A 115,343-nucleotide genomic window follows, 5' to 3' on the forward strand; every position below is an offset into this window, starting at 1 on the left:
GTCAGGACACTACTGCTTCAGACTCGGCAGACAACCAACTGGCACAGCAGAACCCCTTATTCAACGTGTTGAGACCGGCAACGATGCTTGGCCCCAACAACCAGCCGATGCTGGCAACAGGTCCCATTGTGGGTTATGCACAGTTGCGTGACACCGCCAAGGTGAACGATTTCCTTGCGGATCCTGCTGTGCAGCAAATCATCCCGGCCAATGTTAAACTCCTGTGGGGGGTCAAGCCAAGTCCACGTACGCCAGAGCAGCTGGAACTTTATGCGATCAGGCCGAGTGGCGTAGACGCCGGCCCCGTATTAGCGGGCAATGTGATTACTGATGCTAAGGACGACTTCGATCCCCAGTCGAATAGCCCGATGGTAACCATGTATATGAACAGCGAGGGTGCTCGCGAGTGGCGGAGAATCTCTGCGGCGGCGGTTGCAGACCCCAACAATAAACAAGCTATTGCCATTGTCTTGGATGGTGTCGTTTATTCTGCACCCACCATCCAAAGTGAAATTTCCGGCGGCGTTTCCCAGATTACCGGTAATTTCACCATCGAAGACACCAAAGATTTGGCCAACGTGCTGAAGGCCGGTCGCTTGCCTACTACAGCAAAGATTGTTGAAGAAGCAGTTGTTGGCCCCTCACTTGGGCAAGCCGCAATTGACGCAGGTATCAATTCATCCGTAATCGGTCTTGTTGTCGTGCTGATATTTATGATTGCCTATTACAACCGGGCAGGATGGGTGGCAAACATCGCCGTTTTATTCAACGTGTTCTTCATTATGGGTGTGCTTGCCTCGCTCAATGCGGTCCTGACACTGCCGGGCATCGCCGGTATCGTACTGACAATGGGTACCGCTGTGGATGCGAACGTCTTGATCTATGAGCGAATACGGGAAGAGCTGCGACTGGGCAAATCCGTCAGACAGGCGGTTTCGGATGGCTACAAACATGCGATGTCATCCATCCTCGACTCGCAAATCACCACGTTCCTTACCGGACTTATCCTCTTCTTCTTCGGAAGCGGACCTATCCTTGGTTTTGCCACCACGTTGATGATCGGTATCATTACGTCTTTATTCACCTCCATTTTCATATCGCGTATCATTTTTGAGTGGATGTTGACCAAGGGATGGACCATCACGGTTTCGCACCGTTGGAGCGAAAACACGTTGCTGAAAGCAAACTACGGCTTTGTTCAGAACCGCAAGAAATTCTATCTTATTTCAGGTATCGTCTTAGCGATAGGTGTGATATCCATCTTTACCAAAGGCTTCAGTTTGGGCGTCGATTTCCAAGGTGGGCGTTCATATACGGTACAGTACGAACAACCTGTAGATATCGAAGAAGTCCGGGAGAACCTCAACGAAACGTTCGGAATGAACACCGAGGTGAAAACTTTTGGCAGCGACAGCCAAATACGTGTTACCACGGCTTACCAAATCGAAGAAGTGAGTGATGAAGCTGACAAGGCGGTATTGGACAAACTCAACAGTGGCCTATCGCAGATTGCCGGAAACAACCACGAAATCGTGAGTTCTCAAAAAGTCGGCCCGACCATCGCAAATGACATGAAAGTAAGGGCCCTTTATGCCGGAATAGCTTCAGTTATTGTTATTGCCCTTTACATCTTAATGCGCTTCCGCAGGTGGCAGTTCAGCGTCGCAGCGGCGGTTACCACTGCGCACGATGCATTGATTATATTCGTACTCTTTTCCATATTGGACGGAATCGTTCCGTTCTCACTAGACATCGACCAGCATTTCGTAGCGGCGGTACTCACGGTAGTTGGTTATTCCATCAACGATACGGTGGTGGTGTTTGACCGTTTGCGGGAATATTTAGGCATCTCGAAATATAAAAAGGAAGCGATGGGCGACACCGTAAACCTCGCCATTAACCGGACGCTCAGCCGTACCGTCGTCACCTCCCTTACCGTTATATTTGTATTGGCGGTGCTCTTCGTGTTTGGTGGAGAAGTTATCCGCGGGTTTTCATTCGCGATTCTAATCGGTATTATTGTCGCCACCTACTCTTCCATCTTCCTAGCCGCACCGATGGTAGTGGATTTGGAAGGAAATAAGAACCCGGGAGAGTTGGCAGCTTCCGACGATAAGACCAGCAAGGCTAACTTGAAGCCTGCGAAAGCATAAGCTTTTCGAGCCGAAAGGTAGAGAACAAAAAAGGTCGCTGAATTTCAGCGACCTTTTTTGTTCTCTATTCCGTTATTTATAACTGCCCCCCAACTCCTTTAAACTTTTCTACAAAGGCAACAATTTTTTGGAATACGTTCTGCTTTTTGGTTAAATATTGAGGGTTCAATGGACTCATTTTTGGCAGCAGCGCATTCAACTCCGTTCCGCTTTCAGAAGCATACTCCCGTTTTAAAGAAGCGGTAATATAGCGTTTGGCAGCCTCTTCATTTAAGTCCTCATCTGTGATTAATTCCGATACCTCTGCTTTCTGTTTGCCTTGTGCATAAGTGAAAAACGAATCGATGATGCCTGCCTTATCCTGAATGGTATCCAGATCGGTTTCGTTGATAAAGTCCACCACCAAACTTTCTTTTGCCCTGTTGCCTATACTGGCACGTATCACCCTGCGAATTTCTTCAACTAAGTCACTTTTGTTTTTGGTCTTTTTATGGTGCTCGAAAACGAGTTCCAGTATATAGTCCAGGTTTATTTCTTGCGATTTAAGCAAGTCCACTTCAAAAACTACATCATCCCAATCAATCGTTGATTCCGCTGCTTCCTTCCCCCCTTTCTCCCGTCGTAACCAGTCGCGAATATCATTATACGTAGAGCGATAATCCTGGATTACACGATCAGCAGGCATTTCAATCGCATGCATAGCGGCAATGTCTTCATCGGTAACAAAATGCGTTTCTTTAAAGGATGCTACCGCTTCCGCATCGTTCATATCTATCGACTGAAGTTCTTTCAGGTGGGTAAATCAACCCATTTATTGGCTGTTGTAAAATCATCAAATATGATAACAGGTGTTTCTGAAGCCTTATAAACCCCTTTTGTTTCATCTGTATATCCCAAAATGAATGTCTTTCCTGCCGTCAAAACAGGAGTTTTAAACTCATCGTTATAATTTTTTGACTTTACAAGGTATTTGGTTGGCTGCTCATAATCCGCCACCTCCCCGAGTGGTTTCCATTCCACCTCAACGCCCGCTAATAGTTTATTTATATTGTTCATTTTTTTGCGCCCTTTTTTGCTTTTTTCTCCAAATCAGTGATGGTTTTGAGATATTCCTGTTCTACCGAGCTGAGTGTTTTGGCTTTGTATTTTTTGTATTCCAGCCTTGCTTTTTCGGTGGCTTGAGTATGGGAAACTGTACCTGCGTTATCCAAGGTTTTGCGCCCCGCAGAGGTCAAAATGCGGTCTAATTCCCGCACATAGTCTTCCATGCGCATTTCCCGTTCTTCAATAGCGTTTAATTCTGCCAAATCAAAGTAGGCAGCAACCAAGTTATTAAGGACTTTCAGTTCTTTTTCCTGCAAGAAGTTTTTAGCAATCATCGCTTCAGCTTGTGTAGGCTGGTCGCCTTTAAAGTTGGTTAAGCCCGCAAAGGGTTTATTGCTGTCCACACGCATATAGATTACTTCGCTTGCCGTATTGCCATGGGCGGCATAATGCAATTTGTTCTGCACAATTTTGAAGAACATTGCACTCACTTCGCTCTTGGGGTCGTAGTCGATAGCCGTAGCGTACAAGTCCAACACTTGCCGATACATGACCTTTTCGCTGGAACGTATATCGCGAATGCGGTCCAACAGCTCTTTCCAATAATTACCGCCACCAAGGTTTTTCAGGCGTTCGTCGTCCATGGTGAAGCCCTTAACAATATACTCTTTGAGGCGTTGGGTCGCCCATTGGCGAAAGTGGGTAGCTATTTTGGAATTAATTCGGTATCCCAAGGCAATAATCATGTCCAGATTGTAATAATCCAGCTCGCGAGATACCTCTCGGTTGCCTTCTTTTTGAACTGTTCGGGTTTTCCGAACAGTTGCTTCCGGAATCAATTCCTCATCGTTATAAATGTTTTTAATATGCTCACTAACTGTTGATTTTGCGGTTTGATAAAGTTCAACCAATTGCTTTTGCGTTAACCAAACCGTTTCATTGTCTAAATGAATAGCAAGTTGCGAAAGTCCGTCAGCACTTTTATATATAATTACGTCTTTGGTTTCTTTCTTCATGTATTTATTCCATTATCAGTTATTCGAAATTTTCGAATAACTGAATCATTCATTCGCTTTACCCTTCAATCTCTTTCACTATTGCATCAATATCCGCACGCAATCGCGTTATCTTCTCCACTGTTTGGGCTATTTCACTGTTCAAGGCTACAATGTCTATTTGCTCACGGTTATCCTTTGCTTCCACATACGAACTTACAGAAAGGTTGTAGTCATTTTCGGCTATTTTGCTGTTGTCTATGGTGGTTGCTACGTGTGTTACTTCTTCTTTGCTATCGAACATGACCATGATCTCTTCGATATGCTCATCAAGAAGCACGTTGTTGTTGGTTGCTTTTTTAAAGAAACCTTCACCGCTTGCATCGATAAACTGTGTTTTATTTTCGGTTTTGTGCTTGGAAAGCACCAGAATGTTTACGGCAATAGACGTACCGTAAAACAGGTTGGGAGCTAAAGAGATAACGGTTTCCACAAAGTTGTTGTCCACCAAATACCTTCTGATTTTTTGCTCAGCACCGCCACGGTAAAATATACCCGGAAAGCATACAATCGCCGCCCTTCCTTTGCTGGAAAGGTAACTTAATGCATGCAGCACAAAGGCAAAATCGGCTTTGGATTTGGGAGCCAGTACTCCGGCCGGCGCAAAACGGTCATCATTAATCAACGTGGGGTCATCGGAACCTATCCAATTTACCGAGTACGGTGGGTTTGATACAATGGCATCAAAAGGTTTTTCATCACCAAAGTGAGGGTCTATAAGCGTATTGCCAAGCGCAATATTAAACTTGTCATAGTTGATGTTATGTAAAAACATGTTCATACGGGCGAGGTTATACGTGGTGTGATTGATTTCCTGACCATAGAAACCCTCTTCGATGATATGGTTGTCGAAGTGTTTTTTGGCTTGCAAAAGCAAAGAGCCTGAACCTGCTGCGGGGTCATATATTTTATTGACCGACGCCTGCTGATGCATCGCCAATTGTGCAATGAGCCTGGAGACGTGCTGCGGCGTAAAAAATTCACCTCCGGATTTCCCGGCATTGGCAGCATAATTAGAGATGAGGAATTCATAAGCATCACCAAAAAGGTCAATTTGATTGTCTTCAAAATTCCCAAAATTCAGTTCTTCTACGCCTTTTAGCACGGCAGCCAATCGGCGGTTCTTGTCAGGCACGGAATTGCCCAATCGTGTACTTGTCGTGTCAAAATCAGCAAACAATCCTTTGATGTCCTGCTCGGATGGATAACCGTTGGCTGAACTTTCAATAGCGTCAAAAATGGCTTTTAAGTCTGTATTCAGATTGGGATTGGTATTGGCTGTTTTGGCAACATTGACAAATAGCTCACGAGGATAGATAAAATAGCCTTTCGTTTTAATGGCATCGGCTATTATTTCGGGCGTAATGATATCATCCGATAAGTTTGCGTAGTTTACGCGCTCATCACCGCCCTCGATGTAACTGGTGAAGTGCTCACTGATAAAACGATAGAAAAGTGTACCGAGAACAAACTGTTTAAAATCCCATCCATCTACCGAGCCACGCACATGGTTGGCTATTTTCCATATTTGATTTTGTAGTGCAATTCGTTGTGCAGTGCTCGTCATTTTTTATCTCTTAATCGTGCTGTTGGCTTAACGTTTAGTATCTCGGCAGTATGATGAATCGGCTTAATCCGTGTTACAAATCTAATAAAAATATGCAACGGTGTAAGCTGCCACAGAAACTTCGAGCTTTACTGTTATCGCCCATGCCGCGCACACAAAAAAGGTCGCTGGAAAGAAACATCCAGCGACCTTTTTTGAAACAGATTTGATTCCCCAGCCTATTCCCAGACGTTATTGAATACCTGCACGGATTTTACCAGGTCTACAGACCGGTGCAAAGCCACGCCATAGGCGCTATCGAGCACGCTGTAGTGAGGGATGTATTCGTCCTCTAAAAAAGCATAGATATCCGTCAGCACCTGAAGGAACCCTTGCAGGTCCTTATCCAAAGAGGTGATTGTCACCTGCATATCGTCATGGAACCGAAACACATCATCAAGCACCTTGAACTGTACCGGATCCAATGGTTTCTCCCCCCTGAAATACGAGTCCATGATATCGGTATAGGCTTGCTTCAACGGATCGATGCGATCGTAAAACTTCACCAGCGTCTTTTGCAGCTGCCCTACTTGGTTGTAAAAATCGCGCATTTCGACCTGTAACCGGATGTCCATGTTCGCTGCCGCAACAGCGTCGGAGAAATCAGCCTGGCGCAGGTAGTGATCCCGTATATCTTCGAACTCCTCCAGTTGGGCGTTGAATTTCTCTAGGTCGATACAGGCCAAAAGGACTTCCCCTTTTTCCTTTTCAAACCGAAGCTTCATACGCCAGGCCTCGTCGTGTGCCCGGCGATACGCCTCCAGCGCGCGCACTTCAATCGGCGATGGGAAGCTAGGCTCTTTCAGTTGATAAACGATGTCTCTCAATGGATGTGTTATTAGGACCGTCTTTGTCTCCATGGCTATCTATTATTTAGCGGATAAACTTACAAAAAAACCCGTTCAAAACCGTATCGGGGTGGACTAGGTCACTGCACAACGAACGATCTCGCTGTAGTTCAACGCGGGGTTGGACCCTAGGTAAGAAACACGGAACTCATACTCGTTCAGGTACTCCAGATCGGTAATGTGCACCTTTGATTTGGTACTTAAGATACGTGTCCATGCTTCAGCCGATCCAACCTTTCGGAACTCGAACTGGTAATAGCGGGCGTGCTTCCAGGTATCTACGCGAACGTGTACACTTCGGGTGCCTGCATCGCGCACTTGCGCCCTTACGTCGTACGGCTTGGGCGAAAGTCCCACCGGCTCACGCATGTCTTTAGACGGAATAAAACCCGCTGCCAACACGATGGCCGGGTCGCCCTGGGCTATCGTTTCCACATACAGCGAAAGGTTGTACAAGATTTCCTTCAGCGCCGTAGCGTGCTGGTTTTTGAGCACCACCTGCCGCATGTCGCGGAAGGACGCTTCGGTCATACTCGTCCTGAACTGTTCAATCGCGGCCGACAGGTCATCCATCGATGGTCGCGGTTCTACAAAGATACCGGCATTTTCCGTTGTCTTCGCCAGTACGGTTTCGGCATATTGGAGCAATTTAGCCCCCGTGCCGGTTTTTGATGATAAAATTGGCTTTGCCATAATCATAAAAATTTAAATAAAACAATTAATGAATTAATACAGTGCAAAATTACGGGTAGCCTGGGGCGCGGAGGTGGAGAATCTGGCCAACATGCCAAACACGACCCTACTTTTTCATGGCCAGATTTGACACCTTTAGGTGAAGTCAAAAAACAAAAAACGGCTTAAGGATATTCAAAACAACGTTTTTAAGGCCTTTTTTACAAAAACATATATGTTTTGGAGCAAAACACATCTATTTTGGGGTAAAGCTTAGCTGCTTCATGCCGTAACGTATCTGCTTTGAATAGTAAGCAAGCTATTGCCGACCAAAATGTAGGGGCTTTAAGGCATTGCACATCGGTTGCGGACGGGAACTTACCTGCTTTGTGACGGGGCCGATCTGTTCTTGCGCGACGTACCTTGGCTGTAAGCCGAAACCCACCTGCTCCAAACCGAAATCGATCCGCTTTTCGCTAAACTTTAGACATTTCGACGCTAAGCCTGTCGGTTGGCACGTAGGACTTCTCCACGTTGAGGCAAAGCAGATCGGTGATCAGAAGGAACTCATCTGTTCCGAAACGCAACATTACCCAAGCCCAATTTTTCCTTTTTCATTTCGTTCCGGTAGGCCATTGGTGGCTTCCTGAATTTTTGCTTGAACATTTTACTGAAATGCTTCGGGCATGAGAAGCGGAGCGTATAGGCAATATCCCGGATGGGCCTTTCCGAAAAAGCCAGTACCTCCCGGGCTTTGGTTAGTCGCAGATGCAAAATATACCCGTTAACGGTATACGCCCGGTTTTCGAAACTGCGCGTCAGGTTACGTACACTGATATGCAACGCTTCCGCTACTTTATCCAGACTGATATCGTCCAGGTAGTGTTCCCGAATAAACTTCGTTGCCTGATGGTAATGGCTGATATCGTCTTTCTCAACGGTATCCGTATGGTTGCCCGGGGCGTCGCCAAAAAAGTAGCTCAGCAGCCGCAGGCTCCAGCCCGCCAGCTGGATCGGGGTACTATAGGGGCGGAAAACCAATCGCCGCAACGACTCCAATATGCTCCGGAGCCGGCTCGAAATAGGGCGCTCCTCTCCTATCCCATGCTGAGTATCGCCTTCTAGCCATGGTTTAAGCCATCCCAAAGATGGAAACTCCGCCCCCAACGCATCAAAACACGGCTGCGGAAACCCTATTACGAACAGCCAGTTCTTACCCGGACTCAATGATAAGGTCAGCTCCCGGCCGGTACTTACAAAACAAGTGCTATTCCCCGATGCTACCGTAGACACCCCGTCTACATGCACCGTGCAATCGCCAATCAGCGCAATGACCACCCAGAGGCAGGGCGCGTCCGGTTTCAGTTCGATACGGGATGTTTCTCGTTGTATTTCGTCTTTCCATTCGAATATGTAGCCGCTATCATGCGCAAAATACCGGTGGGTGATGGCCGCATCCCGGGCATGGTATTGCGGGTCCGTCAGAAACGACAGATACCCATCAAACCTATGGGTACGGAGGCCTTCCCCCGGATTTACGAAATGAACAAAATCTGAAGAAGACATTATTCAGTTGGTTCTTAATAAAAAGGTACGATTTTTTAAACATACGAAACATCAGCCAACATACCGGCCATTTCAATAATTTTTTTCAAAAAAAAGGCCTTTCCCGATTATAATTCTAACTTTGCCGCACTGTTTACAAACATGAATCGATGATTTTTTACCTAAAATCGATATTTTAACCAGTATGAAGCTACACACGAAGATTTTCATTGGCATGGTATTCGGCATCGTAGCCGGATTGATCATCAAAAACCTCGGATTACCGCAAGAAACGCTCGACACCATTGTAAAATGGGTAGCGCCCGTGGGAAAGATTTTCATGAATCTCATTTTCATGATGGTTATCCCGTTGATCTTGTCGGCATTGATTCTGGGTATCGCCGAAATTGGCGACGTGAAAAAACTCGGCCGCATGGGTGGCAAACTCTTTATATACACCATCATCGTGAGCTTTATCGCCGTATTGATCGGTATTACCATGGTGAATGTATTCAAACCCGGAGAATCCATCGCTCCCGAAACCCGGGAGTACCTCGTCAGTGAGTTCGGCGCCGAAGCGGCAAAGGCAAATGCCCAGGCCGCAGCGAATAAAGCCGACGAACGTACGGCCGGTGATGTGATCGCACAGATCATCCCGCGCAATCCATTTGAAGAAATGGCAAATGCATTCAACTCAAGTCATACCGGCGGAGGCCTGCTTTCCGTCATGTTCTTTGCATTGATTTTCGGCGTGGCCATGGCATCGGTGGGCCCGGAGAAAACGGCTACACTGAAGAGCTTTCTGGAGGGTCTCTACGAGGTCGTTATCAAAGTAATTGGCTACGCCATGGCGTTAGCGCCGTATGGCGTGGCTGCATTGCTATTTAATATGGTGTTGAATGTCGGTGCCGATTTCCTGATCGCCTTATTATGGTATGTACTCGTGGTGCTCGGCGCACTGGCGATACACCAGTTTGTGGTGTATTCGATCATCCTGAAATACTTTGCCAAACGCAATCCGGTACAGTTCATGAAAGACATGGGCGAGGTAACGCTCACCGCCTTTTCAACGAGCTCCAGCAACGCCACCCTACCCACTGCTATACGCGTGAGTATCGAAAAATTGAAAATCCCAAAACCCATCGCCCATTTTGTACTGACCATCGGCAGTACGGGCAACCAGAACGGTACGGCCCTCTTTGAGGGCATCACCGTATTGTTCCTTGCCCAGGTGTTCAACGTAGACCTGAGTATCGGATCGCAGATTACCGTGGTGCTGCTATGTATCCTGGCCGGCGTAGGTACGGCGGGTGTGCCGGGTGGTTCGCTGCCCGTTATCGTCACCATCCTCATCTCCATCGGTGTACCCGGTGAGGCCATAGCGCTTATCTACGGCGTTGACCGCATCTTGGATATGTCGCGTACCACACTCAACGTGAATGGCGATATCACCGCAGCTGCCTATATCCAGTATACAGAGGAAAAAGCGGGGCGTCTTTCGGAAGAATAACGGCTTTTTGAATAATCGCTACTTGTAAATCTCAGCGATTACCCATATATTTGTCATACTAATTATTGTTATGCAAACAGAACACTACAACGCCTATTCATTCCTGTTGGAACGCACCGCGCGCCGGGTCAAACAATACGCACAATACCAGTTCAACTGCCGCGAGTTTGGCATTACGGTAGACCAGTGGTCGATATTAAAGAACTTGAATCAGCATGCCGATTTATCACAGAAGGAGTTGGCCGAGTACTGTGGAAAGGACCAACCCACGCTGACCCGTATCGTCGATTTACTGGTTCAGAAAAACTTGGTGGAGCGTAGGGCGAACCCATCGGATAGGCGGAGTTTCGTGGTGCACCTTACGCCCGCAGGGGAGCAAAAGATCAACACGCTTGCCAACCATGTCGGTGAAATACGGATGCAGGCTTGGAAGAATCTCGACGACACCGATTTCGAGCACTTGAAGCGGATATTGAATATGATTTACGATAATTTGGAGGTTTGAGACATGATAACAACAGATATTTGCATCATCGGGGCGGGGCCAGTGGGCTTGTTTGCTGTATTCGAAGCCGGCTTGCTCAAAATGCGCTGCCACCTCATCGATGCCCTTCCACAGGTAGGCGGCCAGCTTTCTGAGATCTATCCGCACAAGCCCATTTACGACATTCCCGGATTTCCGGCCATCAACGCGCAGGAACTGGTGGACAATCTCATGGCGCAGATCAACCCGTTCAACCCCACATTCACACTAGGCGAGCGGGTGGAGACACTGGCCAAGCAGGACGACGGCTCGTACCATATCATCAGCAATGAAGGAACGGTGATCCATGCTCAGGTGGTGGTCATCGCGGGCGGACTCGGTTCGTTCGAGCCCCGCAAGCCCGAAATACCCGGACTCGCCGATTTCGAAGGCCGGGGGGTATCGTATATGGTAAAGAATCCGGAAACATACCGCGACAAGCGGGTGGTGGTGGCTGGAGGCGGTGATTCGGCATTGGACTGGACCATTTTCCTCAGCGATGTGGCTTCGGCGGTTACATTGGTGCACCGCAGCGAAAGCTTCCGAGGAGCACCCGATTCGGCCGAAAAGGTGTTTTCGCTAGCTGAACGTGGGAAAATTAATCTCTTGTTGCAGAGCAACCTCAGCGGCGTCCGAGGAAACGGTACGCTGAGCCACGTAGGCATCCGCAGCAAAGACAAAACAGAAACGTTGCTGGAAGCAGATGCACTCATCCCGTTGTTTGGGTTGAGTCCCAAACTAGGACCGATAGCCGATTGGGGCCTAACCATCGACAAATCGGCCATTGCCGTGGATACCTCGGATTATTCCACCGGTGTAGAACGTATCTATGCCATCGGCGACATCAACACGTACCCCGGAAAACTGAAACTCATCCTCTGCGGCTTCCATGAGGCTGCATTGATGGCGCAGAGTGCATTCCGGCATGTGTATCCCGAAGAAAAACTCAGTTTTAAATATACCACTGTTAACGGTGTGAACGCATTTTAATAGACGTTACCATGGCAGACAACATCCATATCACCATAGAAAACCAACTGGGCGAAGCCCGGGAGTTGGAAATTCCAGACGGCATCAACTTGAGCTTGATGGAGGTACTGAAAGCATCCGATTACGACATTCTGGCCACTTGCGGCGGCATGGCACTCTGTGCGACCTGCCACATCCAGGTGGTGGAAGGCATGGATGCGCTCGACCCACGCTCCGACGCCGAGCTGGATATGCTCGACACCCTTCCCGATGCCGATGACCAAAGTAGGCTCGCTTGCCAAATCCGGTTAAACCCTGCGTTAGATGGACTGAAAATACGTATTTTTGCAACCGAGATGTAAATTACATCGAGCTCTCATCAGCAATTGAAAAACAAATAGATGAAAACAATTGACGCCGTCATTCGTTCAACGACGTATGGGCGACACAAGTGAAACAGCAATAAGATGACTACACAACACAGCGGCCGTAAGTTTCCAAGGGTAGTGATAATCGGTGGTGGATTTGGAGGAATAGAGGTGGCCAAAGGATTAAAAAATAAGGAAGTGGAAGTGATGTTGCTCGACCGCAACAACCACCATACCTTCCAGCCCCTCCTGTACCAGGTGGCAACCGGCACACTCGACGCACCTTCTATCGCCTTTCCGCTCCGGAAGATGTTTCGTAAACAAGACAACCTGACCTTTCGCATGGCCGAGGTGCACCGCATCGATGCCGATAACAAGCAGCTCGACACCGACATCGGTCCGATAGCATACGATTATCTCGTCATCGCTACCGGAGCAACGACCAACTTCTTTGGCAACAAGGACATTGAGTACTATGCCATGCCGATGAAAAACGTTAAAGAAGCGGTGAGCATCCGCAGTTTCATCCTGCAAAACATCGAAGCGTCACTACAGGGCAGCACACCCCAAGATTGCGCACCGTACCTCAATTTCGTCGTGGTGGGTGGCGGACCTACGGGGGTAGAGCTCTCGGGGTCAATTGCTGAAATCCGCAATCACATCCTTGCAAAAGACTATCCCGAGCTCAGGAAAGAGGATATGAACGTCTATTTGGTGGAAGGCCTACCGAAAATATTGGCTAACCTATCGCCGCAGGCTTCGGAAAAAGCGGAGCTGTACTTGCAAGAGTTGGGCGTAAAAATTCTGCTTGGCACCCAAGTGACCGGATACGACGGGAATGAGATCACCTTTGCCGACGGTAACCGCATCCAAACTAAAACGGTATTGTGGTCGGCCGGTGTGGCGGGCCAATTCCCAGAGGGGATCGACAAAGAAACGATCGTACGTGGAAACCGGATACGCATCGATGAGCAATGCCAGGTCGTTGGCACCAACGATATCTTCGCTATTGGCGACGTGGCCGCCATGATTACCGATGAATTGCCCCGCGGCCATCCCGGTGTGGCCCCCGTTGCCCAGCAACAGGGTCGGCTACTGGCAAAAAACCTCATCCGAATGATAAACAACCAACCGACCGAGCGCTTCGCTTATTTCGACAAGGGATCGATGGCCACCGTCGGGCGGAATAAAGCCGTGGTCGACATCGGTAAAATCCGGTTCCAAGGCTTTTTCGCATGGTGGGTATGGATGTTTGTACACCTGATGTCGTTGGTCGGCTTCCGGAACCGCGTGGTTACCTTCATTAACTGGACAATCAGCTACCTGACGTTTAACGCGGGGATACGACTCATCATCCACCGCTACCGGCGACCGAAGCGCGTGGAAGAGGTACAGGATTCGCTTTGACACCTGCCGGAAAATCCGTATTTTTCGGCAATGGATAACAAGAAAATCGCAAAAACCTTCAGGCAATACGCCCAGTTGATGGAACTGCATGGCGACAACCCATTCCGTACCAAAGCCATGGCAGCTGCAGCTTTCAAATTGGACAAGCTGCCATTCGCCATTACCGCCCAAACGATCAGTGAACTGAGCGAAGTACCCGGCATTGGCCAACGTACCGCCGAAAAGATAGACGCCTTGTTGGCGACGGGCTCATTCCCCGAATTGGATGCGCTTCTGGCCGCTACACCCGAGGGCATCTTGGAGATGCTCACCATCAAAGGCCTGGGTCCAAAAAAAGTAAAAATCATCTGGTCTACTTTAGGTATCGAGTCGATCGGTGAGCTCTATTACGCGTGCAACGAAAATCGCTTGATCGAAGCCAAGGGTTTCGGATTGAAAACACAGCTTGAAATTAAGCAAGCGATCGAATTTTCCATCGCCAATAAAGGTTGGTTTTTATATGCTAACGCGGAAAAAACGGCCGAATCGACAATAGTGTCATTGCGGGAATTGCTTCCGACCAGCTGTAAAATCGCTTTTACGGGTGAATTCCGAAGGAAATGTGAGGTATTGCAGTCGGTAGATTTCGTAACGGAGGCTTCGGTTGACGACCTCGTGATGGCTATCGGAAAAATCGATACGCCCCTGATCGAAACCGAGCGTACTCCTTCCCTCCTATCAGCCAAAAACGAGACTGGCCTTATTTTCCGCTTTTTTCTAACCACACCCCAATCTTTTTACCACCAGCTTTTAACCACTACCGGTTCTAATGAACATTTGCGAGAATTGGAAGCGTTACTGCCCAAACCGCAATTGCCAGATTTAGATTCGGAAGAAGCAATCTACGCCACCCTAGGGCTTTCGTATATCCCACCGGAACTGCGTGAAGGCAACAACGAGGTAACTTTGGCAAAGAGCGGCGCATTACCTACCTTGGTCAGCTACGCCGACCTGCGCGGCACGCTACATAACCACAGCACGTACAGCGACGGCGTAAACACCCTCGAAGAGATGGCCCGGTATTGCCGCGACGAACTACGCCTCGAGTACCTGGGCATATGCGACCACTCCAGAGCAGCCGTGTATGCCAAGGGGCTGGACATCCAACGGGTTCAGACGCAATGGGCCGAAATAGACATCTTGAACACCAACCTGGCCCCGTTTCGCATCTTCAAAGGCATCGAGTCAGATATCTTGGGCGATGGATCGTTGGATTACCCCGATGAAATCCTCGCGGGGTTCGACTTCGTTGTCGCCTCCGTGCACTCCAACTTAAAAATGGACCAGGAACGGGCGACGGACCGTTTAATCAGAGCTATTGAAAATCCGTACACAACGATGCTGGGCCACCCAACGGGGCGTTTGTTGCTGAGCCGGTCGGGATACCCGCTAGATTACGAACGGATTATTGATGCCTGTGCCGCTCACGGGGTAGTCATCGAAATCAATGCCAATCCGCTCCGGTTGGACCTCGATTGGCGCTGGCACCGTTATGCCATCGAAAAAGGTGTTTTGTTGTCCATCAACCCCGATGCTCACCGCAACAGCGGCTTCCACGACATGCAATACGGCGTGCACGTGGCCCGAAAAGGAGGTGTAGCACCGCAACACTGCCTAAACACCTTTTCTGTCGACGAAATAACTGAATATTTTACCGGACGGAAGCAGCGTATCGCGGCAATGGCAGCTCCCTAATGAAATTCGATCTGCTTCTCGACTTTTGCAACAGTTACACCTTTCCATTGACCTTTCACGTCAATGACGGTTCCCGTAGGCTCGCCTTTAAACGTAGCGGTGTAAGCGAGGTCGAGCTTATTGAAATAGACATTCATCGTCAGGGTAAGGCGGGTTTCGGGTGGCACTTCGATCGTATCGCGGAAATTAAGCGATGGGGCTATCTCGACAACCTCGCTGCGATACGGCCACTTGGTCTCCCCCAAGGTGACGACGCCATCGTCTAACGTTAGCGGCACGGCCACATTAGGCACCGGGCCATCAAGCTGTGTAAACGCTCTTTCATCATCGCTCATAAAAAGGGAAGATTCCTTCACATCCGCCAAGGGATCTACGCTTACCTGCTGCACCACGCTCGTATTGTTAAAATACGTGAATGAATGCAACGGGCGCACAAATGTCTCCATTTTACCCTTATCCCCCACCTCGTACGTTATCGCTTGTAGGGAATAGTTATCATCTACCGGATCGGGAGAATATACCGTCTTTTCACATGAAAACAGGGCAATGGGGACGAGCCAAAATAAAATTTTCTTCATTGCAAGCGCACTTGGACTGAACAGCAAACTTCGCGAATATCCCCCGTATTTGCAATGTAAATCCGCGGGAAGGGCCCCACCCGCGCTTTTCTTATCAAACCTTTTTTGTTTTTCCTTGTTCTCAACTAGTAAAAGCTGATGTTATGGATAAATTAAAGAAATTTGAATTGATGGAGAAGATCGTCCGCGAATTGGACGACCTGAAACGGAGCCAGCAAGCTGTATTGGAAAAAATCGGCAAGGTGGAAGTTGACAATATAGAGTTGGGCGACGGCCGCCTCGAAAAAATCCTTCCTGATATCTACCAGCGTACGGCGGAAAACATGGATGCCATCACGGAACTACTGGAAGGCTTTTCGGGTAAGACGGATGCTTACGCTGATAAAAACAACGTTGACGCACTCCGCCAGCAACAAGACCTGAATCAAAATAATTCGTAAATAAAAAGTCCCGATTGACCAAGAATCGGGACTTTTTTTTAAGTTTATAATTAGTTGGTTTTGTGCAATAAAAATATGGAAATTAAGTTGACATCGTCAAATAATTCACCCTAAAATGTCAGATTATTTTCATAGATAACCCTAACCTCCTGTTAATCAAACATCATAAAAGGTGCCCCTCATGCTTATCTTTCCTGCAATGTAACAGCATTGTGGCTTGTCGAGTAGATCGGTCGGAGTCAAAAACGCTCGTAGAAGTATAAAACAGATTGCATACCGAGTACGGCCTCCCCCAACGTATAATACCCCCTGCCATCAGGTGCAAAAGCAATCGCCTCACCCTGCGGTTCGGGCTGATAGGGTTGCTGGATTGCCGGGCGACTGAACATTTCGGCAATGGACTCGCCGGGTTTTCGTTTCCAGTAAAACACCTGCAACAAACTCTTAAGGAGCACTTCCGTACCATCGGAACTGATGGTTGCCGACGTGATAAAAACGTGGGGCAATACGCCGACCTTTTGCAGGATCAGCGTATCCGTAACGGATTCGGGCAGCGCGGCGGTATATATCCCCACTTCCAGTTCCCGTTTACTTACCACGCACAACCGTTTGTCAAGTGGATCGAAGAATAGCGATTCCGCGTCTCGGGGTCCATCTTCATAACGCATCACGAACGAACGGATTTGTTCCTTCGGCAGCGTATCTACTGTGGGCCTGCTGATCGGGATTGCGGGTTCTTTGAGTACGTGTAGGTGCACATACGGGTGCTTACCGTGGTTATCGCCGATATCGCCAATGAGCAAATAGTGCTGGCCGCCCCGTTCCATCATCGCAATATCCTCCCAATCGCGCGCCGAGACCCCTTGCAGGTAATAAGTGGCGTTATGCCGTGCCGAATCATCGATCAGGAAAATCCGCGCTCCGTCGCCACTGTCGTTATGGGTCCAGAAACACCCCTTATGCGCTACCGATGCTACCAGACCCGATGCCTCGTTGATCTCGGGATTGTCGATATTATCTTGGGCTTGCGGCTGACCGAATACGCTGCCAGTTTCTTGGCCGAATACGCATCCAGCCATTAAGAAACAACCTATCCATACCGTTATCCATTTGCTTAACAACACGGCTCCAAAATACAAATTAATTCTACGCAAAAACATTTTCCCTATCTTTGCACACACAATAATCACCCAAATGGATGTACACCAGTTTTATGATGAGGGGTTAGCTCACGCATCGTATGCGATACGAAATAACGGACAAATCGCGTTGATCGACCCCGGGCGGAACCCCCAGGAATACCTCGAGTTTGCCAAACATCATGGCGCCAAGATTACGACTGTGATTGAAACGCATCCCCACGCCGACTTTGTAAGCTCGCATCTGGAGTTGCGCCAGATGACCGGGGCCACCATATATACCAGTGCGTTGGTCGATGCGGAATACCCACATCAACCCTTTGACGACGGAGACCGCGTGGCATTGGGCGATGCATGGCTGGAAGCCATCAACACCCCGGGACATTCGCCCGACGGCATCTGCATCTTACTTTTGGATTCCCAAAACAAACCCCATGCGGTATTCACGGGCGACACACTTTTCGTTGGCGACGTGGGTCGGCCGGATTTGCGGGAGCGGGTGGGCAATGTTACCGAAAAAGCTGCGGAGCTCGCCAGGCAGTTATATCGCTCCACGCGCGAGAAATTAATGCGGCTTCCGGCCGATGTGGTGGTCTACCCCGCCCATGGCCCGGGTTCATTATGTGGAAAGAACATGGGTGACGCCCGGCACAGCACCATCGGAGACGAAATCAGCACCAATTATGCGTTGCAACCCATGGACGAAGACGCCTTTGTGGCGCTGATTGGGGAACAGCAGCCCTTTATACCCAGCTATTTCGAATACGACGTGATGCTTAATAAAAAAGGTGCGCCTGCATTCCGAACCAGTATCGAGGCGATTCCTACCCTCACTTCCTTATCTGCACTCGATACCGGCGTACTGGTCGTTGACGGGCGCCCGCAAATGAGCTTCCAATCCGGACACTTACCCGGTGCTTTCAATATTCCCGACGGACTGCGGTTCGAAACCTGGTTGGGTAGTATTGTACAGCCGGATGAAGCATTTTATCTCGTGGCCGGAGACGACCACCAGCTACAAGGGCTCGTGGAGAAAGCAGCGAAGATAGGTTATGAACAGCTGGTAGCCGCTACGGCCATCGTAACAGATGGCAATGTGAAAGCAGCACCATTCGACGCAGCGCACTTCGCAAAGAACCAAAGTGCATATACCATTGTCGATATCCGCAACCGTGAGGAAGTAGCATCCAACCCTGTTTTTGACAATTCCATCTCCATACCGCTCCCCGAACTACGGGCACAGGCTGCACAACTCCCCACCGATAAACCCCTTGTGGTACATTGCGCAGGGGGATACCGCTCGGCCATTGGCGCAAGTATCGTAGCGGCGGCATTACCCGATGCCATCGTAATTGACATGGGAGTACGCATCCACGAATTTAATCCGGTAGGTTAATGTGGTCGGCTTTAACCGTTTTGTGCCTCACTTGCGGCGGTGGTTCCCTGCAAGACTCCACCACGAATCCCGAGTTTAGTGCGCGGCTGAACAGCATCTATCGGCACAGTGTGAAAACCATCTCCGTAGATGAACTGAAGCCGATGATGAAACAGGGCGCTGTGGTGCTCGATACCCGCGAGCAGGATGAGTTTAACACGAGCCATATCCGGCACGCAAGGCACGTGGGGTACATTTGGTTTGATATGCGTGAGGTTTATGACATCCCGAAAACCGACACTATAGTGGTCTACTGCGCTATCGGCAACCGTAGTGAGCGCATTGGCGAAAAGCTACAGAAAGCAGGCTATCTCCATGTATTCAATCTCTATGGTGGCATTTATGAGTGGGTAAACCACCGTAATCCGGTATACAATGCAGACGATGTACAGACCACCGAAGTGCATGTGTATGACAAAAACTGGTCACAGTGGCTTATCCGTGGCACACGCGTGTATAATTAACGACCCCATACGTGTTTAATGTGCTTAGGCTACCGAAAACTCCTTGGCGGCCAAGTATCGTTCAGCCTCGAGGGCAGCCATGCAACCTGTTCCAGCAGCCGTAACCGCTTGGCGGTATACGTGATCCTGCACATCGCCACAAGCAAAAACACCTTCAATATTCGTGCGTGTGCTGTCAGGCTGGGTAATCAGGTAGCCGTTCGTGTCCATGTCCAATTTCCCTTGAAACAATTCGGTATTCGGTTTATGGCCAATGGCTACGAAAAAGCCCGTCACGGGGATGGCTTTCTCTTCCAGTGTCTGGTTGTTAACGACCTGTATACCCGTTACATTCTGCCCATCGCCTAAAATTTCCTTGGCTTCCGAATGGTAGTGTATTTCGATATTCGGTGTATTCAACACCCGATGCTGCATCGCTTTCGACGCGCGGAATTCATCCCTGCGTACCAGCATATGTACTTTGCTGGCCAGTTTCGCCAAGTATGTTGCTTCCTCAGCAGCGGTATCCCCTGCTCCCACGATGGCCACATCCTGCCCCTTGAAGAAGAAACCATCGCACACCGCGCAGGCCGATACGCCAAACCCGTTGTATTTCTGTTCGCTTTCAAGACCGAGCCATTTCGCTGTTGCCCCTGTGGCGATGATGACCGTCTCGGCGGTGATGGTCTTTTCGCCATCCACCACGACCTTATGCACATCGCCCGAGAAATCCACTTCGGTGACGTAGCCGAAGCGCACGTCCGTACCGAACCGTTCGGCCTGCTTACGGAAGTCCTCCATCATTTGGGGGCCAAGCACCCCGTCGGTATACCCGGGAAAATTTTCTACATCAGTAGTCTGCGTGAGCTGACCACCGGGCACAATGCCGGTATATATCACCGGTTTCAAATCAGCACGGGCAGCGTAGATAGCTGCGGTATATCCAGCCGGACCGGAACCGATGATCAGGCATTTTATATGTTCAGTTTCTTGTGACATCGTGATACGTAAAATTGAATATGCAAAAATACGGGTTTACCCCCATTAATCAATGGCCGTTTGTCAAGCATGCGTAAGGAAAGCGACCGCGTTATTTGCCGAACTTTTGCTGCAGGTTCTTCAGCATATCGTCCGTAATGGGCCCCGACTTCCGTTTCGGACGTGCTGCTTGCTGTGGTTTGCCCACGTTGCGGTTTTCCTGTCGAGGCTGGCCGGCCTCACGCGTTGCCTTCGTCGGCACCTGCGGCTTTTCGGGCGACTGTGCCCGTTGCTCCTTCTGCTTCGCGCGGAAGCGCTGCCACACCTTTTCTAGGCATTGTTTGGTATACAATGGAAAATCCCCTTGCATCATCCACGAATAATAGCTAGGCTCCATCGCGAAAACTGCTTCAACGGGGCGCCCTTTATGTTTCCCGAAGTTGAATAATTCTTCGCCCTGTTCATTGAATACCATGCGACCTGCGAAATCGACCGGCCTACTCAGGTTGGTAAAGCGATGGAGCGCTTCCACGTCGTTCACCACAGGAACTGATTTATTACCTGCTTTGTCTTCCCACTCCGTATCTTGGTACCGGTCCAGTTGCGATTGCAGCACCTCGTAAGTTGCCCGCACGTCTGCTTCAGCGCTGTGTGCATTATCGAGGCTCCGGTCGCAATAAAAACGATATGCCGCTTTCAGCGTGCGTTGCTCCATCTGGTGAAAGATGTTTTGCACATCCACAAAAAAACGGCCGCTGAGTGAAAAGTCGGCCTCTGCGCGGAGAAATTCCTCCATCAGCATCGGGATATCGAACTTGTTCGAATTGTAGCCGGCCAGATCCGCATCGCCGATAAATTCGGCTACTTCAGCGGCTACATCTTTGAATACAGGCGCCCCGGCAACGTCTTCGTCGTATATTCCGTGGATCAGGGACGACTCGAGGGATATGGGTATTTCGGGATTGATCTTGAGTGTTTTCACCGCTTCGCTGCCATCAGGTGATGCTTTCAGGATGGAAATCTCCACGATGCGATCGGCCGATATGTTTAGGCCAGTGGTCTCTAAGTCAAAAAAAGCCAACGGCCGTTTTAATTTAAGGTTCATTCGGAACTAATTTATAGCAGGATGTTTGAGGGTCACAATGCGTATTCGACCATTAACTGAAAACAATAATTCCCAACAGAATACCTACCACCATAATGATGTAAAGCAGCAGCTCATTTCCGGCAAAGCGTTTATACTTCGTCCAAAAGCTATAATCTTCCTTTTCCGGCTGTTTAACTTCCATTGCGCGGCAAAGGTAACGATATTTTTTTCATCCACTGGGTTATCTTTACCCTTCAATCATCTATCGATGCGCCTACCATCTGCCTGAATTTCCAACTTGTTTGGTCGTTGGTAAGCCCCTGCGTCTGTTTCATCAGGATACCAATTACGCCTTCACTGGGGTCGGCAAAATACTGCGTATTGAAGTAACCGCCCCACACGAAAGTTCCCGCACCGCCTAGCCCCCCTTTGGCCACGCCGCGGTCTGTCAACATCCCGAACGCCAAACCATAATCTTCTGCCTCACCGCCAAACAGGTCGCCTGTTTGGTTTTTCATGATGGTCGCGATGGTCGTCCGGCTCAAAATACGAACGCCATTGAGCTCCCCACCGTTGAGGTACATTTGCAAAAAGGTGGCATAGTCCTTCGCTGTACTGCTTAGCCCTGCCCCACCCGCAAAAAAGGTACGAGCTCCCTTGATGGGATAATCGGGGTCATAAAACGTATACGGAAACGCCTGCCATTGGCCATCCACTTTATGCTGTACATCGACTAACCGATCGGCCTTATCGGCTGGCAGGTAAAACCAGGTATCGTCCATCCCCAACGGGTCGAAGAGCCGTTCGCGCAGGAAACGATCGAACGGCATACCCGACACGACTTCGATGAGGTAGCCCAATACATCCAGCCCTAAGCTATACGTATATCGCTCGCCCGGATCGTGGTGTAGTGGCAACTTGGCCAGCTTCTTGACGAAGTCTCCGATGTACACTTCATCCGTAACGAACAATTCCGTAGCGTCGGCTTTCTGGTAAATCATTTTCATCCGCTCGTCGCCATCAATCATGCTGTAGCCCAAGCCCGAGGTGTGGGTAAGCAGGTGGCGGATGGTGATTTCCCTATTGGCCGGTCGCGTGGTGTAGCTGGTATCACCATATCGGAACGACTGTAGCACCTGTGGGTTCTTAAACTCGGGGATATACTTGGAAATGGGGTCGTCCAATTGGAACTTCCCCTCTTCCCACAGCATCATCACCGCCGTGGCGGTGATGGCCTTCGTTTGCGAAGCAATGCGGAAAATATCATCCGGTTTCTGCTTACGGCCGGTTTCAGCATCGGCAGTTCCGAACGCCTTGTGGTACACGATCTTGCCGTTGCGCACCACCAATGCCACTAGCCCTGGAATCTGCCCGTCAGTGACCGATTGCTGGAGCATGGCGTCGATCCGTGCCAACCGGTCTGCAGATACGCCCACGGTACTAGGCGCGGACGCCGTAAGCGGCGGTGTTTTCTTGGCCGAGGGGGTTTGGGCATGGAGTGACAGCGCTACTGCGGCACACAACAACGTGGACAGGGCTTTCATTTCGCTCTCGCTTTTAGAGTTCTTTGATTTTCAAGTCTTTCCACCGCACCTTTATACCGCCACCATCGTGTATTTGAAGGGCAATGAATCCCTCTGCCGCGCCTATCTTCTCATCCGAGAGGTACACCATTTTTTTCCCGTTCAGCCAAGTGGTAATTTTGTCGCCCACTGCACGTATCTTCATGGTATTCCACTCATCCGCTTTCAAGATCTTTTCCTTTTCAGGGTCGGGCTTTATCAGCCAACCCCGACCGTACGATTCATAAATCCCGGCGGTGGAATTGCCCGGCGGAGCCACCTCCACCTGCCAACCCTCAATTTTAACACCATCAATATCTGAGCGGATAAACACCCCGCTATTACCATTGGCTTCCAACTTAAAGGTTACCCGTAATTCAAAATCTTTATAGGATTTATCCGTCGATAAATAGCCGTATTGCTTATCAGGACCGCTTTCGCAGACCAACTCCCCATTTTCCACATACCATTTCTCGGTGCCATGAATGGTCCATCCGGATAGGTCTTTCCCATTGAATAAAGGTTTGAATTGGGCAAATGATGCCGTAGCGAAAAGCATCAGTAATACGGCTAAGTGGTATTTTCTATACATGACAATAAATTATTAAGGGTTTATCTACTCCTAAATTTATAACAATGTTGCTGACGACAGCCCGCAATCTGCGCTAAAGATAATCAGCATTCTGCAATTCATCGCATTCGGATTTATATTTTTTTTACTGCCATCGGGCAACGAGATGAGCTACTTATTATTATTGTAACTCGTACGCCATATGTTCACAGGCAAACCCCGCCTTTAGCAACAACTGTTCAACCGCTCCGGGCCTGATACCCAGTGCAACTATCCGCAGAATCTTATCGCAATCTTCCAGATCGAAACTCCATTGCTTTATCGCCTCAACCGACCCGAATAGCATAGCCACTAGCTGTACATCCGCTGCCGTATGTACGCTGGTTTTAAATATGAATATTTCAGCACCCATTCGTCATTCCTTTTATTGCGTTTTATTGCGTTTCACCACCCTCGGTCTTTTCTTCAGGCCTATCGGCAACATCCCCCCAGCAGTTAGATTTCGATCGCATGTAGGCGCGTACCCGTGCTCTGTCTTCCTCACCCATCTGATCGAATTTCCGTGCCATCGCTTTTTTGCGCCATGGTGGGCCGCCCTTTCCCGGTCCACCGCCACCGAAACCGAACAGAAGTTTGCATAAAAAGAACAACATGATAGCCTGCCAAAGGGTAATGGCGCTGGTACCAAACAAACTCGGTAGGGTATGATTCCACAGCTGCATCACCAGGAAACCCACCAAAAAAACGAAAGCCACTGCGAGAATGGGGATTAAAACGAAGCGCATTCTGCTTCTAAACAACGTTTTCATACTTATTTCTGTTAAATTATTAATCTGTTAATTCATCGTAAAATACCTTCAGTCGCTTCCTTAGGTGCAAAACCGCGTAATGTTTGCGCGAGACCAGCTTGCCCACCGGTTCGCCGGTAAGCGCGGCAATCTCTGCAAAGGGAATTTGTTCCAACTCATGCCACACAAACACGTCGCGCTGTGCCGCCGGCAATTCTTCCAATGCCGCGTACAACCGTTCCCAGACCGCGCGTTCTTGGTACTTGGCTTCTGGATCACCATCGACCGCCGCTGGCATGGCCGTAGGCATGGTTTGCTCCGCCCCTTCGGGCGTGCCGCTTTCCCAGAGCGACTCGCTTTTTTTCCGTCGCTTATCGACGATTCGGTTTATCGCCACCCGGTAAAGCCACCCTCCGACCTGCTCTACCGGATGGGAATTGATGACCGCACTCAACCGATACCAAACATCTTGCAGAATATCTTCGGCATCAGCGTCGTTCTTTACCCGCTTCCGGATAAATCCCAGCAACCCTTTGCCGTAGGCCGCTATGGCAGCCGTAACGCTGCGTTGCTTTTCATCGGTCATCTTTCCATGCAATTAATCATTTCGCCTGCCAACTAATCATATAGACGAACGAGCCCCCGAAACATTTCAAAAAAAAATCATTTTGTTATGTACCTTTGGATATGGTTGTCCGTATAACGATGTATCCTACCTTCAGGCTCTTCCTGCCCGCTATTATCAGCTTCCTTTTGTTGCTCCTGGGGCTCGCCTTTGACCAAGGTTGGCTCCAGCGCCCGGCATTCTTTGCCGGTTGGGTGCGTGTGGCGTGGTATGTACTGGCCTACCTTCCCGTGGGTGGCCCGGTTATCCTGCAGATGTTTCGAGCGTTTGCCAAACGCGACGTTTTCTCGGAGTTCACCCTGATGACCATCGCCACGCTCGGTGCGTTTTTTATCGGCGAGTATCCCGAAGGCGTTGCCGTGATGCTTTTCTATTCGGTTGGTGAAAATCTGCAGGGACTGGCGGTACGCCGGGCAAAGGGGAACATCAAAGCGCTGCTGGATCAGCGGCCCGATGCCGTCACCATCCACGATACGGATGGCCTCCGCACCATCCGGGCCGAACGGGCCACCATCGGGCAAACGGTGCAACTCAAGCCCGGTGAAAAGCTGGCCCTGGATGGCGAATTGATTTCAGACCGAGCGTCGTTCAATACCGCCGCCCTGACCGGCGAGAGCAAACCCGACACCAAGGTGAAGGGCGAAGCAGTATGGGCCGGCATGATCAACCTGAATACGGTAGCGCAGGTACGTATCACCGCAGCCTACACGGACAGCAAGCTAAGCAAGATCATTGCACTGGTGCAGGATGCCACGGCACAAAAAGCACCCACCGAGCTGTTCATCCGCAAATTTGCCAAGGTCTATACCCCCATCGTCGTGCTGCTTGCCGTACTCATCACGCTGCTGCCCGCGTTGTTGGTGACCGATTATGTGTTTAATGATTGGTTGTACCGGGCATTGGTGTTTCTGGTCATTTCCTGTCCCTGTGCGTTGGTCATTTCCATCCCGCTTGGTTATTTTGGAGGCATTGGTGCCGCCAGCCGGCACGGCATCTTATTTAAAGGCAGCAACTTCCTCGATACACTAGCGAATATCCGGCACGTGGTAATGGACAAGACCGGCACGCTCACCGAAGGCGTATTCGGGGTACAAGAGGTCGTTATTTCCGAAGGGGTTGACCGTGCCACGGTGCTGCAATGGGCTAACGCATTGGAAAGCCACAGCACCCACCCCGTGGCCACGGCTATCCACGCGTATATCGGACCAATAGATGAGTCCCTGCAATTGGACCAAATTGAAGAAATCGCAGGCCATGGTTTGCGGGCCCTGGCCAACGGCAAGCAGCTGCTTGTGGGCAATTTCAAGCTGCTCGACCGCTTCGGGATCGCCCACCGCGTAGATACTTCGGTAATAGCCGACACCGTCGTTGCCATCAGTTACGACGATCGGTTCGCCGGGTACCTGATCATTGCCGACGAAATCAAGACGGATGCTGCTGATGCGATTCATCAGCTGAAAGCGTTGGGTATTACCCCTACCATGCTGAGTGGCGACCGCACAGCTGTGGTGCAGGCCGTAGCTGGCAAACTGGGAATTGACCACGCCTATGGCGATCTGCTTCCGGCCGATAAGGCCGCCAAGCTAACGGAAATAGAAGGAACGGGCCAACGCGTTGCGTTCGTGGGCGATGGGGTCAACGATGCGCCCGTTATCGCGTTGAGCGATGTGGGGATGGCTATGGGCGGACTGGGCAGCGATGCTGCGATCGAGACTGCCGATGTGGTGATCCAGGATGACCGCCCAGGTAAAATTCCGGTGGCTATCCGCATCGGCCGCGCTACGCGCCGCATCGTCTGGCAGAACATTACCATGGCCTTCGCCGTAAAAGCGATTGTGCTTACCCTCGGTGCGGGTGGACTCGCCAACATGTGGGAAGCCGTTTTCGCCGATGTCGGCGTTGCGCTGTTAGCTATTGGCAACGCCATCCGTATCCAACGGATGAAGTTTTAGCTAATTTTTATAAATTTGCTATTTACCAATACACGATTATGAAGCACCCCATCAACAGAAAACAGTTTCTCCACGGCCTGTCGCTACTGGCCGGTTCGGCCCTCGCCCCTGCGGCTACATGGGCAGCTATCCGCAACAAGCCGGCGACCAAGATGAAGCTTGGGCTGGTCACCTACCTTTGGGGCAAGGACTGGGATGTTCCGACCCTCATCGCCAACTGCACCGTCACCGGCCTGGAAGGTATCGAGCTCCGTGTGGAACACGCGCACGGTGTTTCGCCCGAAATGAGCAAGCGCGAGCGCCGACGAGTTCGAGACCAATTTAAAGGCAGTGCTGTAGAATGTGTGGGCATGGGCACCAACCAGCAGTACGATTTCCCGGACCAACAAGCCCTCCGGGAATCCATCGCGCGCACCAAGGAATTCATCCAGCTGAGCGCCGATATCGGCGGCACAGGCGTAAAAGTCAAGCCCAACGCCTTCCACGAAGGTGTGCCGCACGAGAAAACCATGGCCCAAATCGGCGCATCATTGAACGAACTTGCCGCTTATGCCGCCGATTTCGGGCAGCAACTCCGCCTCGAAGTGCATGGCCACGAAACCCAGAACCTCCCGAACATCAAGACCATCATGGACCATGCTGATCACCCCAACGCCACCATCTGTTGGAACTGCAACCAGCAGGATCTCGACGGCCAGGGTTTCCAGTACAATTTCGACCTGGTGAAAGACCGTTTTGGAGACACCATCCATGTACGTGAACTTGACCGGACGGATTATCCCTATCCGGCACTGCTTGCGAATCTCGGCCAGATGGCCTACGACGGCTGGATACTACTGGAATGTCACACCGACCCGGCCGACAAGGTGCAGTCTATGCGGGAGCAACGCGTTGTTTTCGACCGGATGGTGGTGTAAACGTAGGGAGGATTATTCATCCCCCGCTGCGAAACCATTGCTTTTAGCCAACAATTCCACGCTCGCCGCCAGCCGGATGAACTCCGCCCGATAGCCTTCGTCATCCATCCCCTTCGCGCCCTTGGCCCGTGCAATCAGTTCATCGTAGCTCGCCTGTTGCTTGTAATCCGAGTTACGCAGCAGCATACCCAGTTCGGCCACGGCACTGGCAAACCGGAAGTCGGCAGATGCTTTTGCCAATTCCTGCGGCCGATCGACCACCGCTACCTGTTGCAAACGGCTCTTTTCTCCATCTGGCTCTTTATAGCGGAATTTCACGGTAGCTACCTCTTTGCTGTTGCCCACCACGGGGCGCGCTTTCACCGGCTGGTATTTCAGCGGGTCCACATCCCCCGGATAGGTACCCTTCACGCCTACCGGCACAATCTCATACAGCGCTGTTACGGTGTGGCCCACCCCCATGTCGCCCCCCAGCTTTTCGTCGTTATTGAAATCTTCTTTCTCCAGCAGCCGGTTCTCATAGCCCAACAGCCGGTAAGCTTGCACCTTGGCTGGATTGAACTCTACCTGCACTTTCACGTCTTTCGCCACGGTAAACAATGTGCCACCAAACTCGGTGACCATCGCCTTACGGGCTTCGGTGATGTTGTCGATGTAGGCATAATTGCCATGCCCTTTATTCGCCAGCAGCTCCATCTTGCTATCTTTGAGGTTACCCATACCGAATCCCAAAACAGACAAGCTCACGCCGCTCTGCCGTTCCTTGGCAATGAGCTGCTCCATATCGCCATCACTGGAGGCGCCTACGTTGAAATCGCCATCCGAAGCCAAGACGATGCGGTTATTGCCGCCTTTGATGAAGTGCTGGCGCGCCGTGCGGTAAGCCAGCTGCAGACCGGCCCCACCGGCCGTCGACCCGCCCGCGCTCAACGCGTCAATTGCATCCTTTATCTTGATTTTCTGGTCGCCCGGCGTACTTTCCAGGGCCACCCCGGCCGAACCCGCATAGGTAACGATAGCCACTCGGTCGTTGCCGCGCAGCTGGTCTACCAATAGCTTCATCGACGCTTGGGCCAATGGCAGTCGGTTGGCTCCCATCATCGACCCCGATACGTCGATCAAAAACACCAGGTTGGAGGGCGGTAGTTTATCGGTGGGTACCGACTTCGCTTTAAGGCCGATGCGCAGCAAGTGGTGTTTAGGGTTCCACGGTGCCGTTGCCAGTTCGGTATGGATAGCCACCGGCTCACCCGTGGACGGGCCTTTGAGGTCGTATTGGAAATAATTGATCATTTCCTCGATGCGCACGGCATCGATGGGCGGAAGCTGCCCCATATTGATAAAACGGCGGAAATTACTGTACGATGCGACGTCTACATCGATGGCGAAGGTAGAAAGTGCCTCGTCCAATGGGTTATGGAACTTGTTTTCCGTAAATCCGGCGTACGATTCGGTTTGGCTAGGCTGCCGTATATAGCCAGGGGCATAAGCCCGCGACGACATGCGTGCCCCCCTATCAACGATACGCCCAATCACCTTCGCTCTCGGCTGCGTACCGTATCCAACAACAACCACTTCGTTGCGCGATGGTGTTACGGGAATGAGGTGCACATCAATCACGCTATCCCTTCCTACCCTCACTCGCTTGTCTTCGTACCCAATGTATTGAAACAGCAGGTACTCCCCTTCTTCAGCCCGGATGGAGTAATGTCCGTTGGCATCGGTTCGGGTAGCCACTTGCGTACCCGCTAACGTTATCGCAGCCCCCGCTAACGTCGTGTTCGTCTGCTGGTCATAAACAGTTCCACTAATGGTGAACGGCTTTTCTGAACGGTACCCTCCTAGGGATAACGACAGGATCATTGCTAAACATATTGACTTCATCATCTCAAATTTTGCCGAAGGATGCGGGTACACATGGATTTCCATAAACGAGAAAAAAAAATTACTTTCACCCACCCATGAGTGGATTTGGCACACCAAAAAAAGAGATCGATGACGATGCGCTCCTACGGCGCTATCGCGATACCGGCGATATGGCGGTCCTTGGTGAGCTCTATCAGGCGCATGCCGAGATGGTGTACTATGTGTGCCTGCGTTACCTCAAGGATAACGAGCGCAGCAAGGATGCCGTGATGCAGATTTTCGAAGAACTTATCCATAAGGTGAATAAGCAGGAGATCCAGCGCTTTGGCAGCTGGCTGTACGTGCTTAGCCGCAACCATTGCCTTATGCAGTTGCGTGCAGAAAAAAACCGGCATCACGTTTCGATCGACGAATTTGTGGAATTTCCCCTCACCATGCATCCGGATGGCGAGGCGGAGGAAAAAGAAAGGCAGCTTACGGCCCTCGAACAATGTATGGAGCGGCTGCCCGAAAAACAAAAGCGTAGTGTTGATTTGTTTTTCCTCAATGAGAAGTGTTATAAAGAAATTGCCGAATCGACCGGGTATAGTTTGAAAGAGGTGAAAAGCTATATCCAGAATGGCAAACGGAATTTAAAATTGTGCATGGAGGCGAGCCATGGAAAAGGGTAAAGTGGATATGGAATTAATCAGGCGGTACATCCGCGGGGAACTCACCCCCCGCGAAATGTACACCTTGGAGCGGCAGGCGCAGGCCGACCCCATGCTGATGGATGTTATCCTCGGCATGGAGCAGGAGGCGCTGGGCGAGCACGACGATAACCTCGCCGATATCCGGAAGCGCATCGGCGAGCGTATCGGACGACGGCGGACTATCGTGCGCAGCCTTGCACCTGCCCAGCGTTGGGCCATAGCGGCATCCCTGCTGGCCGTGCTTACGGTAGGCGCATGGTGGTTTGTCCGCGAAGACACCTTAGAACAGCAGCGTGAGGCCACCGTGGCTGCTGTCCCGGAGGAAATTACTGATGCTGAGGCGAAATCGTCGCAAGAGCCGATACCTCCTACCAACGAACGGGAACCTGATACTGCACCGCAGGCCGCCCGTATCGCATCCACAGATGTGGCTACAGCGGACCTGGCGGAAAAACAAGAAAAGAAAGAAGTACGGTTGGCCAGGGTGACGCCGAAAGCCGACACCGATGCAGACCTGCTAGATTCGGTGGTCGTGGTGGGATTTGGCACACAGCCAAAAGCAAAGATAGTCGGGGCGGCGGCCCGCATAGCCGCAGCGGAAATGGACAGCCCGGTCGTTGCGGGCGCGCAGGCTCGCGCTTCTCATACCGAGCATATCCGTATCCGCGGTATCAGCGCCGCCCAGCAGACCGGCGAACCGTTACTTACGGACAGTACCCGCACCGAAGACAATGGAAAGCCTGTCCCGAGGGATGGCTGGATTGCCTATCGGGAATACTTGAAAAATGCGGTGAAACTCGCCCCGGGAAAACGGGGCACGGTCGACTTAACGTTTACAGTTGACGATACGGGGCGTCCGACGGACGTGAAGGTTGTCGAGACGTCCAACGTGGAGCTCAACAAGTTTGCAACGCTGATCGTTCGTGACGGACCGCGGTGGCTACCCGGAGCAAACGATGAGCGCAAGGTAACGTTGCGGGTAGCCTTTAAATGATTCACCGGCTCGACCGCATCGCCTTTACATTTTTGATTTCGGAGTCGGCCAAGAATTTTTGATAGGCATCGGTTTCCATGCCGTACAGCGCCACCTTTCCGTGATCATCGCTGTGGATGCCGAACCCATAGGTTTTGGTGAGCGGCGACGCCCGGAGGCAGGCTTGCCCTTTTGAAAAAAACTGTGCCCTCGCCTGTTCGTATTCCGCTTCAATCAGACCGTTTCGGTCGGCATACACCTGAAACAACACATCGTCGGAAGTGTATTGGTAAGGATGGTTTGAAATGAGGTCATATTGCATTTCGGCGACCGTTCTCTTGGCCTTACTTAGTGGTTTGGTTCCCGCTGTCATTTTCGTATCTTCTGCAACCTCGATAAACGTATCGAAAGCGTTCGTAGTATGTGTTTTCATGTTAAACCGGTTGTCCAAATGTAAGCAGATTATGGTCGGGGTCGAGCATTGAAAACTCCCACAGCCCCCATGGCTTCTTTTCCAATGGACCATTGGGATGTATCAAACCTCTAGCTGAAAATAATTTGTACAACTTATTGATATCGTCTGTACGGATATACACCTGACCGTAATTCTCCTTGGGATCGAGGTCTTTAAACTCAAAAAAGTGAATCTCGATATCGTCTTTTTCAACCATGAGATAGCCTTCAAAATCAGCACCTCCGAACTCCTGAAAACCCAACTTATCGATATAAAAACTCCTCGTCGCGATTTTATCTCGCATCGGTAATTTCGGATGTACAGCGGTCAGCATAGCTTTTTTATATAAAGGTAGTTATTTTTTGATAATTCTTACCAGATTCACGACAGCACCCATCGGTAAATCGCTTTACATTATTGTTTAAGGTTGATTACCTTAGCGAGCAATGGAAGAAGGCCAATGGAGACCGCGATGAAAATGGCTACCCTAACATAATTGAGTGTTTGCCAAAGCGACATCCTGTTTACCAGACCCTTTGTGGCTAAAGTTGGCGTTTCCGCTATTTTCTGGAAATCGATAATCTGCGGCGCGAAATAGGCGATTGTCCACACCCTCACCCCAAAATGAATAGCAAACAAGATGAGCAGCCAATTCCTTACCTCGTGCATTTTCCAGCAGAAAATAATGGCTAAAATAAACGTGATCTCGTGCAACGAATGGAATACCATCCAAAAGAGCTTCAGGCTTGTGCCCCTCCCATCCAATAAAAGGTTAAAATGAGTTGGCGGCGAAAACGTCCATTTAGGAACAAAAACCAAGGTTTCGAAAACCTGTGCCCCATTCATCAAAAAATAGAGGAGCGTGGTGACGCCCAACCAAATTTCAGCTCTTACCACGTAACCCGTTGCTAATTGTTCCATTCTTACCATAATTTAGTTGTTATTCAACGTTTCGGTCGTTTCACGCATAATGGCGGTCGCTTCTATAAAATAGCGTTCAATAGTTTGTATTTCCTCCACTGAGAAAGCATTGAGCAAGTCAGCTGTTTTTTCTTGCAATCCTCCAAAAAGAGGTTCCAGCAGTTCCATCGTGTTCGTTACGTTTGGAACGATGATGACTTTCCGTCGGTCGTTTTTTGTGAATTTACGCTTGAGGAGTTTCTTTTTCTCCAAGCGATCGATCAAGCCTGTTACAGCGCCGGTGGTTAGTCCCGTAAGTTTCGAAAGGTCGCCCGCCGTCAATTGTTCATGTTGTAAAATAAGGCCTAAATATTTGTGGTCGGCTCCCGAAAGCCCTGCTTTACGAGCGATGGCTTCGTGCATAAAAATAGAAGCATCTGAATACTGCCGGCTTGCGCTCCGGAATTGGTGCACTAAATCATCCTTGTCTATTTCACTCATACGCTGATTATCTTAGCAACAAAGATAAATGAAATATATGAATAACTCCAAACTTCGTATACTGAAATTCGCTTATTTGTAATTGGCGACTACCTATCCGTCTGCCTTCTCTACTTCAACCGCTCCAATTTTCCTTTCCGTTTCACGAGGTTCTTATAATCCCATTGGATTTCCGCCGCCTTGTCGAGCCAGCGCTTGACGTCGTCGGCATCGATTTCGTCAACTGTAGCATAAAGCAGGGAGGCATCTTTGAATTTTCCGGTGCCCGGCTTTAGTTTTTCTTCATCAAAATCCATCCCGCTCCAAAACATCAGGCGGATACCGGCTTTCAGTTTGACATATCCGACAACGGGGTTCCCTTCCAAAAACCATACAGGGTGTGCGTGCCAGACTTTGCTTTCCGCGCCGGCAAGGTTTTCATCGATCAGCGCTGCCAACGTGTTACAGGTGTCGTTGTCTCCGGCTGTTTGCGATTGATTATATTTCAGAATATCGTTGTTCATTTAAGTTTGTCATTAGTTATGAGCAAAAGTAACATACTTATAGCGAAATCCGATGTTGACTTCATTTTTCAATATCAATATCGTATTTAGCAAGTAGCCCCGCTATACCTGAAACCGAAAACTTAGCTTTTTTTAGGCGATTGGTTTCCGGGTCGATGGTGTAGTTATAAGAAGTACGGAAATCAACCTTTTCAATTATGGTACGGTCAAAAACGGCATGCATCAGGTTACAGTTATCAAAGACGGCACCGGTCAAATCGGCTTCTGAGAAGTCGGTTTCCTGCAATTGTGAATCGTTGAAAACGGTCTTTTTGATTTTCGTTTTATAAAATGAAGAGTGGTTCAGCTGGCATCCGTTGAAGGAAAAAGAAAGACCGAATGGGTTACAGCTATCAAACCGGAGGCCCAGCATTTTGCAATCCTTGAATTGAACATCACGGAACGCGGTTCCGTTTATTTTTGCCAGGCTGAAGTTACAGCCGTTGAAGACGCACTCGGTGAATTTAAACACCGAGAAGTCATACCCGGAGAAGTCACACCCGTTGAAAACGCAATTATCGTACTCGCCGCTTTGCAGGGAGACGCTTCGGTCAAATGTCTGGTCCTCTATAATTATTTCTTGCATCTGCCTACTTTATTTTATCCCTCCAAAAGCGCCAAAACACATATTTTTATGCAGTATCTCAACCGCGCTAAAGCCGACCTGCCTCATCAGGTCGAGTTGGTAATTGATCGACCGAGGCGAGTCTTCCTTTGCCACATAGTCCAACACATGCTGGCGATATTCCTTTCCGCCCAGCCCTTCCAGGTAGTCGCCATACCGCTCCCAGGTATATTCGCTTAGCACATCCGTGTTCTGTATGACCAAGTCGGCTATCATCAGGCAACCACCGGGCCTCAATAACTTAAAAAGTTTCTCAAAGGTGGTTTCCCAATCTTTGTCGTCCCGCAGATGGTGTAAAACAGCGCCTGCCAGAATGATGTCGAAATGATTTTCAGCCAATTCCACCTCTCTGATATCGCCTTGTAACATTACTAATTCACCGTTGGTTTGCTGTGATACCCTTTCCGACGCCCTATCCAGCATGGGCTTGCTCAAATCAACCAGCGTACAATTCAAGTCGGGAATTTTTGAAAGCATGGTCAACGAATAGTTCCCCGCCCCGCAACCGATATCCAAGAGATTTTCGGCATTGGGAGCAACCCGCTTAGCAGCTTCCGTAATCAGTTCCAAAGAAATTTTTGCATCGATTGTTGAAAGCTGTCCGGTATCAAGGTTGGAAAACCGTTCCACGTCATGGTCAAACCGTTCTTTAATCTCTTCTACCGTTGATTTATCCATATGCTTCGTTACGTTGTTTTTCCAAGTTCATCTGCAGTTATTGTTCATCTGTACCCATTTTTCGATGGTTTTGTCGTGTTGTAAAATAGTCCTTAAACGGTTAATTCTTAAATAAATTATCAATATAGGCTACTAGTGTTGAATTTTCTAGCCAACGGAATAAGAGGACCGAATCTTGGTTCAATTTTGTCTAGTTTTATCGCATACAATGATACCAATTATATTTTATTTTCAGATAAATGAACACTATGGGTGAGCTTATTTTGACCGTAGTAGTCACCAACAAAAAAGAAAAATACTATATTTGCCTTTATGGAAGCATACGTTGTATATCCTGAAAATAAAGAACAACTCTCCGCATTGAAAGCTGTTTTGAAAGCGCTTAAAATCAATTTTGAGCCTCAGGCTACGGCTCCGCTGCCTCCCCATGCCATTGAAGGAATGAAGCGTGGGATTGACGACCTTGACAATGGACGGAAAATTCCATTCAGCGAATTTGAGGAATTGCTGACTCGTAATCCGTAATGGCAGATTATAAACTCTACTTCTCCAACGAAGCCAAAGATAGTTTCGAGGCATTATTGGATCAGGTAAAAGAACGGTGGGGTTCCAAAACCGCCAAACAATTCCAGAAAGACACCCGACGAGTATTGACTATTGTTACCAAATTTCCATTTGCCTTCCAAACTGTACAGGAGGATGCGCGCGTAAGGCGTGCTATCGTTCACCGTACTATTTCATTTTTATATCGTGTCGTCGGTAAAGAGGTGCAGATCATTGTTTTCTTTGACAATCGGCAGGAATCGATTCTGTAAACAGTATGGTGGTATCCGCCCGGGTCAACTAACCACTATCGGATGCTATCCTGTTGCCTGGCTCTCGCAATCTCGTCGACGTACATTTGTTTTGTCCATAAATTGGCTGTAAACAAACCTTTTTGCCCTTTACTTCCTCAATTTCCGTGATGTCACAATGTTGTGCAAGTCGAACAAAGACACCATACTTATCACCTTTCCTGTAACCTTTTCGTTCTTCGTCTACCCTAATGGTAATATAAGACATAAACAACGAAAATCATGGAATCAACAAATGCACAGCAAGCGTTAAGACAAACATTCAACCTATTGAAGTACACTTTCGTCATTGTACCTATTGTTGCGGGCGCCGACAAGTTCACCAACCTGCTAACCCATTGGGACCAGTACCTTAATCCGGCATTGGCCAGCCTCCTGCCTTTTTCCGCTGCGGCGTTCATGATGGTTGTGGGGGTTATCGAAATCGTGGCCGGCATCATTGTCCTGAAAAAACCCGACATTGGCGGATACATTGTTGCGGCATGGCTCGCCCTGATTGCACACACGCTATTAGCCGGTTTCGATTATGTGGATGTGGCCGTGCGCGACCTGGTAATGGCCATCGCGGCCCTGTCAATGGCTAGAATAGCTAAATTCATGGCATGAATAGGATGCAGTCGGAAAAGTTTACCGAAAAGGAAATTATTAAGGGAATCCTTGCTGGAGAGAAAGCGCTGTATGAAATCATCGTGCGGCGCTTCAATCCCTCCCTGTACAAAATCGGCAGGTCGTACAATTACAACCACCAAGACACGCAGGATTTGATGCAGGAAACATTTATCGACGCATACAAAAGCCTGCTACAGTTTGAAGGCCGTTCCGATTTTAAAACATGGATTATCCGTATCATGATGAACAACTGCTTTCGCAGGAAGAGAAAATCGAGTTTTAAGAACGAAATTATGCAAGACATAAACGACCAATCTACGCCGATGTTTGCCAACGGTCAGAACGATACGGATAAAATCGTGCAGCGCCATGAATTGGGGCGTGTAATAGAAAAAGCACTCGGAAAGATTCCATTCGACTATCGTATGGTATTTTCATTACGAGAAATCAACGGATTGAACGTAGCGGAAACCGCGGAAACGCTGCACATCAGTAATACCAACGTAAAGGTTCGCCTAAATAGGGCTAAAGCCATGCTGCGCAGCGAGATAAGAAAATACTATTCGCCCAATGAGCTGTTCGAATTTAACTTAATCTATTGCGATGCGATGGTGGAAAATGTGATGAAGAAAATAAGGGACCTTTGATGATCCAACGCGTCTTATCCGTTAAACTCTGGCGGATATTCCACCATTCCGTTTACATCGTTCAAGGTGCCTTCAACCAGCTCAATGGCCATGCAATTTTCGGCAGGAACGTCAAATGGCAGCTTGATATCATAGTTGCCGGCCAGCTGGTAGCCGAATCGCGGATAATAATTTTCATGCCCCAACAGAACCACAGACCCGAAGCCCAACGCTTTTGCTTTTTCATGGGCGGATTTAATTAGCAGCTCGCCAACGCCTTTCCGCTGGTGCGCTGGTAAAACAGCAACCGGGGCCAAGGCCAACGAAGTTGTGCTGCCATGTTCATTGACAATTCGGATCTTCGTCAGCAAAATATACCCCACCACCTCACCGCCCGATTCCGCTACCAGCGCTAATTCAGGCACAAATGCAGCCGATTCCCGCAGGCGTTCCACCAGGAATTGCTCTTGATGGTCGGTGTAAATTTCGTTCTCAAAAGCTTTTTCAACGACGTGGAAAACGGCTCCATGGTCGCTCGTTTCTTCTTTTCTGATTCGCATGTATCCCTAATTAACTACCGGTGCCATTCTGCTTATTTGTTATCATGTTTTTGCAAAACAAGGGTTCAAACTTAGGTAAAGCTACTTCGACATGCAAACAATAATTGCGCTGCATGCTGCTTTTTCCGTTACTCCGGCTTACCCTTCTTCCCGTCCATCATCTCATCCAAGCTCCCCTGTACGGCGTCTGCCCTTGGTGAACATTTTCCGAATCGGCCAGCAGCTCCACACGTACGCCTTCTGTAGTGATGTTTTCCTTGATTTCGAGCCACTGCAGGTCGGTACTTTCAAAGGCGGCATGCCGCGGGACGTCGGCCGGCGGGCTTTCGGGTTGCGGAATAAACTGGAGCAGGCCGTTGAACGACCGATCTTGGGTAACATGTCGATTTCCGGCAAAGCGGAAGAATTCAGGGCTTTTCACTGGCAAACGGTTTTCAGTAGCTCCTAAACGTAGGATAAATTGGGCGTAATTGCAATTGTGGGTTTTTCCGGCGTTTGTCTCGTTAGGTAATAACGCGTATCTTTGATGGTTATGAGTATTCTGGTAAACATTCAAAACGAACAAGAAGAGAAAGTTTTACTGGCCTTTCTTAACAGCTTGAGGTTTAATTACAAAACAGGTGTGGTTAAAGACGGCGATGTCATGCGGGAGGAGTTCATTGTCGAGTACAACAACTAACTGGACAAATCCGTCGCTGATATCGAGGCTGGAAACTTTGTGTTGCACGAAGATGTTGAAAAACTATTTTCCGATGGCGAAAAACGTTGAAATGACCATCAAATGGAATAAGAACGCGGTAAAAAGTTTAATCGCCGCGATTACCTTTATTCCCAACACCGCATCCTAACCTTAATTAAAAACCTCCCCACAACACACCTGCAATATCCTCTTGATCGATTTCGAGAAGGAAATGACGGTTCCTATCGCGCGACAATGGTAGATGACTACCGAATTTCATTTCGGGTAAAACCTGACCAAATACAGATTATTCGAATCTGGCATGGCAGTCGCAAACCGCGGTTTTATAAAAGGTAGTATTGGCGAATCCGGTGGATAGTTTGCGTGATAAAAAAGGAAAGTATCCACCTCAACGGTGAGCCAGGTCACCTTTGTAGATGTGTATGCTGGTAAGCAAGACGATGGTCGGCTCAAACTTGGTAAATGCGAAAGCTAACGAACAATCGGCGCTTGCCTAAAATATCCTCGGGTAATAGGATAACCCGATCATAAAAAATTGTTGGATATTATTTACCGTTACGCGCCTTACGGTATTGTCCCGCAACATATTTTGGATGATTCTGTTATTATTCAACATATCATAAGCGGAAAACTTGATTTCCAATTGCTCCTTTTTGAGCAGGCGGTAGTACACGTCCATGTGCCAGAGATAACGCTGCTCGGCCGGCAGCCCCTTCGTGGAAAAGTGTGTGCTCTGGAACCTACTGATCCATGTTGTGCGCCTCGGCCACGTCAACACCGCGTCTAGCCCCACGCTTGCACTATGGCTTGTTCGGTTGGTCAGACCCGATGCGGTCCAATACGTACTGAGCGATCCATGGAGCCCAAGCTTAAACCGGTCGGACAGCGCATAATCGACTTCCGGCCGATGGCTCATCGTTACCCGGCGACTTTTATGCTGGACGGCGTTGTTGAAAAAATAGCGGCTTCCACCTTGCAGCATCGATAGCAAGCTGATGTTCAGCGGGCTACCCCACAGCATCTTACTCCTTCTATACTGGTAAATCGCACTGAATGAAGAAAGCCCCGCCGTGTTGACCGTTTGGCTCAACCGCTCCCCGCTCGGTGCGTATATACTGCTATTCGCATACTGGTCGCGGTATAACGAATAGGTGATCTTCAGCCGATGGTTCCTATTTTTCGCATAATGCTGACCGGCGTATTCCAGTGAAAACTGGTACTCCTCTTCGGGCTTCAGGCCCCGGTTCCCGACTTGATTGAAGTCTTTCTGGGTGGTGTCTACCAAGGCGATCAACTGGTGGATTTGGGGCTGGTTGACCAACGTCTTATACGCAAGCGTCAGCGACCTGTTCGAGAGCTGGCGTGTTTGTCGATACCGGGCACTGGCCGATGGCAGCACATAAAGCGTATGCTTATCGAGCACCCGAAGCTCGTGGTCGGACGTGTTTTTTCTGGAAGTCGTCTCCACCCCCAGCCCAGCACCGAAATTCCACCGGTTACTCCCTCCTCCAATCCGTTTGACAAAACCTCGGGAAGCGATAATCTCCGGGGTCCACATAATTTCCCTCAACCGGTCCGAGTAAGAGATCGCTTGGTTCTCTACGGTATACCCATCCGTAGCCGGGTTAAAAAACAGGTCTTGCTGATCTTCATCCAGCAACCGGGCCGTTAGTGTATTACGTAGATCCAGCGATACACCGATATGCCTTACGCCCAGGGGTCTAAGCAGTCCATTCAAGCCAACCACAGCTTCCATTTCATGCAGCTGGTTGCCTTGACGGTTCCGCTTTAGGCGATCAATGGGGGCATCATGGCTAAACAAAATGTTCTCCTGTTGGTCCTGCGTTCGGTTTTCGGCCTCAAATTCATAAGACATGTTAAACTTTATTGGGCCTAGCATATCGATCTGGCGCAAATCGAAGCCTACTTTCCCGGTACGATTCTGCTCATCGTTGTGCATATCTTTGTACAAGTCGGCCAAGCTCTGCCCCGATTGATCGGTTACGTGCCGGTTATGCAGTTGGCCCAGCGATGTTTTCGACTGCTCCATGTACGAGTTAATCCTAAGCTCCCATTTGCTGTCAGCGTACCGAGCAGTGCCCCGGTACGACTGCTTGATGTCATTCCGATCGTCCTGTCTACTTTCTACGATTTCCTGCACGTTGCCTTCGCCAACTTGGCGGATTTCGTGTACATCGGTCAGCGCTTCGGATTTCCGGTCATTGTACAATAGTTCGAGATTGGTCTTGATGCGGTCGTTCCACTCCCGTTCAAACTTGGTGCCCACGATGGAAAACTCATTTAACCCCCGTTGATCAAACCGCGGGGTATTGGGTTCGAGGTCTTCCCCGCCAGCCTTATACACATTGGCTGCCAGGAAATCACTTGCATTACCGGCAATCTTATTCGTGTTGTTCGAGCCGGCAAACAGGCTGAGTTGGTTCTTCGGGTCGAATAGGTTGATCAAGAACGTCTTTTCTTGATGGTTTTTGGTGCCTTCCGCCACGGACACTTTCCCGAAAAGGCCTCTTTTTTTTCCGTCTTTAAGGATAATATCCATTTCCAACGATTCCTCCCGTTCCGGGGTATTGGTGGGGCTATCGTATACCTTTACCTTATCGATAGCATCCGATGGCAGATTGCGGGTAGCGATCGCTGGGTTTGCACCGAAAAACGGCTTACCTTCCACCAGCACCCGATCCACCTTTTTACCATTGACCGTAATCACGCCGTCGCCCCAAATGGCGACACCCGGCACCTTGGTCAACAGATCCTCTACCACGGCATTAGGTTGTAAATCGAATGCCTCGGGGTTGATGATCAGGGTGTCTTGGTCCATCATGATCGGGGGGCGGTTTACAGCCACTTCCGCCAACAGGTTTGATACGCTCGCCATTTGGATATCACCCATCACGATGTCCGTTGGGGTGGGCGGCCGGTTAACATCTACCTCAACCGTGCCGTATCCGATGTGCGATAAACGCAACTGGTATACCGAATCGACAAGCGGTATTTCGGTAAGGTTGAAATTGCCCCTGTTGTTGGTAAAGCCATATTTCAAGAGCTTACCGTTGCCTTTCTGGTAGATGCTCACCGTGGCAGATGCAATGGGTTCGTGTCCGACAGAATCTACTACGCGACCACGTATGAGGATTTGCTTTTCCGCATTAGATTGGCCATAACCGCTTAAACTACTCCATAAACACAAAAAAAATACGACTAAACATCTAATCACTTAGTATGGCTTTGATATTTTTTAAATATGCATCAGTCTGATTAGGGTATTCTTTAAATGGAACAAACACCTTATTCACGCGAGCATCATCGGACAAAACGAACAGGAAAGGTAAGTTCTTGTTTTCCAAGCTCAGCCCCAGGTTATCATCAGCGACAAAATATGATGAAAAATTCATCTTCCTGTTTTTATACTTTAATCTAAATTCTCTCCCTGTCATCCCGTCTACGATTAGGCAAACTTTGTCTTCATCTCCTTCATAAATGGCGTGCAATTTCTGCAATACCTGATCAATACAAAGGTTGCAATCATACTGGGAATATCTAAAAACCAAAAGTGGAGATCTTTCTGATAAATCCTCAACAGTGGTCTCACTGTCGTTTGAATCTTTTATATGAAGACTTTTATTTATTACCTTTCCGGCATTGGGAATAACAAGTTCGGGATAGATTTCCCAAAAAAAAGTCCTATTATCACTTTCCATATTTCTATGTATACCACCGTTTGTTTCATCAGGCCACAGAAGCATCCCTACCCCTATGGTTACCAATGCAATGGCCAGAACGCTGTAAAGTATCAGGATATGGCGTTTAGTTTTTGAAAGCATATTTCAGTCTATTCAGTTTCGAGTTATTGCTTCAGGTAGGATAACCGCAGAATAGGGTTATGCGACTCCTTTTTCATTAGCACATTTAGGTTTTGAGGGAACAAATCCCTTTGCTGTGGTCGCGGGGTCTCCTCGTACTGTTTTTTCAAAGCGACGAAAGACACCTCCGAAATCAGCGCCCCATGATCTACCGCCAATATAGGCCTAAAATTTTCAGTCACAGGTAGGCCCAAGGCCGAATCTTCCGTTTCCTTCAGGTTAAAGAGCTCATAGGTATTCAAGTTGTACAGAAAAGCACTCCTCTTGATACTAGGAGACGTATTGAAAGAAAGCCAATTTCCAGAGAGATAGACATCCCGTATCGAATAAATAACGGACTTATTTGCTTTTAAATAGTCGCGCCATTTTCCATGATATTCAGGATTCGTCAAAAAATCAAAAGGAAGGGTATTGAAACGCGGTAAAATGATTTTAAACCGCTCATGGGGCACCGCATTGGTGTCAAATTCATAGATGGCATAATCATAGGGTTGGGTAAAGAGCAGGCGATTCTGGTCAGACCGATAAAAGTATTTTGATACGCCAAATAAATCAGTATTTTTCCTCGTTGAATCAACAGGTAAATAGGCGCCGAGGCGCTCACCGGTCCTGGCATCATACCGGACAATATTTTCAAAATGCGCGCGATCATCATCGGTCTCGGAATGGTGGGAACGGGGCTGATAGCAGATTTTGAATCCATTGAATAGCGTAAAATCCCTAAAAGAAACCATGCTGTCCCACTCCGCCACTTCGATAAAGCTACCATCCAACCCAAACGTATAGGGGCCATGGGGTGCCCATGTATCCCGAAATGAGAGAACACCCCTGGACCTATCGATAGCGAATTTATCGACACTCTTAAAGGGTTCGTTTTCGTTATTTTTGTCAATTTTATGGCTGAAGCTACCATCGCGATGAAAGAAAAAAAAGCTGTTTATCCGCTTATCTAAGATAATGAAATAGCCGTCGGTTACTTCCAGTTGCGAGATGTTGGAAAACGCCGAATGTTCATTGGTCTCTAAGGGGATATAAGCGATAGAATCAAACAACACGGCGTCTACGCCCCCCGTGGCAGCGGCGAGGTCTACCCGGATTTCAGTAACTGCTGCGGTCGAATCTTGCTTGGTTAGGCTTTCGCCCAAGCAGATACTCGACAGGAATGCCCCATGGAACACGAATAAAATAAGCCGGTGAAGTGTCTTACTAACTTTCGGTCGCATCGTGAATAGACGCTTTAATTTTTTATCAATCAAGATGGGATTTGGTTATGTTATTTACGTTTATAACTTTCATGCTAAAAGTAAAAAAAAATTGAACATAGCCAAATCGCGAAAAAAAGGCCCCACTTAAAACTGCACATCAGCGACAAATTCTTCAATAGAATTTTGATTCAAATGTTTTGTATTGTTCTTGAATTTCTCCCGCCAAGCTTTCATTCCCGCCGTTAAGGACAACCTGCCCCAGGCTGCCCAACGAATGAAAGGCCAGTTGCAGTTTTTGTAATTCAAGATTCGGCTTTGACTGCATCAATGAAGCGTAATAATTTAACTGGCCGGTGAGATAACCGGTGATCCGCGTTGCCAATACATCCGCTTCGTTGGGCACACCAGCAGCATACAGGTTCTGGATAAACGGTAGGTATCCGAAATAGACGCCCCTTTCAGAATAAGTGCGGGAAGGGATAACCTTGTTAACGGCAACTTCCAAAATCTCTTTGGCTTGTTCTTTCCTTCCCTGGGCGATCAATTGAGAAGCGGTGTCAGAAAAAACAGTACCTAGGATCAAAGGCAGCATGTTATAAGATTCTGGGTCGACATAAGAAGATGTATTGATATTTCCCCACACGTACTTGTGCTTGATATGTCCATATATTGCATCTGCGTTGACCAAGCCTTGCGACGAATTGGGTTCCTTGTCGATAGGCATCAGCCGTAAGGCAAACCCTTCGGATACGAGGTATTTATCCAGTCCCATGAAATTCGAACGAGGTACCGTACTTGCAAAATAGATCGGTCGTTCCCAATTGTTGTTTACCAGGATATCCATCATCGCCAATTCGGCACGCGACACGTAGTCGCGGTTGTACGTCCAGGTCATGGTGTCTACGATGCTATCCTGCCAGGCTTCCGGTACGACCTCATTTTTAATCACGTCTGCTTTATTGATCGTAAGCTGGAAGTTTTTCGTTGGTAAAAAGTTTTCGGGCTCCTCTCCGCGCACGGGCCATTTATCGTTCGGATTGTCGGAGAGCATCAAGTCCACGATTTTCTCGAGCTCCACGTGACCGGAAATGTGTGCGTCTTGGTAGTGAATAAAATCGCGTAGGCCTTTTACGATTTTTTCATTCGGGATGTCTATGGGCAATGGCGGTGCTTCGTTAACCTGTTTTTTGACCTGCCGGACATACCAGTCGGCACTGAGCAGGCTCAGATTGACGACCCGGATATCCGGACGTACATTTTCTACTTCCTGAGCGTACCAGAGCGGGTAGGTGTCGTTATCGCCGTAGGTGAATAAAATAGCATTTGGGGCGCAAGATTCGAGGTAATTGATCGCGATATCCCGTGCTAGATACTTTTCGGAGCGATTGTGATCATCCCACCCTTCCTTTGCCAACATCACCGCACCGGCAAACAGACCGATTACCGTGGCTAAGATACCCGCCGTTCGCATGGATACTTTTTTGTTCAGCCATTCGCTGATGGCCAGCACCCCCAACCCTATCCAAATGGCAAAAGCATAGAAAGAGCCCGCGTAGGCATAGTCCCGCTCACGGGGTTCCAGCGGACTTTGATTGAGGTATAGTACGATGGCGATTCCTGTCATAAAAAATAACAGCCCTACAACTCCCGCATCTTTCTGGCGTCGTTTAAAATGCCAAAATGCGCCAATCAGACCAAGAATGAGGGGCAGGAAATAAAACCGGTTGTATGACGGATTGGTAATTTGCGATTCGGGCAGGGCATCTTGCCCACCCACGTGCAACTGGTCGATAAATTTGATACCACTTACCCAGTTGCCTGCGGTCGGGTCACCATGCCCCTGCTGGTCATTCTGCCGACCGGCAAAGTTCCACAAAAAGTAGCGACCGTACATATGTCCTATTTGGTAGCCAAAGAAAAACCGCAGGTTGTCCGCGAAAGTAGGACGCACGCCCTCACCTAGGTTGAGGAAGTCGCGGTAATACTGCTGGTGGTCGGGTTCGCGCCAACTATAGGTGCGCGGAAACACCGTTTCCCGGTCAAATGCATAGTCAATGGTGCGGCCCGCCGTTTCATATCGCTCAGCGCCTTTGCGGTAGGTGTTACTACCTTCCTCGATGCCGATCGGTCTTGAATCAAAATAGGGGCCGCTAACTAAGGGCTTGTCACCATATTGTTCGCGGTTGAGGTAACTAAGGAATGAAAAGGCATTGTCCGGATCACTGTTGTTCAATGTAGGATTAGCCTTCGCCCGGATAAGGATCATCGTGAAAGAGCTATAACCAAACACGATAAACGCAAAAGAAAGCAGAATGATATGGAGTAAGGGTTTGGCTTTGCGATGCGAGTAAACAATCCCGTATACGGTGCCACCAAGGAGCAAAATGGCGAAAACGACAACTCCCGACCCAAATCCCATCCCCAGGGAATTGACAAAAAACAGATCGAAATGGGCGGCGAACTTGATCAGGTATTGGATAATACCCCACAAAACGACCGCCACGGTGACGAACCCCAACAATAGGGTCTTCACTGCACCGCTGCTTGTCGCGTTTTTCGAGCGGCGAAAGTAGATAACCAAGGCAATGGCCGGGATGGCCAGCAGGTTAAGAAGGTGCACACCGATAGAGAGGCCCATGATATAGGCGATAAAAATGAGCCACTTATCGGTTCCTGGTTTGTCAGCATGCCGATCCCATTTCAGTATCGCCCAAAAAACGACGGCCGTACAAAGTGATGATAGGGCATATACTTCCGACTCCACTGCCGAAAACCAAAACGTATCCGTAAATGTATAGGCCAACGCGCCGACGGCGCCAGCCCCCATGATCTGCACGAGTCGCCCGGAAGTGAGCTCTTCTCCGGCTTTCCAACGTGCTTTTCGCGCCAGCGCGGTAATGGTCCAAAACAAAAACACGATGGTTAAGCCGCTTGATAACACCGAGCCCATGTTCATCCAAAATGCAATGCGCGCCGTATCGCCCAAAGCAAAATTCGAAAAGATGTTCTGTAACATCAAAAACAACGGAGCACCGGGTTGGTGCACGATCTGCATCTTATAAGCCGAAGCAATGAACTCGCCTGCATCCCAGAAACTCGTTGTTCGCTCGGCCGTCATGGCATACACCGTAAAGGCGATTGTTCCACATACCCAGCCCAAAATGTTGTTAACCCTGTTGTAGTTCGAAGTACCCATTTTAACGTGCATGAAAATGAAAAACAGACAATTATGAAGAATATAATTTCAATAATAAAGGTTTTTTTCTAGAAACGACTCATTATTAGGTGTGTTTTTTTCCTCATATAAAGTTAAACAATCGCTTTTGCTTTTCAAAGGGGGCAATTCAAAGCAGCACATTAACAATCAAGCCCGCCTGAAATCGGGCGGGCTTGATGGTCTATAACAACATGTTGTTATCGTTTCCTAAAGGGCAAAGATGGCATCCATCTGCCCAGACACCTTCTTCAGGTACTCCCGGTCGCCACCACCCAACTCAACGGTGAGCCAGCCGCCTTGGTAATCGATATCCCTAAGCGCCTGCATCACCACCGGCCAGTTGTTGTCGCCCGCCAGCAGGTCTACCTTAAAGCCATCCCACAGCCCTTCATCATTCATCTTTTCGCGACTGAATTCCTTGGCGTGTAGCTTTACGATGCGCCTGTTGAGTTCGGTTATCCAGTGCTCGGGCCAACCGTACCGCAAGATGTTGCCGATATCGAAGTACCAGCCCACCAGCGGGTGGTTGATCTCGTCGACGAATTGACGGGCTTCCACCGGACTCAGGATAAAGTTACTCCATACGTTCTCCAAGCCGATCTTCATACCCGTCTTTTCGGCATGGGGAATCAGCTTACGCACTGAATCCAGCGCATTGCGGTACGCCACACCATAAGGGATTTTTTCGTTGACCACACCCGGCACCACCAGCACCGTGTCGCCGCCCAAAGCCTTTACATCGGCCAGCGACTTCGCCACCGAATCGATGGTGAATTGCCGTACCTCCGGATCGGGGTCGGACAAGGGCTTGCTCCAATGGTCTTTGTTGACCACGCTGGGTATCTCGATGCCCGCCTTTTCCTTGGCTTCAAGCATTTCGTCCAGACTGAAATCGACCGGACTGTTGAACTCGACCCCGTCGAAACCGAGGTCCTTCACCAGCTTGCACTTGTCGACCAACGAGAGTTCCTCCTTGATCATGTAAAAGCTGACGCCTTTCTTCAGTTTCAACGTGTTGCCAACAGGTTTGGCCATTAGCGGACTGGCGCCGCCGAGCGCCGGGGCAACCACGGCTCCACCCGCCAACAGCGATGCGGATTTTATAAAATTCTTTCTATCCATCATATCAAATCGTCTTTTTTTCGCCAGGGATGGCAATGGGTAAATCATATTTCGTATCCCACGATACGTTGCCGGGGAAGAACACCTCATCGGATGCCAACGCGGCCTCCAGCGAAACGGCTTGGCCCGTATAACCGGCCATCCGGCCCGCGAGGGCAACCAGGTTCGATTTCACCATCCAGTCGCCGTCGTTCATCGGCTTGTTCGCCCGGATGGACGCAAACAGCTCATCGTGTTCCTGCTGATACATGCCTCTCGAATTGCTCTTTTTGTATGCGTTCTCGTCGGTGAACTTCGTCGTATCGTCATATTTCCAAGGGTTCTTACCTGTAATGTCGTGCCCACCGGTACGGCAGTCTACCACACACCGACCTTCATCGCCCACCAGCTCCACGGCATAGGCCGGCGCGGTATCGTTCTGCTGCCGGCAGGAGAAATAGGCTTTCGTGCCATCGTCGTATTGGTACACCATGGCAAAATGGTCATAGACGTTGCCGAATTTGGGGTCCACCCGCTTCTGGCGGCCGCCACTTCCGGTTACGCTCACGGGCAGCTTATCGCCCAGTGCCCACTGCATCATATCCAAGCTATGGATGGCCTGCTCGATGATGTGGTCGCCCGAGAGCCAATTATAATACAGCCAGTTCCGCAGCTGGTATTCAAAATCCGTCCATTGGGGTTGCCGTTCTTTGTACCATAGCTCCCCGGTATTGTAGCTGCACTCGGCGGCCAATATCCGGCCAATCTGGCCGTCGTGAACACGGCTGAAGGTCTCCCGCTTGGGGGTGTGGTATCGCCAGCAGAACCCCGATACCAGCGACAGGTTCTTGGCCTTCGCTTGATTTGCAGCGGCGATGACCCGGCGCATGCCCGGACCGTCTACTGCAAACGGCTTTTCGCAGAAAATGTGCTTGCCCGCATTCACGGCGGCCTCCAGGTGGTCGGCACGGAATCCCGGGGGCGCAGCCAGCAGCACCACGTCAACGTCCAGGTCGACCAATTGCTGATAGGCATCCAATCCCACCAGTTGATGCCGTTTGGATACCTTAACTCTTTTGCCAAACTTCTCTTTCAGTGTGGTCAACGAATGCTCAAGCTGGTCCTCAAATGCATCGGCCATGGCATACAACACGACATTGGGGTCGGCATTGAGCGCCTCCATGGCCGCAGCCGTGCCCCTGCCCCCACAGCCGATAAGGCCCACCCGCAACGTCTTCGAGTTGAGTGACCAGATCGAATTGGACCCCAGCGCATAATCGGCAGCCACCGTACCGGCGATGGTCGTTAATCCTGCTGTTTTTAAAAACCTTCTTCTAGAATAGTTCATATGAATCTTTAAATGGATAATTGATTATCGGCCAAGCTAGCCGCTGATACAATCACAAATATTGAAAAAATAACGGTGGTCGGCAAGCACAAAAGGGTGCAGACCCGTTTTAAAGCCTAATCAATCGGTTGTTCTATTTCAGTTGGAGGAGTAACGGCCCGCTATACCGGCACATACTTGCGGTTGATGTGCTGCCAGATATACGCCATGAACCCCAGCGCCACGAGTGCCCCGGCCACCCCCTGCAGGAGCAGTGTGTAATGGATGCCCCAGGCACTGGCCATGGCTCCTACCAATAGGCTCCCCAACGGAAATATCCCCTGAAAGGCCATGATGTAATAGCTGATCGCCCTGGCCCGGTATGCCGGTATGGCGTGGGTTTGGATATAGGTGTTGATGCTCGCATTCTGTACCATCATCCCCATGGAAGCCAATAACGTGCTGACCAAGGCCAGCGGCAGCCACGACGCGAAAGAAAGGGCGAGGATGCCTGCTGCCAATAGTCCTGCAGCTTTCATCACCCGGAAGCGCAGGTTGGTGCCTACCTGTGTTTTGGCCATATAAAAGGCACCCGCCATTGCACCAAGCCCCGCAGCACTCTCAAACCAGCTGAAGGTCGTGGCATCGCCATCAAACATCTCGCGGGCAATGACCGGCAGCAGCGTGGTGTACGGAATGACCAACAGGCTGGAGGCGGTGAGCAGCATGATCAACGAGGATATATGGGGCGAATGCCGCAGGTAACTGAACCCCTCCTTAAGACCTTGCCATGTACTTTCCTTGCGTGCAACAGCTTGGTTTGGCTTCAACCGCATAAGGAGCAACGAGGCAATGACGGCAAAAAAGCTGATGAAGTTGATACCGAAGCATACCGCCTCGCCGTACATGCTGAGTAATATACCGCCCAGAGCGGGCCCTACCATACGGGCCGCGTTGAAGGCCGATGAGTTGAGTGCGATGGCATTGGGCAGGTCGGCCTTATTGTCTACCAGCTCTACCATGAGCGACTGCCGCGCGGTGACATCGAAGGTATTGATGACACCCTGTACAAGACTCAGCACCCCAATCCACCATACATTGTAATAACCAGAAAACACCATGGCCGCGAGTGTACCCGCCTGCAGCATCAGACCAATCTGGGTAAGCAACACAATGCGGTATTTCTGGTGGCGGTCTACAAAACTGCCGATAAATGGGGATAGAACCAACGAGGGAATAAGCGACACAAACGAAATGATACCGAGCACCAAGGCCGACTCGGTAAGCCGATAAACCAGCCAACTCACAGCAAGGCGCTGCATCCATGTGCCCAGCAGGGAAATGGCTTGGCCGGTAAAATGGAGCCGGTAGTTCCGATGCGTTAGTGCCTGGAAGATGTTCACCTCATCAATCGCGCAAAAGTCATACCCTTATTTTTTGCCATCCGGGTTATTATCGTTAATTTTACAGGCTGTAGTAACGTTTACAGCTAGTTAACAGATAACACTATTTATATCATTCGAAACATGAAGTTTTTTATTGACACCGCTAATCTGCAACAGATCAAAGAAGCCCAAGACCTGGGCGTGCTGGATGGCGTAACCACCAATCCCAGTCTGATGGCCAAAGAAGGCATCACCGGCGAAGAAAATGTCATCAACCACTACAAAGCCATCTGCGAAATCGTCGATGGCGATGTCAGCGCGGAGGTTATATCCACCGATTTTGACAATATCATCAAAGAGGGCGAAGCCTTGGCCAAACTCCACGAACGCATCGTGGTGAAGGTACCCATGATCAAGGAAGGTGTAAAGGCCATCAAATACTTCAGCGACAAAGGAATCAGAACCAACTGTACGCTGGTATTTTCATCAGGCCAAGCCCTGTTGGCCGCAAAGGCCGGAGCCACTTACGTATCGCCGTTCCTGGGCCGTTTGGACGATATCTCGACCGACGGATTGGCGCTGATCGAAGATATCCGGTTGATCTATGACAATTACGGCTATGAAACGCAGATATTGGCGGCTTCCATCCGCCACGTGATGCACATTGTTGAGTGCGCCAAGATCGGTGCCGATGTGATGACCGGTCCGCTATCTGCCATATTGGGATTGCTTAAACACCCACTGACCGACAACGGACTGGCGCAATTTTTGGCCGACCACGCCAAAGCTGCCGGCAAATAATCTTTTGGAACGGATGTCTCGAATCAAGGCCAATCGCCTGTGGAGACATCCGTTTCATTATTGAAATTCAACATGCTGACCGCCGAAGCAAATACCATCCCCGAACCCGATGCCAGCGAGCGTTTCGCACCTTTATTGCGCCGCAACAAGCTCAAGGTAACACAGCCCCGCCTACGGGTACTGCAAATCATTTCCGAAAAGGAAACGGCCATCTCCCAGCCCGAGCTGGAAAAAGTCCTGGGCAACTCGATCGACCGGGTAACCCTCTACCGCGTGCTGGCTACCTTCGAAGAAAAAGGTATCCTTCACAAGATCTTCGACCTCCACGGCACGGCAACATACGCGCTCTGCTCCACGGAGTGCGACGAGCACCACCACCACGACGAGCATGTGCATTTCATCTGCAAGACGTGCAACAGCATCTATTGCTTAGAAGATTTCAAGATGCCCAAAATCAACCTACCCGATGGGTACCAACTGCATTCCGTCGGCGTCAACGCCGTAGGGCTTTGCGCGCAGTGCAGCGCTCAAAAATCCCGCTAAAACCCCCTTATCTTCTTCCGCTAAAAGGAAAAATATACGAATATCATAATGCTGAAAGACAGTTTATTGCTTTATTCATATAAAGCCGAACTTTCTATCCGATTTTTAGCTAATACCAACTTTCCGTACCCACCACCGCACACACCATTCCCAACTCCCTGAAAACCGCTATTTTATGGCTAAAATAAAAACACATCATACGCTAAAGCAGCCAGTCAAACACATTCAATTCATTTAAAAACATTTGTTTATAGCAATCACCTAAACAAAATGATATCATGATGATTTTAGCACCAATTTCACATCGAGCCCCAACCCGTGGACGCATGAATATTTTCGTAATTTAGCGGGGTGATCACATGGGCAGCGAGACAATGGCAGCGATTCATCAGCTTCTGCAAAACGAGGAGGGGTGCCACCGTTCTCGTGGTGGCCACAACGTTGCTTATACTTTTCTACCTGTCGCTTCCGAAGCCACTCTTCCGCTCCCCTACCTCATTCGTCATTGAGGATGCATCGGGCAAACTACTCGCCGCCTCCATCGCAGCCGATGGCCAATGGCGCTTCCCGGCTACGGAGAAGGTACCGGAAAAGTTCGCCAAATGCATCACCACATTCGAAGATAAACGTTTCTATTACCATCCCGGCATCGACCCCATCGCGCTGGCGCGGGCCATCAGGCAGAATATCGTTGGCAGGCGTGTCGTCAGCGGCGGCAGCACCATCACCATGCAGGTGATCCGCATGAGCCGCGACCAAGATCGTACGCTTTGGCAGAAACTCATCGAGGCGTTCCTGGCTGTTCGCCTGGAAGTAGGCTACAGCAAAGCCGACATCCTGGAGCTCTACGCCGCAAACGCCCCGTTTGGTAGCAACGTGGTAGGGCTCGACGCGGCGGCTTGGCGCTACTTCGGCCGCGCACCCGACCAGCTGTCGTGGGCAGAAACCGCCGTACTGACGGTATTGCCCAATGCACCGGCACTCATCCATCCGGGGCGCAACCGCTCACAGCTCCTCAACAAACGCAATAATTTACTGGATAAGTTGGCAACTACCGGTACCATCGACCAGCAAACGGCCGACTTAGCCAAGCTGGAACCCCTGCCCGACAAACCCCACCCGCTGCCGCGGCTCGCACCCCACCTGCTGGAACGGTTCAAACAAGAATACCCCACGCTCGACCTGCATACCACCCGCGTGGCCACCACCATCGATGCCGCCTTGCAACAGCAGGTTGCCGACATCGTAGACCGCTATCACCGCAACCTCAGCGCCAACGGCATCCAAAATGCTGCTGCACTGGTTCTGGAGGTAGAAACCGGCAAGACCCTAGCGTACATCGGCAATGTGCACACCCCGCAAAATAGCGCAGCCGAAAGCCAGGTCGATATGATTACGTCGCTGCGAAGTCCGGGCAGCACGCTGAAACCCATGCTTTACGCAGCCATGCTTACCGACGGACTGATCCTGCCGAATACGCTCATTGCCGATGTGCCTACCCAGATCGGCGGTTATGCGCCGCAAAATTATGACCTCGGGTATGATGGCGCCATACCGGCTTCACAGGCACTGAGCCGATCGCTCAACATCCCGGCAGTGAAGATGCTACAGCAATACAAATACCAGCGCTTCCACCCGTTCCTGAAATCCGTGGGCATCCGCACCCTCGACCGGCCCGCCGATTTCTATGGCCTGTCGATGATTTTGGGCGGATGCGAAGTAACGCCATGGCAACTGGCTGGTACCTATGCCAGCATGGCCCGGACGCTAAACCACTACGAAAGGTATAACGCCAACTACAACCCGGCCGACTACCACGACCCCTTTTACCTCGAAAGCGCATACGAGCCGCCCGGAGAGGCTACAGAACGGGCCTCGGCCATCGACCACGCCTCACTCTACTTCACCTTCCAGGCCATGAATGAGGTGATGCGTCCCGGCGAAGAAACCCTTTGGGAACAGTTCGCCTCCTCCAAGAAAATCGCCTGGAAAACGGGCACCAGCTTCGGCTTCCGCGACGGGTGGGCGGTGGGGCTCACCCCTTCGTACGTGGTATGCGTATGGGTGGGCAATGCAGATGGCGAAGGGCGACCCGGCCTGACGGGCATCAACACCGCTGCCCCCATATTGTTCGACATCTTCGACCTGCTGCCTGCACCGGGATGGTTTACCCCTCCCCTGGATCGTATGGTACAAACCGCCGTTTGCGGCCAGAGTGGCCACCTTGCCGGGCCCGATTGCCCCAACCCCGACACACTATACATCCCCGTACCGGGCCACCGCTCTACCGTATGCCCCTACCACCGGACCATACACACCAACCGCGAGGGCACCTTCCGCGTAACGGCCGACTGCTCCCCACCGGGCGACATCGTCGCCGCCAAATGGTTTATCCTGCCACCGGCCATGGAATACTATTACAAGCCGCGGCATAGCAACTACCACGAGCTGCCTCCCTATGCACCGGGATGCACCGATGGTTCACAGGGGCTGGTGATGGAAATGATTTATCCGAAAAATAATGCGAGAATTTATATACCTTTAGAAATTGATGGCGAGCGCGGGCAGGTAATTTTCAATGCGGCCCACCGCAAACGCGGCAGTAAGATATTCTGGCACCTGGACAACACATTTGTCGGCGAAACGGAAACGTTCCACCAATTGGCGCTGGAAATACCACCGGGAGAACATCGCATCACCCTGGTCGACGAGGACGGCATGCGCATCAGCCAGCGATTTGAAATCTTAGCGAAATAGTGAACGAACAATGCTCGAAACGGTCGACCTGCAACAAGTGATGGTACTGGATATCGAAACGGTAAGCCAAAAGGCTACGTTTGACGAGCTGCCCGATCATTTCAAGGAACTGTGGGCCCATAAAGTACGCCATACGCTGGAAGCGGATCAAACTGCTGCCGATGTATATCCCAACGCGGGCCTGCATGCCGAGTTCGGCAAAATCATCTGCATATCCGTAGGCGTGTTCCATCAGCGGCAGGGACAGATGGGCTTCCGCCTGAAGTCGTTCGCCCAACCGGATGAACGGGAATTACTGGCCGATTTCTCCAGCCTGCTGCAAACCCAACCGCCTAACCTGATGCTTTGCGGCCACAACGGCAAGGGCTTCGATTTCCCTTACCTGTGCAAGCGGATGATCATCAACGGACTGCCCCTGCCCACTCAACTGGACATATCAGGCAAAAAACCCTGGGAAATCAACCACCTGGACACGATGGAGCTCTGGCGGTTCGGCGACTTCCGTAGCTACATCTCGCTCAACCTCATGGCGGCAGCTTTGGGCATCCCGTCGCCCAAAGATGATATCAGCGGCGCCGACGTGTACGGGGTGTACTATAATGAAAACGATTTGGAGCGCATCCGTGTGTATTGCGAAAAGGATGTCCTCACCACGGCACAAATCTTGCGGCGTTTACGCAATGAACCGCCCATCGCGCAAGACGCCGTTAGCTATGCGGGTTGATGGGAGACAATAGACAACAGACGTGAGACAACAGATGTGAAACGTGAGACATTACACAGCAAACTATAAGAGGGAGTCTATGAACAAGTAAGCTCATTAAGGAAGCTCACTTGCTCACAAGCTCACTTGCTCACAAAAAAACAAAAAGCAGAAAAGCATAAAATGGCAAACAAAAAAAACAACGCATTCAAACACGTACTTACCCAACTGATTTTCGACCTCATCGAGAAGTCGGGCAATAAGGCGATGAACTATAAACAGGTGGCTGCCAAACTGAACCTGGCCGATAACGAATCACGCGATGCTATCCGCGACATCCTCCAGGAGGAAGCCCGCACCGGCGGACTGTTTAAAGAAGTGGAAAAAGGGAAATACGCCCTCAAGGAACTTAAAGCTTTCGTTATCGGGAAAGTGGACATGACGGCCGACGGGTCGGCATTCATCGTGCCCGAAGACGAGCTGGAGGACGACATATACATCGCGCCGCGGAAGTTGCGCCAAGCGCTGCATGGCGACCGTGTAAAGGTGCATACCTATGAAAAGCGGCGCGGCAAACGCAAAGAAGGCGAAGTGGTGGAAATACTGGAACGTGCACGCACGGAGTTTACCGGTACGATCGCCATATCCCCCCGCTTCGCATTCCTCAATGCGGACGATCGGAAGATGCTGCACGACATCTTTGTGCCACTGGCCGACCTCAACGGGGCCAAAGACGGCGAGAAAGTCGTGGTAGCCATCACGGAATGGCCGCGCGACGGCAAGAATCCCGTAGGCAAGGTCACCTTCGTGCTGGGTAAAAAGGGCGAGAACGATACCGAAATGAATGCCATCCTCGTCGATTTCGGCTTCCCACTTGAATTTCCCAAAGCAGTGGAAAAAGCGGCTACCGATTTCAGCGCCGAAATACCAGCCGAAGAAATCGCCAAGCGCCGCGATTTCCGCGGGACGACTACCTTTACCATCGATCCCGAAGATGCCAAGGACTTCGACGATGCTATTTCGTTCGAGCAACTCCCTAACGGCCATTACGAAATCGGTGTACACATTGCCGACGTGAGCCACTTCATGCAGCCCGACTCGCCGCTCGATAAAGAAGCCTACGAACGCGGCACCTCCGTTTACCTGGTAGACCGCGTCATCCCCATGCTCCCCGAGCGCCTGTCGAACGACCTGTGCTCCCTCCGGCCGAACGAGGACCGACTTGTGTTCTCGGCCGTTTTCGAAATGGATAGCGACGCCAACGTCGTTAAAGATTGGTTCGGAAAAGGCATCATCCATTCCGACCGCCGGTTCAGCTACGAGGAGGCGCAGGAAATCATCGAACAGCAATCGGGCGAGTTCAGCACCGAGCTGCGCACCCTCAACAACCTGGCCTATATCCTGCGTGAACGCAAATTCAAGCACGGCGCCATCAGCTTCGAAACCACCGAGGTGAAATTCCACCTCGATGCAGCCGGCAAACCGTTGGGCGTGTACGTGAAGGAACGTAAAGATGCCCACAAACTCATCGAAGATTTCATGCTGCTGGCCAACAGGCGCGTAGCCGAATTCATCGGCAAACAGGGCCAAAGCGGCAATAGGAAAACGTTCGTATACCGCGTGCACGACGTACCCAAAGAAGAAAGCATCACCGCCTTTGCCCAATTCGCGGCCCGCTTTGGTTATAAAATCAATACCAAATCCAGCCGAGAGACCGCCCGATCGCTCAATACGGTGATGGATCAAGTGGAAGGCACCAAGGAGCAGAACGTGCTCACTACCCTCGCCATACGATCCATGGCCAAAGCCATCTATACCACCAAAAAAACCAGCCACTATGGTTTGGCGTTCGACTATTATACGCACTTTACCTCACCCATCCGCCGCTACCCCGACGTGATGGTGCACCGACTGCTTGAGCACTACCTGGCAGGTGGCAAATCGGTCAATGCCGAAGCGTATGAAAAGCAGTGCGAGCATGCCTCACAAATGGAGAAAAGGGCTTCCGACGCCGAACGGGCATCGGTGAAATACAAACAGGCCGAGTTCTTGCAAGAACAGGTGGGCGAAATTTTCACAGGCATCATTTCCGGCGTAACCGAATGGGGCATGTATGTGGAGATTGAGGAAAACAAGTGTGAAGGTATGGTGCGCCTGCGCGACATTACAGATGATTTCTACGCACTGGATGAAAAGAACTATGCCATCATTGGCCAACGGCGCAAGAAACGCTACCAACTGGGCGATGAAGTGCAGATCCGTGTGAAGAAAGTAGACCTCGCCAAAAGGCAGATCGACTTCACCCTCGTTTCCTAGCCGGCACCGCAATTGACCTTTTGACGGCAATTGTCAAATTTCCGTTATTAATGGGGTAGGCTTCGTTATTTTCCACAAATAATGTTTTCCTTTGCCACCCGAATGAACGTTCAATTAAATACGGAAACGACGGCAAAAAAGCGGGCCATCTTCGAGAGTACCTTGCGCCTGATCAAGGATTTTGGCTTCCATGGTACGCCGATGAGCCAAATTGCACAGGAGGCGGGCGTGGCCACAGGAACGATTTACCATTATTTCACTTCAAAAGACGAGCTGATCGTAGACCTCTACCACTACGCCAGGGAGCGCATGCAGTCGGTCATATTCACGGATAACGACCTTGGTTTGCCCTACCCCGAACAGTTTGCCGCGGTGTGGATGACGCTGGTGAAATACTACGTAGCGCACCCGGAAGTGTTGAGTTTCCTCGAACAGTTCTTCTCCTCTCCCTATGTAAAAGACGTTTACCCCGAAGACCGTGTGTGCTTCCAAGATGAAGTGTCGGTATTCCTGAAGCAGGGCGTCCAAGAAGGCTATATCAAGCCCTTGGATATCAACATCATCAGCGCAGCATATATCGGTACCATATCCGCAACGGCCAAACGAAACATCCACGGCCGGTTTGCGTTAAAAGAAGAAGACCTCAAAAAGATGATTGCGATCATCTGGGATGGCATCAAGAATTGATTAGCAATATGACGACAACGGCAAATATGTATTTAAAAAAACTTGTTTACTGCACCCTATTAGTTATCTGCGGAAGTTTTTCTTCGCCATCGCTGGCACAGGAAAGCGCCACTGACTTGCCCGAGCGTGCACGTCTGCAAGACCTGATTGATTTTGCGCTCGACAACCGGGCGACCATACAGCAGGCTCTATTGGATGAGGAAATCGGTGAACGCGAGATCGCCTCGGCTCTTTCGGGATGGTATCCTCAAATCAGTGCTACAGGCACCTATAATTACAACGTAAAAATACCCACCACGGTTATCGGCGACCAGGTGATCGCGATGGGCCAAAACCATTCCAGCGCAGTGGTGCTACAGGCCGACCAGCAACTGCTGAACCCAGGCTTGATACAGGCCGCGAAAGCCGCCCGGTACATTAGGCAACAAAACGCGCTGAACACAGAGAATAGTACCATCAATACCGTGGTGGAAGTAAGCAAGGGCTATTACGACATCCTCACCAGTGAGGAACAGTTGAACATCATCCAGGAAAACCTGGCCCGTATCGAGCGTCAGCTGGCCGATGCAAAGGTGCGTTACGAAACGGGCATCGTAGACAACATCGACTACAAACGGGCAGAAATCACGCTCGCCAACACGAAGGCCGAACAAAAGCGTGTAGCCGAAATGCTCAACTACAAGTATGCCTACCTGAGGGAGCTCATCGGACTTGAAGCGGGGCAACCGCTTTCGCTATCGTTTGAAGATACCGAAATGGAGCAGGAAATCCTGCTGGACACTACCCAAACCGTCGACCTGGAAAACCGCGTCGAATTCAGGCAATTGCAAACCATCAAGCAATTGCAACAGGTAAATACGCAGTACAACAAATGGACGTTCTTACCTAATTTGTCGGCGTTCTATAATTATGCATGGGATTTCCGCGACAACCGGTTTTCGAACCTGTACAACCCGGCTTTTCCTCGGTCAGTATTCGGCCTTACGCTCAACGTACCCATCTTCCAGGGCACTAAACGCATCCAGGAAATCCGGAAGTCCAAGTTGCAGGAAGCACGCATCGATTGGGATATCATCAACTTGAAGAACCAAATCAATACGCAGTACGAAATGGCCATGGCTACCTACAAGGCAAACCTCAACGACTGGACCACCGCTCAGCATAATATGGTGCTGGCCGAAGAGGTGTACAACACCTTGAAACTGCAATACGATGAAGGCATCAAGACGTACCTCGACCTGATGACCGCCGAAACGGATTTGCGTACCGCCCAGATCAACTACCTCAACGCCTTGTTCGCGGTGCTCTCCGGCAAGCTGGAAGTACAGCGTGCGCTGGGCTCGGTATTGGATGGGGAGTGAGATATTAGACATTAGACAACAGACATTAGACAACAGATACGACTATTGACTTATAAACATATGAACAACTTCAAAATAGCCCCTCTCCTCCTCATTGCTGCCGGCCTCGCAGGTGCATGTGGCAACAAGCAACAACAAGCCGGCAGGCCGCAGGCACAGGCCATTCCCGTAACCACGGATGTGGTAACGGAAGAAATCGTGGCGGGAATAGACGCCTATCCCGGAAGCGTGGTACCACTCAATGAAACCGACCTCCGTGCGGAAGTAAGCGGTTACATCACCGCAATCTTCGTGGCCGATGGTGCTTCGGTTTCGAAAGGACAAAAGCTTTATGAAATTGACCGGACACGCTATGAGGCGGCAGCGCAACAGGCCAAAGCGGGTTTAGCCATTGCAGAGGCAAATTTAGACCGCATCACACGCGATGTGGAACGGTACCGTAAACTGGCCGAGCAGGATGCGATTGCGCGGCAGACGCTTGATTATGCCGAAACCGATCTCAACAACGCCGAGGCGCAGGTTGCATCGGCCAAAGCTGCTATGGTGACAGCCACCACAAACCTCAACAGGTCTACGATTGTGGCGCCGTTCAGCGGCACGATTGGCATCTCACAGGTACGCGCCGGTGCCTTAGTAACCGCGGGCAGCACATTGCTCAACACCATCTCGTCTACCAGCCCCATTGCGGTTGATTTTGCCGTAAACCAACGCAACATCCAACAGTTCGTCGCCTTGCAGAAGCAGCCTGATGCCGAAAAGGATTCCGTGGTTACGCTGACATTCGGTGGCGGCGTTGCCTACCCCCTTCCAGGCAGGATCACGGTCATCGACCGTGCGGTAGATGCCAATACGGGTACCATCACCGTGCGTGCAACGTTTTCCAATCCCGACGGCGTGTTGCGGGCGGGGATGAACACCAACGTACGTATCCGAACCACATCAGCCACCAAACAGCTGATTATCCCTTACCAAGCCGTTACCGAGCAGCTGGGGCAATCGGCCGTTTATGTGGTTACAGACAGCAGTACCGTAGAAGAACGCCTGGTTGAACTTGGGGCTAAAGTAGCCGAAAAGGTGGTGGTACGTGAAGGGCTTTCCGTTGGCGATACCGTGGTAACGCAGGGACTGATCAATTTAAGATCGGGGGCTAAAGTTACCGTAAAACAGCCAACCGGGCCAGAACAGTAGGTAAATCACATTGTAGCTCAAGTGTAAAACATGATTTCAGAAGTATTTATAAAAAGACCGGTCACCTCCATCGTGATCTCCATATTGATCACGTTGATTGGCGTCATATCCATTACGACGCTGCCGGTAAGCCAGTATCCCAACATTACCCCCCCTACGGTCAACGTTTCGGCCAACTACACTGGAGCGGATGCCGAAACGGTGGAGCAGACCGTAACCACCTTGATCGAGAGCCAGATCAACGGTACCCCTGGCATGACTTATATGTCGTCTAACAGCACCTCCGATGGGCGGGCGAACATTACCGTTACCTTTGACGTGGGTACCGATATCGATATCGCCACGCTGGATGTGCAGAACCGCGTGGGCATTGCCGAACCGGCGCTGCCTGAGGCGGTGCGCCGCCTGGGGGTAACCACGCGTAAGGCCAACACCGACGTGTTGATGATGATCAACCTGTTTTCGCCCAATGGCACGCGCGACCAGCAGTTCATGAACAACTACGCCAACTTATACGTACGCGACGCGTTGATGCGCGTGAACGGTGTGGGCGACGTGATGGCGTTCGGGCAGCCTTTCAGTATGCGGGTATGGCTCGATGCCGATAAGCTGGCTAACCTCAACCTCACACCGGCCGATATCAATGCCGCCATACAGGAACAGAATATTCGGATGCCGGGGGGTAGCGTAGGTTCGCGACCGCAGCAATCCGACCAGGTATTCGAATTCCCCGTTATTCTCGATGGCGACCTCGACACGGAAGAAGAGTTCAAGCAGATTGTTGTCAAAACCAATACCGACGGCTCTTTGGTGTACCTCGATGATGTAGCCCGCGTAGAGCTGGGCCAATTTGCCTATACCATCACCAGTACCGTGAATGGCCGGGCGGCATCAGGCATGATGATTAACCAGATGCCGGGCAGTAATGCCGTACAAACTGCCGAAGGTATATACGAAGCCTTGGATGCACTGAAAGAGACCTTCCCGAGCGATCTGGATTACACCGTGAGCTACGAAACGGTATCGGTGGTCGAAGCTTCCATCAATGCGGTACTGCATACCCTCATCGAAGCACTTATCCTGGTCACCTTGGTGGTGTTTATTTTCCTCCAAAGTTGGCGGGCCACGCTGATTCCCGTCCTGGCCATTCCCGTATCCATCGTAGGTACGTTTATCTTCTTCAACCTATTCGGCTTCTCCATCAACAACCTCACCATGCTGGCATTTGTGTTGGCCATCGGCATCGTGGTGGATGATGCCATTGTTGTCGTCGAGGCGGTGCAACATCACATCGACAAAAACAAACTCAGCGCGCGGGAGGCGACCCTCCGCGCCATGAAAGAAATTACGGCACCGGTTATTGCCATCGCGCTTATTCTCGCGGCGGTATTCATTCCCGTCGGTTTTATACCCGGTATGGTGGGGTTGCTGTACCAGCAATTTGCCATCACCATCGCCGTTTCCGTGCTTCTATCGGCATTTGTCGCGCTCACACTTACCCCGGCTTTATGCTCCATTATGCTCAAACCGTCGGAGCTCAATGAAAAGTCGACGGGTATGAATAGGTTGTTCTACCGGTTTAACAACTGGTTCGACCGCGTCACCAAGCGCTATTCATCGGGCGTGCGGGCAGCCATTAAGCGTGCACCGATTGTCGTCATCATCCTGGTGTGTCTCTATGTAGGTACTTATGGTTTGTTTTCGGCCAAACCCGCCGGGTTTATCCCCACAGAAGACAACGGGATATTCATAACAGGCATAACCCTTCCCGAGGGTGCATCCGCTACGCGGACCACCGAGGTGTTGGAAGAGATGGAAGCTACGTTTATGGAAGCTTTCCCCGAAATCAATAACATCACGGCCATTAACGGCATCAACCTGCTGAACCGCTCGTTCAAGTCCAATGGAGCCACTTTCTTCGTGCAGTTGAAATCCTGGAAGGAACGCACCCGCACGGCGACAGAGATCTTGGGCCAAATCCAAGGAATGTACCGGGGTTATCCCAAAGCTACCGTTTTGGCCGTTGCTCCACCAGCTATTCCAGGCTTGGGCGCTAGCGGCGGTTTCAGCATGCAGATACTCGACCAGCAGGGTGGCGATATCAAAGATTTCGAGGCTACGGTGGGCAAACTGGTGATGGCGGCGAACCAACGGCCGGAAATCGGCATGGCCTATACGCTGTTCAATTCGAAAACGCCGAATTACGAGGTGACTGTAGACCGGGATCAGGCCAAGAAAATGGGCATCCCCCTCAGCAGTATTTACCAAACGATATCAGGCTATTTGGGTAGCAGCTATGTGAATGACTTTACGCGCTTCGGCAGGAACTTCCGCGTGGTTACTCAAGCGGATACTTCCTACCGGATGGATATCGAAGATATCAATAAACTGTACGTCAAAAACCGGCAGGGCGTGTCTGTACCACTAAGCACCTTGATTTCATACGAAGTGGTGCAAAACCCCTCGATCATCAGTCACTATAACATCTTCCGATCCATCGATGTGGGCGGTAGTGCCGCCCCGGGATACAGTAGCGGCGACGCGCTGAATGCCTTGGAAGAAGTGGCTGCCGAGACCCTTGGAGCTGGGTATACCTATGAGTTTTCGGGATTAAGCTTGCAAGAAAAGGAATCGGGCAATGCAACGATGCAGATCTTTGCGCTCTGTATCATTTTCGTGTTCCTCTTACTGGCAGCACTGTATGAAAGCTGGTCGGTACCGTTCTCTATCTTGCTCTCCGTACCATTGGGTATCTTCGGCGCCATCTTGGTGCTGACCTTCCTCCCCCATCTCGACAATAACGTGTATGCGCAGATCGGGCTGGTGGCCATCATCGGACTGGCAGCCAAAAATGCCATCCTTATCGTGGAGTTTGCCAAAGAGCGGGTAGATATGGGTATGGGACTGCTCAGTGCAACCATCGAGGCGGTCAAGTTACGCCTCCGCCCTATCATCATGACTTCACTCGCATTCATCATCGGTATCATGCCCCTGATGTTTTCCGTGGGTGCAGGCGCTGTGTCGCGGCAAACCATCGGGTGGACGGTCTTCGGCGGTATGCTTATCGCCACCATCATCGGTATCTTCATTATCCCCGTGTTGTTTGTGCTAATTACCAAAATGGCGTATGGCAAGAAAAAACTGGCCGAGCTTAAGGCATCCTACAAGCCCGAAGAACACCGGGATATGTTGCACAGTGATGATGAGGAAGAATAGATTTTAATTGTTAATAGGCGATTGACAATTAACAAATATTAATATATTTGCACTCCCAAACATATCCGAAAAGGGAGTGTGCCGCCCGGATGGCGAAATTGGTAAACGTTGCGGTCTCAGAAGCCGTTGGGAGCAGTCCCTTGAGAGTTCGAGTCTCTCTCCGGGCACATAGGAAAAGGCGAATCTAGTACAGATTCGCCTTTTTTATTTGATTATTTTTTCGTTTGAGCCGCTCAATCTCCCCCCTCACCATATTCCAATTTGTAGTCGCCGATGTGTTTTTGACTACGGACGATCTTTTTTCTATGGATGGTGAAATTGAACACACCTAACGCCAAAACGATAGCTGCAATGACGAAAAGAACGTACTCGTAAATAAGTCCGCCGGGTAGGTCCAGCAACCGGTCGACAGAAACACCCGCCACCGCGAAGTACATGGACGTCCGCAGGAACGACAGGAAGGTAGACTGGTTAGCCAGGATGGTCCGCTGGAGGGCGAGCCGCTCGCGTAGGATCAAATCTTTATTCATAACGCAAAGTTACAAAACGTTCTCGTCCCTACCACCATTTCCGTATATAGCCAGACTTCACTAACTTGCAGCCGTTACACACGAATACAACAACCATGAAGCACAAAGCACTTATGATCGCAGCAGCGTTAGCCACCGCAGGTGTTAGCCAAGCCCAGAAACCGCTCACCCCCGAAATGCTCTGGCAGCTGGGCCGGGTGTCGGCAGAATCCGTCACGCCCGATGGCAAGGACGTGATCTACGGCGTCACTTACTACGACATTACCGAAAACAAATCCGAGAAAAACCTTTACCGCATCCCCGTATCGGGCGGAACGGCCCAACAGCTCACCACCGGTGAGGGAGGCGAAAGCGTCGTCCATATCGACAACCAAAGTGGCACCATCATATACCTCCATAAAGGACAACTTTGGCAGCTGAGTCCCGGAGGCTCCGAACCGACACAGTTGACCGAGTACCCGGAGCCCCTACATAACGTCCGCCTCTCGCCCGATGGCAAACACATCCTCTTTACCCAAGCCGTACCCCTCCAGGAAATACACAGTACCGACCGCCATGCGGACCTACCAAAATCTGATGCTTATGTGTATGACGCACTGGATTACCGCCATTGGGACACCTGGGCCGATGGCTCATACCACCATGTGTTCTACGCCACCTATAACGACGGCGAATTGGGTATGCCAATCGATATCATGGCCGACGAACCTTACCATACCCCCCAACAGCCTTTCGGCGGCAGGGAAGACGTCATATGGAGCCCCGACGGCCGGGGCATCCTCTACGTCAGCAAAAAAAGCGTCGGCACGGCCTATGCCCAAACCACCAACACTGATATTTATCGGTACGAACTGGCCACCGCCACAACCATCAACCTCACCGAAGGGATGGTGGGTTATGACCAGGCTCCGGCGTACAGTCCCGATGGGCAGCGCCTGGCATGGCTGAGCATGGCCGAAGACGGCTACGAATCCGACAAAAACGACATTGTCGTTTTCGACAAAAAAGCCAGCCAGCGTTATAACCTCACCAAAGACTGGGACGGTACCGTAAATGGTTACCAATGGAGCAACAATGGCCGCACCATCTGGTTTACGGCCGCCGTGAAAGGAACCGTCCAGCTTTTCGAAATCCATCTACCCAACAATCTAGGGGATGCAACCGCACGCCAGATCAGCCAGATCAGCCAAGGGCAGCACGATATCGCAAGCATCGTTGGCCAAGCGGGTAACCAACTGGTGGTATCATTCACCAACATGAACCATGCCGCCGAGCTGTACCGTTTCGACCTGGCCAGTCATCAGCTCACTAAAATCACATCGGTAAACGACGAGCGCTATGCCGGCATCGCCAAAAGTAAGGTCGAAGCGCGTATCTCGAAGGCGACCGACGGCAAAGATCTGCTGTCGTGGATCATCTATCCGCCGGATTTCGACCCGGCCAAAAAATACCCGACGCTGCTTTACTGCCAGGGTGGACCGCAGGGGGCGCTCTCGCAATTCTACTCCTACCGTTGGAATTTCCAACTGATCGCTGCACAAGGGTATATCGTCGTGGCCCCCAACCGGAGGGGCATGCCGGGTTATGGCGTGGAATGGAATGAGCAGATCAGCGGCGATTGGGGCGGCCAAGCCATCGACGACTACCTCTCGGCGATAGACGACATGGCCAAGGAACCTTATGTGGATACCGATAGGCTGGGTGCCGTAGGCGCCAGCTATGGCGGGTACTCGGTTTTCATGCTGGCGGGAGTACATGAAAACCGCTTTAAAACATTCATCGCCCATGATGGTTTATTTGATATGCGCAGCTGGTATGGTACCACGGAAGAACTTTTCTTCGCCAACAAGGATCTTGGCGGACCGTATTGGGACGAGCGGAACGCGAAGACGTATACCGACTTCAACCCCATTACCCGCGTAGACCAGTGGAACACCCCCATTATGATCGTACAGGGTGGCAAGGACTACCGCGTCGGCATCGAGCAGGGACTCGAAGCATTCCAAGCGGCCCAATTGCGCGGAATAAAAAGCCGACTGCTGTATCTACCAGACGAAAACCATTGGGTATTGAGTGCGCAAAATGCCCTCGTATGGCAGCGGGAGTTTTTCCGCTGGCTGAAGGAAACATTGTAACGGAAAAGGATATTTTTGGTATATTTTATGCTTACTATTCGATAAAAAGAGCACCATGGAAACAAAGAACCTATTGAAGGCCGCCGCTTGCACGATGATTGTTGCATTTGCCATTAGCGCATGCCAGACCAAGAAAACGGCGAACAGCGAAAATGCGGACCCTGCGCACAATAGCATGAACTCGGTCGATTGGGCCGGCACGTACCAGGGTACATTACCGTGCGCCGACTGCCCCGGTATACGATACACCCTTACATTAAAAGACGACGAGACGTACGTGCTAAAAACACGCTACCTCGAGAAAGGCGACTCCGTGTTTACCGAGTCGGGTGCTTTCGCTTGGGATGAAAACGGTGGAAAAATCACCTTGGCCGACCGCGGCGAAAAATTCCATGTAGGTGAGAACAAGCTGTTCCACCTCGACATGGAAGGCAACCGCATTACGGGTTCGTTGGCCGAACACTATATATTGACCAAAATGACCAACCAAATCACCGATCGGTATTGGAAACTCATTGAAGTGAACGGACAAGCCGTAGCCGACGGATCTACTCAGAAGGAACCCTACATCCAGCTAAATAGTGAGAAAAACCGGCTGCAGGCCACCGGCGGATGTAATGGCTTGGGCGGCACTTACGAGCTGAAAGAGCCGAACCGCATATCGTTTTCGCAACTGATGGGCACCATGATGGCCTGTGAAAACATGGAGGTCGAAAATGGACTGAAACGGGCGTTGGAATCGGCCGACAGCTACCACGTGCAGGGCGATACCTTACAACTCTTCCGCGCGCGGATGGCGCCATTGGCCAAGTTTGTGGCCATAGAAAAATAAAAGTCCATGCATAAAAAAAGAGGTGCCTCTACGGAAGCACCTCTTTTTTTATGCATAGAATGAATGTTATTTCAATTCGAGGAACTTATCATATTCAATTTCCTTTTCTTCCAACTTTACCAAACCCTTCAGGTAATCGAACACCTTAAGTGCCTTCACCTCATCAAAGAGCCGGTTGGCCTGTTCCTTGTCGCCGAGCAACTGTACCGCATACTGGGCAAGCTGCTGGTCGGTGATCTCCTGGCCCGGGTTATACATCTTAATCTGGGCGGCTATACGTTCTTTCGCTAGTGCCAATACCTCTTCGTATTTTACTTCAAGCCCATTCTGGGTGATAAGGCGGTTCTCGATCAGCGTCCACTTCAGGTTCTTGATGAAGTCGGCAAAACCTTCTTCGAGCTCATCCTCCTTGATCTCGGGGTTGCTTGCTTGCAGCCAACGCTTGAGGAACGCCTCAGGGAAATCTGCCTTCACCGCGTCGAGGCCTTTCAGGTAAAGATCATTCTGCAGCTTCTGCGTAGCATTCTGCACCAACATATCCTCCACCTCGGCTCTTACTTTCTCCTCAAATTCGCTTTCGGAGGTAACCACCCCCTCACCAAACACCTTGGTGTAGAACCCCTCGTTAAGTTCTGCCTCTTCGAGCCGGTTCACATTCTTTACGGTCAGTTGAAACTGCGTGTTTTCCAGCGCCTCAACCGCCTCTTCGGAAATGCCGATGATGCGGGCGATATCCGCTGCCGACTGGAACGCCTTCTTGATATCAATAGTTACCGTATCATCCTTTTTCAGGCCGATAAGGGACTTCTTGATTTTCTTATCGTCGATCACATCCGTACGAACGGATGCTGTGTTCACGATGCCGCCTTCCTGCTCCTTGCCGTCGGCATCCAGTTGCTTCAATTCGCTGTACAGCACGTCGCCATCTTCCGATACGTCGGGATTGGTCATTTTACCATAGCTGCGGCGGAGGTTCTTGATGCGCGATTCCAATGTCTCCTTATCGGCTTTGATAACGTACTGGGTAAATTTAGATTTCTCGGTAAATGGTATGTCAAACTGCGGTGCCAGCCCTACCTCGTATGCAAAAGAAAAGTTATCGACAAAATCCCAATTGTAATCGGTGTCGTCCTCTTTCGGCAAAGGCTGCCCCAAAACTTCAAGCTTGTTATCACCGATGTAAGCGTTGATCTTATCGCTTACTACCCGGTTTACCTCATCAATCAAGATCGCCTTACCATAGGTACGCCTGATGTGCGAAACAGGCACCATACCGGGCCGAAAACCGGGCAACTTGGCTTTCTTGGCTTGTTCTTTAATCGCTTTATCTACTTGTGGGTTGTAGTCATCGGGGGCTAGGTCCACCGTGATGACAGCGTTGGTTTCGTCGATGTTCTCGTGTGAAATATTCATACTCAATTTTAAGCGTTTATCGCATTTACATAAAAAATCCTCCCGATTTTCCGGGAGGATCCCGATGTTTCGGAAGGATTCAAGTGCGGAAGAAGGGACTCGAACCCCCACGCCTTTCGGCGCCAGATCCTAAGTCTGGTGCGGCTACCAATTACGCCACTTCCGCATAGGATTTCTCTTTGGACTGCAAAAATAGGGTTATTTCTTTAAATCGACAATATCTTTTTGCTTTTTTGCTATTTGTCTTTTCGTCCGAACACCGAAAAATGCACATACCGACCTGGCCGGGCTTTCATATCGGCAATCAACTCCTCCAGATTTTTGGAAGCTTGGTTGAGGTTTTCGTACAACTGCTCGTCGTTCAGCAGCATACCAATAGATCCTTGTCCCTGGTTAATGCGGTCCGTGATCGATTGGAAATCGGCCATCGCTTTATTCGCGCTCGTAATGGTCTGCGCAAAATCGGCCTTCGCTACTTGGTCTGTAATGGTGTTCAAATTAGCCAATACGCTACCGATACGCTCATTGTTTTCTTTCAGGTTACTGGTAATCGATTCCACATTGCCCACGATATCGCTGATGCGGTTACGCTCGGATACGACGAGGCCATCCAATTGCCTGGTAATACCTTCCAGGTTCTGCAACGAGTTGGCGATGCTGTTGATGCTGCGATTGAAATCCTGCTGGAAGTCCTTATTGATGGTATTGTTGATGGAATTCAGCACCGAATCGAGTACCGCAGCAATATCCTGTGCTTTCTTCTGGATAGGTTCTACCTGCTCCATGATGTTTTTCTGTATGCCCGCAGGGAGCTCGTCGCCCTCCTTTGCGTACACGGCACTGTCGCCAAGCTCAAAAACGATCGCTTTGCCACCCAACAAGTCGGTGCTAGAAAGAAACGCCACGGTATTGACCGGAACCGCATAGTCGCGCTTAACCTTCAACTCCGTGCGTATCCGTCCATCTTGCTGCAGCTCCATCTTCGATACCCGGCCAATCTGGTAGCCGTTTACCAGGATGGGTTTCGACTCGGTGAGTCCATCCACACGGTCGTAAATGGTATAGAGGGTGATTTCGCGGCTGAACACGTCGTTGCCCCGCAAAAAACTATAGCCCAAGATCAATATCGCAATGGCGACTACCGCCAATATGCCTACTTTGGTTTCGTTTGCTATTTTCAAGAGTACCTTTCGTTTTAGTCTGTTAAGCCATAATGCGCTAAGCTAAGAAAAGCTCGTCAATACTACAAAACAACTTTAGCGCCGATATTGTTTAGCAACCTTTTTTTTAGCGCTCTACCTGCTTTTTATAGGACTTGATCGCGTCGACCAAGTTACCCACGATTTCTTGCTGCCCTTTTGCCGACAGCATATAGGTCTCTTCATTGGGATTACTCAAAAATCCGATTTCGGTCAATACCGCAGGCATCCCCGCCCGAGCCAATACCGCTAAGCTAAGCTCCTGCACCCCACGATCTACCCGATCCAATTTGGCGTACTCGTCTTGTATATAAGATGCGAGCTTGATACTTTGGTCGCGATATTGGTTTTTCATCAGCGAAAACACAATGTAACTGGCCGGATCGTTGGGATCAAACCCCTGGTAATTTTCTTCGTAGTTGTCTTCCAGCAGGATATCCGCATTTTCACGGATCGCCGCATCCTGTTCGCCCAACCGGCTAAACCCCGATACGAACGTTTCTGTGCCCCGTACCGTTTTGTCTTGCCGGCCCCGCTTTATCGGAGTCGCATTGCAATGAACCGAAATAAAGAGGTCAGCATGATGTTTATTGGCGAACTCGATGCGTTTGTATAGATCCACATCCACATCCGTCGTCCGCGTGTACAGCACTTTCACCCCCGGCATCTCTTTTTCGATGGCTTTACCCAATTTCAGCACCACTTGCAGCACTACGTCTTTCTCGAGCGACTTCGCTCCGCTTGTACCGGATTTGTTGCCACCGTGGCCGGCATCCAAAACGACCGTACGGATGGTATACACCGTATCCTGATGCCCATTTGCATGTAATATGGCAGGAAGCACCGCAAATACGATGAAAAAAAGAAAAGGCGCAATGAAACGTTTTGTCATATCTGAAAACACCGAAGTCCTAACTATTTTAATTAATTTTGTACGCAATTCTGATATTGCAAAAATAATATTCATTGTCAAATTTGAGGTCGGTTGCTGTTATTTTTTCTTTCATTTCACTATTCTTAACGATGTGCTCGGCCGTTTCGGTATCTGGCCAGGAAATTTTACCGCCGGATAGTACCCGAATGGATACGCTCATGAGGGGTACTGATACCCTGTCCATGGACACCTTAGCCGTGGATTCGACGGCACTGGACTCACTGGGCACACCGGCCGACTCCATCCCCCAGGAACCCGATGGACTGAGAGCCGTAGTATCCATCGTGGCCCAAGACTCGCAGGTTACCGATATCCGTAATAACATCATTCACCTTTATAAGGAAGCCAAAATCAAATACGAAGGATTCGAACTGGCTGCCGACTACATCCGGATAAATAACAACACCAACGAAATCTATGCCAGTGGTGTATTTGACCACAATAATAAATACGTAGGTAGGCCGGTGGTCATCTTCCCCAATGAAACGCCGAAAGTCGTGGATTCGCTGCGGTACAATTTCAAGTCGGAAAAAGGCGATACGTGGGGGATTTTCACGGAAGTGGAGGGCGGCTTTATCCAAGCAAACCGGGTGCGCAAGAACCAATACAACGAAATGTCGCTCTACCACGGCTTGTACAGCACCTGTAACCTGCCCGAGCCCCATACCCATTTTGGCATCCAGATCAGTAAAGGCATCGTTACCGAAAACCAGATCATATCGGGCCCCGCATACCTCGTAATGGAGGGGGTGCCGCTCAAGTTCATCACCATCCCCTTCGGCTTTTTCCCCAAACCCAATAAGCGATCATCCGGGTTCCTCTTCCCGACGTTCGGCGAGGAATTCAACCGCGGTTTTTTTATGCGCGATATCGGTTGGTACCTTGCCTTCAACGACTATTGGGACAGCGAAATAAGGGGCACCCTGTATTCCAAAGGGTCATGGGAAACCTCGCTAAGTACCCGTTATCGTGTCAACTACAAATTCAATGGAGGGTTTAATATCCGTTACTCCGAAACCAAGAGCGGCGTGGAAGGGACACCGCAATACACCTCAATTCCAGATTTCAACGTCACATGGAACCATAGCCAACTGCAGGAGGCTAACCCCGGCACCACGTTCAGTGCCAATGTAAACTTCGGCACCAGCACCTATACCCGAAATACCGCTGCCGCCGGAACCCTTAACGTAGAAGAAATCACCCGCAACTCGATGAATTCGAGTATCAGCTATGGCCGGACGTTTCTCGATGGTAAGATAAACTTTACCAGCAGCTTGCGGCACTCGCAAGATATGGTAGCGAAAACGATCGCACTCGACCTCCCTACGTTCTCGCTCAGCGTGAGCTCATTCAACCCGTTCGACTCCAAAGACCGTGTGGGTGAACAGAAATGGTACCAGCGCATCAACATGAGTTATTCGCTACGGGGCGATAACATCCTCAACGCGAAAGAGGCTGGACTATTCAACAAAAAAACATTAAGCCAGTTCCAGCACGGCTTCCAGCATAGCATCCCCGTGAGCCTTTCGCTCAACGTATTGAAATTCTTCCAGTTCAACTCGAGCGTGAACTACACCGAAGGGTGGCACTTCCAAACCTACCGCCAGCGGCTGGAAAATACGCCCGGTGGATTTGAAGTGTTGCGCGATACCGTGAACGGATTCCGGCGGTCCTACAACTATTCGGTATCGTCGGGCCTGTCGACCAAAATCTACGGCATGTACCCTAAAATCGGAAAGATACAGGCCATGCGCCACGTCATCACACCCTCGTTCAACCTTAATTACCGGCCCGACTTTTCCGACCCCCAGTATGGCTTTTACCGGAAATTTATCGATGCCCGGGGCGAACAGACCCAGTACTCCATTTTCCAGGGCAGCCGCTACGGATCGCCGGGAGCCGGACGCTCCATGGGCATCGGCTTCTCTATCGACAATAACTTGGAAGCCAAAATATTGAGCAAAAAAGACACCACCGACGGTGGAGTAAAAAAAGTACCCATACTCCAAGGGCTCACCTTCAGCGGCAACTACAATTTCGTAGCCGATTCCTTTAAGTTATCCAACATCAACTTTTCGGGCCGGACCGCCCTGTTTAATCAGAAAATCAACCTCAACTTCAACGGCACGTTTGACCCGTATGCGTTCGATACTCAGGCGGGCAGGCGCGTAAACCGCTACATAATCAAAGATGGTAAGCTGGCGCGGCTCACGAACTTTGGCCTATCATTCGATTATAGCTTCAACCCCGAAGCCAACAAAAACCGACAGGATGGCCTCGACTCGCTCGATAATCAAAAGGCCAATATGACGCCCGAGCAACAGCAGCAACTGGCCCGCATCAGTTCAGATCCGAACGCTTTCGTCGATTTCAACATCCCGTGGAACCTCGCGGGTTCGTTCAGTTTCCAATATGCCAACCCGGGAACCCGAGCGCGTACCACCGCCACGCTCAATATCCATGGCGATTTCAGCGTGACACCCAAGTGGAAAGTCCAGTTCAACTCGGGGTACGACTTTGTGCAAAGCGAAGTTTCCATGACCCGGTTCAGCATTTACCGGGACCTCCATTGCTGGGACATGTCGTTCGGCTGGGTGCCTTTCGGGAATTACAAAAGTTATAACGTAACCATTAGGGCCAAGGCTTCTATTCTACAAGATTTGAAGTTGACCAAACGAAACGACAACTTCGGCAGTTTCTAAGATATGAAGGCAGAAATCATTACCATAGGCGACGAGATACTGATCGGGCAAATCGTTGATACCAATTCGGCATGGTTGGCTCAACAGCTGAATGCCATCGGCATCCACGTCAAACAGGTGACCTCCGTGGCCGACCACCCGGCCGATATCATCGTTGCCCTCACATTGGCTTCGGGACGGGCCGACGTGGTGCTGATCACCGGTGGACTGGGCCCCACTAAAGATGATGTGACAAAGCAGACGCTATCGGTGTACTTCGGCTGCGGCATACACCGCGACCCGAAAGTATTGGCCCATGTGGAGTCGATATTCAGCAGGAATAACCGACCCATGCTCGAAATAAACCGCCGCCAAGCCGATGTGCTCGATAAGAGCGAAATCCTCTTTAATGATATGGGTACCGCTCCGGGCATGTGGTTAACACATAAGGAGAAACCATACATCATCATGCCGGGGGTGCCGTTCGAGATGAAACACATCATGCGGGAACGCGTGTTGCCACGGCTCAGCAACATGGAAGGGCGCCAGCCACTATGGCACCATACGGTGCTCACTGCCGGTATCGGCGAGTCGTTCCTGGCCGAGAAGATTGCCGATATCGAAAGTGCGCTGCCGCCCCACATCCATTTGGCTTACCTGCCCAAACCCGGACTGGTACGGCTTCGGCTTACAGCCACGGGCGGAGACCTGGCGGCACTGAAACAAGAAACAGCGGCTATCGCTAGCCAATTGAAGGAGCGCCTGGGCGATCATTTCCTCGCCGACGAAGATACCGCGTTGGAAATACTGATCCGTGACTTTATGCAACAGCGGAAACTTTCGCTCGCAACCGCCGAGAGTTGCACGGGTGGTAACATTGCCCGGCTAATTACCGCATTGCCGGGTAGCAGCTCCATGTTTGAAGGCGGCGCTGTAACCTACTCCAATGCCGTGAAACAAGCGACACTAGATGTAAAGGCCGAAACCCTCGAGGCGCACGGGGCCGTAAGTGAACAAACCGTACGCGAAATGGCCGTAGGTGCACAAGATCGCTTCCAGGTAGACTATGCCGTTGCCGTAAGCGGTATCGCCGGACCGGACGGCGGCACGGCCGACAAGCCCGTTGGACTGGTGTGGATTGCCGCGGCTGGCAAATCGGGCGTCGTTGCCCACCAATTCCTGTTTGGCCGCGACCGGGCGATCAATATTGAACGGTCTTCCGCTGCGGCCTTGTTTATGCTTTGGCGATTGCTGCACGCGGAGAACCCTGAATAAACCGATAGTATTCAGCTTTGGGCGTCATCCCGTTATTTTATTTCGAACGAAAACAATAAAACAGAATAAAGTTTCGTTGTTTTATTTTTAGTCAATTATTTATGTAACTTAGACGCGTTTCAATCAACAATGCGGAGAACAGTAATACGGAAAAATCGTTATGGCGACATACAACTTACAACTGCCCCGGATGGGAGAAAGCGTATCGGAAGCGACGATCGTCAAATGGCTGAAACAACCGGGCGATCGCATCGAAGAGGATGAGTCGATCCTGGAAGTAGCCACAGACAAAGTGGACTCCGATGTACCCGCACCGGTTTCGGGTACACTCAAAGCCCAGCTTTTTACCGAGAATTCGGTGGCACAGGTTGGCGATGTCATCGCTACGCTCGAAGTAGAGGAAGCCGATGCCAATGGAACCGTCGAAACTGTATCACCCGTTGTTTCCGATACCATCGAAGCAGAGGAAATCCCAGGTATAGATCAATTGCAAGATAACGAAACAACAACATCCTCATCCTCGCCTTCAAAAGACGGCGCTAGCAAATTCTACTCGCCCCTGGTGAAGAATATCGCAGCAGAAGAAGGTATGAGCACCCAGGAGCTCGATAGCATCCCCGGAACCGGGAATGAGGGTAGGGTAACCAAGCAAGACGTGCTCGATTACCTGACTTGGAAAAACGACCCGGATGGACCATCTACCTACGGAAGTCTAACGCGATCTACAGAAGTTATCTTCTCGCAACCGCCACCGGAATCAGAAAACACCTCTAATGACACTGCTCCGGAACGATCGATCAGTGACACACCACCGGAAACATCAATTACCATTCCCATAGCCCCTCAAGACGAAATCATCGAGATGGACCGTATGCGCCGATTGATTGCGGACCATATGGTAAAAAGCGTCCAGACGTCACCACATGTATGCTCCTTCGTGGAGGCCGATGTGACCAACCTCGTCAATTGGCGCAACAAGATAAAGGGAGCCTATGAAAAACGCGAAGGCGAAAAAATCACGCTCACCCCGATATTCATCGAAGCCGTGAGCAAGGCCCTCCGCGACTTCCCAATGGTCAATGTTTCCGTCAATGGTACGCAAATTATCAAAAAACGGCATATCAATATCGGCATGGCGGCAGCGCTTCCGTCGGGTAACCTCATTGTACCGGTGATCAAAAATGCCGACCAGCTAAGTTTGGTTGGACTGGGCAAAGCGGTAAATGACCTGGCTAACCGTGCGCGTAATAACAAACTACGCCCCGACGACACGCAAGGCGGTACGTTCACCCTGACTAACATCGGTGCATTTGGCAACATCATGGGTACGCCCATCATCAACCAGCCACAGGTGGCGATACTGGCAGTAGGCATGATCACCAAGAAACCTGCGGTAATTGAAACGGAACATGGCGACATGATCGGTATCCGCCACATGATGTACTTGTCGCTTTCTTACGACCATCGTGTAGTTGATGGGGCATTGGGTGGCCGCTTTGTGAAACGTGTAGCTGATTACCTGGAAAACTGGGATGTGAACCGGGAGGTTTGATGTGACGATTTCAAGATGTGACGATTCAACGCGAATCAACATCGGAAATAACGCTCCGGTAACGGAAATATAAGAGTAAGGACGACGTGAGCAGACCCAGTGTAAGTCCGCACCAAATACCTAACACCCCGAAGCCGAGCACGATACCCAGCAGATAAGCCACCGGCAGTCCGATGAGCCAATAGGCCACAAATGTAATCAGTGTAGGGATATTCACATCGCCGACGCCCCGCAATACGCCCAACCCCACTACCTGCGTACCATCAAACAGCTGAAACAACCCCGCGATGATGAGCAGCTGCGCAGCGATGCCGATAACAACCGTATCTTTTGTGAAAATCCAGGGCAGGTACTGGTTCAGCAGCGCAAACAGCAATGCGCTTACTCCCATCAAGAGTAGCACGATGTGGTAACTGGAAATTGCAAACCGCCGTAAGCGGAAAAAATTCCGTTGGCCGAAGCTATTTCCCGTCTTGATGGTGGCCGCAGCCGCAACACCACTCGCCATCATATACGTCAGCGCCGCCAGGGTAATTGCAACCTGGTGCGCCGCTTGCTCATGGGCACCGATCGTTCCCGCAATGACGGCAGCACCGGCAAACGCCCCCACTTCAAACACGTATTGCATAGCTACCGGGGCACCGATTTTCAAAATCGAACGGCAGCGTGGTAAATCCAGGTAAAATAACCTGAACCGTTCCAAATACCGGTTGAAGTTGACCGACCGGAATACATAGAAACCCATTACCGCAGCCATTAAGCAACGGTCTATCAAGGTGGCATACCCTACCCCACTCACGCCCATTGGCGCCACACCAAACATGCCTTTCACGAAAACGATGGCCAACACCACGTTGAGTACATTCCCCCATATGGTGATGCGCATGGCCTCCTTGGTAAACCCCAACCCTTCTGCAAATTGCTTGAACGCACTGAAAACCATCAACGGTACAATGGATAAGCTTAAGATAAACAGGTATGGTTTCGCTTCATGCACCACGGCCGGGTCCTGGTCGAGGTGGTCAATGGCGGCCATCGACCCGAAATACACCAAACAGAACAGTCCGATACCCGTAAACAGGTTGATCCATATGCTGTTGGATAGCAGAGCGCCGCATTCCACATGGTTTTTGCGACCGTTTTCTTGTGCAATTAGCGGTGTCAGCCCATAGGCAATGCCCAAGCCCATGACCATCACAATCATAAATATGCTATGCACTAACGATACGGCAGCAAGGGGGATGGTGCCGGCAAAATGGCCCACCACAATACTATCGGCCACTTGGACCAACATGTGGCCCAATTGCGAAATCACTACCGGACCGGCCAGTACCAACGTACTGACGTAATAGGGTTTGTATCGTTTCAATTGCCAGCCCATGCCTGCTTTGATTTGCGTTTTTGGAGCGCCAAAGGTACAACATTGTCCGTAAAAAAAGCTCCGAGAGCCTTGCGTGAAGTGGCTTTTTAACCAATTATATGCGGAAAAACAAGGCGACCCATGGATATAAAAAAATTTACCCCTACCTTAGCGGATGGAAAATTGAGCTATTGTTATGTTGAGTACAGTAATTGCATTCTTAAACATTGGAACGAGTGAGATGATGCTCATCGTATTCGTGGCCTTGCTATTATTCGGTGGTAAAAAGCTTCCGGAATTGGCACGCGGGCTGGGCCGTGGCATACGTGAATTTAAAGATGCTTCGGAAACCATCAAGCGCGACATCAGCGACCAAATCAACAACTTCGAGAAGGATCTGGATGTGAAGGATGCTATTGACGTGAAGGATGTTATTGTGGAAGACCACGAGCCGAAGAAGCTGAATGAGAATAACCCCACGGCACCCGCGGGAACGTACCAGCATAACCCCGACCCCAGTCGTGAGCCCGACTACTACGGCAGCGAGGGACCCTATTACCACAACGACCACAACGCTGGCGAAAATGCGGAGGTAAGTACTGACAGCAACAATACATCATCCGCACCGGAGAAAAACCCACAACAACCGGTTAGTGAAGAAAAGAACCCCTAAGGGAATATGAGCCATCACATCCGTATTGGCCAAGAACTTGCGTTGTCGGCACGGCAGGTAAGTACAGCCATTTCGCTCCTCGATGACGGAGCCACCATCCCATTTATATCCCGCTATCGCAAAGAGATGACGGGTAGCCTCGACGAAGTACAACTCGCCCAAATACGCGATCGCCTCCACCAGTTGCGCGAACTCGACAAGCGTCGGGAGGCTATTCTCAAATCGCTAGTCGACCAAGGTAAGCTGACTTCCGAATTGGAGGAAAAGGTACGAGCTGCCGAAACGATGGCTGCGCTGGAAGATATTTACCTCCCCTATCGGCCGAAACGGAAAACCCGTGCTAGTGTAGCGCGCGATCGCGGTTTAGAGCCTCTTGCTCAGCTGGTGATGCGCCAAGACGGTACGGACGTCCGCGAAGCCGCCAGTGCATACGTAGACGACGCAAAATCGGTAAACGATGTGGAAGACGCATTGGCTGGAGCCCGCGATATCATTGCGGAAACCATTGCCGAAGACGCCGCAATACGAGCCAAAACACGGCAGGTCTTTCTAGAAAAAGGAACGTTCGCAGCCCGGGTGGTGCCCGGCAAAGAGGAAGAGGCATTAAAGTACAAGGATTACCACGAGTGGACGGAGCCACTGAAAACAGCCCCCTCCCACCGCATACTGGCCATGCGCCGTGGCGAAAAAGAAGAGCTGCTCTACTTGGATATCGAAGTACCCGAGACCGACGTGCTCCCTTTATTGGACAATGCCTACGTTAAAGGTGCAGGCGAAGCCAGTACACAGGTGCGTATGGCCATGCTCGATGGATACAAGCGGCTCCTCAAACCGGCCATGGAAACCGAGGTACGTATGCTTACACGCCAACGTGCCGACGAGGAGGCTATACGGGTATTCGCCGGCAACGTAAGGCAATTGCTATTGGCAGCCCCGCTGGGGCAGAAACGCCTCATGGCCATCGACCCCGGCTTCCGCACCGGCTGCAAAACCGTTTGTCTTGACGAACAGGGCGCATTGCTCGAAAACACGACGCTGTTCCTCCATACCGGTACCGGGGGAGCTGAACAGGCCGCTAAAACCATCCACACGCTGATCGAAAAGCACCAGTTGCAGGCAATCGCCATTGGTAATGGCACGGCCGGACGTGAAACAGAAGCCTTTGTGCGTAAGCTGGACATCCCCAACGTTGCCGTGGTGATGGTGAACGAAAGCGGAGCCTCTATCTATTCGGCTTCCGATACCGCCCGAGCCGAATTTCCCGACCATGATGTCACCGTTCGCGGTGCCGTATCCATTGGCCGCCGGCTCATGGACCCGTTGGCCGAACTGGTCAAAATAGACCCGAAGTCCATCGGCGTGGGCCAGTATCAGCACGATGTTGACCAATCGAAGTTACAGCACTCGCTAGATGACACCGTTGTCAGCTGTGTCAACGCTGTGGGGGTCGAACTCAATACCGCTTCCAAAGAAATCCTATCCTACATCTCCGGTCTGGGACCATCACTGGCGCAGCAAATCATCAACTTCCGCCAGGCGCACGGCGCATTCCGCAACCGCGAATCGCTGAAGCAGGTGCCACGGCTCGGCGAAAAAGCCTTTGAACAGGCTGCGGGTTTCCTGCGGATACGCAACGCACAGAATCCACTAGATGCCAGCGCAGTCCATCCCGAGCGTTACGCTTTGGTTGCCCAAATGGCTGCTGATCTGGGCTGCGAGGTGGCTGACCTACTACGCGACGAGCATCGCCGTAAACAGATTGAGCTAAAGAAATACGTCAGCGAACATGTGGGTATGCCCACGCTGCACGACATCCTGGCCGAGCTGGCCAAGCCGGGGCGGGACCCGCGCGAGCAATTCGAGCCCTTTTCGTTTACAGAAGGTGTAAACCGTGTTGCCGACCTCCGTATTGGCATGCGCCTACCGGGTATCGTCACGAACATCACCAACTTCGGCGCTTTTGTAGATATCGGCGTACACCAAGACGGGCTGGTACACCTCAGCCAACTGGCCAACCGCTTTGTAAAAGATCCCAACGAATTGATAAAAGTTCAGCAGAAGGTGATGGTAACGGTTACCGAAGTAGACGAGAAACGCAACCGGATAAGCCTCTCCATGAAAACGGAAGAGCGTCCTGCAGCCAAACAAAACGAACGTCCCAAGAAACAAAACGAACGTCCGAAAAAGCAGCGCAAGCCTACTAAAGCACGCCAAGCGGAAACCGACATGGCCGCTAAACTAGCGGCATTGAAAAGTAAATTTGGGTCCTAACCGAACAAGTCACTAGAAAGGTAACGGTCGCCACGGTCGCACGCGATAAACACAATGACGCCCGAGTCTAGTTCGGTGGCTAGCCGCACCGCGCATGCCATTGCACCGCCGCTGCTCATCCCCGCAAATATCCCCTCCTCCCGCGCCAATTGCCGCGCCGCTGCTGTTGCATCTGCTTGCGAAACATCCATCACGCGATCGACCCGCTGGGCGTCGTAGATTTTAGGCAGGTATTCGGTCGGCCAGCGACGGATACCTGGAATAGACGACCCCTCCAGCGGCTGGCAGCCCACGATTTGCACCGCTGGATTCTGTTCTTTCAAGAACATCGAATTGCCCATAATACTGCCTGTTGTACCCATGGCACTCACAAAGTGGGTGATTCCGCCTTCCGTGTCGCGCCAGATCTCCGGCCCCGTGGTTTGGTAATGGGCAAGGTAGTTGTCGGGGTTCGCAAATTGGTTGAACACATAATAATCGGGACCGGCTCCCTTTTCTTCGGCATAATCACGGCATGCCTCAATAGTATCCAACAGCGTTACCTTTGCTCCGTAGGCTTCCATGGTGAGCGTTCGCTCCCGTGTGGAACTCGATGGCATCACCAACTCGATAGACAACCCGAAAACCCGCGCCATCATGGCCAACGCAATACCTGTATTACCGCTAGTAGCTTCGATGAGTTTCGTTTCCGGGGTAATATCGCCCCGGTCTATCGCACTTCGTATCATATGGAGCGCTGCACGATCTTTCACGCTCCCCCCCGGATTGGTACCCTCCAATTTAACGTAAATCGTCACTTCCGGGTTGGGGTTTAGTTTCTCAAGTTTTACCATTGGGGTATTTCCCACGCAATCAATCAATGTATGCATAGCCTAATGTATTGCCTTTGAGTCTACAATTTTCACGGTAGGTTGGTGATAAACCGTCGAGTAAGGTGGTATGCTAGAGGTAAGCCAAACATTTCCACCGATGACACTGTCGTGCCCGATGACGGTATCTCCACCCAAAATCGTTGCACCGGCATAAATCACCACATGGTCCTCAATAGTGGGGTGGCGCCTGGTATTCGCCAAAATTTTCTCCACGCTCATGGCCCCCAAGGTAACCCCCTGATACACTTTCACCTGATTACCTATCACGGCCGTTTCGCCGATCACCACGCCCGTACCGTGGTCGATGCAGAAGTATTCGCCGATGGTAGCTGCAGGGTGGATGTCTATACCGGTTTGCGAATGGGCATATTCCGTCAGTATCCGTGGTAAAAGCGGCACTTCGAGGTCCATCAGGGCATGGGCCAAGCGATACAATGCAATGGCCAGGAATCCAGGATAGGTACGGATCACCTCGAAGGTGCTGGTAGCCGCCGGGTCCCCTTCGAATAACGCCACGGAATCGGTGTACATAACCCGTTGCAGTTCGGGCAAAGCCGTGTAAAAACGTCCGGTAACCTTCTCGTGATTGCATGCTTCACACGCCTTTGTGCGGTTGAGAATGTTGAGCAGGTCTGCCTCCGATTGGCCAAACTGCACCTTAAGTTGCTCCACGTCTCGGTTGGGATGGGTTTGCCGTTCAGGAAAAAGCAAATCCAACAGGTGCAATGCCCATTCGGCAATCACACCGTTGGGCGGCACGTCCGCGATTTCCCTTTGTTTATCGTATAGTCGTTGAAAAAACGCTTCGTTCATCGTATCCGTCATTAATCGTTTCTGTTATGATAAGTGGCAACTAAGGACGTAAATTATTTGCATGTTGGCAACAATATCCATTTTTTAAATGACGGCAACAGCATCATGATTTTTTCGACGGATATTTTTGCAGGCGAATATTTAACGAGACCATAAAATACCTTGCCAACCGGTTATTGCGCATAAACAGTGCGTCAGAGCCCATAATTTCATGGGTTACACCCGTATTCTGGTTAAACAAGTCAAAGCCCTGAAACCGGAGCAGCGCCATCTTGTTGGGTAAAAACGTACATTCGAGGTAGGCATTGAGCAATGTGGGGTTTACATTCACAAAACTACTGTAGCCGCTGTTGAGCCGATGCGATAAATCAAATCCGAATGCCCAGTTGTCCGAAAGATAGCCCTTCGCGGCCAGTCCTACCAGAAATGAGTTGGCATTGATGCCCTCGCTGTTACGCAGCGAATAACGGGTGTGGTTAAACGTGTAGCCGGTGTTCAATTCAGTTTCAATAATATCTTCAAGCATAAATCGCATTTGGATCGCTTGCGAGTAAATGAAATTACGTCCATAATTTTTTTCCTCGTTGATATACGATATGTTGTTCACATAGTCGGTGGTACCATTGAGATTCAGCTGGAAATCTCCATTGATGATCGGCGTACTGAACATATAATAGCCCCTGGCGTCAAAATAACCACTGGAATTACGGAAACTGGTTTCCTGCACCGTACCGTTGGGATTCGACCTGCTGGTTACGATTTTGTTCTGTATCTTATTGAAGGCCAGCTGGGCCTCGAAGAACTGGTTCTTGCCCATTTTAATTTGCCGGAAGCGGGTGGTCAACCGGTTGACGAACTCCGCTTTCAAATCGGCGTTCCCAATGATAATATTCTGTGAGTTGGTAAGGTTACGGATAGGCTGTATCTGCGAAAAGTTCGGTTGGTTGTTGGTACCCAAATATTCGACAGACAGTTCGCTCTCCTCACTGATACGGAACCGGAAGCCCGCGCTCGGGATGATATTGACATTTCGGTGCTGAATCAACGTATCCGCATGGAGCATGTGGCCTTGCAGCAGCAACGGTTGTACCGCAAACCCCAGCGTATATTTAAACCGCGTGTTCTGTTCCATTTGGTAATTCAGGCCCACCCGGTTGCTTTCGAAGAAATAGGAGTAGTCTACGCCCAGCGAATCGACAAACATTTCTTCGTTGGTATCCCATACGCTCCTGCGGCTGTCTATTGCCGTGTAGTTGTACTCATAATTGACCTCCAATATACTCGATTTGTCAATTGGTTCCACAAAAGAGGCCTTGAGCCGCCCTATGCGACTTTGGTTGTCACTGTTTATCTGCTGGACAAGGTAATACGCATCATCTTGAATGGGTTGTCCCGAATGCGCATTCATGCTCTCAAAATAATCATTTACGTCTTCCAACTTATCCTCTCTGGCATACTTACCCTGCATGTTGAGTACGAATTTCCTGCCGGGCTTATGAAACATCCGGGAATACAGGACGTCCATATCAAAATTGGGCGTCGACACCTCATCCGTAGCGTGGTACACCCGCTCGCTCACGATGTTGCGGTTTTTAATGGTATCGTTGCTATGGTTGGTGGTATTGACGGTACGATACGTCAGGTTCGGGCTTATTTTCAAATAGTTCCGGCTATCCAACTGGGCTTCTATATCCCAGGCCATCAAATGGTTGATGTTATCCGTAACGAGCTCCCGCTCTTCCTGGTTGATGATTTCGTAAAAATCGAAGTGGCTCGTCAACACCGACTGACCGATGGTATGGTTTTTTCTATTCGTGTAGGTGTACCTGCCATAAACGCTTACCTTGTCGGATAAATCATCGGAGTAACTAACACTGGCCGAATTGGTGGTATTCACGCCGTCTACGGGATCTGTCATGCCCGTAAGGTCCATGCTTCCCCGGTCGCGCGTACCTGCACCACTCGGCACCCCATAGCTAAAGAGGCTGGTATTGGTATTGTTAAACGAGCCCAAAACGGAAAACTCTTGCCCATCATTGAAGTTATTCAGCCCCATACTCCCGATGTAGCGCTTTTCCGTACCGCCACCGCCCGTTACCTGGCCAAATAGGATCCGCTTGCTGTCCTCTTTCAACACAATGTTGAGTATTTTCTCCGATTCGGTGTCTTTTACACCCGTGGTGTTGGCCATGTCGCCATAATAATCAATCACCTGTACGGACAGGATGAACCCCGCGGGGAGATTGCGGGTTGCCGTTGGCACGTCGCCGCCGAAGAAATTCTTGCCGTCTACCTGCACGCGGCTGATGAGTTTCCCTTGTGCGAAGACCTTACCATCCCGCCTTACTTGCATGTTGGGAAGTAGTTTCAATGCCTCTTCCAACAACGCGTTTTCCCGGATGTTATAGGCTTCCAGGTTATACTGTATTGTATCTTCCTTGAGGACGATCGGTTGCACCCTATTAATGACAATCTCCGCCAATAGTGTTCGCTGGGGTGGCAGCACGGTTGGCAACAGCTGCATGGTTGTACTCGGAAAATTATTGGCATAAGTGCGGTCTAATATTTTGTGCCCGATCATGCTAAAGCTCAACCTGAACTCGGGGCCAATGATATCGGAAAAGCTAAACTGGCCATGATCGTTGGTTACGGATAGCATCGTATCCAATATGGTGGTTAATCGCACATTGACGCCAACCAACGGCGTACCCGCCGTATCGATAACAAGGCCGCTTATTTCCTTTCGTTGATGCTGTGTGAAAGCCTGCAACGATACAAAAAGGAAGGCAAAAACGAGGAGCTTATGTGGTGCTATCGATGGCAACTTTTCGTAACAATAAATGAATCAGACGTGGATTACGTGGATACAAACAACAATCCCCGCCCCACCCTTTATAAAGAACGAAAGATAGTACATAATCCGTATGTGTGCAAAAAAAATCGGGCTGCCTCTTTAAAAAAGGCAGCCCGAATATCCTACTTGCTAACGGCTAGCATATTAACCATCGTACTGTACTTTAGGTATATGCTTGTCAATTTCCCATCGGCCAACACCCTCTTCACCGATTACGTCAAACATATCCAATATGCGGCGTGCCACATATTCTTCTTCAATCTGTTCCTCAAGGAACCACTGTACAAATTGAAAGGTCACAAAGTCCTTCAATTTGATGCATTTGTCGGCGATATTGTTAAACTGCTGCGTCACATACATTTCCTGTTCGAGCATTTCCTCAAATACCGAACGGAACGATTCGAAATCGGCCGGAATGTTGGTGATCTCCGGTGAGATTGCCTTTCCGCCCCGGTCATTCACATAATTGAAAAGTTTCATCATGTGCTTCCGCTCTTCTTCCGATTGCTCAGCAAAAAAGGTGGCGCTGAAGTCATACCCCTGGTCGTCGCACCAAGCCGACATCGCCAGGTAAACGGACGACGAATGTGCTTCTACCTTAATCTGTGCATTCAATATGGTTTCGATTTCTTCGTTCAACGAAGTTTTCAATCTTAATAAATCTTTCATGATATCCTTTGTTTTTCGATTTCAACAAACAAGCAACGGCTTACCCGAGCTTATGGTACAAAAATACACAAACTAAGCGGTAAACACCACAAAATAAAAGCAATACGAATTCAGTCTAAATTATGCGCGGGCGCTGGCAGAAGCCCCTTGGAGGCAGGCATTGACGACACTATTGAGCTCAATCATAAACTTGGCGCCATCCAGCAATTCACGGAGGTTCAGCACATCGTTTACATCCAAAACGAAACAACGAGGTGTACGGAATGGCATGACAATCGTAAAATCAGCAGTCCGTGATGAATCGATAATCATGGCCGACAGGTCGATGGCATCGATCCGCTTTTTGAAATTAAAGAAGTCGCCCACCCTAAACGCTGTGGTATCGCCGGCAAATTCCAACCAATAGCAATTCTTCCTGCTGCATTGATATACAGCCCCATGCTGGGTTTTATATATTTCTTCGAAATGAGCTAGCGGGCAAACCATTGTTTATTCCATGTCAATAATCGGAGGCGAATATACATATTATTTATAATCAGTCCAACTAAAATTGTTATTGGTCTTCCTAGGGTGATTTCTTTTTCTTACCACTCTCTCTTGCCGAGGCAACTTCTTTGCTTGTCCTCACCGTTCTCTCGCTGTGCTTTTTTTCCGTTCTTTAGCCGCGAAATTGATTTTCTTTCTTGTTACCCCTCTATGCCCCGGAGGCGATTTCTTCTTTCCGCTCCTTCGCCGCGGAGGCGACTTCCTTTCTTTTTTCCGCTCTATGCCGCGGGGGCGACTTCCTCTTTCCGCTCTATGCCGCGGGGGCATGGCACTTGGAGTGCACCCAAGTGCCCAAGGTGCTTCGGCTTGCCTGCTCCGTTGCAACCCGTTGCCGCATGCGCCGCAGCAAACCGAAGCCACCCCCATGCGCCAACCCACCCCTTCGTTCGTCGGTTCGCTGGATGTACGGTGGCTTCGCCCGGTATACGGGGTGGGGCATGCCTGGCTGCCGGTTGCGGCCTCCGCAGGCTAGGCCGTCCGCGTTCGATCTGGTATCTACGGATGGCTTCGCCATGGGTATGACGATCGGGGTCTGTGATAGCTCCGTTTGGATACTGGCAGCCACGTTCGTTCGGAGTAGGATCGGCCTTGGCGCAGTTGGACGTGCAGGCCGTGGCGGTGCATTGCAGGAACGACGGGGTAAGCACCCAAATAAGCGGAACCCAGCCATTGGGTAGGCTATTAGCGCTGGCGGCCTAGGGTTCGCGCCATTGCACCAGCGCGCAGCCGGAACGACAAATGCGGCACAGCCTTGCGTTTTGGTTCTGTGGGGCAAGCCAAAGAACAAAGCCCTGTCGCGGCCATGCTCGCCAGGAGAAATGACGATCGGGGTCCAGGGTAGCTCCGTTTGGCCATTTGCAGCCACGTCCGGTCGGAGGGAGGATCGGCCTTGGCGCAGTTGGACGTGCAGGCCGTGGCGGTGCATTGCAGGAACGACGGGGTAAGCACCCAAATAAGCGGAACCCAGCCATCGGGTGGGCCATAAGCGCTGGCGGCCTAAGGTTCGCACCATTGCACCAGCGCGTAGCCGGAACGACAAATGCGGCACAGCCTTGCGTTTTGGTTCTTTGGGGCAAGCCGAAGAACAAAGCCCTGTCGCGGCCATGCTCGCCAAGAGAAAAGACGATCTGGGTCCATGGAAGCTCCGTTAGGCCATTAGCAGCCACGTCCGTTCGGATGTAGGATCGGCCTTGGCGCAGTTGGACGTGCAGGCCGTGGGGGTGAGTTGCCTGAACGATGGGGTACCCCCCCAACAAGCGGAACCCAGCCATCGGGTGGGCCATAAGCGCGGGCGGCCTAAGGTTCGCACCATTGCACCAGCGCGCAGCCGGAACGACAAATGCGGCACAGCCTTGCGTTTTGGTTCTTTGGGGCAAGCCAAAGAACAAAGCCCTGTCGCGGCCAGCGACAAAACGCCTTGCGGGCAAATGCAACAAGCCCCTCGCGCAGCGAGCACCCCGTAAAACAACCCTTCGTTTGCGTAATCAAAGTGAAATACTGTCACCCGTTAATTTCGTGGCAATGGCTTACTCAATAGGGCAAACTCGGGCGGGAACTGCTGCTGCCACATATTGTAGTAATGCCCTTTTATATTCATCAGGCTTGAGTGATGGCCTTCTTCCACGAGGGTGCCTTTATAGAGCACTGCAATTTTATCGGCATTCATCACCGTACTGAGGCGGTGTGCAATAATGATCACGGTTTTACCCACCTTGTTAAAATCGGCAATGGTACGTTGCACGTGGCTTTCCGAGATCGAGTCGAGCGACGAAGTAGCCTCATCCAGGATAAGCACCTCGGGATGGCGGTAAAGTGCCCGCGCAATGGCAATCCGCTGCCGTTGCCCTCCGGAAAGCTGCGTGCCGTTCTCGCCGATATAGGTGTTAAGTCCCGCAGGAAGCTGCTCGATGAACGACAGCATATCTAATTCCTTGCACAGCCTCATGATTTCGTTCATATCGGGCGACAAATCGCCGATGGCAATGTTCTGCACGATATTACCGGCGAAAAGATGAACCTCCTGCGGTACGACCCCTACCAACCGCCGAAGGCTGTCGTGCGTGAGGTAACGTACGTCAAAATCGCCAACCGTTATTTTACCTCCTTGGATCGGATACATATTATGCAGCAACGAAAGCAACGTGGTTTTCCCCGAACCGCTCTCACCTACTATTGCGGTAACCTTACCTTTCGGAATCTGTAGGTTGAACTTTTCAAAAACTGTTGTGCGCGTGCCATATTGGAATTTCACATCCGCAAACGTCAGGTCGCCGACCATCTCAGTGGTCAGATCGCTCTGATTCTCGCTTTCCTCGCGCTCCAGGTCCATTACCTCAAAAAGGCGGTCGGCCGCGATTACGGCGTCTTGGATGGTTTTATTCATTCCGATCAGGCTACCCACCGGACCGATAAAATACCCTAAAATAGCGTAGAATGAGAGCAGTTCGCCTGGCGTAATGATTTTATCGAGCACGAATAACGTACCCAACCACAATAAAACCACCGTAAACAAGCCGGCCACCAGCCCGTTGGCATTCCCTATCCACAGGGAGTTCGTGGACGATGCGTAAACGCTCTTGAGCAACTGAATAAAACGGGTTTCTGTTTTGAAGTTGGCAAACTCCTCCAATCCGAAACGCTTGATGGTACGGGCGGCATTGACCGATTCGACCAATTGGGCTTCCAGATCGGCCGAATCCTCCATGAGTTTTCGTTGTGTCTTCCGGTGCAGCCGGTTTGCGAAATAATAGATGATGGAAAACAAAGGCACCACCAACAACAATACAAGCGCCAATTTCCAATAATAAGTAAACATCAGCGCAAATGAAAACACCACGATGAAGACATTGACGGCCAAGCCGACCAACACATCATTCACGAACGCCCTGATTTTCACCGCATCATTCATTCTCGATATGATCTCGCCTACGCGCATGTTATCAAAAAACGCCTGCGGCAACCGCAGCAGGTGCTTGTAATACCCCAAGATAAGCCGAGCGTCGATCTGCTGTCCGGTATTGATGGTGAGGATGGTACGGGCATGGTTGATGATCAGTTTCACCACCAAAATGGACACCATGGCAATCCCCATCAGATTGAGGAGGTTGCGATTTCCATCGGGAATCACATGGTCCACGATCTTTTGTAAGAAAATAGAAGTAGACAAGCCCAGCACGGTAAACAATAACGCGCCCGTGAGCACTTGCCAAAGGATGGCCCTATGGGGTTTCAACAAGTACATGAAACGGCTGGCCACGCTCACTTTCTCGCTGCCGGGTCGAAAGCCATCATCCGGACTGAGGAGAATCAGCACGCCGGTCCAGCTCTCCTTGAAGGTAGAAAGCGGCACCCTATCTACTGTTCCCGTGGCGGGATCCATTACCTGCACATCGGTCTTCGACACCCCATAAATAACCACATAATGCTGTAATCGTTGACGCACCACCACGTGGGCAATCGCCGGCAATGGGATATCGGGCAATGCTTCGAGGTCGCCACGCACACCCTTGGCCGAAAGATTCAGCTTCTTGGCCGCTTGGATAATACCCCATGCGGTCGTGCCTTTCTGGTCTGTCGAAGCATACTGCCGGATACGGGCGATGGGTACATCGCGCCTGTACCATGCCAATACAGATGCCAAGCACGCCGCCGCACAGTCGGCAATGTCATGCTGTTTGATTCTTACGCGTCTCAATCTTTTCATCTTTTGCCATGCTTAATCATCACTACCCATATGTTCAACGTGCGGCCTGTTGTTGAGCCGATATGATATTCGGATTCAGCCAATCATCTGCCTTGTCATATATCAATTGAAAGAGGGTGCGTCGCGTTACGAAAAATCGCGCCTGCAACGTCATCCCCTTATGTAGTTTGCCCTCATACCCATTTTTGAGCATCAGCTTGTCTTCATTAAGCAAGCAGCGCACTTTAAAATAGGGCTGCCCACGGTCGGTGAAGATATCGGCCGAAATCGACGTAATCTCGCCTGTGGCCATCCCCCATTGGTTATAATCATATGCCTCGACTTGAAGTTTCACCGGCGTGCCTGTATGCAGGTAACCGATATCCTTCGGCAGGATATACGCCTCGGCAATCAGTCCCGAATCGGGCGACACCTCAGCGAGCACCTCGTTTGCACTAATCATACTCCCCTGCCGCAGTCCCTTCACGGATTGCAGGGTGCCTGATGCCGGCGCCTGCAGCACGTACAGCTCCTGCTCTTTGTTTACCTGGTTTATCCGCGTCCCCAATTCACCCGTTTTCAAGCGAAGGCTATTCAAGTCCTGCTGCCATAGTGATGCCTGCTCGTCATAAGCCAGTTCCAATTCGGATTTGGCTTGTTGGTAAGTATAGTTTGCTTCATCATATTCGGCTGAAGAAATCACCCGGTTATCATACAATTGGCTGTACCGTTCGAAATTCTTTTCGGCCAGATCAAGTTGGTTCTGCAATTTAGATACCCGCTGCCAGAATAATGTGAACTGCTGGCCATACATCGCCGAGGCCAATGTAGGGCGTCGCGTCACGTTCCGCTGCTGGAGCATGTGGGTAAGTTTATGCAAGTCGTCCAGCTGGCTACCCAAGTCGGACCGCTGTGATAGCAGCAGATGCTCTTCCTGATCGAGGATATCCGTCCGTATCCTTGCCAGTACCTGTCCGGCCTCAACGCGTTGGTTTTCGGCTACGAATACCTCTTCTATACGACCCGAAACAATCGCTTTGATGACATGGTCTTCCTGCACGGCACGTAGCACTCCCGTTCCTTTCACGCTGACGTCGATCTTTACCAGAAACAAGGAAACAATAGCACCAATCACCAACAGTAGTAGAAGCTGGTACACGATGAGGGTACGTGGGTTGTGCCTATTAAAATGGTACTCTGCCGTAAATTCGACGATTTCAGCCGGAAACAGCTTTTTTGCCATGTTATCTTCGATGTATAGTATATGGAACGCCTACCCAAGGCTAATCGATAAAAAAAAGAGGGATATGTGTATCCCTCCTTTTAGTCAACCCTGCATGACAGAACTGTCGCCTATCACTCCTTGCAGGTGAGCAATCGGCTTATAAGCTGATACCGCCTAATAAACCACCTAAGAGACCACCAAGAAGGTTGCCGCCGCCCAATCCGCCTGCCAACCCGTTCAGGTTAACACTTGCATTAGCATCGATTTGATCATCGGTTCCAACCACCGTCAGCGACAACAGGTCGCCTACCGCTAGGCCACCAACCAACGGACCATTAAACAATCCCAACAACCCACCATTGGTGGCTTTCAACTCCTGCTCGTTCAATTCTTGAAGCTTCATAGATAATGTAAGTTTTAATTAGCGCCTACTCGATTGAAAGGTTTTCAGCATCCCCTTTTTGACAACAGCTCGGTGCATCGTCATCACAAAGAACGCCATTTTATGACGGAAATCATGCATTAACACCTGTAAATCAAACAACTGAAAGGAATAAAATATAACCGGTAGGAATACAATAAATATAGCGACCTGCCTTTTTATGAACGAAATAAACAGGATAAACTAACCCGGATACCAATTAGGCTTATTACTTTGCATCACTGCTTATGAACCCCTATGAATGGATGACCACGATATGATGAAACCTATCGCCAAAGCGAAAAGTGTTGCCAGCAACATCCGGCGCGTCCGGGAATACCGCAACTATACCCAAGATTACGTAGCACGCAAAATAGGGATATCCCAAAATGCGTACAGCAAGCTCGAACTAGGGTTCCACAAACTGTCTTTAGAGCGTCTGTTCCAGATTGCCGATGTATTGGACGTAGACTGCACCGCATTGCTTGAAAATGAAAACGATGGAATCGTTCAACTACGTATCGATCCCATCGCCAAACGTGCTATGCACTGACGCAGTATGAAACGGCCGTTAAAACAGGCTGTTTTTATCTACTTTTTCTACTTTACTGCCGTCTTTCAGGGTTTTGGTAATGGCATTGAATGGTCGGGAGACCACCTCATCGCCTTCGTTGAGCCCCGATAGCACGCGGATATACATATCGTCCTGGATACCCGTCGTCACCGCTACCTGTTTCACTGTATTGCTTTGTTCGTCATACACAAAGACATATTCGTTCGCCTTTTTATCGCCGCCCATGGCCGGCTTATCCACCGCGGCCGTATCTGCTGTTGCGGTCGTATCGGCCCCGTTGGCGCTAGGAGCTTCACGCGTGGTCACAGCTTGGATAGGAATAGCCAAACCATTGTCCTTTTGGGTGTGGATATCTACCGTGGCAGACAATCCCGGACGGAAGGGCGATGGGTTTTCGAGATCTTCCTTCAGCAGGTCATCGTACGACTCGGGTAATATGCGCACCTTCACATTGAAGTTCGTTACTTGGTCGGTGCCCGCTGTGCCACTCGCCGTAGCGGCCGTGGTAGACGAGCTGGCGATCTCAGTGATAACACCCTTGAATTTCCGGTCCTGGAATGCATCTATCTCAATAGTCGCCTCATTATCGAGTGCTACACGGTTGATGTCATTTTCATTAACCTCCACCACGACCTCCATAGCGTCCATGTTGGCAATACGCATAATTTCGGTGCCCGCCATCTGTGCCGTACCTACCACACGTTCGCCAAGTTCTACCTGCAAGATCGATATCACACCGTCTACGGGGGCGTAAATCGTTGTACGGGCCAAATTATCGCCGGCCTCCTTTACCGATGCTTCCGATTGGTCAATGCCGTATTTGGTAACCAGCACATTCTGCCGTTGGGCTTCCAACGTTGCACGGGCACTCTCATAATCCGCCCGTACCTGGTCAAACTCGGCTGCCGATATCACCTTCTTGTCAAACAATTCCTTGTTCCGGTTGTAGTTGGCTTCGAGGTTGGCGAAATTGATTTCCTGCTGCTTCAACTGTTGTTGTGCCATGGCCAAACTCGCCTTTTGCGCATTCAACGATGCTACTGCCCGCTCATACCCCGACTGGAGGATATCGGGCCGTATGCGACAAAGGATTTGACCCTTGGACACCACGTCACCTTCGTTTACCGTTAGCTCTACAATTTCGCCCGACACTTCGGAACTTAGCTTCACCTCTACCTCGGGCTGTATCTTACCACTGGCAGAGACCTGTTCGTTGACGGTCTTCTTCTCTGCTTTGTCTGTTGCAACCTTGATCACATCACCTTGGCCGATCCATCCCATTTTATTCGCGATGATAACGAATACCAACAGGACTGCAGCACCGATTAACACATACTTTAGCGTATTTTTCTTCTTTGCCATCGTTTATCTATGATTTGGTTGTTTATATATTCAGTTTTCAAAATTAATCTCATTGCCCAAATAGAAATCGATCACCTTGCTACGGAACAAAATGTCGTACCGTGCCTGGATGTGATCAAATTCCGCCCTATTCATGGTGGTCTGTGCGGTAAATAGTTCCACCGAGTTGGCCAAGCCCACGTCATACCGCTGACTAATGACCTCAAAGGCATCTTTTGCGGACGCGAAAGCGGTTTCTGTGGAATGGTAACGCGTTTTCGCCGCGCGCAGATCGAGCACCGCCTGGGCAATGATTTTATTCAAGTTATTTTTCGCCAGCTGTTCATTCGTCAACGCGTACTGGTAATTTATCTTCGCTTTATTTACACTGGTGCGCGTTTGAAACCGGTTGAAAATGGGGATCCTCAAGCTCAAACCAATGTAGGGACTCTCGTTTTCCTTTAGCTGGTCACCGAAATTCACGCGCTCGTAAATCGGCTCGTTGTTTGCGTCCACCCCAACAAGCTTGGATGCCACCGAAGAGACACTAGTACTGTAGCCCGCACCGAAACCCAACGTGGGATAATAGCCCCCCTTCGCAATAGCGACGTTTGCCTTGGCCGCCTCCGTTGAAAACTCCGCTGCCCGGATATCGGGTTGGGCAGCCAATGCCGTAGCGAATACCTCCCGGGCATCATAAACAACAGCGGTCTGCTCGATCAATTCAATGTCGGGTTTCTCTAGCACGATGTCTTCGGCCGGATCCATCTCCATCAGTTGCTTCAGATTCAGCATCGAAAGCTCGTAGGCATTTCTTGCAGAAGTTACATTCAATTCATCTGTTGCCACCTGGCTTTTGGCCTGCGACAGGTCGGCCAGGGTATTGTTCCCTACTTCGTAATTGGCGTTTGCTACCTCCAGCTGCCGTTGCGACAGCTTCAACTGCTGTTCTGCCGCGGTAAGCAGGTCCTGGTTCGTCAGTGCCTCCAGATAGGTTGTGGCGACCGACAATACGAGGTCGTTCTTGGCCTTTTCCACATTACTTTGGTCGGCCGCAAGCTGGCTTTTGTTTGCCCGTATTTGGTTGATGCGCTGAAAGCCCTGGAAAATCGGAATGTCTGTTGAGATACCGCCGCTGGCTGTATTCACCGAAGGCACCAGTTGGGCGGTATATTGATCGAAATAGCGTCCGAATCGCATACTTCCATTTACGTCGGCATTCAGCGTGGGATAAAATTGGCTCTTGGCCTGTTTCAGGTCTTCTTCAGATAACGCCGCCTGGAACCGGGCTTGCTTCACTTGCAGGTTATTATCGAGCGCATGGTAAATGGCCACTTTAATAGGCACCAATTTCTGCGCAGCGCTACGCGAAGGCGCCAGCAGCACCAAGCAGCAACCGGCCATGAAATATGCGAAGTATAGGAAACTTTTCTTCATTCCTTTCACTTTTTCAATATGTGATCTTTATTTGTTTCTTTTGTAAACGCACTATGTATACTGTCCGTCCGCCCGTATTGCTCAAGTGGTTTTACCCCACACTTACCTGGCATCGAAGCCGGGCGGAGAAATGCATTTTTCTCACCTTTGACGATGGGCCGATACCGGATGTTACACCATTCGTTATAAATACCTTAAAAAAATACGACATCAAGGCTACCTTCTTCTGTGTTGGCGAAAATATAAAAAAACATCCTGAATTGTTCGATCGCTTGGTGGAAAATGGCCATCGGATTGGTAATCATACTTACAACCACCTCAATGGCTGGCAAACGCCAGATGATATTTACCTTCAAAATGCAGATCGCTGCCAGCAACTCACGCATACCAATTTATTTCGGCCACCGTACGGGCGCGGGCGCCGCTCGCAGTACAAACGGCTACAGGAAACGTATGATATCATCATGTGGGACGTATTAAGCGGTGATTTTGACATCGGCCTCAGTCCGGATAAATGCTTACAAAACGTCATCAAGCACACGCGCAACGGCTCTATCGTCGTTTTCCATGACAATATCAAGGCTGCGCCACGCATTACATATGCCCTACCGCGCGCTATTGAGCATTGGCTGGGCCAAGGATATACGTTTGCGGTGTTATGAATGCGTCCTGACCGACCTATTGAACTTTCGTAGACATTTCCGATTCTGCGTATGCACTAAAGTACCCCAGGGCACCATCGCCAAAGGGCGACGGCGGATTTGCCGGAGCTGCCGTGCCAGGATTAGTAGATTCAACGGCATTCCAGAAATCATAGGCACCTATATCAATACTCTGCATCCAAACGGTCACTGAATCGCCGCTAACAAGGTCTGTATCGAAATCCATCAGGTCTTCACTCACATATTTGCCATCGTTAAACTTATCGTCCGATACCCGCAACATCTCCAAAGGCCCGCCGTTAACGCGCCAGAGGTAACGGTAATAATTCGGCACGCCAATCGGATCAGCATACCGCAGGCTAATGAATTTCTGCTCCTCGCCGAATAACGTTCTCACCCCGGTGCCAATGGAGTCGGCAGTGACCAACTGCGGCATGGTCGATGTCGCGGTAAACGCCTGCCCTTCCACCCGTACCGACAGCTCATACCGCTCCCCCTCGTGGCCCCTGAAACTACTCACATACACACCGGGCGAGGCTTCCCGATACCGAAACACACGTCCATCGCCATCGACCACGGTAACCTCCGCACTCGACACGGGGTCGTACGATTGCGCAACATCAAAGGCTACCGTGCGGCTGATGGTGACCTGCTGTTCATGCGATCGGTTGCTTACCGTGCCCACAACAACTAACTGCGGGTCCGCATCGTTCAAGTTCACATCGATTACATCTTCACATGAGAGTGAAAAAATACTGACTAACAGCCATATTACACACAATCTGTTCATCATCTAAAATTTAAAATTCCACGTAATCGACGGAATGATACCGAACAGCGCTATCCGGTACGCTTCGGTCACGTTAGGATTGATTTCGCTCTCCCTGAAGTCGATGATATACGCATTCTTACGGTTGTAAACATTGTATACGCCGAATGTCCAGCTTGACTGAAATCGCCTGGTTGCCCTCGACTCCCAAGTGGCGCCAAGGTCGAGCCGGTGGTAATCGGGCATACGATAACCATTGCGCTCGGTATAGTACCACAGGGTCCGCCCATCCACGGTGTACTTCCCGCTGGGGAAGGTCACCGCATTGCCTGTGCTATAGACAAGTGTTGCAGAAAGGTTCCACCGGGGAGACAGCTGGTACATCGCCACCGCAGACACATCGTGGGTGCGGTCTTGCCGCGCGTCAAACCACGTTCCGCTATTGATACCGTCAAACTGGCGCTCACTTTTTGCCAAAGCATAACTCAACCATCCGTTCAATTTGCCTTTCTGCTTTTTCAGGTACAGCTCCACGCCGTAGGCACGCCCTACTCCATACAACAGTTCCCCTTCGATATGTTCATTCGCCTGCAAGTCGGCGGCATTGCGGTAATCGATCTGGTTTTGCATGTATTTATAGTAAGATTCGACGGAAAACGCATACCTACCGCCGCCGAAATTCTGGTAATAACCCAACGCCGCCTGGTCTGCCAACTGGGGCTTGATGTTGTTGCTGCTCATTACCCACGTATCCGTAGGCAGGCTCGCTGTGGCATTGGTTAGCTGGTGCAGGTGCTGCACATTGCGGTTGTACGATAGCTTCAAGCTATTGTTCGCGGCCAGCTCGTAGCTCAGCGATAAACGGGGTTCCAGATTGAGGTAGTGCTGCGCTACAACGCCGCTCCCATATACCTGGCTGCTTATCGCATCGCCATCCCCATCGTAGTCGTAAAACGTACCGGGCCCCAACAGCATGAAATTCGTTAGCCTGAGCCCATAAATCACGTTCAGCCGTTGCACGGGCTTCCACTCGTGTGAAAGATAGCCCGCCAACTCCAGTCCCTTGCGGTTTTCCAATTGCAAACTATTTACGGCTGTTTCCTCGTCCGCATCGATGTTTGCAGGCGATATACCTTGGTGAAGCACATTGAATCCAAAACGCCAGGTGCTTCTATTCGTGGCAAAAAACTGGAAATCCTGTTTAAGATTATAGTTCTGTATGCGTGAAGCGATGACGAAGTTAAAATCGTCGCTTTCAATGTTGACATTGTAATTGAAATTGCTGTAAACCGCCGTGGTGTTCGAAAACCAGCGGTTATTCAAGATGTGGTTCCACCGCAAGGTACCTGTAGCATTGCCCCAATCGAACCCGAAGAGGCCAGCGTACCCCATCACATCCCTTCCGAAATACCCCGAAAGGTAGAGCGTATTCCGTTCATCAAGCCGATAATTTCCCTTTGCGTTGAGATCGTAAAAATATAATTGGCTGTTTTTCACCGCCTCATCGTTAGATAGCTTAAGAAACACGTCTGCATATGTCCTTCTCCCGCTTACCACGAAAGAGCCGCGGTCTTTCACAATGGGGCCCTCCACTTTCAGCCGTGATGCGATAAGGCCCACACCGCCTTCAGCGCCGAACGACTTTTTATTTCCATCCTGCATGGTGATATCGAGCACCGATGATAGGCGGCCTCCGTATTGGGCGGGCATACCGCCTTTGTACAGTTTCACATCTTTGATTGCGTCCGAATTGAAGGTAGAAAAGAACCCGAAGAGGTGCGAGGCGTTGTAGACCATGGCTTCATCCAGCAAGATCAGGTTCTGGTCGCCAGCACCACCCCGCACGAAGAAATTGCTACTCCCCTCGCCTCCCGACAGTACTCCCGGGAGCAGCTGAATGGTTTTAAGCACATCTTTCTCTCCCATCAGCACGGGCACATGCTTAATTTCATTTACGTCTACCCGGGTGAGTCCCATCTGGGGGCTACGCACCTGGTCATCCGCGGCCGATTGGCTGATAACCACCTCTTGCAGCAGCCTGCCACTGCTCAACTCTATGTCTACCACCGTATCTGCCGTCAATTCGAAGGCCAGTTCTTGCGACTGGTAGCCTACGTGCGAGACCACCAGGGTATGGTTTCCCTGATCCAAGGTGAGCGAATAAAACCCATAATTATTGGCACGGGCACCTACGGCGGCATCCGTACGAAGCCGAATACTGGCGCCTATAAGGGTTTCGCCCGATTGCGCATCGCGGATATGGCCACTAATGGTGTATGTGGTCTGCGAAAAAACAGGTGTATCCAGCGCGAGGAGCACGATAAAAAACAAGAAAAGAGATCTACATAATAGCATAAAGGGCATGGAATTACGTTAAGTTTCCAACGGTGCGTCAATCAATTTCCATGACGTACTTCTGCTTCTTGGATTTGAATTTTTCTGGAACGGAAGCCACAATTTCCTTTTCGAGCGCATCGATAGCCACCTCCTTCAGGAAATTCCGGGTGGTTACCAGACTGATTTCCCGCACGGGTTCGGGCGCTTTGAAATACCGTACACGGGCCAGATGGTCCTCATCGAAATCCGCCACACTCAATTCGGGCAAAATGGTAACACCCGAATTGCTGTCTACCATCCGTTTGAGGGTCTCTACACTTCCGGTATTATATTCAAAGGTACCCTGCGGGTCCATACTGCGCTTCCGCTGGCAGATGTTGAGCACCTGCCCGCGCATGCAATGCCCCTCAGTGAGTAGCCAAAGCTTGTCGCTCAATACATCTTCTGCGGTTACTTCCCGTTTATTCACAAGCACACTTTTCGCTGATAGGTAAGCGACGAATGGTTCGTAAAACAATGGGCGTTCCACCACCGACGGGTCGTACACCGGCGTAGAAAGCACCCCGCAGTCGAGCAGGCCCAGCTTCAATTGTTCGACAATCTTGTCGGTGGTGTGTTCCCATATCTGCAACTGCAATTTCGGAAACTTCTGCATGAAGCCGCCCAACACCCGCGGCAGCAGGTAGGGTGCAATGGTGGGGATGACGCCAATACGCAGCTCACCTTCCAGTTCACCTTTTTTCAATTGTACAAGCTCGTTGATCTTGCGGCTCTCGTTGAGCACGATCCGGGCCTGTTTGACAATTTCCACGCCCAATTCAGTAGGTACAATCGGCTGCCGGCTCCTATTAAAGATACGGGCACCGATAGATTCCTCCAGCTTCTGTATCTGCATACTCAGGGTCGGCTGGGTTACGCAGCATTTCTCTGCCGCTGCCACAAAACTCCGGTACGTATCCACCGCCACAATATATTCCAGTTGTACTAACGTCATGTCCTTACAAAGTTGACGCAAAGGTAAGAAAAGCATGGGACCAACCCAGGTCATCTTTTGCAGTGTGCCGCAAAACGATCAACCCCACGTTGCTGGTTGGGGCTTAATGGCATAAACTATCTATCAATTTTATACCAATTAAGCATCATATTATCAAGTTCGAACGTTTCAATGAATGTAAACCCAACCTTGGTCAGCACCCTATTCGACCCTTTGTTTTCAACATCGGCCATGCCAAAAATCTCTTTTATACCCAGTGTATTAAAGCCGTAATTGAGCGAAGCAATAGCCGCTTCTGTCGCAAAACCGTTTCCCCAATATCGCTTTATTAATCGATAACCGAGATCATAGAAATTGTGATGTCCATTTGTCTCTTCGGTTATGTACTTAAGACCCGCCCAGCCTAAGAAAGCGTTTGTTTTTTTGTCTATCATTGCCCATCGCCCAATACCATTATCGACATATTGCTTCCTGATATAATCAATCACGTCAGAAACCTGGCTTTTATCCTGTACAGGTTTATTCCCCAGGTATTGGTGTACATCAGGGTCCGAGTCGAGGTCGTACATTCCATCGATATCCGATGGACAAATCTCCCTCAAAATTAACCGTTCTGTTTCTGCGTATATTCTCATGGACCGCTTACACTGAATTTCCTTCTTTCCCTTTTCATTTTACAACTGCTAAGTTAAACATTTAACGTAGCTGTTTTTCGGGAGTACTGTGTACCTATTCGTATTTTGGGGTTATCCGCCGCTCATCAATTAACGTTTTTCTGTACATAATTTCTGCTCTTTCCCTAGGATAGGATACGCTATTACGGCTTATTTACAGCTTTACAGCAAAAAACCCGCCCTACGGTATCGTAAAGCGGGTCAGTACCTGGAGCGGGAATCGAACCCGCACTCCTTTAACGGGAACAGGATTTTAAGTCCTGCGTGTCTACCAGTTCCACCATCCAGGCAACGACGGTTTTTTTAAAGAGACCGCAAACTTAGATAAATTCGCATTTATATGCAATATAAATATGCTAAACTTACGGTCCCCCTAAATTCGCTACATCCTACTTAACTCAGCTCAGCCCCCACGCGCTCTAGTAGCCGTTTGGTCGCTTTAATACCTTCTTCCTCGCTTAACTCGCTACCTTCATACTCAATACCTACGTGCCCGGTGTAACCCGCATCTTTGACAATTTGCAGCATTTTCCGGTAATCGATATTCGTTTCATTGCCTTCGGCATCAAATACATTCGATTTCGCGCTTACGCCCTTGGCAAAGGGCATCAGGTCTTCCACGCCCTGATAGCGATCGTACTCATAGAAATTCCCAAAATCGGGCAAGCTGCCGCAATTGTCTTTGCCTACGCCTTGCAGCACCGCACTCAGCCAGTCGCCGTGAGATGATATGCCACCGTGGTTCTCCACAATGACATTGATATCGTGTTGAGAAGCAAACTCGCTCAACCGACCCAAACCGTCGATGGCAGCTGCCTTTACTTCATCGGGAGTGCCCTCGCCAGCGGCATTCACGCGAATGGCATGGCATCCCAAAAACTTCGCCGCTTCTACCCATTTGTAATGGTTTTCCACCGCTTGGGTGCGTTCCGTCTCGTTGGTCGACCCCAATGGCCCCTCACCATCGATCATGATGAGTACATTAGTCACGCCATAATCCTTGGCCCGCTGATTCAAATCGGTCAAATACGCCTGGTCTTTGGCTTTATCCTTGAAAAATTGGTTTACATACTCAACGGCATATATCCCGAATGTCTCTGCGGCGGTTTTTGGGAAATCAAGGTTATCCAGCTTTCCATCGAACAACGTTTTGTGCAGCGACCACTCCGCCAAAGAAATATCAAAGAATAATTTCTTGTTTGTAGCGCTAGCACACGATTCGCCCAATATGGGCAATACGGATAGGCCCAACGCTCCTACCCCAAGTTGTTTCAAAAATAATCTTCTATCAGTCATATCGTTAACGTTAGTAATACATGCATTTATATATTCGCCCACCCGCTGGCCAAGACATCCACCAGATGCAAGGTCTTGACAGGTAAATTGTGCTTGTCGATATACCCTTGCAAGTGGAGCAGACAGGAGGAATCGGTGGAAATGATAAAATCGGCTTCCATCTCCAACGCGTGGTGCACTTTCTGCTCGGCCATGGCGCTCGAGATTGCATCGAACTTAACGGCAAATGTACCGCCGAAGCCACAGCACGTATCGGTATGCCGCATTTCCACCAGCTCCAACCCTCCTACATTACCCAGCAGCTGCCGCGGTTCATCTTTGATGCGGCACTCACGAAGCCCCGAACAGGAGTCGTGGTATACCGCACGCCCCTCTAATTCAGCGCCAAAGTAATCCTTTTTCAATACGTTCACAAGAAAATCGGATAGCTCGTGGATGTTTCCTTGGATAGACCGGCACCGGTTATGCACCATTGTATTTGTAAACAAGTCGTTGTATGCGTTCTTCACCATGCCCGTGCACGATGCCGAGGGCGACACGATTACGCGGTCGTCAGGGAAATCATGCAGAAATTTGGTGCCGACTTTTTTGGCTTCGTCCCAAAAGCCCGCATTGTAAGCCGGCTGCCCACAGCACGTCTGTTCGGGGTTGTATGCCACCTTGCACCCCGCTTTCTCCAATACCTTTACGGTATGGAAGGCCGTTTCGGGAAACAGTTGATCGATAAAACAGGGGATGAATAATTCAACGGTCATGCGGTGGTGGCTTTTTTCAATATCAACATCCTAAACAATAGCACCAGTCCCATTACAAAAAACAGGCCCAAACTCAATGCCGAGTACCGGATATTATTGGTCATCTGCTCGATGAGGGCAAACGAAAACAATCCGATGACGATAGCAACCTTCTCCGTAACATCGTAAAAACTGAAAAAGGAGGCCGTATCGGCCTCGTCGGTAGGCAGAAGTTTGGAATAAGTGGAACGCGAGAGTGACTGTATCCCTCCCATCACCAATCCAACGAGCGCTGCCAACACATAAAACTGCACCTCGTGTTGGATATAATACGCCGAGACGCATATCCCGATCCACACACAGACCACCAGCATCAGTACCCTTATGTTTCCGACAAAGCGTGCCAGCAGCGACATGAGGTACGCACCCGCTATCGCCACCAATTGGATCAGCAAGATGGTGCCAATCAGCTTGGGAGCCCCCAGATGCAGCACCTTTTCACCAAATGCCGCCGCCACAATCATCACGGTCTGCACACCCATGGCATAAAAGAAAAAGGCGGGCAGGAACCGTTTAATCTCCGGAATCTCCCGCAGCCGCATCCACACATCGCGAAGTTCGGCAAACCCTTTGCGCAGCACATGCCGCGTTACGCGTTCATTATTCCGCGTGTCTTTCGGCAGCTTCGCGAAGGGTATCTGTGCGAACCCGATCCACCACAGGCCGACCAACAGAAACGACAACCGCGGCGGAAAACTGGGGTCGGTGATGCCGAACCACTCGGGTTTGAGTATAAATACAAAGCAAATAATCTGGATGGTTACACAACCGATATAGCCGTAGGCAAAACCCTGCGCGCTTACCCGGTCCTGTTGGTCTACGGTAGCTATCTGCGGCAGGTACGAGTTGTTGAACAGCACCCCGCCCACATAGCCCATGGCCGCCAGGGTGAAACAAATGATTCCCCACTCCAGCGTTTCCAGCTTAAAGAAAAACAACCCCATGCAGGCTATGCCCCCTAGGTACGTAAACGCCATCATAAATGCTTTTTTGTTGCCTTTGAAATCGGCTACCGACGACAATATGGGAAGCATCAAAGCCATAATAAGGTAAGCGACAGACAGCGCGAAGCTGGATAATGCGGTGTTGACCACCTCTATACCGAAAAAAGTGACACGATCGCCGTTGGCTTCGGTAAAGGTAATGGCGGTATAATAAGCCGGGAATATGGTCGAGGTGATAACCAGGTTATAAGCCGAGTTGGCCCAATCAAACATGGCCCACGCCCGTATGGTGGGTTTATCGTTTTTAAGTATTGCCATTCTAAGTTTGAGCAGGCTAAGATAGAAAATAAAAAAACTTCTAGTTGGGTAAGTAGATTGTTTTCTGCTGCGCTGCGGATTTCATTGCCGCCTCGAGGATTTCTACCGTAACGATGTTGATGGGCAGCCCGTATAGATCGGAATGATCCAACACCAGCGAACCGTTCACCACCGCCGCCAATACCGAGAACGGATCGTTGAATGGTGCCTCCCTCGGTCTCAATTTGCGTGTTTCCTCCGCAGCGTTGTCACGCTGCAGACGGTAGCGGAGGGTTGTCGCATCAGTGGCAATCGCATAACCCTGGGTTCCGTAAACTTCCATATCCTTCCGCGAAAACGGCCAATTCCACGAGGCTTGGATAACCGCCTGTGCTCTGGGATACTGGAGAATAATGGTCGCCTCGTCATCCACTTCCTGGTAGATATCGGGTTTGTTTTGATGGATAACAGCGGTTACCGAAAGCGGCCGGACGCCATCCATCAACCAGGTCATCAAGTTGGCGCCATAACACCCGAAATCGACCAGGGCCCCTGCCCCGTTCTTTTCGGGGTCAGTTAATATTTCCAAAAACTCCTTGCTCACACCGATTTCTTTGGGTCCTTGATGTCCATCATTGACCATCACTTTCCGTATGGCACCTAACCGGCCATCGTCGAGCATCGATTTAATCGCTTGGTTACTTTCATACCAGGAGGTCTCGAAATTCGTCAGTACGTGGATCTCGTGTTGGTCGGCCAATTGCGCCATTTCCTTTGCATCGGCGAGTGTGGTGGCCAACGGCTTTTCAACCATCACATGGATTTTCCGCGGCGCGCAGGCCCGCACCACGTCCACATGTTCGCTGATGGCACCAAAAGCGGATACCGCATCGGGCTTGAGCGTATCCAGCATCGCGTCCAAATCGGTAAAGAACATCGCTTCGTCAAGTTCGTACCGCTGCACATAACGTGCTATCAATTCGGGGTTGGTTTCATAGATGCCGACCAATTGGACATCATGCTTGTCTTTTCTATTGAAAATCCAGTCGACATGTCCATGGCTTAATCCCGCTATCGCCAGTCGCAAGGGAGCCTGCGCGATAGACGCCTGGGTGAATAGGCTAAATACAATACCTAAGAGGATATATTTCATCATTTTTCTCATCTAGCAATGACAAAGGTAATGATTATAACAAACCGGCAAACCTACTATATAGGCTGCCGGTTTGTGCCGCTGCGTGTAGCGGGCGTTGGCTACCGCACTACACAACTTCCACAGCGTATGCTTTCGTGATGAAGCTATATCACATGTCGTCCTACTCGAATGACATGTTATGTTACGCACCGATTTTATACATTAGACATCAAATAGTGGTTCTTGGCGGTTATCCCAAAAACAGATCACCGTTACAACTCGACCATCAACTTTATAAAGAATGGAACAGTTTTTATGTACGATGCATTTCCTGACTTGGGTCTCCTCAATAGCCACCGGATAAAGGAGGGGAGTCTTGCTCAACGTATCCAACGCTTTGGAGACACGTCGTTCAAACTTCAATACAAAGCGCTCGCCCCAACGCTCCATTAATTGTGATGACAGGGCATCGTACGTATCTTCCGATTCAGGAGTAAAGCGGAGTTTGTACGGCATGAGGTTAGTTTCGTTTTAGGTTCGAGCTAGCTTATTAAACTTATCGTTTCAAAAAATGTTTGTCCTTGAATGCATCCAATCCAATGGTCTTGCCTTGGGCCGCTTGTCCGATTCCCCTATCGATACTGACCATCACATGATCTGGCAATGTATTAGACTGCGGTTCGAAAGGAACCTTCAATGCCTTCAAAACCGTTTTAACGGTCTTGAGTTGTTCGGCATTTTCCGGATGGATCATAATCGCTTCCATATTCGTTTGCTTTATGACAAATGTACGGAAATTAAAATCTTATTCTCCAATCAATCTAATTTCTCGTTTTGGCAACTGGCTGCACTGCCAACGAGAACTTACAATTGCCACAGACTTTCCGTACCTTTGATGCTCGAAAATAAAGCATGAAACGCATTAAAACCCTACTGTTACTAAGCACGTTTGCTTTAGGCACCTTATGTTTACGCTGTACAGGCAACAGCGGCGGTGGCGTGGACAATAATGCCGCTGGCCAAAAAGGGCAACCGATACCGACAGAGAAAAGTACATTTTACATCGATACGCTATACGCCGAGCTCGATAACCCGTGGGGCATGGCGTGGCTACCGGATGGCAAGCTGTTGGTAACCGAGCGGAAGGGCGAAATTCTCGTGTTCGAAAACGATCGGTTTACCGGCGAGCAACTAGCCGGGTTGCCGGAGGCTTACGAACGCGGCCAGGGTGGGTTGCTCGACATCCAACCCCACCCCAACTACGCCACAAACGGGTGGATCTATGCCACCTACGCTAAGCCCGGGCCGGGAGGCGGCAGCACCACCTTGGTTCGATTCCGCTTAGCAGGTAACGAAATCGCCGACCTGGAAACGCTATACCAAACCACGCCGCTATCTACTGCCGGCGTACATTTCGGCAGTCGCATTGTTTTCGACAACGCCGGGTTCTTGTATTTCAGCACCGGCGAGCGCGGCGTTAAAGAAAATGCACAGGATTTGACAAACGACCTAGGCAAAATCCACCGACTACACGATGACGGCCGCATACCCGCCGACAATCCGTTTACAGATACCCCCGACGCTCGGTCGAGCATTTGGTCTTACGGGCACCGAAATGTACAGGGAATGGCGTACGACAGCACAAACAACATCATCTACGCCACCGAGCACGGGCCGCGGGGAGGCGACGAGCTCAACCTCATCGAGCGCGGCAAAAACTACGGCTGGCCGATCATCACCTACGGCATCGATTATAGTGGCGCCATCATCTCGGACCTCACGGAAAAAGAAGGCATGGAGCAACCCATCCACTATTGGACGCCATCCATCGCTACCTGCGGGTTGCTGTTTTATACCGGCGATAAATTCCCGGCGTGGCAGGGCAACCTGTTTGCTGGTGCGCTGGCACTAACGCATGTTGCGCGCGTGGAGCTTAGCAACGGTCATTACGTCCATGAGGAAAAACTGCTCCAAGGCATCGGTCGCGTACGGCACATCGCGCAAAGCGCCGACGGCTATATCTACATACTTACCGAAGGCCCGGGCATGCTGCTCAAACTGATTCCTGCGGAATAGACAACGATTATCAAAAACTGCGTATCTTTGCTATCATGAACGTCGACAAATTGCTTAGCCGGGCCCTGAATTTTGAGTTTCTCTCGATCGACGAAGGCGTGTACTTATACCACCACGCCCCCATCGCCGACTTATCATATGTGGCCAATACCCTTCGGAAGATACAAGTGCCCCACGGTAAGGTCACCTGGCAGATCGACCGGAATGTGAATACCACCAACGTGTGCATTGCTAACTGCAAATTCTGCAATTTTTTCCGCAGGCCTGGCCACGAGGACAGCTATATCACCGATATCGACACCTACAAGCGCAAAATCGAGGAAACCTTCCGCTATGGTGGCGACCAGTTGCTGCTGCAGGGCGGGCATCACCCCGAGCTGGGCCTGGCGTTCTATGCCGATCTGTTCCGGGAGCTGAAAATGCTATACCCACAGCTGAAGCTGCACGCGCTTGGCCCCCCTGAAATCGCGCACGTTGCCAAACTGGAAGGCTTGCCCCACATCGAGGTGCTCCGCACACTCAAAGAAGCCGGCTTGGATTCCCTGCCGGGTGCAGGAGCGGAAATATTGAACGACCGCGTACGACGGCTTATCTCGAAAGGGAAATGTGGTGGAAAGGAATGGCTCGACGTGATGCGTGCCGCACATCAGGTGAACCTGCCCACATCGGCAACCATGATGTTTGGCCACATCGAAACCATCGAAGAACGGTTCGAACACCTCGCATGGATACGGGAAGTACAGGCCGAACGGCCGGATGGCGCCCATGGCTTCATCGCTTTCATCCCCTGGCCGTTCCAAGACGATGGCACGTTGCTCAAACGCCTGCGGGGCATCACCAACGACGTGTCTGGCGACGAATACATCCGCATGATTGCGCTAAGCCGCATTATGTTGCCGAACATCAAAAACATACAGGCTTCGTGGCTCACCGTGGGTAAAAGCGTCGCGCAGTTATGTCTGCATGCCGGGGCTAACGACTTCGGGTCGATCATGATCGAGGAGAATGTGGTCTCCGCCGCAGGGGCGCCGCATCGGTTCACATCCAAATCGATACAGGATGCCATCCGTACCGCCGGTTTTGAGCCGCAGCTCCGCACGCAGAAGTATGAATTCAGGGAAATACCCGAAACCATAGAAGAGCAGGTCATCGACTATTAAATGGACGTGGAACATCGCGAACAGCTGACTCGGCAAGTGGAAGCACTCATCTATGCTTCTGAAATGGGTATCGGCATCCCCGAAATCCAGCAGGTGCTCGCTGCACGATACGAAACGGAAATCGACGAAGAAACCGTCATCGAAATACTCCATACCGTTAAAGAACGCTATCTACAGGATGACCGGGTCCTTGAATTGCGGTGTATCAACAACGGCTATCAGTTTCTCACCAAACCGGCGTATTACGACACCATCAACCAGCTCCAGGCACATCGTTCAAAAAAGAAGCTCAGCCCGGCAGCGCTTGAAACCCTGGCCATCATTGCCTACCGACAGCCCATCACCAAGTTAGAAATCGAACAGATCCGTGGCGTCAATTGCGATTATTCCGTGCACCGTTTGCTCGAAAAGGAATTGATTAGGATTGCGGGTAAGGCTGATGCGCTGGGTAAACCTCTATTATACGCCACGAGCGATCTGTTTATGGACCATTTCGGGATAGCGACAACAGCCGACTTACCAAAACTGAAAGACATCGTACAGGAAGAAAATGCCATCGGTGAAACAGGCGATTAACCCGTCGATTTATTTTTTCAAATAATATGCTTTGAATTAAAATCTTGCTATTTTTATCCTATAAATAATACAGTATCTATTTACATGATTATGGAAACGCCAATGATGCATGACACGGATTTAGCGATATTGGAAGACGACATGCTGGTCGCGCTGGACACGGGCCCTGATGACGACGGGGATTCCGAGGATCTTTTCGATGATGAGGACGATGATTTCGAATTGGACGAATTGGACTCGTTGGAAGAGTTTGACGACGACTTCGATGACGATGATTACTAGCTAAACACCCTCATATTTGAAGAAACCCCTTACCCAACAACGTAACCAGCTGGATAGCTAGAACGAACAACCGTATAATCAAGCCCGATTCATACCGACCGGTTTTGCGCCGCGAGATGGATGGGCTTTTTATGCCCTTATGCCAACGTCTTTTTGTGCAGCTGCTCGTACAGGTCGATGACCTTCTTCTGCAGCTCGATAACCGCTGCGTCGCGTTCCTCCAGCTTCTGCTTCAGCGCCGACAATTCTGCCGTATGCTTCTTTTCCTCCTCCGAGTCTGTTGCTGCCAGCAACTGAACGATGGTCAGATCGAAAAGACGGGATATCTGATCCAAACGAGACAGATTAACGTCGGTAATGCCGGTCTCTATTTTCGAAAATGCGGGGATGGATATATCCAGCCGTTTGGCGACATCTTCCTGGCTCCACCCTCTCTGGTGTCGCAAAAGTCTGATTTTTTTTCCTAATGTATTCATTGGTAAGATGATATAAAGAAGATTGGAGTCTAATATAACTAAATTTATGATTTATATAAAAATTTATCAGCAAAATTAACAAGATTGATGCCACCGTAATTCCCCGAGCTCATAAACAGCAGGTTTTTCCCGGCGGGCGATAGATCATCCAGGTATGCCTTCATCCGGTCGATACCGTTCAGATAAACAAGGTCGGGCTGGTTGAACGCTTGTTTCAACGTCGCTTCAGAAATCGATTCGGCATTCCGCTGCTTCAGCGCCTCCTGATTGATGAATACCGCCGGGTACTCCGCCTCCTGCATCGTATCTCGATACTCATTCAGGTAAGCTTCATTCAGGCTACTGTAGGTGTGCAGTTCAATGATGGCTACCAATGCTTTGGTGGGGAACTGCTCCTTAAGCGCATGGATACTGGCCCGCAGCTTGGCCGGTGTATGCGCAAAATCTTGATAGACGACGCTGTCGTTGTCGCTCGCTACATACTCCAACCGGCGTGTTGCGCCCTTGAACTGCCTAATGGCTGCATAAAAATCGTCGCGTTCAACGCCCAGCCACTCACAAACGGTAAACGCTGCCGCTATATTAGACAGGTTGTGCCGCCCGAAAACCTGCAGGGGCACCTCACCGATATGGGTATGCATGGACGTGATTCCTTTGTTGATGGTGTATTCGGGCGTACGATAGCCATGCTTGTTGATTTTAGACTGATCCTCCAGCACCACTTCCTGCAGCGTTTTATCCTCCTTGTTATATACCAAGGTGCCTTTGGGTTCAATGCTCTTGATGAACAACCGGAACTGATCCACATAATTTTCAAACGTAGGGAACGCATTCACGTGGTCCCACGCTACGCCGCTGATGAGCGCGATATGAGGCTTGTAGAGGAGGAACTTCGGCTGCTGGTCAACAGCAGAGGCCAAGTACTCGTCGCCTTCAATGATGATGATCGGCGCATCTTTCGTCAGCCGAACCATGTGGTCGAAGTCGTCGAGTTTTGCACCGACCAGAAAATCAAAGTCGCGCCCGATGGACTGGAGTACATGCATGATCATGCTCGTAATCGTGGTCTTCCCGTGACTACCCCCTATCACTACCCGGGTTTTCTCTGCCGCTTGCTCGTAGATGAACTCCGGGTAGGAATAGATACGTATACCCAGTTCTTGGGCTTTCTGCAATTCCGGATTATCTTCCTTCGCATGCATCCCCAGCACCACGGCGTCAATATCTTCCGTAATGCGCGCAGGGTCCCAACCGTCTTCCGGTAACAGGCCCTCCTTCTCGAGGTTGGTACGTGACGGCTCGTAGATATGATCGTCTGAACCGCTAACGAGAAAACCTTTTTTCGCCAGCGCTATCGCGAGGTTGTGCATAATGCTACCACCAATGGCTATGAAATGTACCCGCATACCTATTCTTCTTTTATAAACAACGCCGCCGCCCAGCTATCCATCGTTTCATGGCCGGCATATACCAAACGGTGCTTCACCGCAGCTTCTTTCAACACACCCAGGTCATGCCCATCATAAAAGCCACTCATGTACAACACACCGCCCCGCCCCAATGACCCGGCATAATCTTCAAGCTGTTCCAACAGGATGTTGCGGTTGATATTCGCCAGAATCACATCAAACCGGCGCCCACGTATGAAGTCTGACGAACCGCACCCTGTCGCGATGTGCGGCACACCGTTCCTGATTTTATTTTCTTCCACACTGGCTACGCACACCGGGTCGTTGTCTATGGCTAACACCTGCTCCGCCCCCAATTTGGCGGCCAATATGGCGAGGATACCGGTGCCGCAGCCCATATCCAACACCTTTTTACCCGCAAGTGTTTCCGCCAACATTTGGCGCATCATCAACGAGGTCGTCTGGTGATGACCGGTACCAAATGCCATTTTAGGGTCGATAACGATTTCGTAGGGGTATTCGGGTGCCGCGGGATGGAAAGTAGCTCTTACATAGCATTGGTCGGCCACAACGACCGGTTCGAAATTGCGCTCCCAAACGTTATTCCAGTTCTGCGGCTCAATCTCATTGACCACGTATGATACTTCAAAGCCAATAGGCTGATGGATCAGCATCGACTCCAATGCCGAGCGGTCGAGCTGCTCCGATGCGATGTATGCCGCAAACCCACCATCACGGGTTTCGAACGTATCGAAACCCAAATCGCCAAGGTCGCTTATCAGGATGTCCTGATGCCAATCTTCACCACCTGTGCAGGAAAAAACGACTTCACTGTATCTCATTATGGATGGGTATCAACGATTGAATACTTTGGCGATGTCGATGAAATCGCGGGATTTTAAAGACGCCCCTCCAATGAGCCCGCCATCAATGTCGTCCTGTGCAAACAGTTCGGGTGCATTTTTGGGGTTGCAGCTCCCGCCATAGAGGATGGTGGTGCCGTTGGCCGCGTCTTGGTTATAGTGGCTGGCCACCTCATTGCGGATAAAAGCGTGCACTTCCTGTGCCTGCTCCGGCGTAGCGGTAAGCCCGGTTCCGATAGCCCACACGGGCTCATAGGCAAGGACAACGCGATCGAAGTCGGCATCTGCCAAATGAAAAATACCTTTTTCCAATTGGGTACGTATCACATCGAAATAGCGGTCGGATTCGCGTTCCTCCTGTGTTTCGCCAATACAGAAGATGGGCGTAAGGCCGTGCTTCAATGCCGCATCCACCTTTTTGCTGAGCAAAACATCATCTTCCTGGAAATACGCGCGCCGCTCCGAGTGCCCCAAGATCACATAGGTTGCACCCGTAGACTTCAGCTGCGACGCCGATATCTCACCGGTATACGCGCCCGACTCCTGGAAATAAATGTTCTGCCCACCAATGGCTACGCGCGATGTGCTACCGGCCAATTGGGCGAGACCATGGAGGTGGATAAACGGTGCGCAGACCACTACGCCTTGCTCGCCGATCAGCTCGTCGTTAGCCATATTCACAATTTCAGAAAAAAGACTGACGCCCTGTTGGTAGTCGAGGTTCATTTTCCAGTTTCCGGCAACAATTTTCTTTCGTATCATATTCATATCATTATCGTGTAACAGTGTTTAACATTCGTTCTTAATCCCGTCTGTATTTCCGTGTCCGCTCAAATACAGCTGTTAGTAGGCGTCTTTCCACCGCATCAAGTCGGAGGTTACGCCGTTCATAGACAGCTTCCATTGTTTCCATAAACTTCTCCAACCGATAGGTCGAAAAACCGGCGCCACCACCCCAGGAGAAATCGGGAACAAACCGTGGAGCCATGCCCGTGGTATACACATTTGCTCCCACCCCCACTACCGTACCGGTATTGAACGCGGTATTGATGGCGCACCGTACGTGGTCGGCCATCACCATACCGCAAAACTGCAAGCCAGTGTCCCGGTATCCGTCTTGGCTATAATCATATAAACACACGGATTTATAATTGTTCTTTAAATTCGAATTATTCGTGTCGGCCCCCCAGTTGCAACCCTCCCCCAGCACCGAACTTCCGAGGTAGCCATCGTGTCCCTTATTAGACCGCCCCCAGATCACGCAGGTGTTGAGCTCTCCGCCCACCCGCGAGTGGGGGCCCACCGATACGTTGCTGTAAATCCGGGTTCCCATTTTCACCTGTGCGCTTTCGCCCAATGCAAATGCGCCCCTGATCATGCTACCTTCCCAGACTTCGCTGTTTTTGCCTAAATAGATGGCGCCCCTGGTGCTGTTAAACGTAGCACATTCCGCCTGGGCACCTTCTTCGGCAAAAAATCGATCACCAATGAAACGGTTGCTTTCGGATAATATTGCCGACTTCCGCCCTGTGGTGAGCAAATCGAAATCCAGTTCGATCTGTTCGCCGTTTTTCAAGAAAATATCTTCGGGGTGGTTGATCACTACCACGGGATGGTGATGGTGTATGGGGGCATAGTCGGCCGGATTGGGCAGCTCGCCGTATTGCAGCGCTTCTGCAGCCGTACGCAAAGCAACAACCTCATCTCCGCACCACAATGCTTCGCCCGTGCGCAATGCCCGCGCCGCATCGACCAGGTGGCGGTCGGGACAGCAGTTACCCCGCACAAGCATGATATCACCACTCAGGTGGCCCAGGCTATACTTCTCCTGCAGGTAGTCTTCCGTAAGAAATGAATAAGGAGCCCCCAACCACTTTGCCCATTTCTCGGCGATGGTGAGTATGCCCACTCGCAAATCGGCCACGGGACGCGTCAGCGCCAATGGATAAAGCCCTACCCGCCATTCCGCCTTGTCAAATAAAACGATATGCATAGGTTTCCATTTAGAACGGCTAAAATAAAAAAGTCCCGATAAAATATCGGGACTAATATTTTTTTACCAGTTGTCCGGTTACTTTTTGTTGTAACGGCTACGGAATTTGTCAATACGGCCTGCGGTATCAACCAATTTCATTTTTCCGGTATAGAATGGGTGGGAAGTGTGCGAAATTTCAAGCTTCACCAATGGATATTCATTTCCATCCTCCCACTGAGTGGTTTCTTTGGCCTCAATGCATGATTTCGTTACAAACGAGTAATCATTTGACATGTCCTTGAAAACCACCAATCTGTAATTCGTTGGATGCAAGTCTTTCTTCATTTTATCTTCGTGTTACTTTATTCCTAAATGAGGTCGCAAAGATAAGTTATTAGAATTTAATTTCCAACAATACTTCGCTTAATCCTCAGCTATTTTGCCGCGCCAAGCTTATTGGAACACCAATTCACCGAAATACTGGGGCAGGTGGAAATTGGGAGTAGGGTTATCGATGGGATTCCATGCCACGTAATGCGGTTCGGGCAGGTCATCCCCGCACTTATAGAAATTGCCGGTGCAACGCATGCCCGCCAGCGACCTGATGGTATGGGCTTCAAATACGGCCAGCGGGATATGAAGCAGCAGCCGCCATTCCGTATCTCCGTTTTCCAACGATTCCGTGGCTATGCTGCTAGTTGTTTTCACCTGTTCAATCGTTTCCCGTGGCAAACGCTTCCGCTCATTTCTCTGCGCCGAACCATAACCGATCAGTCCGGTCCCTATGCAATTGAACTCCAGGTTGTAATAATTCGACCCATCTAACGAAAAAAAGAACTCCACGCAACTGTCTTTATACACCGGGTCGTTCGTATCGCGGTAAACTGCTTTGACATGCTTTTCCTGCACCTCAAAAAACAGCAGGATACCCACTGCGGTGTGGGCCATCTTAAAATGTACCGAAGGGCGGTAAGGGAACGCCTTCCAAGGCACCTCCGTTAGCTCGGTTGCTCCCAAAGGAGCCATATTGGCCAGCAACTCCTCGGCTGTTGTATGGGGGGTAACGCCCCCTAAGAAAGGAATGGTCTTCGTCTTCATTGGCATTTATTTTATCCGGC

At 50.4% G+C, this 115,343-nt stretch carries 110 protein-coding genes and 3 tRNA genes (1 of these 113 only partly in view); 43 read left to right on the forward strand and 70 right to left on the reverse strand.

The window, feature by feature from the left end; translation table 11 throughout:
• Positions 1–2,153 carry the 3' portion of a protein translocase subunit SecDF gene (secDF, locus tag U9S71_RS14610; RefSeq protein WP_326328260.1) on the forward strand. Its footprint begins 862 nt before the window's first position, so only the last 2,153 of its 3,015 coding nucleotides appear in the window; the start codon falls outside the window, past its left edge; the stop codon is at positions 2,151–2,153.
• Positions 2,154–2,229: 76 nt separating this feature from the next.
• Here secDF and U9S71_RS14615 read toward each other — a convergent pair whose 3' ends face one another.
• The 7 genes from U9S71_RS14615 to U9S71_RS14645 all read right to left on the reverse strand — a co-directional run bounded on the left by U9S71_RS14615 (position 2,230) and on the right by U9S71_RS14645 (position 8,944).
• Positions 2,230–2,922, reverse strand: coding sequence for a type I restriction endonuclease subunit R, EcoR124 family (locus U9S71_RS14615; protein WP_326328261.1), 693 nt, complete (start codon positions 2,920–2,922; stop codon positions 2,230–2,232).
• Between the two features lie 20 nt (positions 2,923–2,942).
• A complete protein-coding gene (locus tag U9S71_RS14620) occupies positions 2,943–3,209 on the reverse strand; it encodes a restriction endonuclease subunit S domain-containing protein (RefSeq protein WP_326328262.1) in 267 nt (88 codons plus the stop codon).
• Entirely contained in the window at positions 3,206–4,213 is a 1,008-nt protein-coding gene (locus U9S71_RS14625) for a virulence RhuM family protein (protein WP_326328263.1), read from the reverse strand. The genes U9S71_RS14620 and U9S71_RS14625 overlap by 4 nt, the downstream gene beginning before the upstream one ends.
• Positions 4,214–4,271: 58 nt before the next feature.
• Positions 4,272–5,819, reverse strand: a complete 1,548-nt coding sequence (locus U9S71_RS14630; RefSeq protein ID WP_326328264.1) for a type I restriction-modification system subunit M — start codon at positions 5,817–5,819, stop codon at positions 4,272–4,274.
• A gap of 218 nt (positions 5,820–6,037) precedes the next feature.
• Positions 6,038–6,718: a hypothetical protein gene (locus U9S71_RS14635; RefSeq protein ID WP_326328266.1), complete on the reverse strand. Its 681-nt coding sequence runs from the start codon at positions 6,716–6,718 to the stop codon at positions 6,038–6,040.
• A 63-nt stretch (positions 6,719–6,781) separates the two neighbouring features.
• Positions 6,782–7,399: a fibronectin type III domain-containing protein gene (locus U9S71_RS14640; RefSeq protein ID WP_326328267.1), complete on the reverse strand. Its 618-nt coding sequence runs from the start codon at positions 7,397–7,399 to the stop codon at positions 6,782–6,784.
• A gap of 546 nt (positions 7,400–7,945) precedes the next feature.
• Positions 7,946–8,944, reverse strand: coding sequence for a helix-turn-helix transcriptional regulator (locus tag U9S71_RS14645; RefSeq protein WP_326328268.1), 999 nt, complete (start codon positions 8,942–8,944; stop codon positions 7,946–7,948).
• Between the two features lie 184 nt (positions 8,945–9,128).
• On the opposite strand from U9S71_RS14645, the gene U9S71_RS14650 reads away from it, so the two are divergent.
• From U9S71_RS14650 to U9S71_RS14675, 6 genes are all read left to right on the forward strand, one after another.
• Positions 9,129–10,433, forward strand: a complete 1,305-nt coding sequence (locus U9S71_RS14650) for a dicarboxylate/amino acid:cation symporter (protein WP_326328269.1) — start codon at positions 9,129–9,131, stop codon at positions 10,431–10,433.
• A gap of 70 nt (positions 10,434–10,503) precedes the next feature.
• Positions 10,504–10,938, forward strand: coding sequence for a MarR family winged helix-turn-helix transcriptional regulator (locus U9S71_RS14655; RefSeq protein WP_326328270.1), 435 nt, complete (start codon positions 10,504–10,506; stop codon positions 10,936–10,938).
• Between the two features lie 3 nt (positions 10,939–10,941).
• Positions 10,942–11,946: an NAD(P)/FAD-dependent oxidoreductase gene (locus tag U9S71_RS14660; RefSeq protein WP_326328272.1), complete on the forward strand. Its 1,005-nt coding sequence runs from the start codon at positions 10,942–10,944 to the stop codon at positions 11,944–11,946.
• Between the two features lie 11 nt (positions 11,947–11,957).
• The gene (locus tag U9S71_RS14665; RefSeq protein ID WP_326328273.1) at positions 11,958–12,287 is read left to right on the forward strand and encodes a 2Fe-2S iron-sulfur cluster-binding protein; all 330 of its coding nucleotides are present in this window, start codon (positions 11,958–11,960) and stop codon (positions 12,285–12,287) included.
• Positions 12,288–12,392: 105 nt separating this feature from the next.
• A complete protein-coding gene (locus U9S71_RS14670; RefSeq protein WP_326328275.1) occupies positions 12,393–13,700 on the forward strand; it encodes an NAD(P)/FAD-dependent oxidoreductase in 1,308 nt (435 codons plus the stop codon).
• 30 nt (positions 13,701–13,730) lie between these two features.
• Positions 13,731–15,434: a helix-hairpin-helix domain-containing protein gene (locus tag U9S71_RS14675; RefSeq protein ID WP_326328277.1), complete on the forward strand. Its 1,704-nt coding sequence runs from the start codon at positions 13,731–13,733 to the stop codon at positions 15,432–15,434.
• Here the strand turns inward: U9S71_RS14675 and U9S71_RS14680 are convergent.
• Positions 15,431–16,012, reverse strand: a complete 582-nt coding sequence (locus U9S71_RS14680) for a hypothetical protein (protein ID WP_326328278.1) — start codon at positions 16,010–16,012, stop codon at positions 15,431–15,433. The two genes, U9S71_RS14675 and U9S71_RS14680, sit on opposite strands and share 4 nt — an antisense overlap.
• 143 nt (positions 16,013–16,155) lie before the next feature.
• Here U9S71_RS14680 and U9S71_RS14685 point away from each other — a divergent pair, with 143 nt between their 5' ends.
• Complete coding sequence (locus tag U9S71_RS14685) at positions 16,156–16,452, forward strand: hypothetical protein (RefSeq protein WP_326328280.1); 297 nt, start codon at positions 16,156–16,158, stop codon at positions 16,450–16,452.
• Between the two features lie 239 nt (positions 16,453–16,691).
• On the opposite strand, the gene U9S71_RS14690 is transcribed toward U9S71_RS14685, so the two are convergent.
• A complete protein-coding gene (locus U9S71_RS14690; protein WP_326328282.1) occupies positions 16,692–17,531 on the reverse strand; it encodes a hypothetical protein in 840 nt (279 codons plus the stop codon).
• Between the two features lie 115 nt (positions 17,532–17,646).
• Here U9S71_RS14690 and U9S71_RS14695 point away from each other — a divergent pair, with 115 nt between their 5' ends.
• On the forward strand, positions 17,647–18,987 hold the full coding sequence (locus U9S71_RS14695) for an MBL fold metallo-hydrolase (RefSeq protein WP_326328283.1): 1,341 nt from the start codon (positions 17,647–17,649) through the stop codon (positions 18,985–18,987).
• The gene (locus U9S71_RS14700; RefSeq protein WP_326328284.1) at positions 18,987–19,490 is read left to right on the forward strand and encodes a rhodanese-like domain-containing protein; all 504 of its coding nucleotides are present in this window, start codon (positions 18,987–18,989) and stop codon (positions 19,488–19,490) included. Before U9S71_RS14695 ends, U9S71_RS14700 begins: the two co-directional genes overlap by 1 nt.
• A gap of 24 nt (positions 19,491–19,514) precedes the next feature.
• On the opposite strand, the gene trxB is transcribed toward U9S71_RS14700, so the two are convergent.
• From trxB to U9S71_RS14740, 8 genes are all read right to left on the reverse strand, one after another.
• Positions 19,515–20,468: a thioredoxin-disulfide reductase gene (trxB, locus tag U9S71_RS14705; RefSeq protein ID WP_326328285.1), complete on the reverse strand. Its 954-nt coding sequence runs from the start codon at positions 20,466–20,468 to the stop codon at positions 19,515–19,517.
• A gap of 91 nt (positions 20,469–20,559) precedes the next feature.
• Positions 20,560–21,552, reverse strand: coding sequence for an exonuclease domain-containing protein (locus U9S71_RS14710; protein WP_326328286.1), 993 nt, complete (start codon positions 21,550–21,552; stop codon positions 20,560–20,562).
• Positions 21,553–21,604: 52 nt separating this feature from the next.
• Positions 21,605–21,736, reverse strand: a complete 132-nt coding sequence (locus tag U9S71_RS14715; RefSeq protein WP_326328288.1) for a hypothetical protein — start codon at positions 21,734–21,736, stop codon at positions 21,605–21,607.
• A 52-nt stretch (positions 21,737–21,788) separates the two neighbouring features.
• Complete coding sequence (locus U9S71_RS14720) at positions 21,789–23,078, reverse strand: serine hydrolase domain-containing protein (protein WP_326328289.1); 1,290 nt, start codon at positions 23,076–23,078, stop codon at positions 21,789–21,791.
• 13 nt (positions 23,079–23,091) lie between these two features.
• Complete coding sequence (locus U9S71_RS14725; protein WP_326328291.1) at positions 23,092–23,688, reverse strand: 3-keto-disaccharide hydrolase; 597 nt, start codon at positions 23,686–23,688, stop codon at positions 23,092–23,094.
• A 160-nt stretch (positions 23,689–23,848) separates the two neighbouring features.
• Complete coding sequence (locus U9S71_RS14730; protein WP_326328293.1) at positions 23,849–24,079, reverse strand: hypothetical protein; 231 nt, start codon at positions 24,077–24,079, stop codon at positions 23,849–23,851.
• Between the two features lie 22 nt (positions 24,080–24,101).
• On the reverse strand, positions 24,102–24,476 hold the full coding sequence (locus U9S71_RS14735; RefSeq protein ID WP_326328295.1) for a hypothetical protein: 375 nt from the start codon (positions 24,474–24,476) through the stop codon (positions 24,102–24,104).
• Positions 24,477–24,495: 19 nt separating this feature from the next.
• A complete protein-coding gene (locus U9S71_RS14740; RefSeq protein ID WP_326328297.1) occupies positions 24,496–25,041 on the reverse strand; it encodes an RNA polymerase sigma factor in 546 nt (181 codons plus the stop codon).
• 101 nt (positions 25,042–25,142) lie between these two features.
• Here U9S71_RS14740 and U9S71_RS14745 point away from each other — a divergent pair, with 101 nt between their 5' ends.
• Positions 25,143–27,032: a heavy metal translocating P-type ATPase gene (locus U9S71_RS14745; protein WP_326328299.1), complete on the forward strand. Its 1,890-nt coding sequence runs from the start codon at positions 25,143–25,145 to the stop codon at positions 27,030–27,032.
• The gene (locus U9S71_RS14750) at positions 26,951–27,949 is read left to right on the forward strand and encodes a sugar phosphate isomerase/epimerase family protein (protein ID WP_326328300.1); all 999 of its coding nucleotides are present in this window, start codon (positions 26,951–26,953) and stop codon (positions 27,947–27,949) included. Before U9S71_RS14745 ends, U9S71_RS14750 begins: the two co-directional genes overlap by 82 nt.
• 12 nt (positions 27,950–27,961) lie before the next feature.
• Here U9S71_RS14750 and U9S71_RS14755 read toward each other — a convergent pair whose 3' ends face one another.
• The gene (locus tag U9S71_RS14755) at positions 27,962–29,836 is read right to left on the reverse strand and encodes a vWA domain-containing protein (protein WP_326328302.1); all 1,875 of its coding nucleotides are present in this window, start codon (positions 29,834–29,836) and stop codon (positions 27,962–27,964) included.
• Between the two features lie 74 nt (positions 29,837–29,910).
• On the opposite strand from U9S71_RS14755, the gene U9S71_RS14760 reads away from it, so the two are divergent.
• Positions 29,911–30,486 (forward strand): RNA polymerase sigma factor, encoded by a 576-nt coding sequence (locus U9S71_RS14760; RefSeq protein WP_326328304.1) that lies wholly within the window; start codon positions 29,911–29,913, stop codon positions 30,484–30,486.
• The gene (locus tag U9S71_RS14765; protein ID WP_326328305.1) at positions 30,473–31,501 is read left to right on the forward strand and encodes an energy transducer TonB; all 1,029 of its coding nucleotides are present in this window, start codon (positions 30,473–30,475) and stop codon (positions 31,499–31,501) included. The genes U9S71_RS14760 and U9S71_RS14765 overlap by 14 nt, the downstream gene beginning before the upstream one ends.
• 1 nt (position 31,502) lies before the next feature.
• On the opposite strand, the gene U9S71_RS14770 is transcribed toward U9S71_RS14765, so the two are convergent.
• From U9S71_RS14770 to U9S71_RS14800, 7 genes are all read right to left on the reverse strand, one after another.
• A complete protein-coding gene (locus tag U9S71_RS14770) occupies positions 31,503–31,913 on the reverse strand; it encodes a DUF6157 family protein (protein ID WP_326328307.1) in 411 nt (136 codons plus the stop codon).
• Between the two features lies 1 nt (position 31,914).
• Positions 31,915–32,268: a bleomycin resistance protein gene (locus tag U9S71_RS14775; RefSeq protein ID WP_326328309.1), complete on the reverse strand. Its 354-nt coding sequence runs from the start codon at positions 32,266–32,268 to the stop codon at positions 31,915–31,917.
• 80 nt (positions 32,269–32,348) lie between these two features.
• Entirely contained in the window at positions 32,349–32,855 is a 507-nt protein-coding gene (locus U9S71_RS14780) for a transposase (protein WP_326328311.1), read from the reverse strand.
• 12 nt (positions 32,856–32,867) lie between these two features.
• On the reverse strand, positions 32,868–33,335 hold the full coding sequence (locus U9S71_RS14785; protein ID WP_326328313.1) for a MarR family winged helix-turn-helix transcriptional regulator: 468 nt from the start codon (positions 33,333–33,335) through the stop codon (positions 32,868–32,870).
• 110 nt (positions 33,336–33,445) lie between these two features.
• Positions 33,446–33,838 (reverse strand): DUF1801 domain-containing protein, encoded by a 393-nt coding sequence (locus U9S71_RS14790; protein WP_326328314.1) that lies wholly within the window; start codon positions 33,836–33,838, stop codon positions 33,446–33,448.
• Between the two features lie 61 nt (positions 33,839–33,899).
• Positions 33,900–34,463, reverse strand: coding sequence for a pentapeptide repeat-containing protein (locus U9S71_RS14795; protein ID WP_326328315.1), 564 nt, complete (start codon positions 34,461–34,463; stop codon positions 33,900–33,902).
• A 9-nt stretch (positions 34,464–34,472) separates the two neighbouring features.
• The gene (locus U9S71_RS14800; RefSeq protein WP_326328317.1) at positions 34,473–35,180 is read right to left on the reverse strand and encodes a class I SAM-dependent methyltransferase; all 708 of its coding nucleotides are present in this window, start codon (positions 35,178–35,180) and stop codon (positions 34,473–34,475) included.
• Between the two features lie 312 nt (positions 35,181–35,492).
• Here U9S71_RS14800 and U9S71_RS14805 point away from each other — a divergent pair, with 312 nt between their 5' ends.
• From U9S71_RS14805 to U9S71_RS14820, 4 genes are all read left to right on the forward strand, one after another.
• Positions 35,493–35,705 (forward strand): DUF2683 family protein, encoded by a 213-nt coding sequence (locus U9S71_RS14805; protein ID WP_326328318.1) that lies wholly within the window; start codon positions 35,493–35,495, stop codon positions 35,703–35,705.
• Positions 35,705–35,995: a type II toxin-antitoxin system RelE/ParE family toxin gene (locus tag U9S71_RS14810; protein WP_326328320.1), complete on the forward strand. Its 291-nt coding sequence runs from the start codon at positions 35,705–35,707 to the stop codon at positions 35,993–35,995. The genes U9S71_RS14805 and U9S71_RS14810 overlap by 1 nt, the downstream gene beginning before the upstream one ends.
• A gap of 261 nt (positions 35,996–36,256) precedes the next feature.
• The gene (locus tag U9S71_RS14815; RefSeq protein ID WP_326328321.1) at positions 36,257–36,640 is read left to right on the forward strand and encodes a hypothetical protein; all 384 of its coding nucleotides are present in this window, start codon (positions 36,257–36,259) and stop codon (positions 36,638–36,640) included.
• Entirely contained in the window at positions 36,637–37,290 is a 654-nt protein-coding gene (locus U9S71_RS14820) for a sigma-70 family RNA polymerase sigma factor (protein WP_326328322.1), read from the forward strand. Before U9S71_RS14815 ends, U9S71_RS14820 begins: the two co-directional genes overlap by 4 nt.
• 14 nt (positions 37,291–37,304) lie before the next feature.
• Here U9S71_RS14820 and U9S71_RS14825 read toward each other — a convergent pair whose 3' ends face one another.
• A complete protein-coding gene (locus U9S71_RS14825) occupies positions 37,305–37,829 on the reverse strand; it encodes a GNAT family N-acetyltransferase (protein ID WP_326328323.1) in 525 nt (174 codons plus the stop codon).
• 157 nt (positions 37,830–37,986) lie between these two features.
• Positions 37,987–38,250 (reverse strand): hypothetical protein, encoded by a 264-nt coding sequence (locus tag U9S71_RS14830; RefSeq protein WP_326328324.1) that lies wholly within the window; start codon positions 38,248–38,250, stop codon positions 37,987–37,989.
• A 111-nt stretch (positions 38,251–38,361) separates the two neighbouring features.
• Here U9S71_RS14830 and U9S71_RS14835 point away from each other — a divergent pair, with 111 nt between their 5' ends.
• Both U9S71_RS14835 and U9S71_RS21095 read left to right on the forward strand, forming a co-directional pair.
• The gene (locus tag U9S71_RS14835; protein WP_326328325.1) at positions 38,362–38,508 is read left to right on the forward strand and encodes a hypothetical protein; all 147 of its coding nucleotides are present in this window, start codon (positions 38,362–38,364) and stop codon (positions 38,506–38,508) included.
• A gap of 198 nt (positions 38,509–38,706) precedes the next feature.
• Complete coding sequence (locus tag U9S71_RS21095) at positions 38,707–38,865, forward strand: type II toxin-antitoxin system RelE/ParE family toxin (protein WP_436410334.1); 159 nt, start codon at positions 38,707–38,709, stop codon at positions 38,863–38,865.
• A gap of 157 nt (positions 38,866–39,022) precedes the next feature.
• On the opposite strand, the gene U9S71_RS14840 is transcribed toward U9S71_RS21095, so the two are convergent.
• From U9S71_RS14840 to U9S71_RS14870, 7 genes are all read right to left on the reverse strand, one after another.
• The gene (locus U9S71_RS14840) at positions 39,023–41,764 is read right to left on the reverse strand and encodes a carboxypeptidase regulatory-like domain-containing protein (protein WP_326328326.1); all 2,742 of its coding nucleotides are present in this window, start codon (positions 41,762–41,764) and stop codon (positions 39,023–39,025) included.
• Positions 41,757–42,371, reverse strand: coding sequence for a hypothetical protein (locus U9S71_RS14845; RefSeq protein ID WP_326328327.1), 615 nt, complete (start codon positions 42,369–42,371; stop codon positions 41,757–41,759). Before U9S71_RS14845 ends, U9S71_RS14840 begins: the two co-directional genes overlap by 8 nt.
• A gap of 23 nt (positions 42,372–42,394) precedes the next feature.
• The gene (locus tag U9S71_RS14850; RefSeq protein WP_326328328.1) at positions 42,395–43,633 is read right to left on the reverse strand and encodes a DUF4934 domain-containing protein; all 1,239 of its coding nucleotides are present in this window, start codon (positions 43,631–43,633) and stop codon (positions 42,395–42,397) included.
• A gap of 154 nt (positions 43,634–43,787) precedes the next feature.
• Positions 43,788–46,811 carry a glycosyltransferase family 117 protein gene (locus U9S71_RS14855; RefSeq protein WP_326328329.1) on the reverse strand — a complete coding sequence of 1,008 codons (3,024 nt, stop codon included), beginning with the start codon at positions 46,809–46,811 and terminating at the stop codon, positions 43,788–43,790.
• Positions 46,812–47,039: 228 nt separating this feature from the next.
• Positions 47,040–47,957: a sugar phosphate isomerase/epimerase family protein gene (locus tag U9S71_RS14860; RefSeq protein WP_326328331.1), complete on the reverse strand. Its 918-nt coding sequence runs from the start codon at positions 47,955–47,957 to the stop codon at positions 47,040–47,042.
• Between the two features lies 1 nt (position 47,958).
• The gene (locus U9S71_RS14865) at positions 47,959–49,281 is read right to left on the reverse strand and encodes a Gfo/Idh/MocA family protein (protein WP_326328332.1); all 1,323 of its coding nucleotides are present in this window, start codon (positions 49,279–49,281) and stop codon (positions 47,959–47,961) included.
• Between the two features lie 161 nt (positions 49,282–49,442).
• Positions 49,443–50,663: an MFS transporter gene (locus tag U9S71_RS14870; RefSeq protein ID WP_326328333.1), complete on the reverse strand. Its 1,221-nt coding sequence runs from the start codon at positions 50,661–50,663 to the stop codon at positions 49,443–49,445.
• 123 nt (positions 50,664–50,786) lie between these two features.
• On the opposite strand from U9S71_RS14870, the gene fsa reads away from it, so the two are divergent.
• The 10 genes from fsa to U9S71_RS14920 all read left to right on the forward strand — a co-directional run bounded on the left by fsa (position 50,787) and on the right by U9S71_RS14920 (position 64,384).
• Complete coding sequence (gene fsa / locus U9S71_RS14875; protein ID WP_326328334.1) at positions 50,787–51,446, forward strand: fructose-6-phosphate aldolase; 660 nt, start codon at positions 50,787–50,789, stop codon at positions 51,444–51,446.
• A gap of 39 nt (positions 51,447–51,485) precedes the next feature.
• Positions 51,486–51,989 carry a Fur family transcriptional regulator gene (locus tag U9S71_RS14880; RefSeq protein WP_326328335.1) on the forward strand — a complete coding sequence of 168 codons (504 nt, stop codon included), beginning with the start codon at positions 51,486–51,488 and terminating at the stop codon, positions 51,987–51,989.
• A gap of 351 nt (positions 51,990–52,340) precedes the next feature.
• Entirely contained in the window at positions 52,341–54,746 is a 2,406-nt protein-coding gene (gene pbpC / locus U9S71_RS14885) for a penicillin-binding protein 1C (RefSeq protein WP_326328336.1), read from the forward strand.
• 10 nt (positions 54,747–54,756) lie between these two features.
• Complete coding sequence (locus tag U9S71_RS14890) at positions 54,757–55,470, forward strand: 3'-5' exonuclease (protein WP_326328338.1); 714 nt, start codon at positions 54,757–54,759, stop codon at positions 55,468–55,470.
• Between the two features lie 162 nt (positions 55,471–55,632).
• Positions 55,633–57,765: a ribonuclease R gene (gene rnr, locus U9S71_RS14895; RefSeq protein ID WP_326328339.1), complete on the forward strand. Its 2,133-nt coding sequence runs from the start codon at positions 55,633–55,635 to the stop codon at positions 57,763–57,765.
• A 102-nt stretch (positions 57,766–57,867) separates the two neighbouring features.
• On the forward strand, positions 57,868–58,452 hold the full coding sequence (locus tag U9S71_RS14900; RefSeq protein ID WP_326328340.1) for a TetR/AcrR family transcriptional regulator: 585 nt from the start codon (positions 57,868–57,870) through the stop codon (positions 58,450–58,452).
• Between the two features lie 8 nt (positions 58,453–58,460).
• Positions 58,461–59,813 carry a TolC family protein gene (locus tag U9S71_RS14905; protein WP_326328341.1) on the forward strand — a complete coding sequence of 451 codons (1,353 nt, stop codon included), beginning with the start codon at positions 58,461–58,463 and terminating at the stop codon, positions 59,811–59,813.
• 60 nt (positions 59,814–59,873) lie between these two features.
• Positions 59,874–61,001 (forward strand): efflux RND transporter periplasmic adaptor subunit, encoded by a 1,128-nt coding sequence (locus U9S71_RS14910; protein ID WP_326328342.1) that lies wholly within the window; start codon positions 59,874–59,876, stop codon positions 60,999–61,001.
• 30 nt (positions 61,002–61,031) lie between these two features.
• Positions 61,032–64,217: an efflux RND transporter permease subunit gene (locus U9S71_RS14915; RefSeq protein WP_326328343.1), complete on the forward strand. Its 3,186-nt coding sequence runs from the start codon at positions 61,032–61,034 to the stop codon at positions 64,215–64,217.
• A gap of 83 nt (positions 64,218–64,300) precedes the next feature.
• Positions 64,301–64,384: transfer RNA gene (locus U9S71_RS14920), tRNA-Leu, on the forward strand.
• Between the two features lie 66 nt (positions 64,385–64,450).
• Here the strand turns inward: U9S71_RS14920 and U9S71_RS14925 are convergent.
• The gene (locus tag U9S71_RS14925) at positions 64,451–64,747 is read right to left on the reverse strand and encodes a DUF202 domain-containing protein (protein WP_326328344.1); all 297 of its coding nucleotides are present in this window, start codon (positions 64,745–64,747) and stop codon (positions 64,451–64,453) included.
• 95 nt (positions 64,748–64,842) lie between these two features.
• Between U9S71_RS14925 and U9S71_RS14930 the strand changes: the two genes are divergently transcribed.
• Together U9S71_RS14930 and U9S71_RS14935 are read left to right on the forward strand one after the other, a co-directional pair.
• Positions 64,843–66,882 (forward strand): S9 family peptidase, encoded by a 2,040-nt coding sequence (locus U9S71_RS14930; RefSeq protein ID WP_326328345.1) that lies wholly within the window; start codon positions 64,843–64,845, stop codon positions 66,880–66,882.
• A 55-nt stretch (positions 66,883–66,937) separates the two neighbouring features.
• The gene (locus tag U9S71_RS14935) at positions 66,938–67,714 is read left to right on the forward strand and encodes a copper resistance protein NlpE N-terminal domain-containing protein (RefSeq protein ID WP_326328347.1); all 777 of its coding nucleotides are present in this window, start codon (positions 66,938–66,940) and stop codon (positions 67,712–67,714) included.
• Between the two features lie 66 nt (positions 67,715–67,780).
• Here U9S71_RS14935 and tig read toward each other — a convergent pair whose 3' ends face one another.
• From tig to U9S71_RS14955, 4 genes are all read right to left on the reverse strand, one after another.
• On the reverse strand, positions 67,781–69,127 hold the full coding sequence (tig, locus tag U9S71_RS14940) for a trigger factor (protein ID WP_326328349.1): 1,347 nt from the start codon (positions 69,125–69,127) through the stop codon (positions 67,781–67,783).
• Between the two features lie 84 nt (positions 69,128–69,211).
• A tRNA-Leu gene (locus tag U9S71_RS14945) sits at positions 69,212–69,293 on the reverse strand.
• 70 nt (positions 69,294–69,363) lie between these two features.
• Positions 69,364–70,308 (reverse strand): MlaD family protein, encoded by a 945-nt coding sequence (locus U9S71_RS14950; protein WP_326328351.1) that lies wholly within the window; start codon positions 70,306–70,308, stop codon positions 69,364–69,366.
• A gap of 106 nt (positions 70,309–70,414) precedes the next feature.
• On the reverse strand, positions 70,415–71,218 hold the full coding sequence (locus U9S71_RS14955; protein ID WP_326328353.1) for an N-acetylmuramoyl-L-alanine amidase family protein: 804 nt from the start codon (positions 71,216–71,218) through the stop codon (positions 70,415–70,417).
• Positions 71,219–71,406: 188 nt separating this feature from the next.
• Between U9S71_RS14955 and U9S71_RS14960 the strand changes: the two genes are divergently transcribed.
• The 3 genes from U9S71_RS14960 to U9S71_RS14970 all read left to right on the forward strand — a co-directional run bounded on the left by U9S71_RS14960 (position 71,407) and on the right by U9S71_RS14970 (position 76,768).
• Positions 71,407–73,962: a putative LPS assembly protein LptD gene (locus tag U9S71_RS14960; protein ID WP_326328354.1), complete on the forward strand. Its 2,556-nt coding sequence runs from the start codon at positions 71,407–71,409 to the stop codon at positions 73,960–73,962.
• A 3-nt stretch (positions 73,963–73,965) separates the two neighbouring features.
• On the forward strand, positions 73,966–75,216 hold the full coding sequence (locus U9S71_RS14965) for a competence/damage-inducible protein A (RefSeq protein WP_326328355.1): 1,251 nt from the start codon (positions 73,966–73,968) through the stop codon (positions 75,214–75,216).
• Positions 75,217–75,376: 160 nt separating this feature from the next.
• A complete protein-coding gene (locus U9S71_RS14970; RefSeq protein ID WP_326328356.1) occupies positions 75,377–76,768 on the forward strand; it encodes a dihydrolipoamide acetyltransferase family protein in 1,392 nt (463 codons plus the stop codon).
• Between the two features lie 25 nt (positions 76,769–76,793).
• On the opposite strand, the gene U9S71_RS14975 is transcribed toward U9S71_RS14970, so the two are convergent.
• The gene (locus U9S71_RS14975; RefSeq protein WP_326328357.1) at positions 76,794–78,149 is read right to left on the reverse strand and encodes an MATE family efflux transporter; all 1,356 of its coding nucleotides are present in this window, start codon (positions 78,147–78,149) and stop codon (positions 76,794–76,796) included.
• 175 nt (positions 78,150–78,324) lie between these two features.
• Between U9S71_RS14975 and tatA the strand changes: the two genes are divergently transcribed.
• Entirely contained in the window at positions 78,325–78,801 is a 477-nt protein-coding gene (tatA, locus tag U9S71_RS14980; protein WP_326328359.1) for a twin-arginine translocase TatA/TatE family subunit, read from the forward strand.
• Positions 78,802–78,807: 6 nt separating this feature from the next.
• Entirely contained in the window at positions 78,808–81,072 is a 2,265-nt protein-coding gene (locus tag U9S71_RS14985) for a Tex family protein (RefSeq protein ID WP_326328360.1), read from the forward strand.
• On the opposite strand, the gene cysM is transcribed toward U9S71_RS14985, so the two are convergent.
• The 10 genes from cysM to U9S71_RS15035 all read right to left on the reverse strand — a co-directional run bounded on the left by cysM (position 81,069) and on the right by U9S71_RS15035 (position 92,136).
• Positions 81,069–81,941: a cysteine synthase CysM gene (gene cysM / locus U9S71_RS14990; RefSeq protein ID WP_326328362.1), complete on the reverse strand. Its 873-nt coding sequence runs from the start codon at positions 81,939–81,941 to the stop codon at positions 81,069–81,071. The genes U9S71_RS14985 and cysM overlap by 4 nt on opposite strands.
• 3 nt (positions 81,942–81,944) lie before the next feature.
• On the reverse strand, positions 81,945–82,769 hold the full coding sequence (locus tag U9S71_RS14995) for a serine O-acetyltransferase (protein ID WP_326328363.1): 825 nt from the start codon (positions 82,767–82,769) through the stop codon (positions 81,945–81,947).
• A gap of 91 nt (positions 82,770–82,860) precedes the next feature.
• Positions 82,861–85,581, reverse strand: coding sequence for an outer membrane beta-barrel protein (locus U9S71_RS15000; RefSeq protein WP_326328365.1), 2,721 nt, complete (start codon positions 85,579–85,581; stop codon positions 82,861–82,863).
• A gap of 174 nt (positions 85,582–85,755) precedes the next feature.
• Complete coding sequence (locus tag U9S71_RS15005) at positions 85,756–86,280, reverse strand: ferritin (protein ID WP_326328367.1); 525 nt, start codon at positions 86,278–86,280, stop codon at positions 85,756–85,758.
• Positions 86,281–86,400: 120 nt separating this feature from the next.
• The gene (locus tag U9S71_RS15010; RefSeq protein WP_326328369.1) at positions 86,401–86,766 is read right to left on the reverse strand and encodes a hypothetical protein; all 366 of its coding nucleotides are present in this window, start codon (positions 86,764–86,766) and stop codon (positions 86,401–86,403) included.
• Positions 86,767–87,076: 310 nt separating this feature from the next.
• Complete coding sequence (locus U9S71_RS15015) at positions 87,077–87,931, reverse strand: hypothetical protein (RefSeq protein ID WP_326328371.1); 855 nt, start codon at positions 87,929–87,931, stop codon at positions 87,077–87,079.
• Positions 87,932–87,973: 42 nt separating this feature from the next.
• Entirely contained in the window at positions 87,974–88,330 is a 357-nt protein-coding gene (locus U9S71_RS15020) for a hypothetical protein (protein ID WP_326328373.1), read from the reverse strand.
• Positions 88,331–88,333: 3 nt separating this feature from the next.
• Positions 88,334–90,529 (reverse strand): peptidase domain-containing ABC transporter, encoded by a 2,196-nt coding sequence (locus U9S71_RS15025; protein WP_326328375.1) that lies wholly within the window; start codon positions 90,527–90,529, stop codon positions 88,334–88,336.
• A 34-nt stretch (positions 90,530–90,563) separates the two neighbouring features.
• Entirely contained in the window at positions 90,564–91,751 is a 1,188-nt protein-coding gene (locus U9S71_RS15030; RefSeq protein WP_326328376.1) for an HlyD family secretion protein, read from the reverse strand.
• A 139-nt stretch (positions 91,752–91,890) separates the two neighbouring features.
• The gene (locus U9S71_RS15035; RefSeq protein WP_326328378.1) at positions 91,891–92,136 is read right to left on the reverse strand and encodes a hypothetical protein; all 246 of its coding nucleotides are present in this window, start codon (positions 92,134–92,136) and stop codon (positions 91,891–91,893) included.
• A 295-nt stretch (positions 92,137–92,431) separates the two neighbouring features.
• On the opposite strand from U9S71_RS15035, the gene U9S71_RS15040 reads away from it, so the two are divergent.
• On the forward strand, positions 92,432–92,707 hold the full coding sequence (locus U9S71_RS15040) for a helix-turn-helix domain-containing protein (protein ID WP_326328380.1): 276 nt from the start codon (positions 92,432–92,434) through the stop codon (positions 92,705–92,707).
• Between the two features lie 18 nt (positions 92,708–92,725).
• On the opposite strand, the gene U9S71_RS15045 is transcribed toward U9S71_RS15040, so the two are convergent.
• Positions 92,726–94,090, reverse strand: a complete 1,365-nt coding sequence (locus tag U9S71_RS15045; RefSeq protein ID WP_326328382.1) for an efflux RND transporter periplasmic adaptor subunit — start codon at positions 94,088–94,090, stop codon at positions 92,726–92,728.
• Positions 94,091–94,120: 30 nt separating this feature from the next.
• Complete coding sequence (locus U9S71_RS15050) at positions 94,121–95,506, reverse strand: TolC family protein (protein ID WP_326328384.1); 1,386 nt, start codon at positions 95,504–95,506, stop codon at positions 94,121–94,123.
• Between the two features lie 53 nt (positions 95,507–95,559).
• Between U9S71_RS15050 and U9S71_RS15055 the strand changes: the two genes are divergently transcribed.
• Positions 95,560–96,168 carry a polysaccharide deacetylase family protein gene (locus U9S71_RS15055; RefSeq protein ID WP_326328386.1) on the forward strand — a complete coding sequence of 203 codons (609 nt, stop codon included), beginning with the start codon at positions 95,560–95,562 and terminating at the stop codon, positions 96,166–96,168.
• Positions 96,169–96,184: 16 nt separating this feature from the next.
• Here the strand turns inward: U9S71_RS15055 and U9S71_RS15060 are convergent, their stop codons facing one another.
• From U9S71_RS15060 to U9S71_RS15110, 11 genes are all read right to left on the reverse strand, one after another.
• Positions 96,185–96,961 carry a DUF4249 domain-containing protein gene (locus U9S71_RS15060; protein WP_326328388.1) on the reverse strand — a complete coding sequence of 259 codons (777 nt, stop codon included), beginning with the start codon at positions 96,959–96,961 and terminating at the stop codon, positions 96,185–96,187.
• Complete coding sequence (locus tag U9S71_RS15065) at positions 96,962–99,292, reverse strand: TonB-dependent receptor (RefSeq protein ID WP_326328390.1); 2,331 nt, start codon at positions 99,290–99,292, stop codon at positions 96,962–96,964.
• A 37-nt stretch (positions 99,293–99,329) separates the two neighbouring features.
• A complete protein-coding gene (locus U9S71_RS15070; protein ID WP_326328391.1) occupies positions 99,330–100,268 on the reverse strand; it encodes a hydrogen peroxide-inducible genes activator in 939 nt (312 codons plus the stop codon).
• Positions 100,269–100,384: 116 nt separating this feature from the next.
• Positions 100,385–100,903: a GNAT family N-acetyltransferase gene (locus U9S71_RS15075; RefSeq protein WP_326328393.1), complete on the reverse strand. Its 519-nt coding sequence runs from the start codon at positions 100,901–100,903 to the stop codon at positions 100,385–100,387.
• 244 nt (positions 100,904–101,147) lie between these two features.
• A tRNA-Leu gene (locus U9S71_RS15080) sits at positions 101,148–101,232 on the reverse strand.
• A gap of 103 nt (positions 101,233–101,335) precedes the next feature.
• Positions 101,336–102,238 carry a sugar phosphate isomerase/epimerase family protein gene (locus tag U9S71_RS15085; RefSeq protein WP_326328394.1) on the reverse strand — a complete coding sequence of 301 codons (903 nt, stop codon included), beginning with the start codon at positions 102,236–102,238 and terminating at the stop codon, positions 101,336–101,338.
• 26 nt (positions 102,239–102,264) lie between these two features.
• A complete protein-coding gene (locus U9S71_RS15090; protein WP_326328395.1) occupies positions 102,265–102,993 on the reverse strand; it encodes a (Fe-S)-binding protein in 729 nt (242 codons plus the stop codon).
• Positions 102,990–104,294: an MFS transporter gene (locus U9S71_RS15095; RefSeq protein WP_326328396.1), complete on the reverse strand. Its 1,305-nt coding sequence runs from the start codon at positions 104,292–104,294 to the stop codon at positions 102,990–102,992. Before U9S71_RS15095 ends, U9S71_RS15090 begins: the two co-directional genes overlap by 4 nt.
• Before the next feature lie 40 nt (positions 104,295–104,334).
• Positions 104,335–105,429: a Gfo/Idh/MocA family protein gene (locus U9S71_RS15100; protein ID WP_326328397.1), complete on the reverse strand. Its 1,095-nt coding sequence runs from the start codon at positions 105,427–105,429 to the stop codon at positions 104,335–104,337.
• Positions 105,430–105,630: 201 nt separating this feature from the next.
• Positions 105,631–105,924: a type II toxin-antitoxin system RelE/ParE family toxin gene (locus U9S71_RS15105; RefSeq protein WP_326328398.1), complete on the reverse strand. Its 294-nt coding sequence runs from the start codon at positions 105,922–105,924 to the stop codon at positions 105,631–105,633.
• Between the two features lie 40 nt (positions 105,925–105,964).
• A complete protein-coding gene (locus U9S71_RS15110; RefSeq protein WP_326328400.1) occupies positions 105,965–106,174 on the reverse strand; it encodes a DUF2683 family protein in 210 nt (69 codons plus the stop codon).
• Positions 106,175–106,320: 146 nt separating this feature from the next.
• Here U9S71_RS15110 and U9S71_RS15115 point away from each other — a divergent pair, with 146 nt between their 5' ends.
• The 4 genes from U9S71_RS15115 to U9S71_RS15130 all read left to right on the forward strand — a co-directional run bounded on the left by U9S71_RS15115 (position 106,321) and on the right by U9S71_RS15130 (position 109,502).
• Positions 106,321–107,484: a PQQ-dependent sugar dehydrogenase gene (locus U9S71_RS15115; RefSeq protein WP_326328402.1), complete on the forward strand. Its 1,164-nt coding sequence runs from the start codon at positions 106,321–106,323 to the stop codon at positions 107,482–107,484.
• A gap of 35 nt (positions 107,485–107,519) precedes the next feature.
• Positions 107,520–108,644, forward strand: coding sequence for a cyclic dehypoxanthinyl futalosine synthase (gene mqnC, locus U9S71_RS15120; protein ID WP_326328404.1), 1,125 nt, complete (start codon positions 107,520–107,522; stop codon positions 108,642–108,644).
• On the forward strand, positions 108,645–109,220 hold the full coding sequence (scpB, locus tag U9S71_RS15125; RefSeq protein WP_326328406.1) for an SMC-Scp complex subunit ScpB: 576 nt from the start codon (positions 108,645–108,647) through the stop codon (positions 109,218–109,220).
• Positions 109,221–109,322: 102 nt separating this feature from the next.
• A complete protein-coding gene (locus tag U9S71_RS15130) occupies positions 109,323–109,502 on the forward strand; it encodes a hypothetical protein (protein ID WP_326328408.1) in 180 nt (59 codons plus the stop codon).
• A gap of 137 nt (positions 109,503–109,639) precedes the next feature.
• Here the strand turns inward: U9S71_RS15130 and U9S71_RS15135 are convergent, their stop codons facing one another.
• From U9S71_RS15135 to U9S71_RS15165, 7 genes are all read right to left on the reverse strand, one after another.
• On the reverse strand, positions 109,640–109,978 hold the full coding sequence (locus U9S71_RS15135) for a helix-turn-helix domain-containing protein (RefSeq protein WP_326328410.1): 339 nt from the start codon (positions 109,976–109,978) through the stop codon (positions 109,640–109,642).
• A 44-nt stretch (positions 109,979–110,022) separates the two neighbouring features.
• The gene (locus U9S71_RS15140; protein ID WP_326328411.1) at positions 110,023–111,384 is read right to left on the reverse strand and encodes a UDP-N-acetylmuramate--L-alanine ligase; all 1,362 of its coding nucleotides are present in this window, start codon (positions 111,382–111,384) and stop codon (positions 110,023–110,025) included.
• Between the two features lie 2 nt (positions 111,385–111,386).
• Positions 111,387–112,229, reverse strand: coding sequence for a 50S ribosomal protein L11 methyltransferase (gene prmA / locus U9S71_RS15145; protein ID WP_326328412.1), 843 nt, complete (start codon positions 112,227–112,229; stop codon positions 111,387–111,389).
• 12 nt (positions 112,230–112,241) lie between these two features.
• Positions 112,242–113,009: a triose-phosphate isomerase gene (gene tpiA / locus U9S71_RS15150; RefSeq protein ID WP_326328461.1), complete on the reverse strand. Its 768-nt coding sequence runs from the start codon at positions 113,007–113,009 to the stop codon at positions 112,242–112,244.
• Positions 113,010–113,052: 43 nt separating this feature from the next.
• A complete protein-coding gene (locus U9S71_RS15155; protein ID WP_326328413.1) occupies positions 113,053–114,243 on the reverse strand; it encodes a putative sugar nucleotidyl transferase in 1,191 nt (396 codons plus the stop codon).
• Positions 114,244–114,321: 78 nt separating this feature from the next.
• Complete coding sequence (locus U9S71_RS15160) at positions 114,322–114,570, reverse strand: type B 50S ribosomal protein L31 (protein WP_326328414.1); 249 nt, start codon at positions 114,568–114,570, stop codon at positions 114,322–114,324.
• Positions 114,571–114,678: 108 nt separating this feature from the next.
• A complete protein-coding gene (locus tag U9S71_RS15165) occupies positions 114,679–115,323 on the reverse strand; it encodes a carbohydrate-binding family 9-like protein (RefSeq protein ID WP_326328415.1) in 645 nt (214 codons plus the stop codon).
• Positions 115,324–115,343 lie beyond the last annotated feature (20 nt).

It is taken from the genome of Parapedobacter flavus (assembly GCF_035818675.1).
Classification (GTDB): Bacteria; Bacteroidota; Bacteroidia; order Sphingobacteriales; family Sphingobacteriaceae; genus Parapedobacter; species Parapedobacter flavus.

Excerpts from the sequence above, each read along its gene's own strand:
- U9S71_RS14820 (WP_326328322.1), top strand. The coding sequence starts at position 36,637 with ATGAATAGGATGCAGTCGGAAAAGTTTACCGAAAAGGAAATTATTAAG.
- U9S71_RS14635 (WP_326328266.1), bottom strand. The coding sequence starts at position 6,718 with ATGGAGACAAAGACGGTCCTAATAACACATCCATTGAGAGACATCGTT.
- U9S71_RS14860 (WP_326328331.1), bottom strand. The coding sequence starts at position 47,957 with ATGATGGATAGAAAGAATTTTATAAAATCCGCATCGCTGTTGGCGGGT.
- U9S71_RS14855 (WP_326328329.1), bottom strand. The coding sequence starts at position 46,811 with ATGGGTACTTCGAACTACAACAGGGTTAACAACATTTTGGGCTGGGTA.
- U9S71_RS14645 (WP_326328268.1), bottom strand. The coding sequence starts at position 8,944 with ATGTCTTCTTCAGATTTTGTTCATTTCGTAAATCCGGGGGAAGGCCTC.
- U9S71_RS15065 (WP_326328390.1), bottom strand. The coding sequence starts at position 99,292 with ATGCTATTATGTAGATCTCTTTTCTTGTTTTTTATCGTGCTCCTCGCG.
- U9S71_RS15135 (WP_326328410.1), bottom strand. The coding sequence starts at position 109,978 with ATGAATACATTAGGAAAAAAAATCAGACTTTTGCGACACCAGAGAGGG.
- U9S71_RS14890 (WP_326328338.1), top strand. The coding sequence starts at position 54,757 with ATGCTCGAAACGGTCGACCTGCAACAAGTGATGGTACTGGATATCGAA.
- trxB (WP_326328285.1), bottom strand. The coding sequence starts at position 20,468 with ATGTCACAAGAAACTGAACATATAAAATGCCTGATCATCGGTTCCGGT.
- U9S71_RS14675 (WP_326328277.1), top strand. The coding sequence starts at position 13,731 with ATGGATAACAAGAAAATCGCAAAAACCTTCAGGCAATACGCCCAGTTG.
- U9S71_RS15095 (WP_326328396.1), bottom strand. The coding sequence starts at position 104,294 with ATGGCAATACTTAAAAACGATAAACCCACCATACGGGCGTGGGCCATG.
- U9S71_RS15085 (WP_326328394.1), bottom strand. The coding sequence starts at position 102,238 with ATGACTGATAGAAGATTATTTTTGAAACAACTTGGGGTAGGAGCGTTG.
- rnr (WP_326328339.1), top strand. The coding sequence starts at position 55,633 with ATGGCAAACAAAAAAAACAACGCATTCAAACACGTACTTACCCAACTG.
- U9S71_RS14715 (WP_326328288.1), bottom strand. The coding sequence starts at position 21,736 with ATGGAAGTTAAACAGCCGGAAAAGGAAGATTATAGCTTTTGGACGAAG.
- U9S71_RS15045 (WP_326328382.1), bottom strand. The coding sequence starts at position 94,090 with ATGGCAAAGAAGAAAAATACGCTAAAGTATGTGTTAATCGGTGCTGCA.
- U9S71_RS15010 (WP_326328369.1), bottom strand. The coding sequence starts at position 86,766 with ATGGTTTGCCCGCTAGCTCATTTCGAAGAAATATATAAAACCCAGCAT.
- U9S71_RS14845 (WP_326328327.1), bottom strand. The coding sequence starts at position 42,371 with ATGCTTTCAAAAACTAAACGCCATATCCTGATACTTTACAGCGTTCTG.
- U9S71_RS14815 (WP_326328321.1), top strand. The coding sequence starts at position 36,257 with ATGGAATCAACAAATGCACAGCAAGCGTTAAGACAAACATTCAACCTA.
- U9S71_RS14725 (WP_326328291.1), bottom strand. The coding sequence starts at position 23,688 with ATGTATAGAAAATACCACTTAGCCGTATTACTGATGCTTTTCGCTACG.
- U9S71_RS15105 (WP_326328398.1), bottom strand. The coding sequence starts at position 105,924 with ATGCCGTACAAACTCCGCTTTACTCCTGAATCGGAAGATACGTACGAT.
- U9S71_RS14955 (WP_326328353.1), bottom strand. The coding sequence starts at position 71,218 with ATGACAAAACGTTTCATTGCGCCTTTTCTTTTTTTCATCGTATTTGCG.
- U9S71_RS14685 (WP_326328280.1), top strand. The coding sequence starts at position 16,156 with ATGGATAAATTAAAGAAATTTGAATTGATGGAGAAGATCGTCCGCGAA.
- scpB (WP_326328406.1), top strand. The coding sequence starts at position 108,645 with ATGGACGTGGAACATCGCGAACAGCTGACTCGGCAAGTGGAAGCACTC.
- fsa (WP_326328334.1), top strand. The coding sequence starts at position 50,787 with ATGAAGTTTTTTATTGACACCGCTAATCTGCAACAGATCAAAGAAGCC.
- U9S71_RS14780 (WP_326328311.1), bottom strand. The coding sequence starts at position 32,855 with ATGGAACAATTAGCAACGGGTTACGTGGTAAGAGCTGAAATTTGGTTG.
- U9S71_RS14785 (WP_326328313.1), bottom strand. The coding sequence starts at position 33,335 with ATGAGTGAAATAGACAAGGATGATTTAGTGCACCAATTCCGGAGCGCA.
- U9S71_RS15055 (WP_326328386.1), top strand. The coding sequence starts at position 95,560 with ATGTATACTGTCCGTCCGCCCGTATTGCTCAAGTGGTTTTACCCCACA.
- tatA (WP_326328359.1), top strand. The coding sequence starts at position 78,325 with ATGTTGAGTACAGTAATTGCATTCTTAAACATTGGAACGAGTGAGATG.
- cysM (WP_326328362.1), bottom strand. The coding sequence starts at position 81,941 with ATGCATACATTGATTGATTGCGTGGGAAATACCCCAATGGTAAAACTT.
- U9S71_RS14755 (WP_326328302.1), bottom strand. The coding sequence starts at position 29,836 with ATGATGAAGTCAATATGTTTAGCAATGATCCTGTCGTTATCCCTAGGA.
- U9S71_RS14695 (WP_326328283.1), top strand. The coding sequence starts at position 17,647 with ATGGATGTACACCAGTTTTATGATGAGGGGTTAGCTCACGCATCGTAT.
- U9S71_RS14910 (WP_326328342.1), top strand. The coding sequence starts at position 59,874 with ATGAACAACTTCAAAATAGCCCCTCTCCTCCTCATTGCTGCCGGCCTC.
- U9S71_RS14800 (WP_326328317.1), bottom strand. The coding sequence starts at position 35,180 with ATGGATAAATCAACGGTAGAAGAGATTAAAGAACGGTTTGACCATGAC.
- U9S71_RS14700 (WP_326328284.1), top strand. The coding sequence starts at position 18,987 with ATGTGGTCGGCTTTAACCGTTTTGTGCCTCACTTGCGGCGGTGGTTCC.
- U9S71_RS14630 (WP_326328264.1), bottom strand. The coding sequence starts at position 5,819 with ATGACGAGCACTGCACAACGAATTGCACTACAAAATCAAATATGGAAA.
- U9S71_RS14905 (WP_326328341.1), top strand. The coding sequence starts at position 58,461 with ATGACGACAACGGCAAATATGTATTTAAAAAAACTTGTTTACTGCACC.
- U9S71_RS14925 (WP_326328344.1), bottom strand. The coding sequence starts at position 64,747 with ATGAATAAAGATTTGATCCTACGCGAGCGGCTCGCCCTCCAGCGGACC.
- U9S71_RS14770 (WP_326328307.1), bottom strand. The coding sequence starts at position 31,913 with ATGAAAACACATACTACGAACGCTTTCGATACGTTTATCGAGGTTGCA.
- U9S71_RS15030 (WP_326328376.1), bottom strand. The coding sequence starts at position 91,751 with ATGGCAAAAAAGCTGTTTCCGGCTGAAATCGTCGAATTTACGGCAGAG.
- U9S71_RS14935 (WP_326328347.1), top strand. The coding sequence starts at position 66,938 with ATGGAAACAAAGAACCTATTGAAGGCCGCCGCTTGCACGATGATTGTT.
- U9S71_RS15110 (WP_326328400.1), bottom strand. The coding sequence starts at position 106,174 with ATGGAAGCGATTATGATCCATCCGGAAAATGCCGAACAACTCAAGACC.
- U9S71_RS15100 (WP_326328397.1), bottom strand. The coding sequence starts at position 105,429 with ATGATGAAATATATCCTCTTAGGTATTGTATTTAGCCTATTCACCCAG.
- U9S71_RS14790 (WP_326328314.1), bottom strand. The coding sequence starts at position 33,838 with ATGAACAACGATATTCTGAAATATAATCAATCGCAAACAGCCGGAGAC.
- U9S71_RS14655 (WP_326328270.1), top strand. The coding sequence starts at position 10,504 with ATGCAAACAGAACACTACAACGCCTATTCATTCCTGTTGGAACGCACC.
- U9S71_RS14975 (WP_326328357.1), bottom strand. The coding sequence starts at position 78,149 with ATGGGCTGGCAATTGAAACGATACAAACCCTATTACGTCAGTACGTTG.
- U9S71_RS15160 (WP_326328414.1), bottom strand. The coding sequence starts at position 114,570 with ATGAAGAAAGACTTGCATCCAACGAATTACAGATTGGTGGTTTTCAAG.
- U9S71_RS15035 (WP_326328378.1), bottom strand. The coding sequence starts at position 92,136 with ATGAAGCTTCAAGAATTGAACGAGCAGGAGTTGAAAGCCACCAATGGT.
- U9S71_RS14735 (WP_326328295.1), bottom strand. The coding sequence starts at position 24,476 with ATGAAAACGTTGTTTAGAAGCAGAATGCGCTTCGTTTTAATCCCCATT.
- U9S71_RS15155 (WP_326328413.1), bottom strand. The coding sequence starts at position 114,243 with ATGCATATCGTTTTATTTGACAAGGCGGAATGGCGGGTAGGGCTTTAT.
- U9S71_RS14915 (WP_326328343.1), top strand. The coding sequence starts at position 61,032 with ATGATTTCAGAAGTATTTATAAAAAGACCGGTCACCTCCATCGTGATC.
- U9S71_RS14965 (WP_326328355.1), top strand. The coding sequence starts at position 73,966 with ATGAAGGCAGAAATCATTACCATAGGCGACGAGATACTGATCGGGCAA.
- U9S71_RS15070 (WP_326328391.1), bottom strand. The coding sequence starts at position 100,268 with ATGACGTTAGTACAACTGGAATATATTGTGGCGGTGGATACGTACCGG.
- prmA (WP_326328412.1), bottom strand. The coding sequence starts at position 112,229 with ATGAGATACAGTGAAGTCGTTTTTTCCTGCACAGGTGGTGAAGATTGG.
- U9S71_RS14850 (WP_326328328.1), bottom strand. The coding sequence starts at position 43,633 with ATGCGACCGAAAGTTAGTAAGACACTTCACCGGCTTATTTTATTCGTG.
- U9S71_RS14775 (WP_326328309.1), bottom strand. The coding sequence starts at position 32,268 with ATGCTGACCGCTGTACATCCGAAATTACCGATGCGAGATAAAATCGCG.
- U9S71_RS14865 (WP_326328332.1), bottom strand. The coding sequence starts at position 49,281 with ATGAACTATTCTAGAAGAAGGTTTTTAAAAACAGCAGGATTAACGACC.
- U9S71_RS14985 (WP_326328360.1), top strand. The coding sequence starts at position 78,808 with ATGAGCCATCACATCCGTATTGGCCAAGAACTTGCGTTGTCGGCACGG.
- U9S71_RS15060 (WP_326328388.1), bottom strand. The coding sequence starts at position 96,961 with ATGATGAACAGATTGTGTGTAATATGGCTGTTAGTCAGTATTTTTTCA.
- U9S71_RS14970 (WP_326328356.1), top strand. The coding sequence starts at position 75,377 with ATGGCGACATACAACTTACAACTGCCCCGGATGGGAGAAAGCGTATCG.
- U9S71_RS14660 (WP_326328272.1), top strand. The coding sequence starts at position 10,942 with ATGATAACAACAGATATTTGCATCATCGGGGCGGGGCCAGTGGGCTTG.
- U9S71_RS14615 (WP_326328261.1), bottom strand. The coding sequence starts at position 2,922 with ATGAACGATGCGGAAGCGGTAGCATCCTTTAAAGAAACGCATTTTGTT.
- U9S71_RS14825 (WP_326328323.1), bottom strand. The coding sequence starts at position 37,829 with ATGCGAATCAGAAAAGAAGAAACGAGCGACCATGGAGCCGTTTTCCAC.
- U9S71_RS14680 (WP_326328278.1), bottom strand. The coding sequence starts at position 16,012 with ATGAAGAAAATTTTATTTTGGCTCGTCCCCATTGCCCTGTTTTCATGT.
- U9S71_RS15015 (WP_326328371.1), bottom strand. The coding sequence starts at position 87,931 with ATGGCCGCGACAGGGCTTTGTTCTTCGGCTTGCCCCAAAGAACCAAAA.
- tig (WP_326328349.1), bottom strand. The coding sequence starts at position 69,127 with ATGAATATTTCACACGAGAACATCGACGAAACCAACGCTGTCATCACG.
- U9S71_RS14745 (WP_326328299.1), top strand. The coding sequence starts at position 25,143 with ATGGTTGTCCGTATAACGATGTATCCTACCTTCAGGCTCTTCCTGCCC.
- U9S71_RS14795 (WP_326328315.1), bottom strand. The coding sequence starts at position 34,463 with ATGCAAGAAATAATTATAGAGGACCAGACATTTGACCGAAGCGTCTCC.
- U9S71_RS14650 (WP_326328269.1), top strand. The coding sequence starts at position 9,129 with ATGAAGCTACACACGAAGATTTTCATTGGCATGGTATTCGGCATCGTA.
- U9S71_RS14930 (WP_326328345.1), top strand. The coding sequence starts at position 64,843 with ATGAAGCACAAAGCACTTATGATCGCAGCAGCGTTAGCCACCGCAGGT.
- U9S71_RS14665 (WP_326328273.1), top strand. The coding sequence starts at position 11,958 with ATGGCAGACAACATCCATATCACCATAGAAAACCAACTGGGCGAAGCC.
- U9S71_RS15090 (WP_326328395.1), bottom strand. The coding sequence starts at position 102,993 with ATGACCGTTGAATTATTCATCCCCTGTTTTATCGATCAACTGTTTCCC.
- U9S71_RS15005 (WP_326328367.1), bottom strand. The coding sequence starts at position 86,280 with ATGAAAGATTTATTAAGATTGAAAACTTCGTTGAACGAAGAAATCGAA.
- U9S71_RS14960 (WP_326328354.1), top strand. The coding sequence starts at position 71,407 with ATGGATACGCTCATGAGGGGTACTGATACCCTGTCCATGGACACCTTA.
- U9S71_RS15115 (WP_326328402.1), top strand. The coding sequence starts at position 106,321 with ATGAAACGCATTAAAACCCTACTGTTACTAAGCACGTTTGCTTTAGGC.
- U9S71_RS14900 (WP_326328340.1), top strand. The coding sequence starts at position 57,868 with ATGAACGTTCAATTAAATACGGAAACGACGGCAAAAAAGCGGGCCATC.
- U9S71_RS14760 (WP_326328304.1), top strand. The coding sequence starts at position 29,911 with ATGAGTGGATTTGGCACACCAAAAAAAGAGATCGATGACGATGCGCTC.
- U9S71_RS14740 (WP_326328297.1), bottom strand. The coding sequence starts at position 25,041 with ATGACCGATGAAAAGCAACGCAGCGTTACGGCTGCCATAGCGGCCTAC.
- U9S71_RS15050 (WP_326328384.1), bottom strand. The coding sequence starts at position 95,506 with ATGAAGAAAAGTTTCCTATACTTCGCATATTTCATGGCCGGTTGCTGC.
- U9S71_RS14730 (WP_326328293.1), bottom strand. The coding sequence starts at position 24,079 with ATGGGTGCTGAAATATTCATATTTAAAACCAGCGTACATACGGCAGCG.
- U9S71_RS14995 (WP_326328363.1), bottom strand. The coding sequence starts at position 82,769 with ATGACGGATACGATGAACGAAGCGTTTTTTCAACGACTATACGATAAA.
- U9S71_RS14720 (WP_326328289.1), bottom strand. The coding sequence starts at position 23,078 with ATGAAAGCCCTGTCCACGTTGTTGTGTGCCGCAGTAGCGCTGTCACTC.
- U9S71_RS14805 (WP_326328318.1), top strand. The coding sequence starts at position 35,493 with ATGGAAGCATACGTTGTATATCCTGAAAATAAAGAACAACTCTCCGCA.
- U9S71_RS15140 (WP_326328411.1), bottom strand. The coding sequence starts at position 111,384 with ATGCGGGTACATTTCATAGCCATTGGTGGTAGCATTATGCACAACCTC.
- U9S71_RS14765 (WP_326328305.1), top strand. The coding sequence starts at position 30,473 with ATGGAAAAGGGTAAAGTGGATATGGAATTAATCAGGCGGTACATCCGC.
- U9S71_RS15165 (WP_326328415.1), bottom strand. The coding sequence starts at position 115,323 with ATGAAGACGAAGACCATTCCTTTCTTAGGGGGCGTTACCCCCCATACA.
- mqnC (WP_326328404.1), top strand. The coding sequence starts at position 107,520 with ATGAACGTCGACAAATTGCTTAGCCGGGCCCTGAATTTTGAGTTTCTC.
- U9S71_RS14710 (WP_326328286.1), bottom strand. The coding sequence starts at position 21,552 with ATGAACCTTAAATTAAAACGGCCGTTGGCTTTTTTTGACTTAGAGACC.
- U9S71_RS14625 (WP_326328263.1), bottom strand. The coding sequence starts at position 4,213 with ATGAAGAAAGAAACCAAAGACGTAATTATATATAAAAGTGCTGACGGA.
- U9S71_RS14640 (WP_326328267.1), bottom strand. The coding sequence starts at position 7,399 with ATGGCAAAGCCAATTTTATCATCAAAAACCGGCACGGGGGCTAAATTG.
- U9S71_RS15130 (WP_326328408.1), top strand. The coding sequence starts at position 109,323 with ATGATGCATGACACGGATTTAGCGATATTGGAAGACGACATGCTGGTC.
- U9S71_RS15075 (WP_326328393.1), bottom strand. The coding sequence starts at position 100,903 with ATGAGAATATACGCAGAAACAGAACGGTTAATTTTGAGGGAGATTTGT.
- U9S71_RS14670 (WP_326328275.1), top strand. The coding sequence starts at position 12,393 with ATGACTACACAACACAGCGGCCGTAAGTTTCCAAGGGTAGTGATAATC.
- U9S71_RS14835 (WP_326328325.1), top strand. The coding sequence starts at position 38,362 with ATGAGTATTCTGGTAAACATTCAAAACGAACAAGAAGAGAAAGTTTTA.
- U9S71_RS14690 (WP_326328282.1), bottom strand. The coding sequence starts at position 17,531 with ATGGCTGGATGCGTATTCGGCCAAGAAACTGGCAGCGTATTCGGTCAG.
- U9S71_RS15040 (WP_326328380.1), top strand. The coding sequence starts at position 92,432 with ATGATGAAACCTATCGCCAAAGCGAAAAGTGTTGCCAGCAACATCCGG.
- U9S71_RS14620 (WP_326328262.1), bottom strand. The coding sequence starts at position 3,209 with ATGAACAATATAAATAAACTATTAGCGGGCGTTGAGGTGGAATGGAAA.
- U9S71_RS15025 (WP_326328375.1), bottom strand. The coding sequence starts at position 90,529 with ATGAAAAGATTGAGACGCGTAAGAATCAAACAGCATGACATTGCCGAC.
- U9S71_RS14810 (WP_326328320.1), top strand. The coding sequence starts at position 35,705 with ATGGCAGATTATAAACTCTACTTCTCCAACGAAGCCAAAGATAGTTTC.